Consider the following 115,343-nt stretch of genomic DNA (forward strand, 5'->3'; position numbering starts at 1 on the left):
GCCAAACAGCACTCCCGCGCAGACCAGGGGATTGTGAAGCCATTTCCGGTGGAGAAGGGACGCGGCCTGCACGGCAGCCAGACTCATTAGTGGCAAAGCCGCGCCGGAAAGGATGGAGAAGCTGCTGCCCAATTGATAAGTCTGGTTGATATAGACCGGCGTCCAGGTAGTGATGCCGTCCCGGAGGATGCCTTGTAGAATAATGGTGAGAAAAATAAACCATACCATTGGCAGTTGAAGAAGGGGGGTACTCCCTTTGGATGAGGAGAAGGTTCGCTTTTGGGGGGAATCCGGGATCATCGGACACCTGATCCATAAGACCCCAACAATGACCGCCGCGCAGAGAGCCGCTCCCAAGAACACGCTCTCCGCCCCCCAGAGGGAGATCAGGACAGGGGCTCCAAGATACAGGGCGATATTTCCCATTGAACCACCCCAGGTAACCGCCACAACAGCCTTTTCATAGAGTTCCCCGGCAAAGAGATAAGCCATCAGCCGCACAAGGGGAGGCCACAAAAAGGCCTGGGCCATTCCATTTATGCACCAGAAGACAAGCATAAGCCAGGGCGCGCGGCAGAAAATCATGCTAAGATTCATCAGCGCGGTAACGGTTAAGCCCATCAGAATCAGCTTTTTGGGTTGGAAGCGGTCGCCTAGATACCCGCTGGCCAGTTGGCCGCTCCCATAGGCGATCAGACTGCCGGTAGCGGTCAGGGCCAGGGTGGACTGAGCCAATCCGGTTTGCCGAACCAGTTCGGCAATGACCACGTTATAGCTGTTGCGTGTGATATAACTTACAAAATATACGGCGGACAAGAGCAGAATAGCCGGGCCTTCCGGTGGGAATCTTTTCTTCATGGCGATATGCGCTTTCTGTGGTTTCAGAAGCTGTACCGATAGGATTTGTGTCATAGTAAACACACTTGAAAATCGGTATATACCGATTTTCAAGTTAGGCGGCACAGCGGTTGCTCGCCGCCTGGTTCAAAAGAGGTATACCTCTTTTGAACTGCGTTAACTATACTTTCTGAGAGACAAGTGGCTGCGCACACGATCTCTCAAAAAGTATACGATTTTCGAGCAAATACAGTTAGGAGCAGCAATGTGGCAATTACCAAGTTTTCACAACGCCGCTTCCCAGCTGAATTTGTCGGAAAGGGGAATATAAACGCCGATTGGTACGGCTTCTTATGTTTTTGTCTCTCATTATAGGAGCTGCCTATGCCCCTGTCAAGGCCTGGAGGCAGATCCTTTTGGAATTAGTAAATAATTTTTAAAAAAGTCTTTCCTTTTCAAATCCCGTTGTGCTATAATGGGCACGACATGTGGCTTGTGCGTAGAGAAAACTGATGTGCGCTGCGCTCCGCGAGTCGCGAACGCGTGCTTTTTCTTCGCCGGAAAAGTGCGGAGAAAACGGCTTTATGCCGTATCGTGCGCGGCCACATTGGGCATTTTCCAGCCGAAAGGCAGATGGAAACCACCAGCCTAAGCCCTGTTACTCTGAAAATAATTTTGGGAGAAAATCGTATGGACATCAAAAAAGTTTTTGTGATTCACAAGACTCATTTGGACATCGGCTTCACCGATTCCGCCGAGGCGGTGCTCCACCGCTACATGGAGACCTTCATTCCCGGGGCCATCGCAACCGCCCGGGAGTGCAACAAGGACGGCAAAAAGAACTTCGTCTGGACAGTGGGCTCCTACCTCATCGAGCTGTATCTGGAGAAGGGGCAGAATCCCCAGCTACTGGAAGAGGCCATCCAAGACGGTATCATCGCCTGGCACGGGCTGCCCCTCACCACCCATACCGAGCTCATGGACGGCAAGCTCTTCCAGTACGGCCTGAGCATTTCCCAGCGGCTGGACCAGCGCTTCGGCCGGCACACCATCGCCGCCAAAATGACCGATGTGCCCAGCCACACCCACGCCATGGTGCCCTATCTGGCCAAGGCCGGGATCAAATACCTTCACATCGGCATCAACGGCTCCTCCAAGATGGTGCAGCTGCCGCCCCTGTGCCGCCTGCGCTATGGAGAGGACGAGGTCATTTTGGACTACGCTGCCCTTTACGGCGCTTCCAGTGTGTGCGGGGAGTATGCCATGGAGTTTGCCCACACCCCAGACAACAGCGGCCCGCCCTCCCCGGAGAGCGTGGCGGCGGAGATGGCTCGCCTGAGAGAGAAGTACCCCGGCGCGGAGATTGTCTCCGGCACTATGGACGAGTTTGCCGAGATTGTTCTGGCCCACAAGGACGAATTGCCCGTGGTCACCGAGGAACTGGGAGACACCTGGATCCACGGCGTCTCCACCGATCCCTATAAAGTGGCGGCCTATCTGGAACTGCTACGTCTGCGGGACCAGTGGGAGGTCCAGGATCCGGACGCGGTGGATTCCCCAGCCTGGCGGGAGTTCTGCCGGAACCTGATGCTGGTGGCCGAGCACTCCTGGGGCCGGGACGTGAAGCGCTGGCTCTCCGACTGGCGGAACTGGGAGAAGAAGGACTTCTACGCCGCCCGAGAGCGGGACCACATCACAGCGGAGGACGTGATGCCCGCCGGAGAAGGCTTAATAGTGACAAGTAACTATTTGCCGCAGAGGGCGGCGTGACCGAGCGTCACGCCGTCTTTCTGCGTCCATAGGTAGTTTTCGTTATAACAGGTTCGCTGATTTCCGGTACTTCTACTTCCTCCAGGAAGTTGAAAACGATTTTGACCTTCTGTGTCCGTTTGCCGCTGGACTTGTCCGGGGCGTAGACGATAATCTGCTTGATAAACTCGTTTACGATGGTCGGCGTCAGCTCCGGGATGTCCACATACTTCTCCATCAGGGCGAGGAACTGGTCAACATTGTCCTCCATTTCCTCACGGGTCGCAACCCAGTCCTCAAGACCGATGACCTCGTTGCCCAGCGCCGCCTGCTCCGCCTCGTAACCCTCCAGCATCTTCTGGTAACGCTCCTGGCTCAGATTGCCAAGTACCATATCCTCATAGATACGGGTGATGAGTTTGTCGATGTCCGCCAGACGCTTCTTCGCTTTCTCCAGCCGCCGCTTGTCCTCCCGGATGGACTTCTCCTGTTCCTCCCTCCGGCACATCAGCCAGTCCTCCTGAAAGCCCTCCACATCGGCCCGGATATAGTCCGTCACGGCCCGAATGCGTTCCAGCACAACCTCCCGCAGAACATCCTCCCGGATATAGTGCGCCGAACAGGTTCCCCGACCGCTTTTGTACTTGGCACAGACGTAGTGGTCCTGCCTACCCTCAAAGTTCTTACAGGTGGCGAAGTGGAGTTTGCTCCCGCAGTCGGCGCAGACCACCAAGCCAGAGAACAGTCCCTGCCGCTCCGCCTTGGTCATGCGGCGTTTGTGCCGACGAAGCTCCTGCACTCTGTCCCACTGTTCTTTCGGCACAATGGCCTCCTGGGTATCCGGCAGGATAAACATATCCTCCAGGGCGTTGGGAATGCGCTTCTTGAGCTTGTAGGACTTGGAGTGGGTTTTGAAATTACAGGTGCAGCCGGTATACTCCATCCGTTCCAGGATGTTGACCACGGACTGCTCAATCCAGTGGCAGGGGCGTTCCGGCAGGGGCTTTCCCTTCTGCTGAGCATAGAGGGCCTTGACTGTCAACACCTCGTCTGCCTCCAAGATACGGGCAATCCGGGATGGGCCTACTCCGGCGATGGTCAGGTCAAAAATACGTTTGACTATCGGGGCAGCATCCTCGTCCAATATCCAGTGATTTTTGTCTTGCGGGTCGGCGCGGTAGCCGTAGGGCGGACCACCCAAATGCTTGCCGCTGGTTCCTTTGGCTTTCATAACGGCACGAACCTTTTTGCTGGTATCTTTGGCATAAAAATCGTTAAAAACATTGCGAATTACGGTGAAATCGTTATCTCCTTTGGCACTGTCCACCGCATCGTTAACGGCGATGAACCGCACATCATAGCTCGGAAAGACGATTTCCGTAAACCTGCCGACCTGCAAGTAGTCTCTGCCGAATCTGCTCATGTCCTTAACAATCCAAGTGCCGACCAAGCCCTGTTCCACCAAGGCAAGCCCCTCCTGGACCCCAGGGCGGTTGAAGTTCGTCCCGGTGTACCCGTCATCTACCAGCACCTTAGTGTTCGTGAAGCCATGGGAAGCGGCGTAGCTGGTGAGAATGCTTCTCTGATTCGCAATCGAATTTGACTCCCCATCCACCAAATCCTCGTTGCTCAAACGGCAGTACAAAATCGTGATTTTATGCTGATCCACGTTGTCTTCTCCTTTCTTCTGTGGGTCAGCTGACAGTACCGTAGTGCATGGCTCCATTGTAACATGATCCAACTGCTTTGTCGACATCAAACCGCCCCCTTATCCGAAAAAATCAGGCGGCGCATCATGCTGGGGAGCGGCTCGTCCCCGCCGCACTCCGTCTCGATAACATACCAGGTGTTGCCGATTTTGCGGGTCACCTTGCAGGAGAAGGGATTCCGCAGGCCGCGCTCTTTGTACCAGTCCTCAATAAAATCGGCGGGCGCATCGAACATCGGCTCATAGCAGGCGCACAGGTCAATGGGTTCATACACATAGCTTTCAAAATTGTTCAATCAAGTACCTCCATAATTCGTAGTTTGTTGGGTCAGTCGGTCTTGCGCCGAACCCACTGAATGTCATAGCCCAGCACATCGGCAAGCTGGACAGCCTCCTTGTAGCGAAGGGACTCCCGCTGGAGTTTGTTGGAAAGATTGGACACGCTGTCCGACCAACTGTACACATCGGACAGCACATCGACTACCTCCTGCATGGTCATCCCCTGGCGCACAATGTACGCCTTGATCTCGTTCCTCATATCGGATTTCAAAGTTTTTTCCTCACTTTCTGATGAATTTGATGTTGTGTTCCGAAAAGCACTTTTACGGAATGATGAGGATTTTCGCAGTTGTAATTTCCACTCAGATTTGCTATGATGAAGCCCAGGTCACAAAGGCCACCTGTCCACTTCACAGTTCTGTGGGACACCCGCCAAAACAGTGGGAAAGACCGCTTGTCCGCAAAGTGGCTACACGGTTCGGTAAATCACCAACAGGTGTAATCCGTTCACTGTTGAACAACCTTTTTCACGAAAATCACAAGGATTAAATTGCACCCAGCTTTTTAGGGACAGGCCAGCGTGACCGCCTATAAAAAGATAAAGGCGAACTCAAAACTATCCGTACATACGTACATCGGTACAGGGTCAGCCTCCTTTGTACGCCTGTACGCACGTACAGATAATTTCATTTCTTTTTTATAAAGCGGTCGGCTTTATCAAGACCTCAATTCCCACATAGCCCCGACACCGCTTACCGTTGCCGATATACACATTGTTGGTGGCCTCCAGCCGGTAGGCATCAGCATTCTGGGCGATAAAACCGGAAAAGCTCTTGGGGGAAAGCGGGTTCTCTGCGTTATCCTCGCACCAGACCTTATAGGCGGCGTACAGGTCACGGGTAGCGGCCTCGCTGTCAGCCTTGAACTGGACATAGCCATTAGAGGTCAGGAAATCCACAATGTTGTTGGCCTCCCGGACTACAACAGAGATGTTTTCTTTGGCCCGGTCGCTGACGGTGAACCGATAATTGTTTATCAGCAGGCGGTGAAGCCCTTCCAGACACCAGAGGAATATTCCCTCGCGCTCGGCAATCAGCTTTTCAGAGAGGAACGGGTCATCTATCCGTCCTGGGGGCTTGTCCTTGGTGGTCAGCACGATCTGGCGGCGAAAGAAACCGTCAGACCTGTCATGGAGGGCGGTCAAGGCTCCGTTGCCGAAGCAGAGGAACCGCACATAGAGCTGGCTCTGGTAGCTCTGGACACCCTTGCGCTCCATGTCCATCTTGCACTCCGAGGTCACGATGGATTTGATATAATTGGTCTTGGGCAGGGCGCTCATGTCCATGTCATCGTCCACCATCAGCAGCTTGCTTTCCAAGTCAGCGCGGCTGAACCGGTTGTTCTCCACTTTCTGGATGCTGGTGGTGTTCATGCTGTCTCCGAAGATGGATCGCATCACCAGCCCGATCCGGCTTTTGCCCTCGCCGCCCTTGCCGATGAGCATCAGCATCTTCTGGCCCTTGGTGGTGGGGAGCAGGCAGTAGCCCAGGTATTCCTGCAAGGTGGGGATGTCCCCCGGGTACAGCAACTCCGACAGAAAGCGCAGCCACTTCTCCGGCGGCGGCGCGTCGGGGCGGTAGGCAACAGTCAGGCGGTTGTTGCAGTAGGCTTTCTCTGGAGAGAACCGGCCATCCACAAACAATGTGCCGTTGGCAACATGGATACGGTCGCACTCCAACGCTATCGGCTCCGAGTACGCCGCCATCCGCAGGGCGTTCAGAAGTTCGTCCACCTTCCTGGCGATTTTGATTTCCAGCCACGGGCTGATTTGGTCGTAGATTTCCTTTTTCAAGACGCTCTCGTCCGCCACCAGCCCGTCCACCGTGTAGAACCGCCCCCGGATACAGCGCATGGGATGTTCCCGAAGAAACGACCGGCAGAACTCCGGCTCCATGAGCTTGTAATCCTCCGTCAGCCAGTCGGGAAAACCGGACTGCAGTTCTTCATTTTCATTCATTCTCGCATACCTCCAATCTGTAAAAATTAGGCGTCTATCACGCCCCTCTGCTGTGGTTATGAGCAAATTTGAAAAAACCGGGCTAATGGTATGACAGCCCTGTTTCAAAAAACATGACAGAGGGAATTTCGGTAGCGGCTTCCGAAATTTCCTCTGTCAGTGTAATAGCGATCACCGCTCCAAATTGTGCCTTGTTGCGGACTGCGCCGCCCTGCGCTCGGCATCCTGTCTGGCAATCTCGGCCCTGCCCTGTTCCAGCTTGGCAAGGACGGATTCTCTGGCCTTCTCTTTGATTTGTCTGGTGGCGGCGGCTCTAACCTCCGGCTTTCGCAAAACCGCCCGCACTCTGGCAAGTACCTTTTGAGCGGCTTTGTGAATCAGCTCCTGCGCCTTTCCCAGCACCTTGCCGATCAGCCCTTTCTCGGCTGAGGAAAAGCGCCGCTCCGGGGCCAGACACCAATCCTTATAATCGGAGATAATCTTTTCATCCTGCAACTGCGTCTCGGCGCGGACAGCATCGGTTACAAGCTCCACAGCCTTGTCGTAAGCAATTTCTGTGACCTCATCAATCAGGGCCTCGGCATCCTCCAACCGGAGCGACACGGCCTCTAACGCCTGTGCCTTTTCTTCAATCGCCGCCTCCTGCGCTGTAATCAATTTCTTCTGCTTCTGAATGATATAGTCGTTCTTCATCAGGTAACTGCGCCCACGGTTGCCGGGGTCAGGTTCTTCCTCCACCGCCAGACCATGCCGTTTGCAGATGTCAAACAGAATGACCCGGCAGACCGCATCGAAAACCATCTTCCGGTTGTTGGTGCGACCCTGCTTTTTCTCCGGGTCAGGCAGTTCAAATCCAAGGGCCTCCAGCGCCTTTTCCTGTTTCGGCTCGACCTCGCCATAGCGGTTCACATAATCAAAAACATGGCGCTCATGGATGTGGGGCGTGGCCTCGTCCAGATGGAGCGCCCAGTCAATAACATGGATATGTTCACCGAAGCGGCGTTCAAGCTCCATCATAAATTCCCCGACGATTTCCAGAAGTACATCCGGAGAAACGGAGTCCTCCATTGTGCCGATCTGGTAAATGGTTTCCTCCGGGCAGAAGCGTTTGTCGGCCAGCAGATCATCCACGTTCCGGTCCCGCTCAGAGTGGCGGCGTTTGGCGTTCCGCTCATGCTGGCCATCAAGATAATCTGAGTAACGGTTCAGATAAAAGGCCCGCTCCACATCCGCAAAGGACACCTCGCTTTCCTGCTGGGCCGGATAGGTCGCGCCCCGGAAGCAATCCCAATAAATGTTCCGCTGAATGCGCTCACCGTCAATGTGGTCAGCGTGTTCGGTAGCGAAGGTTCTGTCATTGTGCGTTGATTTGTAGACGCCGCTTTTTCCGGCTCTCCCGTTGTGCCGGGTCAGTCTTTTTGCCATTCTGCTCTCCTTCTTGTTTCTCGTTTTTGCTGTTCCGGGAGTGGACAGAGGGCGGCGAAGCCGCCAAATCTGAGTGCTTTGCGCCAGATAATAACCCAGTATGGATTGACGCAAGCATCAATCCTACCTGGGCCAAGGGTTTCACCCTCTGGACACCGGAGCAGGCGTTGTCACCCTGCACCCGACCCAAAGGGCTTTGCCCTCTGGACACCCAACAGGCGCTGCCGCCCTGTACCCGGCCAAAAGGGCGCTGCCCTCTTGACACCCGGCAACGGGCTTACCACCCTCTGCACTCCCGCGAAAGATGCAGACCGCCGCTATCTGCGGATAGCTTTGAACTGCATCTTTGCTCGCGCTGTTCTCCCCGACTCAGTTCCTGCCCCTGTTATTTCAGCGGCGTTTTGTTCCCCTTGGTGCGCTCCATGCGATACTTCACCGGAGAACATATCCATTTCGGACGGTCATTCTTTTTTCAAGCTGCAATGCTGTGTGACAGGAACATCGTAGCAGAAAAAGGGCCACTCTCCCGTATATCCAGGAGGTAGGAAATCCGGCCTGAAAACCGGATATTTCCACGCTCTCGGAAATGTGGTAGAATGGCAGTAAAATCAGATGGAGGGCAACGATATGTCTTTGACGATACAGGAACGGATAAAGGACCTGCGGGTGGAACGTGGACTGACGCTGAAGGAGCTTGCGGAGCAAACGGGCCTGTCCTCATCTGCGCTGGGTAGCTACGAGGCAGACGATAGCAAGGACATCAGCCACTATGCCCTTATCAGGCTGGCAAAGTTTTACGGTGTGACCGCCGATTATCTTCTGGGCCTGACAGAAACAAAGCGCCACCAAAACGCTGATCTCGCAGACCTGCGTTTGAGTGACGCTATGATTGATGTGCTGAAAGCGGGGCGGGTGGATACTGCCCTGCTGGGGGAATTGGTAGCGCATCCGGATTTTATAAAGCTGCTGGCCGATATTCAAATTTATGTAGAGGGCATCGCCGCCATGCAGATACAAAATCTGAACGCATGGGTAGATGTGGCACGGGCTGAAATCGTGGAGAAGTACCAGCCGGGAGAGAATGACAGAACGACCTATCTCCTGCAAGCGTCTCATGTGGACGAGGGAGAGTATTTCACCAGCCGGGTGCATCGTGACATTGACGTAATTATGGAGGATATGCAGGAGGCCCATCGTGGCCGAAGCGACAGCGCACCGAAAAACTCTGCCGCAGAAGAATTGAAACAGGACTTGGATGAGGTTGCCCATTTCAATGGTAGCAAGTTGGAGCAGTTGATTATGCTGTTCTGTAAGCAGACAAAGCTCCGCTACAAAAAACTGACTGAAGAAGAAAAACAATGGCTGGCCCGGATTGCACAGAAGTCGGAGTTGCTGAAAGGTTCGGTGTCGCAAAGGGGAAAGAAGAGAAAATAGGATTTTTGACGTATTCTTCTATCAAAAAGGTGAATACATCCCCCGAAATCACTGCCGCAGTCTATGCGCATCAGGCAAATTATAAATAGATGTTCCCCTTTCCGTGAGATGCTTCAATTTTTTCTTGACTACATTGATAGCTTGTGGTATACTAAATTCGTTAAAATATGGGTTTTGACTTGCTGACAAAACAAACTATATACAAGGGGGCACCTTATATGAGCGCAAGTAACTTGGATTACAGTCATCTCTACGGAAACATTCACGCTTCGGCAGAAACTGTTACGATGGCAAAATGCAATTGCACTGCGTGCAATTCCTGTTCATGTGGTCGTTGTGAGCGGTGTATTAGCCAATGTACAGGATGCAGGAGTGGGTATCTCGCAGAAGAGTTGGAGTGGGAGGTTGCTTGATGATTAAGCTCTCTCGTTTTGCACATGTATTTGAAATGGATGATGGCAATGTTGCCTTGTATCATTCGTTAAGGATGAAACCTGTGTATCTTTCACGAGAGGCATTTGAGAGCTTGCAGGCATGGCTTGCAAGCTCTTTTTGCAATGAGTGTGAAGATGCACCATCCACCATCTATAACGAAGTTTTAGAATTAAAAAAGTGGAAAATTTTGTCTCATAATGAGGACGAGGATGAAAAGGTTTTGGAGTTTATTAAATCTCAAATTCCGGAGCCTGCTATAAGTGTTTGCTATATGATTCTCAGTGAACAGTGTAATTTGGCCTGTAAGTATTGCTTTTTAGGAAACAATGACCAAGAAAAAAGAAGCCATTTCAGCCTGCAAAATATGTCTGTTGAAACAGCAGACAAAGCAATCACTTTTTTTCTACGTCAACTTAATAACTCTGGACTGGACTTTGAGAAAGAAAAAGCAGTCGTAATTTTTTATGGTGGCGAACCTTTGGTCAATTATCCCATTCTTGTTTATATCGCGGAAAAACTTATACAGCTTCAGAAAACGGAACACTGCCTAAAAAATTTGGAAATGTCGATGGTCACAAATGGTTTGTTACTTGATGATAAAAAGATTACAAAATTAAAGGAGCTTGGTGTTGGGGTAGCTATCTCTGTTGATGGTTTTACTGAACAAGAAAATGCAATGCGTGTTGATCAAGGTGGTAAGACAGTATTCCACAAAGTTTTGGAAAAAATTGCACGTTGCCAAGCTCTTGGATTAAATATTACCCTATCAGTTACACTGAGTGAGGAGACCATAAAGAACCGAGAGAATATTATTCGCCTTCTGCGCCAATACAATATTGGCGCATTGGGGTTTAATATAATGATGTCAAGTGATACATTTGCATTGCCCGATTCTTATAGTGATGCGGCAGCACATTACATTATTGATGAATTTGTCCAACTGCGGGAACTTGGAATTTATGAAGATCGTATCATGAGAAAGCTTGATGCCTTTTCAAAAGCCAAAGTATACTTTTCGGACTGCGCAGCAACATCTGGAGGTCAAATTGTTATCGCACCAGATGGTCAGGTTGGCATATGTCATGGGTGCCTTCAAGATAAAAAATATTTTGTCTCAGATGTGGATGATAAGGCGTTTGATTGTAAGAGTGATGAGACATACATTGAATGGTCTCAACTTACACCAGTTAATCACGAAGAATGCTTGGGTTGTCCTGCGCTTGGTATTTGTGGTGGGGGATGTCCTTTAAATGCAATGTATTTAAAAAAGGGCAACACCATTCACTCAATTGACACAAGATTTTGCTCTCACGCAAAAATGACACTGGATTTTCTCATACATGACCTTTACAGGGTTGTAAGTGAAAGGAAAATGCAAAATGCTTGAAGATGTCATAATTGAGGGGGTAGAGACTAATAATTTAAAGAACATCAATGTGCGGATACAACAAGGTAAATTGAATTTAATTTTGGGTCCCTCGGGTAGCGGAAAGTCATCACTTGCTTATGATACAATCGCACAGATTGGTGAACATGAATATATGTCGATGTTTGCAGATGACGTCATGGAACCAATTTACAAAGTTAAGTCCTTCAAAAATATGATGCCAGCTGTACCAATTAAGCAAACGAATCACAACAATAACAGCCGTTCCTCTATTGGAACGTATTTTGGGTTAAACCATATTATATTGTTGCTTTTTTCATCTTTTCTTGATATTGATGAAGAGTATTTTTCATTGAACAGGGATGAAAACATATGTGAGATATGCCACGGAACAGGCGTCCAACGGGTATTAGACCCCAACAAAATTGTTGATTACAATGTTCCTATTAGCAAAATCCCTTTCCGTTGCTGGAACCGTTATAAGGACTATTTCTCACAGATTCTGGTCTGCTACTGCGATAGCCAAGACATCGACCCATTCAAAACCTTTAGAGAGCTACATGAGGAAGATAGGCATAAATTACTATATGGAAGTAGTGATAATAAATATACTGTCAAGTACAAAAAGCAGGGCCGAATTGCAAGTAGAACTTCAAAATATTATGGAGTTTTGCTGAATCGTGAAATGCTTCCAGGTATTTCAATTAGTAAGTCCTTTTATTCTGATGTGGAATGTAATTGTTGTCATGGAATGAAATATAATTCTGAGCATCTTTCTAAAGCAATCTATGGTATATCAATTGGCGAATTTATGACTAAGGATTTTGAAACCCTTTTGCCAATAATACGAAATATTATAGATGGCAACTCGGATGGCAGACTAAAATTTATGCTGGATAGGGTATATAACTTTGTTCAAAAATGTGTGGAGCTAAGTTTGGGCCATCTGTTTTTTAACAGAAGTATTCCAACATTGTCTGGTGGGGAGTTGCAACGTTTGAGGTTAGTGCAGGTTTTTACCACATGTTTATCTCATCTCCTTATAGTTCTCGATGAACCATTAGCAGGGCTATCAGAAGCAGAACGGCCTTTAATTAAGAAAAATATAGCAACTTTGCTTGGGCAAAATACAATTGTTGTTGTAGATCATAGTGATTCTTTCATAGATATTGCAGGTCAAGTGATCTGCCTTGGCCCAAGCGGTGGGAACAACGGTGGATTTCTTATAGGTAAAGATGAATATTTAAAATCACAACGAGCAAAGACTGATTTTTTCGCGCCCCAGTGTGAACAGTTTTTAGACATATCTATTGATAGCAAAGTATATCAATATTCTGGTGCTAATATTCGGGTTGCTTTAAATAGAATGAATTTAATAACAGGAGCTTCCGGTATTGGTAAGTCGACCCTTCTACGAGAGTATCTTCCTCAAGCTCTTGACAGCTACACATACATTAATCAAAAGCCTTTGTTGGGCAACACTAATTCATCGGTTGCAACTGCGTTGGGCTTATTAACAAGAATTTCCTCAATTTTCGGTTCCAAATTCCAAAAGGATAGTCAGTTTTTCTCAAATTTGACCGGCAACGCTGGTTGCTGCAAAAAGTGTGGCGGTACAGGTTATGTGATGTACGGAGATAAAAATTCGTCTGCACTAATGGTCGAGTGTAGTGAATGTCAAGGAACTGGATTCGATAGCGAGTTGAAGAAGTATACTATTGATGGTAAAACTTTAATTGATATCTGGAAAATGACAATTGATGAAACAAGCGATTACTTCCGGACAGTTGACAAAAAAACTTTTGATTCCCTACTCCGTGCTAAGGCAGTAAAACTTAATCATCTGAAATTTGGGCAGCCAACAAGAACTCTTTCCGGTGGAGAGAATATTCGAATTAAACTGTTGAAATATTTACGTTCTTCGTCCAATATTATTGGTATTGATGAGCCCTTTAGGGGGTTGGATATTGTGGAGAGACAAGCTGTTGGATTATTCTTGGACAAAATGCGAACCAACGGGAAGACTATTTTGGTTATCGACCATTCCGATGGTATTGAGCATTTTTTTTCAAACCATATTATTTTAAAGAGAAATTGCAAAGGAATAATTTGTTAGAAGATAAGTTTAGTAAGAGCCCGTCTGAATCCATGTTAGGAATCAGACGGGCTTTCGTATGCACCCAGAAACCGTCAGCTAACAGTGATAAGTGAATTTAGTTCCTTATCACTATAAAGGCAACAGCTGCGGGAGTTCACCATCCACCATGAGCCCACCTTTGTGGCCGGACTTTGCAGCTATCAAAAGATGGAATCCTCCTGGCAGGAGCAGCGGGAATATGTGGAAAACGCGGTAAAGGCCCTGCCCGCCCCTTGGAAAGAAGAGGCGGAAAAGCGGCTGGCCCTTCTGCGGCCCCAACAGCCCGCTGCCTGCGCCGTACCCATCGGGGAGAGGGAATTCATCATCAACGGCTATCAGGTCCAGGTGGAGCAGGACGGCAGCTTGCGCTTGAACAGCTATAACGGCAAGGTCTATGAAAATGTCTGGCTGGGCCGTTTGGTATATGAAATTTTCGGCGCCAAGACGGTGTTCGACAACCTGGAGGCTTACAACCGGGAGCTGGAGCATACCCGGGTCTGGGCAGAGGGGGATTTCTCCAAGCCGGGCCTGGATAAGGTGTCCAACCTGAAGGATACGGCCTATTCCTACCGGGTGGATCAGGCGGAGCAGAGCGGAAACCAGCTGCGCCTGTGGCTGGTGACAGACGAGGAAGCGGGAGAGCGCTTTGGCGCGCCCCGGCTAGCCGTAGTAACCTATACCTTTGGGGAGCGGGTGGAGATCGACCTGCAGTGGTTCCAGAAGGACGAGAACCGCATCCCGGAGGGCCTGTTCTTTGGCATGAATCTGAACTACAGGCAGGGGGAGCCCGTCACCCTCTTTAAACTGGATCTGCCCATCGACCCCTATCACGTGCGGGAGGGTGGGAACCGGAAGCTCCATGTGTCCCCGAGAATCTCCGGCGGATGCGGAGAGATCCGGAGCCTGCACGCGCCCCTGGTCTCCGTGGGTGGCCGGCACCTCTACGACGAGAACGAGAACTACGGCAATCCGGCGGATGGTATGTACTACCTCCTGTGCAACAACCGCTGGGGCACCAATTTCCCCCTGTGGTACGGAGAGAACGCCCGCTTCGGCTTCACCGTGGAGCTGAACTGATTTGACCCGGGAGGGGGAGAACCCATGAAATTCGCGTATCAAATCGTATCCGGCATGTGCAAGGTCTTTCCCGGCGGGGAGACCCTCCGGGAGCTGAGGCCCCCCAGGCTCTCCGGGCTGAAGGGGGAGACGCTGTCCTTTCAGATCGCCTATTGCTGGGAGGAATGGAGCAGAGCCTGGGGCGGCGTCCAGGTGGAGTCGCCCCTGCCGGTCCGGGTGCGCACGGTGGAGCTGGTCCCCTGCCAGTATCCCTGCCACATGGTCCGGGATGAAGGCTATCTGGCCGTCCAGCCCGGGCTCTACCCGGACCTGCTCCAGGAGCTGCCGCCCCAGGGTTTTCCCCTGATCTCCGGACAGTGGCGGAGCCTGTGGGTGGACGTGGAGCCGGGCGGGAACGCGGCCCCGGGGGAGTATCCGGTGCGGGTGAAGCTGGAAACCGGGGGAGAGGCTCTCTGCCAGGTGGAATTTCCCTGTGAGGTGCTGGACCTGCCCCTGCCCAAACTGCCCATCCCCCACACGGAGTGGTTCCACAGCGATTGCCTGGCCAACTACTATCAGGTGGAGGTGTTCTCAGAGCGGTACTGGGAGATCGTGGCGGAGTTCGTTCGCACGGCGGCCCGGCGGAAATGCAACATGCTGCTGACCCCGGTGTTCACCCCGCCCCTGGACACGGCTGTGGGGGGCGAGCGCCGCACCGTTCAGCTGGTGGACGTGGAAGTCCGCCCGGAAGGGTATGCCTTTTGTTTTGAGAAGTTCCGCCGCTGGGTGAGGATGGCCCTCTCCTGCGGCATGGAGTATCTGGAGATCTCCCATCTCTTCAGCCAGTGGGGGGCGGCTCATGCCCCCAAGATCCTGGCGGTGAAGGACGGGCGGCTCCAGCGGATTTTCGGCTGGGACACCGACGCCGGGGGAGAGGAATACGGTGAATTCCTCCGGCAGTTCCTTCGGGCCCTGAAACCGGAGCTGGAAGCCCTGGGCGTCTCCCCAAAGACCTATTTCCACATCTCCGACGAGCCCTCCATGGCCCAGATCGAGTCTTACCGGAAGGCCGGGGAGGTGGTGGAGGAGGAACTTCGGGGATATGCCATGCTGGACGCCCTGTCCGACTACGCCTTTTATCAAGAGGGTCTGGTGCAGCAGCCGGTCTGCGCTCTGGACCATATCGGCCCGTTCCTGGAGAATCCGCCGGAGCGCCTTTGGGGATACTACTGCACCGGTCAGTACAAGGATGTGCCCAACCGCTTTATTGTGCAGCCAGGCTCCCGCACCCGGATTCTGGGGGCGCTGCTGTATAAGCACCAACTGAGCGGCTTCCTCCACTGGGGTTACAATTTCTACAATTCCCAGAACTCTCTCTATCCCATCGACCCCTATAAGGTCACGGACGCAGACGGGGCCTTTCCCTCCGGGGATCCCTTCTTGGTGTACCCGGGGGCGGACGGCAGGCCAGAGGAATCCCAGCGGCTGATGCTGATGGACCAGGCCATGTCCGACTACTGCGCCCTAACGGTCCTGGAGGGGTTGGCGGGTCGGGAGAAAGCTCTGGCCCTTCTGGGGGAGCCCCTTGCCTTTACGGAATATCCTGGGGAAGAGGGTGTGCTCTCCCTGCGGGAGCGGGTGAATGAAGCTATAAAAGAAGCGCTGAGCTAACTTATCGTTAACGCAGCGCCACAGAGGGTCGGATCTAGTATACTTTTTTATAGTATGTGTTGGCCTCCGTCAGCCAGGGTTTCACCCTGGACTGGACCAAACTTTTTGAAAAGAAGTTTAAGACGTTACCTTCGGTAAGTCTCAAAAACTTCTACTCTGGTTAGCTGAGTGCGCCAAATCCAAACATGTTGCCGGGTCCAGGGGCGACGTAGCCCCTGGCGGAGGTATGGGGCGCGGAGCCCCATGACCTTGCCGTAGCTGCATGGCGGAGAAGGCTACACAGTTATTACTCTAAAAAACTTAGGTTTAGAGCAGCTTTTGATAGCCCACGCATTTCAGGGCGCAGTCGAAAGCTGCTTTATAATGCCTGGCGAACACCTGGGTGAACTCTCCGGCATAGACGGCCAGCCGCCCGTTGAAGCCGGTCTTGAATCGGTATACCCCGTAGTTGGGATGCTCCGGGTCGTACCAATAGGGGACGCCCTGAAAATCGTAGACCTCACAGCCGGACTTCACCGCCCAGCGGATCATCTCCCACTGCATCAGGTAGTTGGGCATCAGCTCCCGGCCGGTATTGGAGGAGGCTCCGTAGACATAACAGGTCCGTCTGCCATACTGCACGCAGATGGCTCCGGAGAGAGGCCGGCCTTGATATTCGCAGAGATACAGGCGGCAATGGCTTCCCAAAGCGTCCATCATCCGGGCGAAATATCCTCGGGAGCGGGCCTGGAATCCATCCCGAGTCCGGGTTTCTTCCATGAGTTTTTGGAAATCCCCCAGCCGCTCCTTTCCATAGGCCCGGCAGGTGACCCCTTTGCGCTGGGCCAGACGAATGTTATAACGGCACTTACTTTTGAAGGAGCACAGCAATTCCTCCTCAGTTCGTCCGTCCAGCTCCAGGATATAGTTATTCCGACACTGGATGGTGGAATCGTCCGGCTGCCAGGGCGCAAAGGAGAGCCCCGCTGCTCGGAGGGCGTATATTTTTTCTTGATCCGATTCCTCTACCAATGGATCCAGTTTGCAGGAATAGGCGTGGTATTTTTTTGAAAGGGCTTCCAGCCCAAGAAGCAAATCCCGGAAAGCGCCGTGGTCCTGATAATCCCAGACAGGCCCTCGGGGAGAATACAGAAATGACTTGAAGGGAGGAAGAAATTTCTTAATCAGCACCAGGCAAGAGGCCCGGATCTTCCCCTGGCCGTCCCGGGAGATGATTGCTTCGTGAAACCAGTTCCGTTTCACGCCGCACCAACGCACAGACTGCATGAAGCTACCGCCATGGCTTTCTACAAAGGCTTCATATTCCTGCACTGCGGTCAGATTTGTAAAATCCAGAAATTCCAAGTTCTTCTCCATCCTTTCGATCTTTATGCCCATTAGACGGATAAGGGTGGAAAAAGGTAACATCAGGATAAAGAAAAAAAGAGGGGAGAAAAAACTTTCCAAGGAGCAGATCAAAGGCCGTGAAACCCAGGAGATTTCACGGCCTTTGACGCCCTTGGCTTATCGCCGCAGCATGAGTTCGTTTACCAGCCGGCGCATATCCGCCTCGCTGTGGATTTCACTCTGGCGCTCTTCCAGGGCGGCCCGGACTTCCTCCGGCAGATCATGAAAGCCCGGCAGGTCCATGGGCAGAATTCCCGCGGTAATTCCCATGCTGCCTACCGGCATAGAGCCCCACATATACGGAAACATACAATCACCCCCAGGCTTATTCTGTACAGCCTGAGGGCGTATATGTCCGGAAGATTTTTCAAATAGAAGAGGGGCTTCTGGCAATAACCCGCTTAAAGACAAAACCCCAGCCATATTCACTATTAGGGCCTTAGAAAAGGGGGAGACGTCTTGATTGCATAGGTTTTTTCCCAGAATGGTCGACCCATCATACAGCGGCCTTCTTATGACTCAAAAAATTTCTGGTGGATCGCCTCAACCGCCCGGTCGCTGTCCGACTTGTGTACCAACACGGAAATCTTGATCTCGCTGGTGGAGATCATCTGTATGTTTACATTGCGGCTGAACAGGGCCTCGAACATCTCCGCCGCCACGCCGGGATGGCTTTCCATGCCCGCGCCCACAATGGAAACCTTGGACACGTTGTCGTCGGCCACCAGGCTGGAAGCGCCCAGCTTTTCTGTGTACTCCTTCAACAGCTCGATGGTATCCTCCATGCGGTCCTTCTCTACGGTGAAACTGATATCCTTGGTGCCATTGCGGCCAATGGACTGTAAGATGATGTCCACATTGGTGCCCTTTGAGGACAGCTTTGAGAAAATCTTGAAGGCCAGACCGGGCTTATCCGGTACGCCGATAATGGAAATGCGGGCGATGTTGTCGTCCTTTGCCACGCCGCTGATGAGCATACGTTCCACGCTGTTTTCCTCCTTTACGATGGTTCCCTTGGCCCTGGTCAGGCTGGAAAGAACCTCCAACTCAATATTATATTTTTTTGCCATTTCCACAGAACGGTTGTGAAGCACCTGGGCGCCCAAAGACGCCAGCTCCAGCATTTCATCATAGGTGATGCAGGAGAGCTTTTTCGCTCCGGGAATTTTCCGGGGGTCGGCGGTATACACGCCATCCACGTCGGTGTAGATCTGGCACAAGTCCGCGTGCATGGCGGCGGCATAGGCCACGGCGCTGGTGTCGCTGCCGCCCCGGCCAATGGTTGTCACGTCGCCGTAACGGTTCACCCCCTGGAAGCCGGCTATCACCACAATGCGGCGCTTATCCAGCTCTTTGCGCACCCGGGAGGCATCGATCTTCTTGATGCGGGCGCTGCCGTGGTCGCTGGTGGTATTGAACCCCGCCTGCCAGCCCAGCAGAGAGACCACAGGGTAACCCATGCGCTCAATAGCCATGGCGAGCAGCGAGGCAGAAATTTGCTCTCCAGAAGAGAGCAGCATATCCATCTCCCGCTTGGAGGGCCGCTGGTTCACCTCGGCGGCCTTGGCAATCAGGTCGTCGGTGGTATCTCCCTGGGCCGAGACGACTACCACCACGTCGTTGCCGTCTTTATAAGCGGAAGTGACGATGTCTGCTACATTGTCGATGCGCTGGGCGTCCCGGACCGAGGTCCCGCCGAATTTCTGTACGATTAAAGCCATAGTCAACCCCTCTGTATCGTGTCGTTTTCACGTATTATAGCGGTAAATAAAATATCTGTCAAGAAAGGCCGGGCAATTCCGGTGATTTCCACAGCCCTATGGGAAAAACCGGAACATTTTACAGTCAGATTTTCCGCTTCTTTTGCAGCGCGCGGTTTCCCCACCAGAGTAGCCAGCTGATCAGCAGCAAGCCAGCCGCCGCTACGAGAATGAAACCAACGGTGTAGGCCGCGCCCACCCGCCCATAGTCCAGGAAGAAATAGATGTGGTTTTTGTAACCGCCCCAAATACCAGGGCGAACGCCAGATATGCTCCAGGCATCAGGACTGGGGCGGTTACCCATTTCAGGGGGACCTCCCGCATATCGGCGGCAAGGAAAAAGTATACCGTTACAAGCAAAGGGTCTATCAGGTACAGGAGCAGAAACGCGCCGGAAAAGCTGAAATTGCCGGAGAACATGAGGCAGGTCCCCATGACCAGAATCAGCAACACCGCAAAGCAAAGATACCATACCTGAGGGACCCGCCTGCCCAGAAGCGTATAGATTCCCGCCGCCAGGAAGAAAATGCCCGCCAGAAAGTTGCTCATGAATGTCAGTTCATACATGAACCGCAGATACTGCCAGTAGAGCGCCAAGGCCGAAGCCGTCAACAGCAGGTCGATCCCCAGCTGCGCCACAGACAAGAGATCCCTTCTCGTCACTCAATCACCACCTTGGCGCCCTCCTGGTCCGCCTGGAGGATTTCCACCCGCCAGCCGGTAATGCCCTTGTCCTCTAGGTGGGAGATACAGCTGCGGCCAAAAGCCCCGGCGTTTTCCGCGTCGATCATAGCGATGATGGTGGGTCCCGCGCCGCTCACATAAGTACCCAGAGAACCCAGCTCATAGCTCATGCGGAATACATTGTCATAGTTCTCGATAAGGCCAGAGCGGTAGGGCTGGTGGATCCGGTCCTGCACCGCTACCCGCAGATTATGCAGCTCTCCGGAGAATAGAGAGGCGGTCATCAGGCCGGAGCGGGACAGGTTATAGACCGCGTCCTCCCGGCTATACTGCTGGGGAAGGGCGGCTCGGGCCTTCTCGGTTTTCAGTTCGAAGGGAGGAATCATCAAAGCGAAGCGGATCTTCTCGCTTACCGGTACGCTGACGCTGTACACCCGCTCGCCCTCCATGGCCGAGGCCACCAAGCCTCCGGAGAGGGCAGGGCTGGTGTTGTCCGGATGCCCTTCAATTTTCGCGGCTAGATTGATGAGGTCTGTTTTGGACATGGGATTGCCCATAAACCGGTTGGCGGCCAGAATCCCCGCCACAATGCAGGCGGAGCTGCTCCCCAGCCCTCGGGCCATGGGTATGTTGTTTTCCTGAATAATTTTGAGTCCCGGCAGCTTTTTGCCGCAAATGGTATAGAGATGGCTGGCGGCCCAGAAAATAAGATTGCTCTCATCCTTCGGCACATCCATCCCATCGGTGCAAGAAATTTCCAGGCCGTCGTATTCCTCCACCCATACCCGGTTTTTCATGGTGAGAGCAATGCCCAGAGAGTCGAAGCCCGAACCCAAATTGGCGCTGGTGGCAGGCACGTCGATGCGTATCATCCCAATCCTCCCTTAAAAATCAGAAATTTTAATGCGGTTCAGCAGAGCGACGCCCTTTTGCTCTAGAGATCGCAGCCGTTCTTCCAAGGCCTCGGGAGTGATACCGTTTACGCAGAAGCCTGCCTCGCCGGGAACCTCCTCCTTCCGGATGATCCGAGACGCGCCGGGGAAGAGCTCCTCCGCCTGGGCAAAGGCTTCCGCAGAATTTTCGCCGCTCTGAATATGCACAAAGAAGTCCCCGGGAATTTTCTCAAAGGGCTCCACATAGTCCGGTTTGGCGTCCTCCCAGAAAAGGTACTTTCGTGCCTTGAAATGCTTCACGCAGTCGATCACGTCCGCTACCACAGCGCTGGCGGTGGGCAGCTTGCCCGCGCCTTTGCCATAGAAAACCACATCGCCGGTGGCGTCCCCCCGGACCAGAATGCCGTTGAACACATCGTCCACGTTAGCCAGCTGGCTGTCCCGGTGGATGAACATGGGGGCCACCAGGATGGCGATTTTTCCGCTCTCCAGCATGCTTACCTGGCCGATGAGCTTGATGACGCCCCCCCAGGCCCCGGCGTAGGCCACGTCCCCCAGGGTGATCTTCGTGATGCCCTCGGTGTGGACGTTTTCCGGATACACATGGGTGCCGAAGGCCAGACTTGCCAGAATGCAGATCTTCCGGCATGCGTCCGCGCCCTCCACATCGGCGGAGGGGTCCCGCTCGGCATAGCCCAGCTCCTGGGCCATTTTCAGGGCCTCCTCAAAGCCCATCTGCTCCCGGATCATCTTTGTGAGGATGAAATTGGTGGTGCCGTTGAGGATGCCCGCAATTTCCCCCACCTCATTGGCGGCCAGACACTGGCTGATAGGCCGGATAATGGGAATGCCGCCGCCTACGCTGGCCTCGAAGAGAAAATTCAGGTTGTTCCTTTGCGCCAGGGCCAGGAGCTCCGCGCCTTTGGCGGCCACCAGTTCTTTGTTGGAGGTGACCACAGATTTTCCATTGGAAAGGCACTGCTTGGCGAAGGTGAAAGCCGGCTCCAAGCCGCCCATGCACTCCACCACAATTTTAACATCTGCATCTTTCAGAATCACGTTGAAGTCCTTCGTAAAGGAATTCGCGTAGGGCAGGTCCGGAAACTCTCGCAGGTCCAGAATATATTTCACATGAATTTCCTCTTTTGCCCGACGGGTAATGCTGTCCACATGGGTGCGCAGCACTTCCAGCACGCCGGAACCCACCACGCCGTGGCCCAAAACCGCGATATCCGCCATTTTATCCAACTCCCTTATATGTGTGATAAATTTCTATGCGTCAACTTCCATTATTTTGTCTGTTATCCGGCCGGTACGTCCGGGGTGAACTGCTCAACATCCGAGCTGCTGTCGGGGTCCTCCGTAGGCGTGGGCTCCGGGGTAGTGGGATCCTCTGTGGGGATGGGATTAAAGGAAATAGGCGGTTCCGGAGAATCTGTGGGCCCGGGAGGCGGCACGGGGGTGTCGGTAGGCTCGGTGGTGGGGGTTTCGCCCGGGCTGGGGCTGGGCTCCGCAGAGGGCGACACGGACGGAGACACAGAGGGGGAAACCGACGGCGAGACCGATGGCGACGGCGAAGTAGAGGGGGACGGAGAAGGCCCTGCAATGTGGTCTGAACCGCCGTTGCAGGTATCCGGGGCGTTGCCCTGCTCATACCAGCCGGTGGCCGTGTCAAAGCAACTGGGGCCGGCCAATTTGCCGCTGCCCCGGCAGAAGGTGGCCTGATAGACATTGTCGCTGAGCACCCATTCCTTGCCAGACCAGTCGTAGTTGTCGATCAGGTGCTGCATTACAGTTTTCCAGGTGCGCAGATGCATAGAGCCGTCTCCCAGCTCCTGTTTATAGGTGTAGCCATTCCAGATGCCCGCCACGCAGAAGGGGGTGGCCCCCACGAAGTACAGGTCGCAGTCGTCGTCGGTGGTGCCGGTCTTGCCGTAGATGGTCACAGGCAGGTCCGCCAGATATCCGCCGGTGGCCGAGGGGCCGTAGATGGTTCTTTGCAGCAGCTTGTTCATCACGGTGGCCGCGCCCGGGGTCATCACCTGGGTGCCGGGGTCGTCCCGGTTGTCCAGAATTACGTTGCCGTCGTGGTCCTTCACATACCAATAAGTGGCAGGCCGGTGATAAATGCCTCCGTTGGCATACACCTGATAGCCCGCGGTCATGTCGGATACAGTGACGCCCCAGCTCAGGCCACCCAAAGCCATGGGAGCCAAATCATTGTCCTCTGGCAAGAGGGTGCTGAAATGCAGAGGTTGGGTCAACCAGTCATAAATGGCTTGGGGAGTCAGTGTGTTGGCCAGCTGCACCGCCGGGGCGTTCATGGACATCTCCAGGGCTTTGTCCACGCACATATACTGGCTGTATTTTCCGTTCCAGTTTTTGGGGCCGGGCTGGCCGGGGCCGAAGTAGTCAGGCAGGGGCTGGTCTTTCAATACCGAGCCGTAGGTGATGGCTCCGCTGGCGATGCCCACCGCGTAGGGGCCCACGCCCTTCATGGAGGAGCCACACTGGCGGCTGGCGTCGGTAGCGTTGCTGTAGAGCCGCACGCCGTTCCGCTCATACCGGCTGCCAATGGTGGCCAGCACCTGGCCGGTGTAAGGATCCATCATGAAGAATCCCAGGTCAATGTCCTCGTCATAGGGGAGCATGTCCGTGTTGGTGAGAAAATAATTTTCCAGATCGGTTTGCAGGTCATAGTTCATGGCGCAGTGGATGGTCAGTCCGCCGTTGTTGATCAGCCACAGGGCGTAATCTTCAGAATAGCTGTATCGTTCCATCAGGTCCTCGACCAGCTGGTTGAACATATAGTCGATATACCAGTTCCACTTTTTGGCATCCTGGTTGGCGTTGCTGTCCTCTTCTGCCACATCCGCGCCCACGAAATCCATGGTAGCCAGCTCGGCCTTGGCCGCGTCGCGCTCCGCACGGGTGATGGCGGTGAGGTGCCGGGTGTCCAGCTCGCCGCTCTCCGAGAGTTCCAGCATCCGGTCCAGCACAACCTCAGCCTTCTCCTTGCTCTGCTCCGGGAAGATCAAAGGATTGTACTGATAGGGATTCTGGGTGATGCCGGCGATCAGAGCGCACTCGGCCAGATCGCACTCGGTAATGCTCTTTTCGAAATAGCACTGGGCGGCGGCCTCCACACCCTGACACATGCCGCCATAGTTGACGATATTTAAATAGGCCTCCAGAATCTGATCCTTGGTGGCTTTGTCTTTTTCCAGATTCAGAGCGGTGAAGATTTCCTTCACCTTGCGCATGACGCTGTATTGGTTCTCTTTGGTGATGTTTTTAATGAGCTGCTGGGTCAGCGTGGAGCCACCCCGGCCGGGCTGGCCGGTGAGCAGATGCAGCACGGCGCCGGCGGTGCCCTTCCAGTCCACTCCCTTGTGCTGGTAGAACCGGTGGTCCTCAATGGCCACCTGGGCGGTGCGCATATAGTCGGGAATCTCCGTCAGGGGCATCCAGATCCGGTTCTCGTTTTTAAAAATGGTGAGATACTCGGTGGAACTGCCGTCGGGGTTGTCCAGCATAATGGTGCTGGAGTAGTTCAGGCTTACAGAATTGATATCCGGCGGCTCAATATTGCGGAAACTGAGGATATAGGAGGCTACCGCCAAAAACACCAGCAGTCCGGTGATGGCCGCCACCCAAAAGATCGTTTTCAGCGCTTTGAAGAACATGCCGCCGATGGTTCCCACCGTGGCTCCGGCGGACTTGGTGAATTCCCCTTCGGTGTGCTGGCTGGGAACTTTCATGGCGGTGGTGGTGTATTTGTTGATATCTTCTTTTCTCACTGGCGGTTCCTCCGGATCAAAAAATTAGGCGGGCCCGCGAAGGCTTTCCCAAGTAAGGAAAACGCCGCTGGCATAATTTGCCGGAAACATGCCCATACTAGGACAGATTCCCTTTTAAACAACACAGACAGCATTTGTAGAAAGGCGGCTGACTATGACCCACAAAAAGTATAAGGCGTACACCCTGATTCTGTTGATCGTTACGATTACGGCTTTGGTGATTACCGCAGCGATGATTTCCCTAAAAAAGAAGAGCACCGTTGCGGCTCAGGGCCAGCCGGTAGCCACACTTCAAGAGCCTGATATGGCTTATTATACCCCAAAGCCCGCTTCAAGTCAAGAAAACAGCGAAACCGAAGAAAACCTTCCGAAAAAGGGATATCTGGTGACATTGTATAAAGGCCGAATCGGGGTGTTCCAAGAGGGGAAAACCCTGCCGGTGCTTACCGCCGATGCCCAAGTGTATTTGCTGCCTCAGGCGGATATCGAACTGCTGCGCAAAGGAATTTGGGCGGAGAGCCTGAATGAGGCAAAGAGTATTTTAGAAGATTACGACTGACAAGGGAGAGTAGAAATCCACCTGGAGGGGGCCTTTTGCCGGCGCGGGCTTCTCCAGGTGGATTCATGTATAATGCTGTGTGGCTTTCGCCGCAAAGAGTCTTGTCTGCCGACTCGGCCGGATCAGAACGATTGCCACTGGTAGTCTTCCCCGCGGCTACGGCAAGACCTTGAGGGCGACAATCGCCGGTGGCGATTTCCCGTCGCAGACCGAAGCGGCAGCTAAGACAACCCCAAGGTCTTATTACTCCGCCCTCTCGTAGAGGAGCTTTTCTGTTGCGGCCAAGCGGACCGCGATGCACAACAGCTCCATGGCTTCCCGCAGTTCTTCTTCCGGAGGGAAAGAGGGGGCGATACGGATATTGCTGTCATTGGGGTCGGCGCCATAGGGGAAAGTGGCTCCCGCATCCGTAAGCACCACGCCAGCCTCCTTGCACAGGGCCACTACCTGCCGGGCGCAGCCGTTCATTACGTCCAGATTGACAAAATAACCGCCGTGAGGATGGCTCCACCGGGCAATACCTAGGCCTCCCAGCTCCTGCTCCAGCGCGTCCAGAACAATGTGGAATTTGGGCTCCAGAATCCGGCGGTGGCCCTTCATCAGGCTGCGAACCCCATCGGCGTCGTGGAGGAACAGCACATGGCGCAGTTGATTCAACTTATCCGAGCCAATAGTTTGCACAGTGGTGCGGAGCTTCAGGTCGTCAATATTCCGTTTACTGGCCGCCAGGGCCGCTACGCCTGCACCAGGGAAGGAAATTTTGGAGGTTGAGGCAAAGATCAGAACCTGATCTTCCGTGCCATGTTTCAGGCATTCTTCATAGATATTCAGCAGCTGGTCGGGCTCGTCGGTCAGATCGTGGACGCAGTAGGCGTTATCCCACATAATGCGGAAATCCTTGGCGGCGGGCTTCAGCCGGGCAAAACGCCGCACCGTTTCATCGGAGAAGGTCACGCCGGTGGGATTGGAATACTTGGGCACGCACCAGCAGCCCTTCACGGTTTCATCCTGTACCAGACGCTCAATCAAGTCCATGTCCGGGCCGGTTTTCAGCATGGGGACGGGAATCATCTGGATTCCGAAATATTCTGTCACGGCAAAATGCCTGTCATATCCGGGAGCCGGGCACAGGAATTTTACATCCCCTTGCCTGCACCAAGGCTCGCAGCCGCTATAACCGTGGGTGTATCCCTGGGAGATGCAGTCGAACATCATCTGCAGGCTGGAATTGTTTCCCAGGATGATCAGGTCGTCGGGGATGCCCAACAGTTCGCCAAAGATTGCCCGCATTTCCGGCAGGCCGTTCCATACGCCGTAGTTCCGGCAGTCGTCGCCGTTGGAGTTGGCGAACTCACTTCTGGCGTGGAGGGCCTCCAATACGCCAAGGGCCAGGTCCAGTTGCTCTACACAGGGCTTGCCTCGGGCCATATTCAGGGAAAGCCCCCGGGCCTTGAATTCCTCAAACTGCCGGGAGGCTTCTTGCTGTGCTTCCTTGATTTCGTCAAGGGATAGGGCGGCTAATTTTCTGGAAGCGGTAGAGGTAAGTTTCATTCAAACATCTCCTATGAATCATCAGATCAATCGAATTCTCATTTTCAGCGGTAAAACCTTTTTTATTTTACTATGTTTCGCAAGAAAATGCAAGTTTATTTTTTAGATCTTGCATTTTTTATGTTTTATACGATTTCAGAGCCGGAGTTTCCGTGTTTCTGTGCAACCTAAAAGAGAGGCAAGCCCAAAACAATGGGGCTTTGCAATTTTTTATTTTTGGTCTGGCGTTCTAAAGCAAACCGTGCTATAATGAATATAGCAAGATGTGCATATTTTTGAGAAGGCGGAAATTTTAGAGACGGGAAGGTAGAAGAGGAATATGGGCGGTTATTTTGGGGTCGCGGCAAAAGAAGATTGCGTTTTCGATCTGTTTTTTGGCACAGATTATCATTCCCACCTAGGCACCCGGCGGGCGGGCATGGCGGTGTATGACAGAAAAAAGGGCTTTGACCGAGCTATTCATAACATTGAGAACTCGCCTTTCCGTACCAAATTTGACAAGGATGTTTCAGAAATGCAGGGCCAGCTGGGAATTGGCTGTATTTCAGATTACGAGCCTCAGCCCCTTATTGTGCGCTCTCACCACGGGGCTTATGCCATTGTCACCGTGGGAAAAATCAACAATACGGAGGAACTGCTGAAAGAAGTATTTGCCAGCGGTCATTCCCATTTCATGGAGATGAGCGGCGGCGACATAAACGCTACGGAGCTGGCGGCCGCGCTGATTAATCAGAAACCCAATCTGATAGAAGGAATCCAATACGCGCAGAAAAAAATCGACGGCTCAATGTCTCTTCTGCTGCTGACGCCCCGTGGGCTGGTTGCCGCTCGGGACCGGTTGGGCCGCACGCCGGTTTCCGTTGGGAAAAAGGAAGGGGCGTATTGTTGCTCTTTTGAGAGCTTCGCCTATTTGAATCTGGGCTATACTACAGAGCGGGAGCTGGGGCCGGGGGAAATTGCTGCCGTTACGCCAGAGGGGATCCAAACTCTGGCCGCTCCCGGCAAGGATATGAAAATCTGCACATTTCTCTGGGTGTATTATGGTTACCCCTCTTCTTCTTATGAAGGGGTTAGCGTAGAGGAGATGCGCTACCACTGCGGGGCCATTTTAGCCGGCCGGGACGGCTTTACCCCGGGCAACGGCCCGGACAATGTGGCAGGGGTGCCTGATTCCGGCACAGCCCATGCCGTGGGCTACGCCAATGCCTCCGGGATCCCGTTTTCCCGGCCCTTTATCAAATATACGCCCACATGGCCCCGGTCTTTTATGCCGACGATACAGAGCCAGCGGAATTTGATTGCTCATATGAAGCTCATCCCGGTCCACGGGCTTATCGATGGCCGCAGCCTGCTTCTGATCGATGATTCCATCGTCCGGGGCACCCAACTGCGGGAGACAACGGATTTTCTCTATCGCAGCGGGGCAAAGGAAGTCCATGTGCGTCCGGCTTGTCCGCCGCCTCTTTACGGATGCAAGTACCTGAATTTTTCCCGCTCAGCCTCTTTGGATGATCTGATTTCCCGCCGGGTGATCCAAGAGCTGGAGGGCACGAACCAGCCGGAGAACCTGGAAAAGTATTCCGATCCCGAAACGCCGGAATATCAGGCTATGATAGACACTATATGCAGAAAGCTGAACTTTACCTCTCTGCGGTACCATAGGCTGGATGATATGGTGGAATCCGTGGGAATCAACAAGTGCCGCTTGTGCACTTATTGCTGGGACGGAAGGGAATGAGCCGCGGAGAGATACCGTGTTCCTCTTCCGCCGCCGATTCTGATGATTGCCCGTTCCCGCACCATGCTGCCTAAGACGGCTTCCACTGTTGTGGGGCTTACCTGAGGCAGGGCCGCACAGATTTCCGCTTTGGAAACTGCCGTTGCGCTTTCCAGAACGAAGGTTTCAATCTGAACGCGTTTGGTCAGCTTTTTTCCTGTGGATCGCCTGTTGGCTGGACCGTTTTCTTGGATGCTTAAATATATCACAGCTAAGAACATCTCCAGGAAGGGCAGATAGTCGTTGCCATTCTCCGCCCAATGTATTTGGGAGCGTTCCAGAGCCCGTTGGAAAAAAAAGCCGAACCGCTGCGCGGTTTTTCCCAGTGGGGAGGCTTCAATTCCAGGGTATCCGGAGTTTTTCAGCAGAGCCCCGCCCAGTAGCGCGCCCTTTTCTAGGGGCAGCGGATTTATGCAGAGGATGTCCAACACAAGGCAGGGAGCTGATAAAAGGGGTTCGCCCTTATGGGCAAGGGCCTGTGTATATGCAGAAAAGGCCAAGGAGAGGTCCTGGCTTTTTTCCGTTGAGGAAGTTCTTGCCAGATGGTCAAATTCTTGAGGAATCTCTGGTTTCCAGGCAGCTTTATGACCAAAGGGACCACTGGGAGATTTTAGAGCGGCCAGCAGGCTGGACAGGCCTTCTGGCAGAGAAAGAGCGGACAAAAAAGAATAGTCATAGCTTCGCATGAATGGCCTCCGTATCTGCATGATAAATGGAATTTTCCTTATAGTATAGCAAATTTGTACCGAAAAATCAATTCACATTTCTGCATATTCTTCCCGCTCAGTTCTCTCTTGCTTTTCCGGAGTAATTCCCGTATAATGGGAGAAGAGGGAGTGACGGTGATGGAACTGAGCAGGGATGGCCAGAATCGGGAATTAAAGCTCCACGGCACCTATGGATTTCCCGTCTATGTGGACAGAAAATGCATATCTTCCTACCCTACCGGCTTTTTTCCATGGCACTGGCACGATGAGATAGAGCTCACACTGGTCGTTTCCGGAGAGATGGAGTACCGGGTAAACGACAGCTGCTACAGGCTTCAGGAGGGGCAGGGACTTTTCTGCAATTCCGAGGCTCTGCATTTTGGGCGCAGAATGCAAGGGGACTGTGACTATATCTCCATCACCTTCCACCCCAGGCTGCTGGCGGGATTTGATGGTAGCACTGTGGGCACGAAATATGTGTATCCGCTTGTCGGCGCTTTGGCCTCGTTCAAGCTGTCTCCGCTGATTTCCTGGCAGAAAGCTGTCCTAGAAGATATTCAGCGCGTCTATCAAATGTGTATGGAAAAACCAGCGCTTTACGAGCTGGATGTGCAGATTCTGTTCTGGGAAATCTGGCGGGAGGTCTATGCCAACTGTGCGGAACAGGCGGAAAGCGCCCCTTCGGAGGACCCGGAGAAATTGAAGCGCCTGCGGGCGATGCTGGCTTTTCTGCATGAACATTATGCGGAACGCGTTACCCTGGAGGCTTTGTCCCGGCATGTGGGGCTGTGTAAAAGCGAGTGTTGCCGGTTTTTTAAGCGGCAGATGCGGGTTTCGCCTTTTGAGTACCTTCTGGATTACCGGGTGGGCCGCAGCTTGGCCTTTCTTCAGGAGGGATATTCGGTGTCCCAAGCTGCGGAGGCGGCGGGGTTTTCGGACCCCTCCTATTTTGCCAAGGTGTTCCGGCTGCGGACCGGACGTTCCCCCAGCAGCTACCGGAAGGAGGCCAGGGAGGGAGAGAAAACGGATATGCAACATCAAAATCTGCACATAAACAGTAAAACAGTTCAGGAGGGCAGACAGTGAGACAGCAGACGCTTTTTGAAGGCGGCCAGGCAGATATTCCCCTGGCTACACGGATGCGCCCGGAGAATTTGGAGGAATTTGTAGGCCAGAAGCATCTTCTGGGGCAGGGAAAAGTGCTGCGCCAGATGATAGATCAGGACCGGGTTCCTTCCATGATTTTCTGGGGGCCTCCAGGAGTGGGAAAAACTACCCTGGCCCGGATTATCGCGGGGCGCACTCAATCGAATTTTATCAATTTCAGCGCGGTAACCAGTGGCATTAAGGAGATCAAAGAGGTGATGAACCAGGCGGAGCGCACCCGGCTTCTGGGGGACCGCACCATCCTCTTTGTAGACGAGATCCACCGCTTTAACAAGGCTCAACAGGACGCCTTTCTGCCTTTTGTGGAGCGGGGGAGCATCGTTCTGATTGGCGCCACTACGGAGAATCCTTCTTTTGAAGTGAACTCGGCCCTTTTGTCACGATGCAAGGTTTTCGTGCTTCAGGCCCTTACCACAGAGGACCTGACTGGCCTGCTCCAGCGTACCTTGGCTGACCCTCGAGGCTTTGGCGGGCAGAATGTGCAGATTTCGGGAGAAATGCTGGAAATGCTGGCCAATTTTGCCAACGGCGATGCCCGCTCCGCTTTGGGAACTCTGGAGATGGTGGTGCTCAACGCCCCCCGGCAGGACGGGCAGGTCACGGTAACGGAGGAGATTCTGGAACAGTGCGTTAACAGGAAATCCCTGCTCTATGACAAAAACGGCGAGGAACACTATAACCTGATCTCCGCCCTGCATAAATCCATGCGCAACAGCGACCCGGACGCGGCTATTTATTGGCTGGCCCGGATGCTGGAAGCGGGAGAGGATCCCCTTTATGTGGCCAGACGGATGATCCGCTTTGCCAGCGAGGATGTGGGCATGGCGGACAGCCGGGCTCTGGAGGTAGCAGTCGCCGCCTATCAGGCCAGCCATTTTATTGGGATGCCGGAGTGCTCAGTGAATCTGACCCACGCGGCGGTATACCTGTCTCTGGCGCCCAAGTCCAACGCCCTGGACGCGGGCTATATGGAGGCGGCCGCCGACGCCCAGAAAATGCTGGCGGAGCCCGTGCCCCTGGTGATCCGCAACGCGCCCACAAAACTCATGAAAGAACTGGACTACGGCAAGGGCTATCAGTACGCTCATGACTATGAGTCCAAGCTGACCACCATGCAGTGCCTGCCAGATTCTTTGAAGGAGCGGAGATACTACCGGCCTACCAGCCAGGGCAGCGAAGCCCGGTATACCGAACGCCTGCGGCAGATCCAGGAATGGAAGCGGGTCCATCGGGAAGAAGAGCGGAAAAAGAAAGAGGGAGGAAAATAGAATGGAACTGAAAAAATTGGCCGGAGAGGCGGAAAAGGTCGTTCGGGAGGCAGGGGATCTGGTCTGCAGCCTACAGCATCCCAAGGTATACACCAAGGAGGGACACGCCAATTTTGTCACGGAGGCGGATCTGGCCGCTCAGGATTATCTGGTGGAGAAGTTGACCTATCTGCTGCCAGAGGCGCATTTTTTTGCCGAAGAACAAGAGAAAAATGCTCTGCGTCCTGGATACAACTGGATTATCGATCCCATTGACGGTACGACAAATTTCATGCGGGGATACCGTCCCTGCTCCATTTCCGTGGGGCTTGTGCGGGATGGCGAAGGCGTGCTGGGGCTGGTGTATGACATATGGGCCGGGGAGATGTTCTCCGCCATGAAGGGGGAGGGGGCATTCTGTCAAGGAGAGCCCATCCGGGCGGCAGAGGTTCCCATGGAGAATGCCCTGATCGCTTTTGGCACATCTCCTTATTACCGGGAGCTGGCGGAGCCCACCTTTGGGGCTATCCGGGAGCTTTTCCTCCGCTGCGGGGACCTGCGCCGCTCCGGTTCCGCCGCGTTGGATCTGTGCCATGTGGCCGCCGGCCGGTGCGACGGCTTTTTCGAGTCTATCCTTTCCCCCTGGGACTACTGCGCCGCCACCGTCATTCTGCGGGAAGCCGGGGCTCTGTCCGGCACGCTGGGCGGCGGAGCCCTGGGCTATGAGAAGCCTATGCTGGTGATGGCGGGAAGCCCCGCCGTTTTCCAGGAGCTGAGGGAGGTTGTGGAGAGGCATTTGGGGAGGCCGGCTGAGGAATGAGTCTGGCCCGCGCCCATGTTGTCACTGGAATGGCGAATGGGAGTTTTTATCAATTGGCGGCGAATGCGAAGGAGAACATATGTCAGCAGTCACATCTTTGGGATTAGGTAAGACTATGGAAAAGAAACTCCACTCGGTAGGGGTTCATTCCGCAGAGGAATTAACGACACTTGGAAGTAAACGAGCTGTTCTTCGGCTCAAGGAGTTGTACCCCAATACTTGTGTAGTTATCCTCTATCATCTGGAAGCAGTAATCCGTGGTGTTGAGATGAAACAACTTGACGACCGCTGCAAGGCAGAGTTAAAAGCGTTTTTTCAGCAGCTATAACTTTCGGGTTTACAAACAGCCGCCCCTTTCAGCCGGGAAATTCTTCGTAAATGGTTGACAAACCGTCTGACTGGTGCTACAATATAGAAAAACAGAATAAATCCTTATCAAGAGCGGCGGAGGGACAGGCCCTGTGATGCCCGGCAACCTGTAGCGAGAGGATCGCTGCAAGGTGCTAATTCCTGCGGAATACGAGCGCGTTGACGGCGGAAAGCCGCGCGGGCTCTCCCGAAAGATGAGGCGCAGAAAGGACCCTCGTTTTTCGAGCGGTCCTTTCTTAATTCCATCAAAAAATCAGGGGGATTTATCCTGGACAACTAGGAAAGGGGTTTGCTCTATGAAATTGTTCACTTCCGAGTCCGTCACCGAAGGCCATCCCGATAAGGTCTGCGACCAGATCTCCGACGCCGTCCTGGACGCCATCATCAGCCAGGACCCCAACGCCCATGTGGCCTGCGAAACCACCGCTACCACCGGCGTGATCCATGTGATGGGAGAGATCTCCACCAAATGCTATGTGGACATCGCCAGCATCGCCCGGGATGTGGTGAAGGAGATCGGCTACGACAACCCGGAATGCGGCTTTGACGGAAATACCTGCGGTGTGCTCACCTCCATTGACGCCCAGTCTCCCGATATTGCCATGGGGGTCAACGAGTCCCAGGAGGCCAAGAACGGCGAGACCGACGAGAACAGCCTCATTGGCGCGGGGGACCAGGGCATGATGTTTGGGTTTGCCTGCGATGAGACGCCGGAGTATATGCCCATGGCCATCGCCTTTTCCCACAAGCTGGCGAAGCAGCTGGCCCATGTGCGCAAGGACGGCACCCTGAAGTATCTGCGCCCGGACGGCAAGACCCAGGTAACTGTGGAGTATGACGGTGACCAGGTGAAGCGCATTGACGCCATTGTAATTTCCACCCAGCACGATGAGAACGTAAAGCTGGACCGGCTGAAGAAGGATATGATCAAGTATGTGATCAAGCCGGTGATCCCTTCTGAACTGGTGGACAGCCAGACCCGCATTTACATCAATCCTACCGGACGTTTTGTGGTGGGCGGCCCGGTAGGCGACAGTGGCCTTACCGGCCGGAAGATCATTGTGGATACTTATGGCGGCTATGGACGCCATGGCGGCGGGGCTTTCTCCGGCAAAGATCCCACCAAGGTGGACCGTTCCGCGGCTTATGCGGCCCGCTGGGTTGCCAAGAACATTGTGGCGGCCGGCCTGGCCCGCAAGGCCGAGGTGGAGCTGGCCTATGCCATCGGCGTGGCCCGTCCGGTTTCCGTGATGGTGGATTCCTTCGGCACGGGTACGGTAAGCGACGAGGCTTTGGCTGAGGCGGTAAAGAAGGTATTCGATCTGCGGCCTACGGCCATTATCAAGGAGCTGGACCTGCGCCGACCCATTTATCGCCAGTTGGCCGCCTATGGCCATATGGGCCGGGAGGACCTGGATGTGACCTGGGAGCGTGTTAACCGCACAGAGGCCCTTCGGGAAGCTGTGAATAACGGATAATCTAAAAAATTATATGGGAAAAACCAGCCGTTGCGGGCGCGAAAGCCTGGGCGGCTGGCTCTTTAGTTCGCGGGAATGACATCTTCACTGATGGAGAACAAGGCCGGCGGACACGCTATCTGCCTGCTTCGGAAGTGTATGAGCGGGTCAGAGAGGACTCTGCCGCAAGGCACATCATGGAAAATCTAAGGAGAATTCTTATGCAAACGATAGAGAAATGGGGAATGCTGGAAATCAGCGCCCCCGGCAGGACCGAGGGGAATCCCTTCACAGACTACACCTGTACCGCCACCTTTCGCGGAAAAAATGAGACGGTTATCGTGGACGGCTTCTATGATGGCGGCGGCATCTATAGGGCTCGATTCATGCCCAGCTTTGAGGGCGAGTATATCTATGAGATGGCCGGCAGCTTTGGCGAATCTGTCAGCGGAACGTTTACCGTCACCGCGCCGGCTGAGGACAACCATGGCCCGGTGCGGGTGGTGAACCAATTCCACTTTGCCTATGAGGATACGAAACCCTACTATTCTGTGGGAACCACCTGTTATGCCTGGGCCCACCAGCCGGAAGAGGTTCACCGGCAAACCCTGGAGGAGCTTGACAAAGGATACTTCAACAAAATGCGCTTCTGCGTGTTTCCCAAGCATTATATTCACAATTTCCGGGATCCGGAAACTTTTCCGTATGAGGGTACGCCGGTGGATAATTCTGATCTGTGTGAAGAGAACTTTTCCTATCAGGTGGGATTTGAGGGGAACCATTGGGACTTTACCCGCTTCCAGCCGGAACATTTCCGGCGGATAGAGCGGTGCATTGTGGAGCTGATGGACCGGGGGATTGAGGCGGATATTATTGTCATGCACCCCTATGACCGGTGGGGCTTCTCTGCCATGACGTCGGAACAGGATGATCTCTACTGGAATTATGTGGTAGCCCGCTTTGCCGCTTACCGCAATGTATGGTGGAGCCTGGCCAATGAATATGATCTGCTGTTCCAGAAAAAACTGGAAGATTGGGAACGGTACGCTCGCATTCTCTGTGAGAAAGATCCCTACCGCCATCTGCGGAGCATTCATAATTGCATGGCTTTTTATGACCATAGCCGTCCCTGGGTTACGCATTGCAGCCTGCAAAGGCAGGATCTGTACCGCCATGTGGAATTTACAGACGAATACCGCGTGCGCTGGGGCAAACCCATCGTCTGGGACGAGATTTCCTATGAAGGCAATATTGACATGGGGTGGGGGAATATCTCTGGCCAGGAGCTGACCCGGCGTTTTTGGGAGGCCGCTATGCGGGGAGGCTATGCGGGCCATGGAGAAACTTTTGTGGATGAAGAAAATGACATCCTCTGGTGGAGCCATGGCGGCCCTCTCCGTGGCGAGAGCCCGGCCCGGATCCGGTTCCTGCACAAAATTCTGGAGGAAACCCCGGGCTATGGACTGCGGCTTGGCCAAGGTAGCTTCGATGAGACAGTGGGCATATCGGATAATCCGGCTTCTTTCATCACTGGCAACGGGGGATATGAGATCCACTATTATGGCTTTGGCCGTCCTAGCTTCCGAGATTTTATTAAGCCGGAAGGTAGCTGGAAGGTGGAGATCATCGACACCTGGGAGATGACGGTGACAGATGGGGGAACCTATGCTGGAAAGTTCCGTGTACGTCTGCCTGGAAAGGAATATATGGCTGTGCGGTTGACCCGAATAGATTAAACCGCGCTTACTACAACACAGACTCTAGGCTCGTTTGGAAAATCGAAAAACCATAAAAACCGGAGCCCACAGAGAAGGTGGCTCCGGTTTTTATACAGACTCTAGACCTTTGACGGTTAGAATGTCTTTTTTAGATTGAGCTGCATTTTATTGCCCTCATAGCCCAGAGCACGGTAAAATGCATGGGCGCCCTTGCGGCTCTCTCCGGATACCAGCCGGATGCCATCCGCGTCTTGCTCCTTGGCCCAGGTCTCTCCGGCTTCCAGCAGAGCCCGGCCGATGCCCTGACGGCGGCAACCGGGGTCCACCGCGATGCCCATGATGTTCTTCATGTGGTCCGCGTACAATACGTCGTAGTCCACCAGGTGGAGATATCCCACCACCTGGCCCTCCCGCTCCGCCACCAGGATTTTGTCCCGGCCGGATTCCAGCAGCTTTTCCAACTTGCGCCGGGTCCTGTCCTCCGGGTAGTCGTAGCCCATGGCCACGGCGTTCAGCCGGGTGAGGGCTGGGGCGTCCCCGGGCACAGCGTCCCGGATGAGGAGCTCGGCCGTCACTTGCCCAGCACCTTTTTCACTGTAGACTGAATCCCCTCGGCGCACAGGCCGAATTCCTTCAGCAGATCTACCGCCGGACCGGAGTGGCCAAACACGTCCTGCACGCCCATGCGGGTGAGGGGCGCGGGGCACTCTTCGCACAGGCAGGAGGCAACGGCTTCACCCAGCCCGCCGATGATATTATGCTCTTCCACGGTGACGATACGGCCGGTTTCTTTGGCAGCTTTGACCACCAGGTCCCGGTCCAGGGGCTTGATCGTGTGCATGTCGATGAGCCGGGCGTGGATCCCCTCTCCGGCCAGGGCGTCCACGGCCTTAACAGCCTCGCCCACCATCAGTCCGGTGGCGATGACCGTCACGTCGCCGCCCTCCCGCAGGGTGATGCCTTTGCCGATCTCGAATCCGTAGTCATCGTTGTTGTTGCAGCTCTCCACCGCTAGACGGCCCAGGCGGATATAAACCGGGCCCTGGTACTCCACAGCGGCCTTCACGGCGGCCTTCATCTCGTAGTGGTCGGCGGGGTTCAGCACCACCATGCCGGGGATGGAGCGCATGAGGGCGATATCCTCGCAGCACTGATGGGTGGCCCCGTCCTCGCCCACGGAGATGCCTGCGTGGGAGCCCACGATCTTCACGTTCAGATGGGGATACCCCACGGAATTGCGCACCTGCTCGAAGGCCCGCCCCGCCGAGAACATGGCGAAGGAGGTGGCGAAGGGGATCTTCCCGCAGGAGGCTAGCCCGGCGGCCACGCCCACCATGTTTCCCTCGGCAATGCCGCACTCGATGAACCGGTCGGGGTAGGCCTTGCCGAAGTTCTCCACCTTGGTGGCGTCAGCCAGATCGGCTACCAGCACCACAATATCCGGGTTTTCCGCGCCCAGCTCCACCAGAGCCTCACCAAAGCTCTCTCGGGTTGCTTTCTTAACGATTTCAGCCATTGCTATCGCGTCCTTTCTCTATATGCTGTTCAGGCCTGCTCCGCCCCGCCCACACAGTGGACAAAATCAATATTGTTGCCGTCTGGGTCCTTGATGCCGATTGCCCGCCAGCCCCAGGGATAGGTCACCGGGGGCTGTGGGACCTCCACTCCGGCGGCGGTAAGCCGGGCGTATTCCCCGTCCACGTCGTCTACCAGGAATTCCAGGCCGCAGCAGTCCTTATTTACCGGAGTTTTTTCACAAGTGGGGGTGATGACCAGGGTGACGCCGCCTACGGGCAGTTCCCAGCGACCGGGGACGATCTCTTTCGCCTCGGCCTGGAGCACCAGGGAGTAGAATTCTACCAGACGCTCCCGCTGGGTGGAGACGATGTTGATACATTTCAGCGTCATATTATCCCTCCAGTGCCTTTTCCGTAGCCCGAAGCTCCTCCATGGCCTGCTCATACTGCTCCTGATTGGGGGCCTTGCCGTGCCAGCCCGCCTGATTCTCCATGAAGGACACGCCCTTGCCCTTGGTGGTTTTCGCGATGATGGCAAAGGGCCTGCCCTCGCAGGCTTTGGCGGCGGCAAAGGCGTCCTCCAGGCTCTGGAAGTCGTGGCCGTCCGCCTCCGCCACTTCAAAGCCGAAGGAGCGGAACTTCTCGTCGATGGGGGCGATGCCTGCCACCTTGCCCACGTCGCCGTCGATCTGCAGGCCGTTGTAGTCCACGATGAGGCACAGGTTGTCCAGGTTGTGGTGGGCGGCGAACATAGCGGCCTCCCAGACTTGGCCCTCCTCCAGCTCGCCGTCTCCCAGCAGGGCGTAGACTCGGTAGGATTTCCCGTCCATCTTGGCAGCCAGGGCCATGCCGGCGGCGGCGGAGACTCCCTGGCCCAGGGAGCCGGTGCTCATGTCCACGCCGGGGGTGCCCTTCATGTCCGGATGCCCCTGGAGCATGGCCCCGATGTGCCGCAGTTTTTTGAGTTCTTCTGGGGAGAAATACCCCCTCTGGGCCAGGGTGGAATAGAGGCCGGGGGCGCAGTGGCCCTTGGAGAGCACGAAGCGGTCCCGGTGAGGATCCTTGGGATTCTGGGGGTCAATATTCATATGGGAAAAATAGAGATAGGTGAAAATGTCCGCCGAGGAGAGAGAGCCTCCCGGGTGGCCTGATTTGGCGTGGAACACGCCTTCGATTATACCGGTGCGGACCTTGGCGGCGGTCAGCGCCAGGGCCTTGCTTTGTGTGGCGTCCATATGCTCAGTCCTTTCCTGAAGTTTAAAAATCATTATACAATATTTTGGGAGAAAAAGCAATCGCCAGTTAAAAACTGAATATACATAGAGAAATGCGGGTCCTCAGTTCTAAAAACCCAGGAGATGATGATTTGAAAAAACAGAGCTTTCTCTATGGCGCGGTCATCCTTACTGCCGGGATGGCGGTGGTAAAGGTGATCGGCGCGCTGTTTAAAATTCCTTTACAGCACATTATTGGTGAATATGGCATGGGCCTGTTCAATGTGGCCTATAATTTTTACGGTCCGATATTCAGCCTGGCTACGGCGGGCTTCCCGGTGGCTGTTTCCCGGCTGGTAAGTGAAAACGCGTCTCTGGGCCGATGGAACGATGTGCGGGCGGTGAAAGAAGCAGCGGGACCCCTGTTTCTGGGCTTTGGCCTCGTGGGGGGGATCCTGATGACGGTTTTCGCCCCCTTTTACTGCCGGCGGATCATTGGCAGTGAAAACGCCATCTATCCTATGCTGGCCTTGACTCCAGCCCTGGTGTTCGCCTGCTTTGGGGCGGTGTACCGGGGATACTACGAGGGCCTGAGGAATATGGGTCCCACAGCGGTATCGGAAATCATTGAGGCGGGAATCAAACTGTGCCTTGGACTGGGGCTGGCCTGGTTTCTGGCCCAAAGGGGGATGGCGGAATATGAGGCGCAGGGCACGGTGCTGGGCGTTTTGGCCGGAAGTCCGGACCAGGCGCAGTTCCTCACTCTGGCTTTTGCCTCGGCGGGAGCGGTGCTGGGGGTGACAGCCGGCTCTCTAGGGGCGGCAGCCTATCTGGGCCTTCGCTGGCGGATCAAGGGGGATGGGGTAAGCCTTCGGGAGCGGCGGCGCGCTCCTCCTTCCAGAAACTGGGCCTCTACAGTGAAGGCGCTGTTGAAGATCACAGGACCAGTGGCGGCGGGATCCATCGCCATGAACGCCGCCGGGCTCATCGACGCGACATTTTTGCAGAGCCGCATTGGAGAACTGATGGCCCGGTATCCGGAGCGGCTGCTGGCAGTCTATCAGGGGATGATTCCCCAAACATATTTGGAAAACCGAGAGGCGGTCCCCACCTTTCTCTATGGCTGCTATACCCTTGCCATGACGCTCTACCTGCTGGTTCCGGCATTAACCCAGGCCATAGGTATGAGCGCTCTTCCGGCGGTGACAGAGGCTTGGGCAAGAGGAGAGAAGGCCCAGCTCAGGGAGCGGATGGAGTCGGTGCTGGGGATCACAGCCCTGGTATGCTTTCCGGCAGGAGTGGGGATTACGGCCTTGGCGGAGCCCATCGCCCGGATGCTGTATGGGGGTAGTTCCACGCCGATTGTGGCGGGCGTGCTGCTCACTTTAGGACCAGCCTCCCTCCTGGCGGCCATGACTGTGCCGGTTTCCAGCATGCTTCAAGCAGTGGGGCGGGCGGACCTGCCGGTGAAGCTGATGATAGTCGCCATGGCTTTAAAAATCGCTGTAAACTGGAGCCTTTGCGGGATTCCGGAGATCAATATTCAAGGAGCCGGGGCGGGCACTTTCGTCTGCTATCTCTTTCTGGCGGTGGCGGAGCTTTGGGTGTTGATTCGGGTGACCAGGGTAAAGCTGGCTTTGGGAAGGCTCTTTCTGAAGCCGCTGGGATGCTCAATTTTGTGCGGGTGTGCCGCCTGGAGTGCATATATGGGATTATGCCGGCTAGGATTGGAAAGTGGGGCTGCCACAGGGCTGGGCATTTTGTGCGGTGGAATCGTATATGTGATGGGGCTGCTGGCAAGCCATGCGCTGGCAAAGAAAGACTTGATGATGCTGCCCAAAGGACAAAAAATTGCAAAAACGCTTGAAAAACGGGGCTGGATGTGATATCATTGCTACTGTTACTATGAGCAACTGCCGCAGGCCTTTTTTTCGGCCTACGGACAAAATTTGGGAGGTAGCCAGAATCATGAACAAAACGGAGCTGATTGCAGAAGTAGCCGAGAAAGCAGGGCTGACAAAGAAGGACGCCGACGCTGCTGTCAAGGCTGTAGTAGACGCTATTACGGAAGCCCTGGTAAAGGGTGACAAGGTGCAGTTGGTGGGCTTTGGCACTTTCGAAGTGAGAGAGCGCGCCGCTCGTTTTGGCCGGGACCCCCGTACCGGCGAGAGCATGGAGATCGCCGCGTCCAAGTCTCCGGCCTTTAAGGTGGGCCAGGGGCTGAAAGACGCAGTAAACGGTAAAAAGTAAGAAAAGAGCGGGCTGGATGGAGCCCGCTTTTTCTTTTGATTTTATTCTGGAAACTGCCTGGAAAGGAGAAACACATGCGTTTAGATAAATATTTAAAGGTATCCCGGCTGATTAAACGCCGTACTGTAGCCAACGAGGCCTGCGATGCGGGCCGGGTGCTGGTGAACGGCGGGGTAGCCCGGGCATCCTATAATGTAAAAGAGGGAGATCTGCTGGAGATTCACTTGGGCGAGCGGGTGCTGAAGGCAAAGGTGCTTTCCGTGACGGAGTACGCCAAAAAAGAAGAAGCCTCCGGCATGTATCAGATGTTAGAAGATTAAAAGCCTACACTCCCAACCGCCTGGGCCGATGGCAGGGGTTCTAGATTCTGCCGCCGGAGCATAATAGTAAACGCGCTTGGAAATCGGTGAATACCGATTTTCAAGCAGGGTGGCTTTGCCGCCCAGTCCAAAAGAGGAATTCCTCTTTTGGACTGCGTTAACTATAGTTCCTCTGGAAGGGGATGGAGCCCATGGCGGAACAGCCAAAAAAGCACGGCCTGAATCTGGAAAACCGGGAACGCCTGACAGCTACGGGGATCAAACGGGTGGATTTTTTCAGTGACGAGCTGATCGCGGCCCAAACGGATCTGGGCCAGCTGAATATCAAAGGCGAAGAGCTGCATATTGAGAGCCTGAATTCAGACACAGGGGATATGCTGGTAAAAGGCAAGGTAGGGGCAGTGTCCTATACAGAAACCGGCGCGGCCCTGTCCTTTTTTGGCAGGCTGTTCAAATGAGCGCCGGAATCCTGCCCTCCGGAAGCCTCTGTTTGTTTTCCGGGGCGCTGCTGGGCGGGCTTTTCCTGGCCTGCAAGCTCCTGCGGATTCTCCTGCATGGCGGCAGGCTCTGCGCCGCCGTTTTGGATATACTGTTCTGCCTCTGCTGTGCTTTTACAGCTTTCCTCTGCGCTTTGGCGGTGGACAGGGGCCGGCTGCGGATGTTTCAAGCGGGGCTTCAGATTTTAGGGGCCTGGGGAATCATTGCGGCGCTGGATCCTATGGTAGAGGGGGCCGCTCGGATTTTGCGCCGGATCTGGTCAAAGCTGGCAGCGTGGATTAGAAGTTTTTTCAGAAATTGGGTCCGCCGCCCGCTGGCGGCTTTTTGTAAAGGCGTCGCCGTGCTGGCTTTCCGTCCCGTGAAAGCTCTTGCGGCCAGAAGGCGGAGCCGCCGGGCTTGCCGTCTCGCCCGGCAAAAGCGGCGAACGCCCTCTAAAGGCCCTACATATAGCGGAAAGGCTGGAGCCAGCCCTAGAAAACGGAAAAAAACCAGCCGCAAGCGGAAAAATCCGAAAAAACCCCTTGAAAAACTTACGTAAACTAGTATATAATGGGAATAACACATCCATACCCTTGAGCGAAGGGAGGGCTGCTTTTGAATGAGACCAAGAAAACCCGCAAAAAGAATTGGGGGGGCATACTGGTAAAATTTGCCGTGCTCTGCTTCACGCTGGCAGTGTTGGTTTCCCTAATCGGGCGGCAGGTGCAGATTCGGCAGAAGCAGGACCACCTGGCTCGGTTGGAGGAACAGCTGAATGCCCAGAACCTGAAGAATCAGGAGCTGAAGAATGCCATTGACAATGAGGACGGTCTGGCGGAGTACGCGGAGCGGCGCGCCCGGGAGGACTTGGACTTTGCAAAGCCCCACGAGAGGGTCTTTGTGGATATGGGCGGCGAGTAGGCTTTGGTGGATATGGAGAAAGAGTCAAATTCTGAGGAGGCTTGCGCGAGATCATGGGGCTTGAGGTTGGAGAGATCTATGAGGGAAAGGTGACAGGCATTACAAAATTTGGGGCCTTTGTGAGCTTTGAGGGAGGCCAAACCGGGATGGTGCATATTTCAGAGATAGCGCCAACCTTTGTGAATGAGATTCACGACTTCGTCTCAGAAGGGCAGGTCGTGCGGGTGAGGGTGCTGTCTATCAACAGTGATGGCAAGATCAGCCTTTCCATGAAGAAGGCCCTTCCCCCGGAGGAACAGCAGAGACCCCGGCGTCCCGGGCCAGGGGGAGGAAGAAAGCCGGGTCCCCGTCCGCCGCGCCAGCCCCGGCCAGAACCCCAGCCGGGCCCCGGCCGTCCGGGGGACTTCGAGTGGCAGGGCCGCCGCAATGACAGCGGCAGCTTTGAGGACATGATGTCTCGGTTCAAGCAGACCAGCGACGAGAAGATGTCAGATTTGAAGCGTGGCAACGAATCCCGCCGGGGCTATTCCCGCCGGGGGCAAAAAGGATAGAGCTGGAAAGCCCCGTTGCGATGGGGCTTTTTTGTTTGTTAGGAGGAAAGGAAATGCGGGAAATTCAGGGAATAGAGATTACGAACGCGATAGAGCGGCTCTGTGTCGAGGCCAACCGGGTGCTCCCGGCCAGTCTGGAAGCTCTGCTGAAGGAGGGTCTCCAACGGGAAAGCGGTTCTATTGCCAAGCCGGTGATGGAAGATCTGTGCCGGAATCTTCAGGCCGCCCGGGAGATGGAGATTCCCATCTGCCAGGATACTGGCATGGCAGTGGTGTTTGCCGATGTGGGCCAAGAGGTGCACATCGTTGGCAGGTTTGAGGACGCGGTAAACGAGGGCGTGCACCGGGGATATCGGGACGGCCTGCTGCGATGCTCTGTGGTGGCGGATCCCATCCGGCGGGGCAATACGGGAGACAATACCCCTGCGGTGCTCCATGTGCGTCTGGTTCCGGGGGACAGGCTTGCCCTCACCGTGGCGCCCAAGGGTTTTGGCAGTGAGAATATGAGCCGTCTGCAAATGTTCACCCCCGCCGCCGGGGAAGAGGAGATCGTGGGTTTTGTGGCCCGCACCGTGGCGGAGGCCGGTGGCAACCCCTGTCCGCCGGTGGTGCTGGGAGTAGGTATCGGAGGCGACTTCGAGCTTTGCGCGGAGTTGGCCAAGCGGGCCCTCTGCCGGGACGTGGCAGAGCGGAACCCAGACCCCTATTATGCCCGGCTGGAGGAGAAGATGCTGGATGCGGTGAACAAAACCGGCGTAGGACCCCAGGGCTTCGGGGGGGACGTGACGGCCCTGGCGGTGAACATTGAGGCCTATCCCACCCATATTGCGGGGCTTCCGGTGGCGGTGAACGTGGGCTGCCATGTAACAAGGCACCATACAGTGGTTCTTTAGAACCTATACCCAAAAGACATGCGCAGTATCTCAGCCAGAATGCCCGCCCAGGCGTGTGCTCCTTGCCGCACTGCTACGCAAGCTAAGCCCCTATATCACTCTCAAAAAGCATACTTTTTGCAATTCACTCTTGCACTATTTTGTAAAACATGTTAAAATATGTATGGACGGGGCCAAGTGCTCCAAGACTTTGCTTTTTAGCTGGTTTTCCCTGCTTTTTAAGCGGGCACAAAAGGAGGAAAGGTTTATGAAAATCACGATCATCGGCAGGAAAGTGAATCTTCGCAATAATTTCAAGGAGTTGGCAGAGAAAAAGCTGGCAAAATTCGACCGGATTTTTGACGAGGATGCCGAGGCTACTGTCACAGTTACGGTAGAACGCAACCGCCAGACTGTGGAGATCACTATTCGCCAGCGGGGGATGATCTGCCGGGCGGAAGAAACGGCCCAGGATATGAACGAGGCCCTGGACCATGTGATCGCTGCCCTGGGCCGCCAGATGCGCAGGAATAAAACCCGCCTGGAAAAGGCCAAAAAGGTGGACCCTGGCCTGGAGTTCTCTGACGATTACTATGACGAGCCGGATGAGGAGCTTCAGGTAGTGCGTACCAAGCGCTTCGCTGTAAAGGTGATGACCCCTGAGGAGGCGATTATGCAGATGAACATGCTGAACCATGAATTTTTCATGTTCAGAGACGATCAGACTGGTGAAATTAACGTGGTCTATCGCCGGAAAAATGGCGATTACGGCCTGTTGGTGCCGGAAGAGAAATGAATTTCTCTAAAGAGATGACTTATTCCGCAGCCTGCCTGATGGGCGTGGAGGGATTGGTGGCCCAGGAGCTGCGGGAACTGGGCTGCCAAAATGTCCGCGCGGAAAATGGCCGGGTGCTTTTTGAGGGCGGCTGGGACATCCTTGCCCGGGCCAACATCAACAGCCGCTATGCTGAACGAGTGGGAATCTGTCTGGGAGAGTTTCAGGCAAGGTCTTTCGAGGAGCTTTTTCAAGGGGTGAAAGCCTTGCCCTGGGAGGATTTCCTGGGGAAAAGGGACGCCTTTCCCGTCATCGGCAGCAGCCTGAACAGCAAGCTCTATAGTGTGCCGGACTGTCAGGCCATCATCAAGAAGGCGGTGGTGGAACGCCTGAAAAGTTGCTATCACCTGAGCTGGTTTCCAGAGGACGGTTCCTTGCATAGAATCCGCTTTCGCATACTGAAGGATCAGGTGAGTATAACCATAGATACCAGCGGGGCCGGCCTGCACAAGAGAGGATACAGGCCGGCTTCTTCTGCCGCACCCATCAAGGAGACCCTTGCCGCCGCGTTGGTCAATTTGATGCGCCTACGAGGCGATGGGAACTTTCTGGATCCCTTTTGCGGGTCCGGCACGCTGCTTATTGAGGCGGCGCTGCTTGCCATGAAAATAGCCCCCGGCGTAAACAGAGGGTTCGTAGCCGAGAGCTGGGACAATGTGGACAGGCTGATTTGGCAGCGAGAACGGGAGCGGGCCCGGGACCTGGAATGCCGGGACAGTGGGTTCCGTGCCACTGGCTACGACATTGACCCGGCGGCGGTGGAACTTGCCCTGGAAAACGCCCGCCGGGCCGGGGTAGGGGAGTGGGTGTCCACTTTCGTTCGGGATATCCGGCATTTCCAAGAGGAAGCTCCCTATGGCTGCGTGGCCTGCAACCCGCCCTATGGACAACGGCTGATGGATCAGAAAGCTGCCCAGGAGCTTTGTCGGGAGATGGGCCGGGTTTTCTTGCCTAGACGCGGATGGAGCTATGGTATCATCACGCCGGAAGAGGATTTTGAGAAGCTCTTCGGCCGCCCGGCGGATAAGCGTCGAAAGTTGTATAACGGTATGATCCGCTGTCAGTTTTATCTGTACTATAAGGCGTGAAGAAGGGATCGTGCCGGAGTCTGGTTTAAAGCGGACTCTAAAAGAGAGGGAGTTATGAGGTTTTTTCAAAAGTTGAGGGGGGAAATGGAGACCCTGCGGCTGCGGATCCGCCGGTGGGAGCATAAAGATTTTGAAGCTTATGTGCATATTGTCTCCGACCCAGCGGTGATGACCCCGGCGGGGTGTGAGCCAGCCGGAAACTTGGAGTCTGCTGCGGGCATGTTCCGTAAGGATCTGCGGAATGACTTGTGCTATGCGATTCAACGGAAGGACACGGGAGAGGTCATTGGCAGGATCAAATATCAGACGGATCTGCGCCGGTTCCATGTGAACAGCCTTTCCGTTGGCTATGAGCTTCGCCGGGACCAATGGGGACAGGGCTATATGCCTGAGGCTCTGGCGGCTATGGTAGCCTATGGCTTTGAGAAGAGAGGGCTGGATGTGCTGGCCGTGAGCCATTATGCGGACAATGCCCGTTCCCAGCGGGTGATTGAAAAATGTGGTTTCCGGCTGGAAGGCGTGACACCTTGGGCCTGCCGGCGTTTTGATGGAAAAATCTGTGACGATGTGTGTTACTCCATTTTAAAGCAGGACTATTTTGAAGGACTCTCCGGTAGGGAATAGCCCAGCATTTCTGAGGACGGCGCGTATTGTTTGAGATAGAGAATCACAGGATTTACAGTCCGGCACTCCTGATGATTGCGGGGTATAAAGGGATAAGCAAAATTCTCTTGCCAAGAGACTATTGGCAAGAGAATTTTGTTTTTTTATGAAGAACAGAAAGCGGAAAATGAAATCCAGTTGGCTTCCGCCGCAAAGGGCGAGGTTGCGGCGGGGCAGTGGGCCTCCGACTCTCGCTTGCCAGCTCAGTGAATCGCTGTGTTCCAGTGGCTTCTGGATGTGGAAATGTGTTAGGCCTTGGCGAACTCAATTGGCTAGAGTAAAAGTTTGATCCAGTCCAGGGTGAGATCCTTGTCACCAAAGACCATACGTATCACTTTCAAAAAGTATCGTTTTCTGCAAAACAAGCGGCTAAATTGAGACTATCTAGTAAGGCATGGATATCCTCCAGCTCCATCCGCGTTCCCACCATATGGAATGAATAGCGGCCAGAGGCCAAATTTGCCCAGAACAGAGACTGTCCGGTTTTCGAGCGGTCCATGGAAAGGAGTACCTCCGTCCCATCCGCCGTGTCATAGCTTTCCGTATAGGCATAACTATCCGACAAAACATAGGAATTGCCAAGGGGCTCCTTGTGACATTTGAATTCCAGCGTGAAAGCGGTTCCGTTTTCCCCGGTATAGGCGGAGACTACCGAAAACTCCCGCAATTTGTCGCCCTGCTCACAGGTATAGCAGGTCTGCGCGTCCTCTACAGGCTCATACCGATTTTCCAGCAAATCAGTGTTCAGTGGAGTCCCGCTCCAAAGTTTATGAAAATCTGAAAGCTGGGTTCCCAAGTATCGAGTTTTCTTCTGAGTTCCTTCTTGGATGGTTCGTTTTTTTGTCCAGCTGTCTGAGGAGTTGCCTTGAGTTTCTTCCGCTTCGGCCACATCAAGCTCTTTCCACCAGGCCGAAATTTCTACTGTGGGCGGGCGGTACTCCCAATCGCCGTCAAAAGTCCCCAGAACTACGACATTATTCTGGGAACCTTGGCTCTCCCGCTCCAACCATGCGGCTTCTTCCGTACTGTCCACCGGTCTGATTTGATTTTGCCGCCCGATGACAGCCGCAGCGGCTGTCACAGTCAACAAGGCGCCCAACACCACCGCAGCCAGTATTATCTTTCCAGAACGGTATCTTCGTTTGGCCGCAGGCATAGGAAATTCCAGCATGTTTTGGATAAAACGCTGCTTTGTCTCTGAGGAGAAGGCTAAGGTGTCCAAGGCTTCAGTATATTGCTGCCTATTCTGCTCCACTTTGCTCATCACGTATCCTCCTTTTGTGTTTTTCTATTTGTCCAGCAGATTTCGAAGTTTTTTGCGTCCCCGGCTCAGATGTGCCGCTACGGCGGATTCACTGCGGCCCAGCAGACTGGCAATCTCTTGGATGGTATATCCTTCGTAATAGAAGAGGTAGATCGCAGCTCGGTATTTTTCTGGGAGCGCCATGACCGACTCCAACACCGGGGAGGAAGGGACCTCCGGCGCTTCCCTTTCCATAGCGGCATCCAAAGGGACCGCCTTTCGCCGGAACGCCCGAAGCTCGTCTTTGCAGGTATTGATTGTCGTGCGGATCAGCCATGCCTTTTCATGCTCCGCGTTTTGGAAGTCCGGTCCGGAAGCCAGCAGCTTTAGGAATACGGTCTGCACCACATCTTCTGCGTCTTGGGTAGAGCGCAGATAGGTGAAACTCACGCGCAGCAGAGTGTCCGCATAAGCGGCCACAATCCGCTCAGCTTCCAGTCTGTCCATTTGTTTCATGGGTTTACCAGCTCCTTTATGAAAGCGCCTTCATCTGAAATACGATTGAGACATAAAGATGTTGACAGGAACTTCTAAAAAACCTATATAGGGCGAGTGCTCTATGTAACGATATAAAACGACATCCTTAAGCCAGCATGAAAGTCTGTACAAAAGCCCTTGGTGACAGATTCTATACTTTTTGAAAGAAAATGACTCTGCACAATTGTCTTTCAGAAAGTACAGAAATACAAAAAGGGCATGAACCAGAATCTTTCCCGGCTCATGCCCTTTTTTGATTTTTGTTTTCGCTCACCCGGCTTGGGGTATGGGCCTATATGGCGTGAAAGGCTCTGTCAAACCACTCCCGCCCCCGGAGGATTCCTCCTAGCCACCAGGAGAGCAAGCCTGCCTTACCCACCAAACCGTGGGGCGCGGTGGACCAGCCCTCTCCCAGCAGTGTCGAGCGCGTTGCTTTGCGCGACATCGCGTCTCACCTGCGGGGGCTCCCCGCTCAGATCCAGCGGGCGTCGGTCATCTTGTCCTCGAAGGTGATGGAGCGCTTGAGCACGTCGCAGGCCTTCACTAGACCCTCATTCTTGCTCATCAGGCTGTCCTCGTGCTCAATGGAGAGCACATAGTCATAGCCTACCAGACGCAGCTGGCTGACGAAATCCTTCCAGAACAGCTCATCATGGCCATAGCCGATGCTGCGGAAAATCCAAGAGCGGTTCACCTCGTCTGCATAGCTCAGAGTGTCCAGAGTGCCGTTGATGGGTCCATTGATGGGGTCGATCTTGGCGTCTTTGGCGTGTACGTGGAAGATGGCGTCGCCGCCCAGTTCGCGGATCACCTTCAGGGGATCCATGCCCTGCCAGAAGAGATGGCTGGGATCCAAGTTCGCGCCGATTTCTGGGCCCACGGCCTCCCGGATGCGCTTCATTGTCCGGGTGTTGTACACGCAGAAGCCCTGGTGCATTTCAAAAGCGATCTTGTTTACCCCATGTTCCTTGGCAAAGGCCACGAAGTTCTTCCAGTAGGGGATGAGCACCTCGTTCCATTGCCACTCCAGTACCTCCGGGAACTCCGGAGGCCAGGCGCACACAATCCAGTTGGGGTTCTTACTCTCAGGACAGTCACCGGGACAGCCGGAGAAAGTGTTGATCTGGTGGATGCCCAGCTTTTCTGCCATGAGCACTGCGTTGTGGAGATCGTCGTCAAAGGCTTTTGCAATCTCCTTGTTGGGATGGATGGGGTTGCCATGGCAGGAAAGGGCGCTGATTTCCAGGCCGGAGGCCGCAATGGTGTCCTTGAAGTCCTGTAGCTTCGCCTCGTCATGAAGCAGCACGCCGGGGTCGCAGTGGTCCTTGCCGGGATAGCCGCCACAGCCGATCTCCACCATCTGGGCGCCCAGAGACTTGAAATACGCCAGGGCCTCCTTCAGGGGGGTATCGCCAATCACATTGGTCAAAATACCTAATTTCATTGGTATGCACTCCTTCTATTCCGATTTGAGCGGATTTCCGCCCGATTTGGTTCTGGTAATATTATACAGAATCTTTTTTGAAAAAGCAATGGCATGCCGAAAATAAATTGAATTTGTGACCGTTTTTCTTTGGGTGGCATAGAATGGGGACGACGCCGGGAGTGGCTTGATTGTTTTTTTTGAGTATTGGAAGGCCGCTGGCAGCTTAGGGGCGTTGCCCCTAAGAACCCCACCACCTTTTGAAAAAGGTGGACGAAAACTTTACCCTGGTTAGCTGATTGCGCCATAGCTAACCACATTGCGCGGTCCAAGACTTGGCGAAGCCAAGTCTGCCGCGCCCGGAGGCCTCCATTCACTCCACAAAAAAGCACTTCCGTGCGCTCCCACCTTTGTGCACTCCGCCAGCCTTGACTTTCCCCACGCCTTTTGCTATAATCAGACAACTTGCAATATTTTTAGGAGGGATTCCCTTGCGCGAACCCATCTCATATCGCAGCACCCGTATGGCGTGCTACCGGGGGTACATAGTCCAGGGTGTGGTAAACAACCTCAGCCCCCTCTTTTTCGTGATCTTCCAGAAGGAGTTCGGCATCTCCTACGCCATGATCTCCTCTTTGATCCTCTTCAACTTCGTCACCCAGATCTGCGTGGATGTGCTCTGCGTCCGTTTTGTGGACCGTATCGGCTACCGGGCCGCCACGGTGTCCGCCCATATCTGCTGCACGGCGGGGCTGGTGCTCCTGGGCGTTCTCCCCCGAGTGATGCCCACGCCGTTCCTGGGCCTTGCCATCGCCACCATCATCACGGCGATGGGGGGCGGCATCATCGAGGTGGCCGTCAGCCCCATCATCGACTCCCTGCCCAGCGAGGCCAAGGACGCCAAGATGAGCCTGCTCCACTCCTTCTACTGCTGGGGCCAGGTGGCCGTGGTTCTCCTCACCACCCTGGCCGTGCGCCTGCTGGGCGAGGAGCTCTGGTGGACGCTGCCCCTGCTCTGGGCGGCGCTGCCCTTTTTGAACACCTTCTCCTTCGCCCGGGTGCCCCTGCGGCCCACCGTCTCCCAGGAGGAGAAGATCCCCCTGGGCCGGCTGGTTAGGTCTCGGCTCTTTGTGCTCTCCATGGTGCTCATGCTCTGCGCTGGGGCCTCCGAGCTAGCCATGAGCCAGTGGAGCTCCCTCTTCGCCGAGCAGGCCCTGGGGATGGAGAAGCTGTGGGGGGACCTGCTGGGGCCCTGCCTCTTCGCGGTGTTCATGGGGATCGGGCGGACCATCTACGGGGTCTTTGGGGCCCGGATGAATCTGTACCGCTCCCTGCTCTCCACCGCCGTGCTCTGTGTGCTCTGCTACATGGGGGCGGCCCTGTTGCGGGTCCCCATGCTCTCCCTGCTGTGTTGCGCCCTGTGCGGCTTCTCCATCAGCCTGATGTGGCCAGGGGTACTCAGTTCCACGGCGGGAGCCTATCCTAAGGGTGGCGCGGCCATGTTCGGCCTGCTGGCCGTGTGCGGGGACATCGGCTGCTCCTCCGGCCCGGCTCTGGCGGGGATGGTGAGCGAATTCGCCGGCCTGCGGGCAGGAATGCTCAGCGCGGCGGTATTTCCACTGGTCATGGTGGCCTGCCTGCTGGTCCGGATGGCCCGGAAAAAGTCTTGACAAACTCTCCCATTCCTCTTTATAATATATAGAAATATACGACAAAACGAAAGAAAGGGGAATCAATATGCTGGTTGTCAACACAGAGCATATTCCCGGCCAGGACTATTAGGTGCTTGGAATTGTCATGGGCAGTACTATCCAGTCGAAAAACATTGGCCACGATATCGGCCAGAGCTTCAAAACCTTGGTAGGCGGCGAGCTGAAGTCCTACACCCAGATGATGGACGACGCCCGGAATATCGCTATTCAGCGCTTGGTGAATTAGGCGGGGGCCATGGGTGCGGATGCCGTTGTCTGTCTGCGGTTTGCCACCTCCGCGATTATGTCTGGCGCGGCGGAGGTGATGGCTTACGGTACAGCCGTTAAGTTTATCTGAGGGCTGCGGCATGGCGGAATTGACTTCTCTGAGGAACATTGACACGGAGATGGCCAAAAAGCTGGCCTCTGAGGGGATCGATTCCCCCGTCTGGAGGCTCTGGGGTCTCGGGAGGCTTTTGCCCGGCTGAAGGCTGTCTACCCTCAGGTCTGCCTGGTGCATCTGTATGCCCTGGAGGGAACTGTCGGATTTCAACACCCTTCCGGAGGCCGTGAAGCGGGACCTGAAAGTGTTTTGCGACTCCCTGAAATAGCCCCCCCCCCCCGGCTCCGCCGGGGGATTATTATTTCAATAAGTTCCCATAAGAAGCTCCATCAGATGCACGGCCTTGCCGCCCGCCGTCTCCATGCCCAGCTTGCAGCGGTTACAGTAGCAGAGCACAGGCAGGCCCCCATGCTTTTCCAGCTGTTCGGCAAAAATCCGCCTCTGCTCCTCCTCCGGGAACTGATAGAGCTCCTGGCCGGGCCGGGCTTTTACCAGAGCTGCGGCCTCTGGACGTTCAGGCTCAAAATGCAGGTTTCCACAGTAATTGGCACGCTCATGGCTCTCGGGGATCTCCTGCCAGTCGATCTCCATTTTGCACAACAGGTTTCGCACCGCTTGGTGGATCTCCGGATGCTCTCGGTCCCGCCAGCAGTCCTGTACGCTCACCATCAGCCCATGATAATCAGGTAGGGCAAGGCATTCCTCCCGGTCCAGCCAGACGAACAGATTCTCCGGCTCCAACTCAGGAAACCGTTTTTCCAGAGTTTCCCGGCATGCTTGGCAAAAGTACAGGGCCCGACTTCCTGTCGGATATTTCCTTTTTTCCGTGCGGCAGCATCCTGCCACAGGCATGGCCTCTTTTATCCAATCCCGCAGCTTCTTGGCGGCCTGGGGGCTGGCCTTGGTGAAATTGCAGCTGGGGAAATAGACGGTTTCCATGGCTCAGCCCTTGATGGACTCCAGTAGCCCGCCGCTTTTGATGATGTTCTGCAAAAACTCCGGATAGGGCTGGGCCTGATAGGCCTTGCCGGTGGTCTCGTCGGTGATGAGGCCGCTGTCAAAATCCACGACTACCACATCCCCAGGCTGGATTTCCTCCGCAGCCTCCGGGCATTCCAGAATGGGAAAGCCGATGTTGATGGAGTTGCGGTAAAAGATGCGGGCAAAGGTCTTGGCGATCACACAGGAAGCCCCGCTGGCTTTCAGGGCGATGGGCGCGTGCTCCCGGGAGGAGCCGCAGCCGAAGTTTTTGCCGGCCACCACCACGTCCCCAGGCCTCACGTTCTTCACATAATTCTTGTCGATGTCCTCCATGCAGTGGGCCGCAAGCTCCGCGTGGGAGGCGGTATTCAGATACCGGGCGGGGATGATCACGTCGGTGTTCACGTCGTCTCCATATTTATGCACTGTCCCTTTGGCGTTCATAATGCTTTTCTCCTTTATCAGTAAATTCTAATTCCATTTTCTGCAGCTGGTTTAAAAGAGGCTTTTATCTCTTTTTAATTTAAATTGTGCTAACGATATGTGCTTTGCCTACTCCCCCTCATAGTAGTCCACGGCGTCTCCTTCTAGAAATACCTTGTTCACGTCCCGGCCCCAAACTCCAATTTTGCCTGAATCCGGGTAGATCGCCGCGTCCAGGTCGTTCTGGGTGTCGAAGTCCACATAGACTAGAGGCTCGTCCCCCGTGTTGGTGAGCTTGTGGGCTCCGCCTGGCTCTGCTGGGAAAAAGAGTAAATCCCCAGTTTTTATCTCCCGTTCCCCCTCCGGGGTCCGCAGCAGTCCTTTCCCATTGACGATGAAGAAGGTTTCCTCGTTTTTCAAGTGGTAGTGGTAGGGATACGCGGCCTTGCCCGGAGGCACCTCGTACACGCTGACCACGCACTGCCTTCCCTGGCCCAGGCTCACGAATTTCCTGCGGCAGTACTCGTACTCACCCGGGCCAATTCTGTGCCGGGCCTCCAGTTGGTCCCAGCTCTCGTGTAGGACTTTTTTGATTGCTTCCATTGGCTCCTCCCGTCGGGCTCTTATTCTCCACTCGCGCCTCGGGCGGCATACTCCGCCTTGAGCTCTCCGATATTTCTGCCGCCGATGCCGAAGTTCTCATCGGGCAGCTCTTTTATGGTGACAGTAAAAAACTCCGTGGGAATATGGGTGACCTCTGCCGCCACAGCGGTGAGCCGCTCAATCAGTGCCGCCTTCTGCGCGCCGTCCAGGTTCCCGCATTCTATGGAAATATATGGCATAACTTACCTCTCCTCATACTGATAGGGCACATAGGGGAGAATCCCCCAGGTGATCTCCGCCGCGTCATGGCTCTCGGTGTGGATCATAGACAGATGGTCCGAGGTGGCAGCCCGGATGCAGGGGTGTTCCGGACAGTCCCTACACTGGACAAGACCCCGTTCCGCCGCGCAGGCCTTGGCGGGGCAGGGGGCGTCCTTGCAGTAGCAGGTGCTGCTTTTGCAGCCGCCGCAACGCATGGACCAGTCGGTGATCCCATACATCCGGGTAAGGGGCGGGATCATCTCCTGCCGCCGGGCCTCGTCCTGGCCTATGTAATGCACGCACAGATCGCAGCGCTGGCCGCACTGGCCGTACACCGCGCCCTCCTTGGAAAAGGGCTTGCGGTTGGGCTTTTTCTTTATCAAAATGAGCTCTTTCAGCTCCTCCAGCTGTTCCAGCGTGGTCACGGGGAACATCATCCACTTGCCATCGTGATAGGTTTTTGCGCCGTCGTAAATTCCCGTCACCAAGGGGGAAAACTCTTCCCGCCGGGCCTCAAAGGCCTCCCGCTCCTTTTTGCCGAAGATGAGCAGAAAGTCGAACCTGTTCTCTCTGACGTAGACCGTGAGAATGGTCCGCTTCCCCTGCCGGAATTTCAGCTCGTCCTTGCCGTTCCCTACCTCATTCAGGCAGTATTTGCCCCGCATGAACGTCATCGTCTCGTGGCTGACCTGCTCTAAAGGTGTCATAGTTCCTCCATTCTGATCTCCGAGTGATAATATTGCTCCTGAAAGTGGGTCAACCTCTGGATTTCTTCCTCTGGAAAAGCTCATCCCCTCGGGGGCCAGAACCCACTTCTCCTCCACGTCGTCGAACTGGTGGATGACGGCGATCAACCAGCGGCACGAACAAACGTACCAACTTCGCGGAGTTTTGCGAAGCAAAACTCATGACACATGACGAAGCTCAGCTATCTCATTTTGCCATTCCCGGCGTCATGTGCTTGTTCCTCCCCGTCCGGGGCCAGGAGGCGGCCCGGCACATAGCCGTAATTCACGGGGTAAATCAGATCCGGGTGCTTGGGGTGGACAGTCCCAATGGGCCGATCCATTTTGATGGCGACTAGGTCCCCCAGCCTGGGGGGGGATGCGCCGCCAGATACTCCTCCCGCAGCAGGGAGAAAACGGCGTCGTCAAAGTATTTGTCCTGGAAGGTCCGCATGGCCCGGCGCAGGGTCCCTTCCCGGGTAAAGCCCAGCTTTTCCAGCAGGGCGATGGAGGCGCTGTTTTCCACAAAGGCCCGGGCGCTGACCGCCTCCATTCCCTCCCGGAGAAACAGATACCTCAGCAGCCCGTCCAGGGCCTCAAGCATATAGCCCTTGCGGGTGTGCGCTTCCCCCAGGTAGTAGTCCAGGGAGACGGACTTTACACGGAAGCGCAGAGCATCCTCCTCCAGCCCGATATGACCCAGCACCAGCCCGTCCTCCTTCCGGACGATGGAGAACTGCTTCTCCGGCTCGTGCAGGAGTATCCTCTCCAGCTCCTCCACAGTGGGAAGCTTCCCCAGGCAGTTGTATTGCCGCACATGCTCCTGGGCTAGATACCCCCGGATGGCAGGGGCGTCGGCACGTTCCGGCGGCCGAAGCAGCAGCCGCCTGGTCTCAATTCTCGCGGCATTCATCACAGTTTGGCCGGATCCGTCAGATACCCGGTGATGGCGCTGGCGGCAGCCACGGCGGGGCTTGCCAGCACCACCTCGGACTCCACATGGCCCATGCGGCCCACAAAGTTCCGGTTGGTGGTGGAAACCGCCCGCTCGCCCTCGGCCAGGATGCCCATATAGCCGCCAAGGCAGGGCCCGCAGGTGGGGGTGCTGAACACCGCCCCGGCCTCGATGAAGATCTCCGCCAGACCCTCCCGGATGCACTGGAGGTACACCTCCTGGGTGGCGGGGATCACGATGCAGCGCACGCCCTTGGCAACCTTCTTCCCCTTGAGGATCTGGGCGGCGATGCGCATGTCGCTGATGCGGCCGTTGGTGCAGGAGCCGATGACGCTCTGGTCGATCCTCACGTCGCTGACCTCCTCGATCTTCCGGGTGTTCTCCGGCAGATGGGGCATGGAAACCGTGGGCCGCAGGGCAGAGAGATCGATGGTGACGGTGCGCTCATAGACCGCCTCCGGGTCCGGCTCGTAGATTTTCACCTCGCCCTGGTAGCGGTCCTTGCAATAGGCCAGGGTTTTCTCGTCCACAGGGAAGATGCCGTTTTTCGCGCCGGCCTCAATGGCCATGTTGGCGATGGTGAACCGGTCGTCCATGCTGAGGGCGGAGACGCCCTCACCGGTAAATTCCAAAGACTGGTACAGCGCTCCATCCACGCCGATTTCCCCAATCAGATGCAGCACCACGTCCTTACCGCACACAAAGCCCGTGGGCTTGCCGATGAGTTCCACCTTGATGGCAGAGGGCACCTTGAACCAGAGCTTGCCGGTAATCATGGCAGCAGCCATATCCGTGGAGCCCACGCCGGTGGAGAAGGCCCCCAAAGCCCCATAGGTGCAGGTATGGGAATCCGCGCCTACAATGGCCCCACCGGGGCCCACCAAGCCTTTTTCCGGCAAGAGGGCGTGCTCGATGCCCATCTGACCCACGTCAAAGAAGTTGGTGATGTTGTACTTATCCGCGAACTGCCGGGTCTGCTTGCATTGTTGGGCGGCTTTGATGTCTTTGTTGGGGGCAAAGTGATCCAGCACCAGGGCGATCTTATCCTTGTGGAACACGCCCGTGGCCCCGCACTTTTCGAACTCGTTGATGGCCACCGGGGAGGTGATGTCGTTGCCCAGGACCATGTCCAGGTTTGCCTCGATGAGCTGCCCCGACTCTACGGAGTCCAGCCCCGCGTGGGCCGCCAGAATTTTTTGGGTCATAGTCATTGCCATTTTTGTTCCCTCCTGTAATAAAAGCTAATTATTCCCATCCGGTCCGGTAGGGCCGGAATATAAGGCGTTTACGGCGATTCTGGAAGCTCGCCACGGTAGAGCCTGTCCAGCAGGTCCACGCTGTCCTGATAGTAAGCCATGACCTTTTCGTCTTTGGCAAAGCCGCTGCCCTCCGCCGTCCGGATGGAAATCCGCAGGCGGCCGCACAGCTCCGCCACAATCTCCGGGGTCCACTGGCTCAGCATGTCGCCGCCCTCGGCGGTGAATCCCTCCAGCCCCTTAAAGTCCTCCCAGGGACGCATGGCGTTCTCGAAGTCCTTGGCTTCTTCAGGCATGGCAGAGCCGTTGTTATATTGAAAGAAGCCGCCCAAACTGCTTTCCATGGTCTGGAAAGCGTCCTCGTCATGAATGAAGATCATGGAGGTGTTCATGGCCGCGTCCCCGGCAAAACGGGTATAGGCCGCCTGGATCGCCTGGTAATCTGCCGCGCTGTTCGTGCCGCCCATCACATAGTTATCCATCCGGACCAGCACTTCTCCGTCGCCGTTGCGGTCGCCGGCATATTGGGCCACCCGCTCCTCCATGGCCTCCAGCACTTCCTCCGGCAGTTTATAGGACGTGAGCACCCCGATGGTGTAGTCCGGCCGCTCCCGGGTCACTACCGTATAGACCAGGCTGGCTGCCACACCCAGCAGCAGCAGGATCACCAGCACATGGACTTTGTGATAGTGCCACCAATTTTTCCGTTTATCCCTGGCGGTTTTCAGCTCAATGACTCCGGTGTGGATGGTATCCTCTCCGGCGCCTACCAGATATCGTTCTCTAGCCATAGGGCAGAGCACCTCCGTTTTCAATCATATTTTTCTGATTATACCCCATTTCGGGGGATTCCGCAAGACTTCCTCTCAAAAGGGGAGGCGAAAAAATAAAAGTTTACAAACGGGAAAAGGACGGGCAAAAAGCAGCCGCCTTTCACCTGTCCTTTTTCGCGATTCCATCAGCCTGCTCTTTGAGTGCTCAGTCCACCGTGGGCAGCTTGGAGAGAGACTTCTGGATCTCCTCGTCCGTGGGGATATAGTTGCCCATCTCGCCCTTGTGGAACTTCTCGTAGGCCACCAGATCAAAATAGCCGGTGCCCGTCAGACCGAAGAGGATGGTCTTTTCCTCGCCCGTCTCCTTGCAGCGCAGGGCCTCGTTCACCGCCGCCAGAATGGCGTGGCTGCTCTCCGGGGCGGGCAGAATGCCCTCGATCCGGGCAAAATCCTCCGCCGCCTGGAACACGTCGGTCTGCTTCACGGAGATAGCCTCCATCAGGCCGTCGGCGTAGAGCTGGCTCAGCACGGAGCTCATGCCGTGGAACCGCAGCCCGCCCGCATGGTCCGCGCTGGGGATGAAACCACTGCCCAGGGTGTACATCTTGGCCAGAGGGCACACCATGCCCGTGTCGCAGAAGTCATACCGGTACTCGCCCCGGGTGAAGCTGGGGCAGCTGGCGGGCTCCACGGCGATAAAGCGGTAGTCCGCCTCGCCCCGGAGCTTCTCGCCCATGAAGGGGGAGATCAGCCCGCCCAGGTTGCTGCCGCCCCCCGCGCAGCCGATGATCACGTCGGGCTTCACGCCATATTTGTCCAGAGCGGCTTTGGCCTCCAGGCCAATCACCGACTGGTGGAGCAGCACCTGGTTCAGCACAGAGCCCAGCACATACCGATAGCCGGACGTGGACGTGGCCACCTCCACCGCCTCGCTGATGGCGCAGCCCAGAGACCCGCTGGTGCCCGGGAACTCCTGGAGGATCTTTCGGCCCACGGCGGTGTTCTCGGAGGGGGAGGGGGTCACGTCCGCGCCGTAGACCTTCATCACCTCCCGGCGGAAGGGCTTCTGCTCGTAGGAGCACTTCACCATGTAGACCTTGCAGTCCAGGCCCAGATAGGCGCAGGCCATGGAGAGCGCCGTGCCCCACTGGCCCGCCCCGGTCTCTGTGGTCACGCCCTTAAGGCCCTGCTCCTTGGCGTAGTAGGCCTGGGCGATGGCGGAGTTCAGCTTGTGGGAGCCGGAGGTGTTGTTGCCCTCGAACTTGTAGTAGATCTTGGCGGGGGTCTGGAGCTTCTCCTCCAGGCAGTAGGCCCGCACCAGAGGGGAGGGCCGGTACATCTTGTAGAAATCCCGGATCTCCGTGGGAATCTCGAAATAGGCGGTGTCGTTGTCCAGCTCCTGCTTCACCAGCTCCTCACAGAACACGCCGGAGAGCTCCCCGGCGGTCATGGGCTGGAGGGTGCCGGGGTTCAGCAGGGGGGCGGGCTTGTTCTTCATATCCGCCCGCAGGTTGTACCATGCCCTGGGCATCTCGCTTTCTTCCAGATAGATTTTGTAGGGGATTTTGTTTTCGCTCATGATTCTCCATCCTTTCGATATTTCTGTGTCCGGGGCAATAAAAAACTGTCCCGGCAAATCATTGCTGGGACAGGAAAATAATCCTGCGGTGCCACCCGGCTTGACGCACAACAAACCCATATACGGAATGCATCCGTGCGTCCTCTCAGCGCGTACAAACCAACTATACGCCGGCTTTGGTAACGGAGCGCCGCTCCGGCTCGCCTAGTAGACGGCACCGCCCCCGCTTGGGAGACGCCGCGCCCGCCGTTCGGTCCGCCCTCAAAAGCCCATTCAGCCAGAGTTTCCCTGCCGCGCTTCCACCACCGGCGGCTCTCTGAAAATTCCACGTCCGGCCTACTTACACTTTCTCAAAGGGTTGGGGATATTATAGACGAATTCCGGGGAAATGTCAAGCCCCCGGAAAAGAAAATTTTTCCGCCGCCCGTCTTGAAGTTTTCCGCCGGATGGGGTATACTTTATATAGAAGCGCGCCCCAGGCATAGCGCGTCGGGCTGGCTCTCGGCTCGCGAAGCAGGCAGAAGGCGGAGGCTGGGTACGAAGCCGCTGGCTTTCTCCGGGACTAGGGGCGCTTTTTATTCTTGCAAAAAGCGCCCCTCTTGTCAGGCTTCGCCTGCCAATTCACCCCGCAAAAATTGCGCTTCTCAGGTGTTTAAGGTCAAGAGAAAGACCTTGAGGGCGTTGCCCTCAAACTCCCACGAGCTTTTGAAAAAGCTCGAGCAAAACTTTTTCCCTGGTTAGCTTAGCCCAAAACTCATACATTGTTCGCGACGAATGAAATGAGGAGCGGGTAAAAGTTTCGCCGGCCTTTCCAAAAGCCGCAGGGGTTTGGGGACAGAGTCCCCAAGGTCTTAATTTCCAGCAGAGGTGTTTCCTATGATCAGTCCGGTTTCCCTTTCCGCACCCACCTACAATGTGAGTAGCATCTACAACTACGGCGTGCGCTACGCCCCCCGGATGGCCCGGTCCGCCCAGCGGGCCGCCATGCCCGAGGCCCCGGTCACGCCCGTGCGCCCCTCCCCCGCCGTCCGCTCCGACGCCCCCGGCCGGGTGGGCCTCTCCGGGGACCTCTGGGCCCGCTCCTACCACGCGGAGCAGGCCGCTCGTTCCCGTGTACAATATATGGGAGGGCCCCCCACGACTTCCGGAACGAAAGCAGGCGGGCTTAACCAGCCCTCCGCCCAGGCCTCTCCCCTCTCCCTGCCCGGCGGGGACCCCACGGCCCTTGCTGCCGAGCAGGCCGCGCGCATGCGGGTCCAGTACCCCCAGGAGGAGCTGAAACTCCCCGGCAGCGACAAGCTCCCCGGCCACGAGGGCGTGGACACGGATACCGCCCTTGGCGCGGACGGCGCCCAGGAAGCCGCCGACGAGGGCCGCTGCCAGACCTGCGAGGAGCGCAAATACCAGGACGGCTCCGATGACAGCAGTGTCTCCTACCAGACGCCCACCAGAATCGCCCCGGAAGCCGCCCAGGCCGCCGTGCGCGGCCACGAGCTGGAGCATGTAGCCCACGAGCAGGCCAAGGCCCAGCGGGATGGCAGGAAGGTGGTCAGCCAGACCGTCACCTTGAAAACGGACATCTGCCCGGAATGCGGCAGGGTGTACGTCTCCGGCGGCTCCACCCGTACGGTGACCAAGGAACAGGCCGAAACCCCTGATTCCCAGGGGAATCCCACGGGCCAGAAATAGGCATAGCTGAAAAAGCCGGAGAGCGCGCCTCTCCGGCTTTTTTTGGGGAGTAATAGAAGGCCTCCAGGCGCGGCAGACTTGGTGAAGCCAAGTCTGCCGCGCCTTACGGCGCAGGTGTGGGCCTGCGCGGCCCACACCTGCGCCAAACTTTTTGAAAAAAGTTTGGATCAAAAACTTTTACCCTGGCTGGCTTTTGCGCACTCAGCTAACCAGGGTAAAAGTTTCGTCCACCTTTTCAAAGGTGGTGGGGGTGGAGGGGGCAAAGCCCCCCTTGCCGCAGCCGCGTCCTTTGCGGCGGAGGCCCCCAGTAATAATAAAAAAGCATCTTGACATTCATCCGAAATCGGACCATAATAGAATTGTCCGATTTCGGAATATCTTTTTCAGGAGGCGCATCCCATGAAAAACCCGCCTGTGGACCCCTGGCTGCTGGAATACAACGCCCTGATCCACGACAACGACAGCCTCTACCGGGCGGCGGCCCGGCGGCTGGGCGTCAGCGATTGCACCCTGTGGATCCTCTACTCCCTGCGGGCCGAGAGCCAGCCCCTCACCCAGAAGCGGCTCTGCGGCCTGATGTACCTGCCCAAGCAGACGGTGAACTCCGCCCTCAAGGCCATGGAGGCCGAGGGAACCATCACCCTCTCCGCCGGGGACGACCGGCGCACCCGGGTGATCTCCCTCACAGAAACCGGGGAGGAGCTGGCCCGGCGCACCGCCGACCGGGTGGTGCTGGCCGAGGAGCAGGCCCTGGCGGGCATGGGCCGGGAGGAGCGGGAGCGCTTTCTTCGGGACTACAGAAAATTCACGGACCTGCTGCGGCAGGCCATGTCCCAGTGGGACCAGTCATAAGGAGGATCCTATGAGAATTCAGCTGTCCGACCATTTCACCTATCCCAAGCTGTTGCGCTTTGCTCTGTCTCCCATCATCATGATGGTGTTTACCTCCATCTACGGCGTGGTAGACGGGCTCTTCGTGTCCAACTTCGTGGGCAAGGTGCCCTTCGCGGCCATCAACCTGATCATGCCATTCCCCATGGTGCTGGGGGGCTTGGGGTTCATGATCGGCACCGGCGGCAGCGCCCTGGTGGCCAAAACCCTGGGGGAGGGCGACCGGGAAAACGCCAACGGCTACTTCACCATGATGGTGCTGTTCACCTGCCTGGTGGGCGGCGGGGTCACGGTGTTCGGCCTCTGGGCCATGGAACCCGTTGCCCGGCTTCTGGGAGCCACAGACGCCATGCTGGCCAACTGCGTGGTCTATGGCCGCATCGTTATCGCGTTCACCACGGCGTTCATGCTCCAGAACGTGTTCCAGACCTTCCTCTCCACCGCCGAAAAGCCCAAGCTGGGCCTTGCTTACACCGTAGCGGCGGGCTTCACCAACATGGCCCTGGACGCCCTCTTCATCGGGGGGTTCCGCTGGGGCGTGGCGGGGGCGGCCCTGGCTACGGGGATCAGCCAGACCGTGGGGGGCTTTCTGCCCCTGTTCTACTTCCTGCGGCCCAACGACAGCCTCCTACGGCTGGTGAAAACACGCCTGGAGAGCCGCATCCTCTTGAAGGCCTGCGCCAACGGCTCCTCGGAACTCATGTCCAACATCTCCGGGTCCCTGGTGAGTATGCTCTACAATTTCCAGCTGCTGCACTTTGCCGGGGAGGACGGCGTGGCGGTATACGGGGTGCTGATGTACGTCTCCTTCATCTTCGTGGCGATCTTCATCGGGTACACCATCGCCGCCGCGCCGGTGGTGGGCTACCATCATGGGGCGGGCAATCATGGAGAGCTGAAGAACCTGCTGAAGAAGAGCGTGTTGCTCATGTTCGCCGGGGGGATCCTCATGATGGTTGCCTCCTGGGCTCTGGCGAGACCCCTGGCGGCGGTGTTCGTGGGCTACGACCCGGAGCTGGCCGGGATGACCCGCCACGCGTTCATCCTGTTCTCCTTCTCCTTCGTGTTCGCGGGATTCAACATCTTCACCTCGTCCTTCTTCACGGCCCTGAACAACGGCGCCATCTCGGCGGCCATCTCCTTTCTGCGCACACTGGTGTTCCAGATCCTGTGCGTGCTGGCGCTGCCCATGCTCTTCGGGTTGGACGGCATCTGGTGGTCCATCGCCGTGGCGGACGTGTTCGCTTTTGTGATCTCCCTAGGATTTTTGTGGGCGAACCGCAAAAAGTACCACTACTGGTCGTAGATTGAATTTAAAGAAAAAGCAAAAGAGCTTCACCTCTGGGTGAAGCTCACATTATTTTAGCATATTATCCGGCTGCTTGTATGCTAGGAGAACAGGAGACCCTTCGAGCGCGTTACGCCGATTCCTCCGGTTTGGCCAGAGCGGTCTTTACCCGGATTTCCTCGGCGCGGTTGCCTCCGGCTTTCGTCACCCAAAAGCTGATGCCCTGATATTGGAAACTGTCTCCGGCTTGGGGGATGCGGTCCAGGTGCTGAGCAATCCAGCCGTTGACCGTGGAAGCGTCCGTCTCGCAGTCAAGATGCAGAAATTCGAACAGGTCGTCGGTGCTGGCGGAACCATACACCCGGTAGAGCCCTTCGCCCAGGGGCAGAATTCCCTCTTGGACAACGTCGTCGTGTTCATCCCAGATCTCGCCCACCAGCTCTTCAATTACGTCCTCCAGGGTGACAATGCCCTCGGTGCCGCCGAATTCGTCCACAATTACCGCCATATGCAGCTTTTTCTGCTGCAAGAGCTTTAGAAGGTCGGAGATCTTCATGGAAGGGGGGATGAACTCCGCAGGCTTAAGAATGCTTTCGATCTGGCCATCCCAAGCGCCGCCGTAGAAGTCTTTCTCGTGGATAACGCCCACAATGCTGTCAATGGTTTCCTCATAGACAGGCAGGCGGGAATAGCCGGTCTCCCGGAACACCGCCGCGACTTCCTCCGCCGTGGCTTCTTTGGGCACAGCTTCTACGTCTACCCGGGGCGTCATGATCTCAATGGCCTGAATGTCGTCAAACTCGATCACATTACGAAGCATGTCGCTTTCGCTTTTGTCAATGCCGCCCTCCTGCTCCGCCTCTTCTACAATGGTAAGCAGCTCGCTGTCTGTGACGGACTGGCTGGGCGCGCTGCGCACCAGCTTCCGCAGCCCCTTTTTCAGCTGGCTGAACAAAAAATTCACCGGCTTAAGCAGGACGATGAGCGCCCGGATGAAAGGGGCGGAGAGCATGGCGAAGGCCTCGGCATTTTCTTTTGCCAGGCTCTTGGGGGAAACCTCACCGAATACGAGCACCACCACGGTCATCACCACGGTGGATACCGTGGGCCCGGCACCGTCTCCCAGTGCCTTCACAAAGAGCAGGGTGGCAATGGTGGTAGAGGCGATATTCACCAGGTTGTTGCCCACCAGGATGGTAGAGAGCAGCTCGTCATAATTTTCAGAGAGAGCATAGGCCAGCTGGGCTCTCTTGTTCCCGGCGGAGGCCAGGTTTTTCAGGCGGATGCGGTTCAGGGAGGAGAAGGCGGTTTCCGTTGCGGAAAAAAAGGCGGAAAAGGCCACCAGCAAAATCAGCGTGAGAATCAACGTGGTACTGTGACTGTCCATAAAGGAGAAAACCAACACCTTTTCTAAAAAATTCGGGGCGCGCGCCCCGCTACTTGCAGTCATTCTATCACAACCGCGCAAAAAATGCAAGCCCATAGCGCCGGGGGAGGGTCAAAGTGTATTTTTTTGAAGTAGTAGGGGGCCTCCATGCGCACAGAAGAGTTCGCAAGCGAACTCTCGCGCATTCCGGCAAGACCTTGGGGTTTTGCCCCAAACCTCACAAGAGGCCTAACGCCCTTTGACCGCGTAACGCAGTATAGTTAGTTTTATCGCACATAGCCAACCAGGGTAAAAGTTTCGTCAACCTTTTCAAAGGTTGCGGGGGACAGGGGGCAGAGCCCCCAGCCGCCGGAGGCCGTAAACATCGTCCCCCAAACATCGTCCCTAACAAAAAGATTGGATTTCGGGTGGGGAAAGCGGACTCCGGGCTTGCATAAAAAGACAGGCTTTGTTATAATGTATGCGGGTTCGCTGAAAAAGGTTTTGACAGAAAGCGAGAGATTTTTATATGAACATGAACAAACGACCTGCCCGACTGTTGGCAGCGCTGCTGTGCCTGTGCCTGTGCCTTGCCTGTACCGTGCTGGGGGCCTGTTCTGATGTGAGCGGGTTGGTATCCGGCGTAGCCACGGGCGTGTTTCCCGTGGAGGTGAACGGCGTTACCATCAGTTCCAAGCCCCAGAAGGTGGCGGTGCTGTCCCCCAACCTGGCCGACGTGGTGCTGGCCCTGGGATGTGAAACCCAGCTGGCCGCAGGATCCGGGGACTGCACCCAGGACGCTCTGCGGGACTTGCAGAAAATCGACGCAATGGACGCCCAGGCTGTTGCGGGAGCGGGACCCGACCTGGTGCTGCTGGACCCGTCCAGCGCCGGAGCGGAGCAGGCCCTGAAGGACGCCGGCCTTACGGTGGTGAATATTGCCCCGGCCGTGGACAGGGAGGACTTCGAGCGGCTCTACGCCCAGGTTTCCTCCGCCTTAAACGGCGGTGAGGCGGGCTATGACCAGGGGATTGCCGCTGCTCAGGATGTGTTCCTCACCCTGGACAATATCACCCGTCTGGTGCCCAGCGATAGGATTACTACCGGATGCTATTTATATGATCTGGACGGCTCTGGCGTGACGGGGGATATGTTTGCCACCACCATCATGACCTATTCCGGCGTGACCAACGCCTTCAAGAGCCTCTCCGGGGGCAGCTATAGCTTTGATGACCTGAAGGTCTCCGACCCGGACGTGATCTTCTGCCGCCCGGGTCTGAAGGCGGAGATTGAGGACGACTCCCGGTTTGAGGACTTCCAGGCGGTGAAGGACGGCAAGGTGGTGGAGCTGGACCCCACCCTGATGGAGCGGCAGGGGCGCACGGTGGTGTCCGCCGCCTACGAGATCACCGCGGCGGCCTTCCCAGAGCTGCTGGAGGAGAGCTCCATGAAGGTCACCGACCCCACGGAGAAGATCGACTCCGACGTGAGCTCGGCCCTGGTCAGCTCCGCCCTGGAGGAGGATGACACCACCTATGAGACCCTGCAGGAGCGGGACCAGGGGGAAGAGGTGCTGAAGATGCAGAGCCGCCTGGACGAGCTGGGCTATCTGGACATGGCCTATGACGGCTACTACGGGGAGCACACCGTCCAGTGCGTGAAGGATTTCCAGCGGGCCAACGGCCTGCCGGAGACGGGCGTGGCGGATTCCGACACCCAGAAGCGCCTGTACTCCAATCTGGCTAAGGGCAAGGACGGCGCGTCTCCCAGCCCGGATGCCAGCCCCGACCCGGATGCCAGTCCCAGCCCAGAGTCCAGCGAAAGCCCGGAGCCCAGTGACGGGGATGAATAAGAGGAATATGAGGAAGTAAGAGGCTTTTTGCGGAAATTTTTTTGAGTAGTAAAAGTCCTTCGGCGGCACAGACCGCCGCCTACGGCAAGACCTTGAGGGCGTTGCCCTCAAACTCCCACGAGCTTTTGAAAAAGCTCGAGCAAAACTTTTATGCTGGCTAGCTGAGTGCGATAAATCCAACCAGGGTAAAGTTTTCGTCCACCTTTTTCAAAAGGTGGTGGGGTTCTTAGGGGTGAAACCCCTGAGCCGCCGGGGGCCGTCCAATACTCAAAAAAATTCACGTAAGAGCTCGATTGAGGAAACAAGTATGGCAATTTTCACAAGAGACAGATCCTTCTATAAGACCCTGATCGCCCTGGCGATCCCCATCTCCCTGCAAAATCTGATCACCTTCGCCATCGGCTTCGCGGACAATCTAATGATCGGCCGCCTGGGAGACGACGCCATCTCCGGGGTCTACGTGGGCAACCAGATCCAGGCCCTGATCCAAATGTTCATCGCCGGCATCGAGGGGGCCATCCTCATCCTCTCCGCCCAGTACTGGGGGAAGAAGGACACGGGCAGCATCCGCAAGGTGGTGTCCATCGGGGTGCGGTTCGCCTTTTGCATCGGGCTGGCGGTCACCCTGGGGGCAGTGCTCTTCCCCACGGAGATCATCGGGCTGTTCACCAAGGAGCAGGGCGTGGTGGCCGAGGGCGCGGCCTATCTCCAGATCGTGGGCGTCACCTACCTGTTCTTCAGCATTTCCCAGGTGATGATCGCATCCATGCGCAGCGTGGAGACGGCGAAGATCGGCCTGTATATCTCCGTGATGGCCCTGTTTGTGAACGTCTCCCTGAACTACGTGCTGATCTTCGGCAAGCTGGGCTTCCCGGCGCTGGGGGTTCGGGGCGCGGCCATTGCCACGGTGATCTCCCGAGTGCTAGAGACCACGGTAAGCGTGGTCTATGTGTTCGCCGTGGACCGGAAGCTGCGCTTCGGCTTCCGGGATCTGCTGCGCACGGACAGCCAGCTGCTCCGGGATTTTCTGCGCTACGGCCTGCCGGTGATCGGCGGGCAGGTGGTGTGGGCCTTCAATAACCTGATGAACACCAAGATCATGGGCTCCTATACCGCCGGGGTTCTGGCAGCGGTGAGCATCACCGGAATGCTCCACAACCTGATCTATGTGTGGATGAACGGCCTGTCCTCCGCAGTGGGGATCATCACCGGCAAGACCGTGGGCGCGGGCAAATATGAGACCATGAAGGAGTACTCCAAGACGGTGCAGATGATTTTCCTGGGGGTGGGCCTACTCTCCGGCGGGCTGGTGCTGCTCTTCCGGGAGGGCTTTATCTCCCTCTACAACGCCACCCCAGAGGCCATGGCCTATTCCCGCCAGTTCATCAACGTGATCTCCGTGACCATCATCGGCACCTGCTATCAGGCGGCCTGCCTGTTCGGGCTGGTGAAGTCCGGGGGGGACATCAGCTTCGTGTTCAAAAACGACACCATCTTCGTGTTTTTGGTGGTGATCCCCTCCGCGCTGGTGTGCCAGTGGCTGGGGGCCCCGGTGTGGGTGGTGTTCGCGGCGCTGAAATGCGACCAGATTCTCAAGTGTTTCGTGGCGGTGGTGAAGATCAACCGCTACAATTGGATGAAGAACCTCACGCGGGACGGGGAGGCCCGGCCCGATGGACAGACGTAAAGGGGGCCGGGGGCTGCTGCTGGCCCTGGCCGCGCTGATCTGGGGCACGGCCTTTGTGGCCCAGAGCGTGGGGATGGACTACCTGGGGCCGTGCGCCTTTAACGGGGTGCGCAGCATCATCGGCGGGCTGGTGCTGCTGCCGGTGATCTGGCTTTTCTCTCGGCGGAGGGTATCCGGCCAAAGCGTCGTCCCCAAAACAGACGATTCAGATAGCAATGTGAGAGAATCCGGCTTTCTCGCTCAAAACCGGGACCTGCTTCTGGGCGGGGCCTGCTGCGGCGTTCTTCTGGCCGTTGCCAGTCTTTTGCAGCAGGCGGGTATTCAGTATACCACCGCTGGGAAGGCGGGATTCCTCACATCCCTCTATATTGTGATGGTGCCGGTACTGGGAATTTTTCTGGGCCGGCGGGCCGGGCTGCGGGTCTGGGTGGCGGTGGTTCTGGCGCTGGCGGGGGCGTGGTTTCTCAGCGCGGTGGGAGGACCCGGCGGGTTTTACATAGAGCCCGGGGACCTTCTGGTGCTGTGCAGCGCGGCGTTTTTCTCCCTGCATATTCTGGTGATCGACCATTTCGCCCCCAAGGTGGACGGGGTGAAGCTCTCCTGCACCCAGTTTTTCGTGGCGGGGGTGCTGTCCCTCTGCCTGGCGGCGGTGCTGGAGCGGGGGCAGTTCCGCTGGGACGGGCTTCTGGCCGCCTGGGGCCCCCTGCTCTACACGGGGGTGCTCTCCAGCGGGGCGGGGTACACCCTGCAGATTCTGGGCCAGAAGGACATGAACCCGGCCGTGGCCTCCCTGATTCTGAGCCTGGAATCCGTGTTCGCGGCGGTGTCCGGCTGGCTGCTACTGGCCCAGCCCCTGTCCGGGCGGGAGCTTCTGGGCTGCGGGTTGGTGTTCGCCGGGGTGGTCCTGGCCCAGCTGTCGGTGGGGAGGAAGGGGTGAGTGGCCGGGAAGGTCGTGGGGCGTTGGGTCTCACCTGCCGGTTCGGTCGGCGACGGGAAATCGCCGCAGGCGATTGTCGCCCCCACACCCCACAAACTTTTTTCAAAGAAGTTTAAGACCTTACCTTCGGTAAGTCTCAAAAACTTTTACCCTGCTTCCTCACTACGTTCGTCGCAGACATTTACGTTTTTTTGACAAGCTAACCTAACTTCCGTAAAAGTTTTGCGCGAGCTTTTTCAAAAGCTCGCGGTGGTTTGGAGGCAGCGCCTCCAAGGTCTTGCCCTAGACCTTAACACCTGAGAAGCGCATTTTTGGTGTGTGAATAAAAGTTAACACTCGCTGTGCTTGGTTAACTATCCGAGTTTTGTAAAGCAAAACTCTTGCAAGAGGCCCCTTTTTGCACGAGAAAAAGGGGCCTAGGATTCGGAACGAACTTTTTGTTTACGATATTTTTGGGGGCGCGCCCCAGGCGGAGTATGTTCGGCGGGCCCTCCGCCCGCGAAGCTGGCGCCGTGCGTCTCGCACCCAGCCCGATTTATCGTTTTGACACTACGGCGAAACCCGGCCTAGGCTTCGCACTTGCTTGGCGCCGTGTGCTCCGCTCGCATTTTGCGGCGAGCCGCAAAATGGCCGTGGGGAAACGGGCTTTGCCCGTTTCCCCGGCGGTTCGTCCAAAGGACGAACCCGAGCGGGGCGGATGCGGGGAACGCCATCGGCGTGGCGCAGGGAACCAGCCAGAAAGCGCGCCCGGCCCTGTGCTCCGCAATCAACCAGCGCGCGCACTCACGCGCCCATATAAAATGCCTCAATTTCTCACAAGACCCATGCACCACAAAATATATTCCGGAAAGGAAAATCGCCATGAAAATGATCCAGGTAGAAAGCTACGAAAAACTCAGCCGTCTGGCGGCAGACATCATCGGGGCCCAGGTGTTGCTGAAACCCAGCTGTGTGCTGGGGCTGGCCACCGGCTCCTCCCCTCTGGGAACCTACGAAAATCTGGCCGCCCGCTGCCGGGAGGGGCTCTTGGACTTCTCCCAGGTGCGCACGGTGAATCTGGACGAGTACTGCGGCCTGACCCCGGATAACCCCCAGAGCTACCGCTATTTTATGGACCAGAACCTGTTCTCCAAGGTGAACGTGGACCCGGCGAACACCCACCTGCCCAACGGCGCCGCCCCGGACATGGAGGCGGAATGTGAGCGCTACGAGGCCCTGGTGGAGGGCCTCGGCTGGCCGGATCTACAGCTGTTGGGCATTGGCCATAACGGCCACATCGGCTTCAATGAGCCCGCTGAGGATTTCCCCACCAGGGTGCACACAGTCCGGTTGGCGGAGAGCACCATCCGGGCCAATTCCCGGCTGTTCGACAGGCCCGAGGATGTACCCACCATGGCGGTCACCATGGGCATCGGGGCCATCATGAAGGCCCGCCGGGTGCTGCTCATTGCCGGGGCGGACAAGGCGGAGATCGTGGAGAAGGCCTTCCACGGCCCGGTCACCCCCCAGGTGCCCGCTTCGATTTTGCAGCTGCATCGAGACGCAACGGTAATCCTCAGCCGGAGCTGAGCCCTCTGGAACATGTGCGTCCTTTCCCACATAGGATGGGGGGAAGGAGGCGGTGCGTGTGAACGCGGCGGCGTACATTTTCTATGCCCTGGGCCTGGGGTTGATGCTGCTGGGCGCGGTGGAGCTGATCCGGTGTTTTTCCTTTTGGCTGCACAATGGGCACAGAGCCCAAAAGGGAGGCCCTCCGGGACAGATGATGCTGGTAATCGCTCCCCGGGGTCCGGAGGACTGCGAAAGCCTGGTGCGGGCCGGCGGGGAGCGGGTGGAGTGGATGGCCCTGCGACCCTCCTGCCGGCTGGTCTGCTTGGACGACGGAAATCCGGAAACCGAAGAGATTCTGGAGCGGCTCTCCGCCAGATACCGAGACCTGGAACGGAAAAAGCCCGAGGAGCTGCCTGGCCTGCTTGCCGGGCTCTCTGGGAAACGCGTTTGAAAATCGGGAAAGGCCGACAGATTCTAAGAGGAAGTGAAATTGTGGCGGAACAGGAGCTGGCCGAGCTGTGCGGTTCGGTGGAACATGTAGTCTATCATAATGACCAAAACCAGTATACCGTTCTGGCGCTGGTTTCGGAAAACGAGAGGGCCACCGTGGTGGGAACCTTCCCTTATGTAAGCCCGGGGGAGGAGCTGCGGGTCCTGGGCCGCTGGGAGACCAACTCGAACTACGGCCGGCAATTCCGGGCAGAGGTTTTTGAGCGGGCCCAGCCGGTCACCCAAGAGGGAATGCTGCGGTATCTCTCCTCCGGTGCGGTGAAAGGAGTGGGTAAGGCCACGGCCCTGCGGATTCTGGACGCCTTCGGGGTCAACGCCCTGAATGTGATGGAAAACGAACCGGACCGCTTGGCCCAGGTGAAGGGCATCACCAAGGAGAAAGCCTTGGCCATCAGCGAGGAGCTCCGGCGTGTGTATGGAATCCGGGAGCTGACGGTGTATCTGGGGGCCTTTGGCGTGCCCCCGGAGAGCGCCGTATTGGTCTGGAAGCTCTATGGCCAGGAGTCCATAGCCTGCGTTCAGCGGGATCCGTATTCCCTGTGCGAGCCGGAAATCGGCCTGAGTTTTCAGATTGCCGATGCCATCGCTCAATCCATGGAATGCCCCCAGGACGATGAGGCCCGGGTGCAGGCCGGGGTGGTCTACGTGCTTCGCCATAACCTGCTGAACGGACACACCTGCCTGCCAGAGGAGAGTCTGTGCAAGGTGGCCGCCAGAATGCTGGGAGTGGAGCGGGAACTGGCCCAGGACGCGGTGGAGCGGCTCTGCGGCTCTTTCCAGCTGATGCGGGAGGAGTTTGACGGACGCAGCTTTCTTTTTTTACAGCAGCAACATCTGTGCGAGGAGTACATTGCCGGAAAGATGAAGGCTATGCTGCGGGCTCCCGCCAACGCCCTACCTGGAGCCGACCTGGAAATCGCTTTGATCGAGGAGCGCCAGGGGATCCGGTATGCCGGAAAGCAGCGGGCCGCCATTCGGGCCGCCATGGAGCAGGGGGTGCTGATCCTCACCGGCGGACCGGGCACGGGAAAGACCACCACCTTGAACGCCATCATCCGCATTTTGAAGCAGGCGGGAGAGAGGGTGCTTCTGGCCGCGCCCACAGGCCGTGCCGCCAAGCGTATGAGCGAGCTTACCGGCGAAGAGGCCAAGACAATTCACCGGATGCTCCAGGTGGATTGGGACGAGCTGGACAACCCGGTGTTTAACCGCAACGAGAGCAACCCCCTGGAGTGCGAATGCCTGGTGATTGACGAGATGTCCATGGTGGACGCCTATGTGTTCGAAGGCGTACTGCGGGCGCTGCCCTTAGGGTGCCGGCTGATTCTGGTGGGGGACAGCGACCAGCTGCCATCTGTGGGGGCGGGGAACGTGCTGGGAGATCTGATCGCCCCGAGAATGTTTCCCACTGTGCAGCTGACGGAGATCTTCCGCCAGTCCATGGAGAGCCTGATCGTCACTAGCGCCCACCGGATTGTGGAGGGGAAGATTCCGGAGCTGACCCGGCGGGACAGCGACTTTTTCTATTTGCCGGTGGTAGATGTGGAGAGCGCCCAGGAGCTGGTTGTATCCTTGTGCAGCCAGCGCCTGCCCAAAAGTTACGGCTATTCCAGCGGGGAGGATATCCAGGTGCTGTGTCCCAGCCGGAAGGGTGAGATGGGCACCGGAGAGCTGAACCGGCTCCTCCGGGAGGCGGTAAACCCCCCTTCACCCAAGAAGCCGGAGGTAAAGATCAACGGCCAGCTGTTCCGCTTGGGAGACAAGGTGATGCAGGTGCGCAACGACTACCAGCTGCCCTGGACCAAAGACGACAATACGGACGGGCAGGGGGTCTTTAATGGGGACATGGGGATCATCACTGAGATTGACAAGCCAGGAGGAGCCATCCGGGTGCGGATCGACGACAAAAACGTGCTGTACGATTTCGACCATGCCGCCAATGAGCTGGAGCCTGCCTATGCCGTAACAGTTCACAAAAGCCAGGGCAACGAGTTTACCGCTGTGGTGATCCCGGTCTTGAAAGTGCCGGATAAGCTCTGCTACCGGAACCTACTCTACACCGCCGTTACTAGAGCCAAACGACTGCTGATTCTGGTAGGCCGGCGGGAAGTAGTGGGCCGGATGGTGGAAAACAACCGGAAAACCCGGCGGTACACGGGCTTGACCCATTTCCTTGCCAGAGAGGTTTAAGCTAACGCGGAATTTTGCGGGGGGAGCTACGTGAAATACAGATATCTGATTTTTGATGTGGACGGAACACTTCTAAATTTTAGTTCGGCATATTCATGTGCGCAGAGAGCTGTGGCGAAGGCTTTGGGTATAGGCTTTTCTTCGGAATTCGTTCGGGTTGACGAGAAATTAAGCTGGGAATTATGGGACGAATTTGGATTAAGCCGTGTTGAAGACGAAACTATACAGGAGAATTACCATAGCCTGTATGATGCGTATCTTAGAAAACATTTCACGAGTGTAGCACAGGCCTTCGGAGTAAACGCGGATGTGGATATGATTTTAAAGGCGTACTACGCAGCGCTTTCTTCATCGCGAGAACTTATGGAACCAGATACCCTGGATGTATACCGTACACTTGGCAAGCAGCATAAGATGGTCATCGCCACGAATGGGATGGCGCAAGTACAGCGCAGCCGCCTGTTGGATTTCTTGCCCACAACAACCGCGCTTTTTATCTCAGAGGAGAGCGGATGCATTAAGCCATCAAAGGCCTTTTTCAAACACATGACAGACAGTTTGGGATGCGCTCCCGCTGAATGCTTGATGATCGGGGACTCGCTTTCCAGCGACATCGCCGGCGCAAAAAGCGTTGGTATGGCGGCCTGTTGGTATGACTGCAAAAGAAAAGGAAGTTCCAATCAGAGGGCGGCGGATTATTATATTTCTAAACTTGGCGAATTGCTCCTTTTTCCTGATTTTTCTGTGCGGGAAATATTTTTGAATCATAATAGACAGAGTATCGTTTCAGCCGAACGCCCGTAGCAGGCGGCTGTCAATCTCGGAAAGTTTAACATTCACATTCCTATCGTCGCAGAGCAGAATGTTTTTCGGTGGCTTGCTGATACCGGCTTTCCGCATAGCGTGGTAGAGCTGGCTAATGTCGGTGGGAAGCTCTCGTTGAAGCAATGCTTCGGTTTTTTAGTGATTTTTACTTTGATTATTTGATGCACCTTCCTTCTGAAAATGAAAAAGGCCGGTCACTTGTTGTGAGGATTCGATTTTTACCGCAAAACCGGTTTTTCATCTATACTTTTGACTTTTAAATTCCAGTTTTCTGACAACAGAAAAACCCTCGGAATTCCGAGGGTTTTTTGGCGAATAACTTTTATATCCGCACGTTGTACGGCGGATACGAAAAAGATATTTTTGCCAAATCTATGTGCGTATCTGAACTCTCACTTCAGTTTGATATTGTCTGTTCAACTTCCAGCCCTCCCGCAAAAATCACCTTGATCTTCTTTTGGACTCAACCACTATACACTCTAGCACTTGCCGCACCAGCCTATCGTCATAATCCATCGGATGATTCTCCAGCCCATTCAGGATAGTAAAAATTTCATCCAACCGTGATTGCGTGTTTTCCTTTGCCTGCTGTGCATTATCAAATTGGGCCAGTTGCTGTTCTAGGCTATTTTTCACAGCCATGAGCGCCGTGGCCCGCTGCCCATCGAATTCTTCCACCGTATCTGTTGCTATAGCCTGGAGCATGGCTTTGAATTCCACATCTTTTAAAGTCTGCACGATTATGGACTCGTCTTTAGCTGAAATTTGTACTAACTCAGGATTGACAATCACCTGATTTAGCAGTACAGTAATATCGTCCAGTGAATTACTGCCTATCTTGTGAATAATCGTGTGACACTTAGCATTTGAACATACCCATCGCTGCGGGCGCTTCGTGAATCGGTTGTCATGCCGACGGCTCATTTCAGAACCACATACCGGGCAAATGACCGGCACATCTATATGGGAAATTTCAGAGGTACGGTCGGTACAATGCTGGGTGTTCTTTTGGGCCTTCGCCTCAATCATGGTTTGTGCGTTTCCTCATCAATAATTGCCGGAAAACCGCCTTTGCCAGTATATCGGTCATCCTTAATCAAGCGCATAATGCGGGATTTGTTCCAGCCGGTAGCGCCGGGCTGGTACTGCACATTTTCATCATTCAGGCGGTTGGCGATGTCCAGCAGAGACAAGCCATTTTGGTACTCGCTGAAAATACGATTCAGCACAGTAACTTCTTGCGGATGTGTGGTTATTGTGCCATTTGGTAATGTCAAGCAGGGAATAAGAAAAAGTGTATCTTCTTTTCAGTCGGTTACACTGTCCTTGTCGTTTTCGATAAGCCGCACTACCTTGTCTGTAAAGGTTTCCCGGCTTGTTTCGCTGAAATGGATATGAATGTCAAAGGTGGTATTCCCTATCCGCTTCACAAGGTCGGGCTTCGCGTCCAGAGGGGCAGCGGTGCGGCTGGTCTTGCTGGTGTCATTGTTCATAGGCTCTCCTTTCCGTTTATCAATCCTTTTAACTGTTCCATTTTCTCCTGTTCAGTGAAGCAGGCTTCTTTGGGCTGGCGGCAGCTCCTGCAATAAAAAGCCCGTCCTCATCCGTGTGGTCCTCTGGCTCCTTTCATGCGTCCGGCACAATCGGGGCAGTATTTTCCCCGGTTGGACTTGGGGAGAAACTGACGAGCGTCCATGCAGAACTGAAAGCCGTGGAAAGCACCTTGCATGAGAAAAAGGACTTGCAGAAGCAGCTATTGGCGTACATCAAGACCAAGTCAGCCCGTGACGGGCTGAAAGCACAGAAAACAGAGAAAGTCCACAAAAACTACCGGGAGCAGCGCGAAAGCGATTTTTTGATAGCCGAAGCTGCCACCCGGTATTTTAAGGCACAGGGAATCTCCAAGCTGCCAGCGTCCAAAGCCTTACAAGCGGAGATTGAGCAGCTTATGAGGGAGAAGAACAGCCTTTACAACGAGTACCGGGAAAAGCTGATTTTCAACCTTCAGCACCTCCTTCGTCAGATTTTTGTAGGTATTGGCCACCTTGCCCTCCGGGTCATGGGCGTAAATGCTTTTCCCCTCTGCGCTGATCTCTTTTGCCCGGACAGAGTGGGGGATTTCAGAAGCAAAGACTTTGATCTTGGAACCGTAGTTCTCCCGCAGCAGAGCGGCGATTTCTTTGGCAAAATTTTGTCCGGGAATCTACCATGGTTAGGAGAATCCCGTCTATTTTCAGCTTGGGGTTGATCTGGCGGCGCACCTTATTGATGGTCTGCAAGAGCTGTTCCAGGCCCTTGGCCGGGAGATACTCCGCCTGGACTGGCACAAGGACGCTATTCGCGGTAGCCAGAGCATTGACGGTCAGTAGCCCCAATGAGGACTGGCAGTCTACAATAATATGGCTGTACTGGCGTTTCACTGTTTCAAAGTGCTGGCGCAGAATCGTTTCCCGACTCATGGCATTTACCAGCGAAACCTCCATGCCGGACAGCGGAATATTCTCTGGCATCAGGTCCACGCCCTCCGAGTGGCGCAGAATCCCCTTGCCGGGGCGGACCGGCTGATCGGTCAGGATGCGGCCCATTGCGTCAGAGAGGGTAAATGGCAGCTTATCCGGCTGGGGATTGCCCCGGCTGATGGTAAGGCTACCCTGGGGATCGCGGTCCACCAGAAGAACCTTTTTGCCTGCCCTGGCAAGGCCAATGCCTAAATTGACACAAGTTGTGGTCTTGGCCGTCCCGCCTTTCTGGTTTGAGCAGGCGATGATTTGCGTGTTCAAGATAATCACCTCGTTTCTTGGTATGAAAAAAGGGAGGATGTAACCGGAATCAACATTCTCCCTTGGAAACGATATGCGATTGTATGTTTATCTGCCATGAAAGAGGCTGCCTGTCCGGGAGACATCCCGCCGGAAACCCGCGTGAATACTGGATTTCTACTTGTTGCCTATACCTTTCCCCAATAATCTGTGTTTAACGAAATGTATTCAGCCGATGTGTCGGTCAAGATAAAATCGGCGTACCGTGCAAGGTTTCAGCAGGGGAAATTTATGGGGACGTATGCGCCCTATGGGTATATCAAAGACCCTGCTGACCACAACCATCTTGCATTCAATCCGTCTGGATGAAAAATCGGCTTTTATCATGTTCCAAGGTGGAACCACAGGCGCTCGGTTCCTGACCTATTTGAAAGATATCCTGAGCCCAACCCTTCGTCCCGGTGATATTGTCGTGATGGGCAGATAAGGGCAACACGCGCCAGATCATGCCAATGCGACGTGACGCGTGGCTCGTGGCTTGTGGCTTGTATCATAGGGCGAATATCTGTATATGAAATACCCCCGGCTTCGCCAGGGGATTTTACTTGTGTGCCTTACCAACTAATCTGAAAAAGAGCAATAACAAACAAAAGCCATCCGGAAACTTCCCGAGGGCTTTTGCGCAGCTTTTTCGCGCAAAACGGCCGCTCTTCGGGAAAGTCTATTTTTTCCCTTTGGCATCCCCGCTCTTTTCTTCGGTAGCTAATTGGCAGAGAATTCGTTCTGCCGCAGCCCGCTTGGCGTTGGATTCTGCCGCCAGGCGCATGGCTTCCCGGCGAAGGTTCTTTCCGTTCCGGCAGCTTTGCTCCAAATCCCGGCAGGTCTCTTGAACAGCGCCTGTATGAGCGGAGAGAAAGGCCTGGTACAGCTCCGGGCCCAACTCGTTGCCATTGTTCAACAGGGTGGCAATATCTGGGATAGTAAGCACTTGCTTCAGCATACATATGGTGATCAAAGCGGCTAAATGCTGGCGGCTGTACTTCTTCTTTTCCGGGTGTGGCAGCACGCCGTTTTTTACATAGTTGTTGATCATAGAGTTGGTGAGCAGCACGTCCTCTTCGTCCCGTTCAAAAAAGCGAAGGCTGTCCCGCAGATAGAGAAGGACCTGGTCAACGTACAGGGGAATGACGGGCAGCTCGTCCCAGCTAGGCGGTGAGAGCTCCTTGCCCTCCTCGGCCCATTGCAAGATGATTTCAGCGGCGTCCATTTTTCTTCCCCTTATTCTAAAATCTCCAGCAGTCCGGAGATTTTGTCGATGTTGTGCATATCCTCCCGGGGCTCGGAGGCCGGGATGGCGCGGATCAGCACAGGATGGATTCCATGGGCCCTGGCGCCCTCCAGATTTTTGGGCAAGTCGTCCACAAAGACGGTTTGCTCCGGGGGAAGGCCCATTTTCGAGAGTGCGTCCTGATACATTTTGGGATGGGGCTTGAATACGCCCTGTTCAAAGCTGTAGGTCACGCAATCCATGTAGTCGAGGATGCCGGACTCCTCTAGCGCCGGCACGATAGACGGCCAGGTGTCAGAGATAATCCCCAGCTTATATGTGCCACGCAGGGCCTTTAGGGTATCAATGGTGTCGTCGAACAGACGGTAGTTACCCGGCTTGTTGTAGAGCTTGTCTTTCACGACTTTGTGAATCTGTTCCTCAGTTACCCCAAGCTCCGGGAGAGCAACGGCAATCTGGGTGTAATAGGCGAAAAATTTTTGGTATTCCTCCTCAAAGCTGTGGAGCAGATGATTTTTTTCCAGCTCGGCATTGGCGTCCCACAAAATTTTGTCCAGCCGTTCCTTGGGGATAGCGTTCATCTTTTCCTCGGAGAAATATTTCCGGGCGAAATCGGAAAACGTCCAGCTTCCCGAAGGGGGAAAGAGCAGCGTGCCCCCCAGATCCAGAAAAACGCCCTTGATGTTCTTCAGCTTGTCCATACAATCAGCCTCCTTTGCTTCATTGTAACCGCAAACGCGCCGTTTGTCAAATTTTTCCCCCATTGCTTGTCTTTCCCTTCCGGCTATGGTAGAATAGAAGAGCGTAGTTTGCAGTGCATATTTTGGCCTCTGGCAGCTTAGAGTTCGTTAGACTTCGTCTTACGAACTCTGCCCCTAAGAACCCCACCACCTTTTGGAAAAGGTGGACGAAAACTTTACCCTGGACAGTATTGGCCGGTCCAGCTGGCCTTAAGCTGGCGGGGGTGTGGGGGTGAGCGTCTGCCAGTGGCAGACAAGCTGCGAACCGACCGAAGCGGCAGCTGAGACTCGCGGAGCCCCATGAACTTGCCGTAGCCGCGGGGAAGATTGCCTGTGGCAATCGTTCTGACCTGACCGAGCCGGCAGGTGAGACCCTTTGCGGCGGAGGACACACAGTATTTACACACATTAATAAATTACAAATCCCCGCGGGAAGCCGCTGGGATAGAAAGAGGGATATACAATGGAGTATCCGAAAGAGGAATGGCTGGAGCTGCGCCGCAGGGCGCTGGAAAAGGACTTTTCCCGGATGAACGAGCGCCAGAGGCAGGCGGTGTTCCATACGGACGGCCCCTTGCTGATCCTGGCCGGGGCGGGCAGCGGCAAGACCACGGTGCTGGTCAACCGTATCGCCAATCTGGTGCGCTATGGCAAGGCCTACCACAGCGGCTTCCTCCAGCCGGAATTCACGGAAGGGGACGCGGCAAACTGCCAGACCTATCTGGACGGCAGAGAGCTTTCGGAGATCACCAGAGTTCGCCTCTCCGTGTCCGCCTGCCAGCCCTGGCGCATCCTGGCCATCACCTTCACCAATAAGGCCGCAGGGGAGCTGAAAGACCGCCTCTGCGCCATGCTGGGGGAGGAGGGCCGGGATATCTGGGCGTCTACCTTTCATTCCAGCTGTGCCAGAATGCTTCGCCGGGACGGGGAACGCCTGGGCTACAGCGCTCATTTCACCATCTATGACACGGACGACAGCCGTCGCCTGATGAAAGAAGTCATGCGAGACCTGGACATCAACGAGAAGAGCCTCTCCCACCGGGCCATTCTGGGGGAGATCTCCCGGGCAAAGGACAGCCTGGTTTCCCCGGAGGAATATGAGTCCCAGGCAGGGGCGGATTTCCGGCTGAAGGTGGTGGCTCGAGCCTATCTGGCGTACCAGCGCCGTCTGGCGGACTCCGACGCCATGGACTTCGACGATCTGCTGGTGAACACGGTCCGTCTCTTCCAGAAATGTCCGGACGTGCTGGAATACTACCAGGACCGGTTCTGCTATATTATGGTGGACGAATACCAGGACACCAACCACGCCCAGTACGAGTTTGTGCGCCTTCTGGCCAAAAAGCACAACAACCTGTGCGTTGTGGGCGACGATGACCAGAGTATCTACAAGTTCCGGGGGGCCACCATAGAGAACATCATGAATTTCGAGCAGGATTTCCCCGGGGCCCAGGTGATCCGCCTGGAGCAGAACTACCGCTCCACTCAGAACATTCTGGACGCCGCCAACGCCGTGATCGCCAATAACCTGGAGCGCAAGGGCAAAACCCTGTGGACCGCCGCCGGGGCCGGGGATAAGCTCCATCTGCACACCGCCGAAACCGAGCAGGACGAGGCGGAGCGGGTCTCCCGGATCATCCTGGAGGGCGTGGCCAAGGGGCGGAAATTCTCCGACTACGCCATCCTCTACCGGATGAACTCCCAGTCCCGCACCTTCGAGAGCGTGCTGGCCAAGTCCGGCGTACCCCACCGGATCATCGGCGGGACCCGCTTCTTCGACCGCAAGGAAGTGCGGGACATGATAGCCTATCTCAGCGTGATCAACAACCCGGACGATGAGATCCGCCTGCGCAGGATCATCAATACTCCCAGGCGCAGCATCGGGGAGAAAACAGCCGATACCGCCGCCCAGATCGGCCAGCAGGTGGGGGAGAGCATGTTCCAGGTGATCGGCCATCCGGGGGACTTCCCGGCCATCTCCCGCTCTGCCAATAAGCTGCTGCCCTTTGTGGAGCTGATGCGGGGGCTCATGGAGAAGAACGAGGCCGGAATGGCCCCCAGCGAGCTCTATGGGGAGCTGGTGGAGCAGACCCATTACCTGGAGTTCCTCAAGACGGACGAGCCGGAAAAGGCGGAGGACCGCACGGAGAATGTGCAGGAGCTCTCCTCCATGCTCCAGCGGTACGAGCAGGAGAGCGGGGAAGAGGCCAGCCTCTCCGGCTTTCTGGAGGAGGTTGCCCTGTTCACCGATATCGACAACTATGACGAGGCGGCGGATTCCGCCGTGCTGATGACCATCCACTCCGCCAAGGGCCTGGAGTTCCCTGTGGTGTTCCTGCCCGGCTGGGAAGAGGGGGTTTTCCCCGGCAACGCCGTGCTCTACGACCCCAGCCAGGTGGAGGAGGAGCGCCGTCTGGCCTATGTAGCAATTACCCGGGCCAGGGAGGAGCTATACATTTATAACGCCGAATCCCGGATGATCTTCGGCTCCACCAGCCACAACCGGATCTCCCGCTTTGCCGACGAGATCCCCGGCGAATTGATCGAGCGCAGCCGTTCCCGGGAATACGCCGTCCGCCCGGAAGCATCTTCTTTCAGCGCGAGCGCCCGGCCGGCGGCCCGTCCCACGCCCAGCTACCGGCCTACGCCCCACAAGCCCGCCCCCGCCGGAACCTACAAGGTGGGGGACACGGTGATGCACAAGACCTTCGGCACGGGGCTGATTCTGGCTGCCACGCCCATGGCCAACGACAGTCTGCTGGAGATCGCCTTCGACAAGGCGGGCACCAAGAAGCTCATGGCGAACTTCGCCCGGCTGACGAAAGTGTGAGGCGTCCCATGAAAATCTGTCTGACGGTCCCGGAGCGCTTCGTGGCCCAGCGAGAGCTGCCCCAGCTCCTCTCCCGGCCTGCGGATCTGACCCTGTTCCCGGAAGGCTTTCTTCGCTCTCCGGACGACCTGGATCTTGCCCTCCGACTCACGGAGAACCGGCCCGGTACGGTGCTAGCCGGATATCGGGACGGCGGCTGGGAAAAAGCTGTGATCCTCGAAAACGGCCGGGTGGTGGACAAATACACCAAGTGCATCCTCACAAAAGGGGAGAGGGGGAAGGGCAAGCGGCCTGGGGACCGGATCCGCTGCCTGAATAGCAGCCTGGGCAAAATTGCCGCGCCCATCTGCTATGAGCTCCACTTCCCGGAGGTCTGCCGGATGATGGCCCTGGAGGAACCTGTTCTGATGGTGAACCCCATCGGCACGGGCATGTACCACCGGCTCCAGTACCTCCAGTGGACGGCGCTGGCCCGGGCACGTGCCATCGAAAACGAGCTTCCCGTGGCGGGCTGCTGCCACTTCTGCGGGGAGATCCCCCTGGCCTTCGCCTTTGACAGCCAGGGCGAGACGCTGCTGGAAGCGGAGGGCTCTCCCGGGGCCTTCTTCGTGGAGCTGGAGCCGGCAGGAGAGCGGCCCATCGGCTATCTGAGGGATCGCAGGCCGGAGCTCTTCGGAGGCCTCTCCGAAAAATCATTGGGAGAAAAGGAGCGGATATGGTAAGACTAGTGGAAGAGAAGGACCAAAAAGAGCGGATCTGCCGGGAGATTCTGGGGGCCCTGCCGGACTGGTTCGGCATCCCGGAAAGCGTAGAGGAATATGCCAAAAACTGCCGGGAGCTGCCCGTCTGGGCGGCGGAAGCGGAGGACGGCCCGGTGGGCTTCATCGCCTACCGGCCCACCAGCGCTCAGGCCGGAGAAATCTATGTGATGGGCGTGCTGCCGGACTGCCGCCGGAAAGGCCTGGGCCGGGCGCTCTTTCGGGAATTGTACGCCTATGCCAGGGAGAGCGGGTGCAGGTTTCTGACGGTAAAGACCGTGCAGTCCGGCCGGTATGAAACCTACGGCCGCACAAACCTCTTTTACCGATCCCTGGGCTTTGTGGAGCTGGAATGCCTGCCCACCCTGTGGGACGAGGCTAACCCTTGCCAGAATTATATCATGGAGGTCTGTGGATGAAGGTATTGCTTTTTTGCGCGAAAGGCTTTGAGACCATGGAGTTCAGTCCCTTTATTGATGTGTTCGGCTGGGCCGCGAACGACTTTGGCTGCAATGTGCAGGTGGTGACCTGCGGCTTTGAGAGGCAGGTTGCCAGTGCCTTTGGGGTGCCGGTTCTGGTGGATCGACTGCTTTCGGAGGTTTCAGCGGAGGGCTTTGCCGCGCTGGCAGTGCCTGGGGGCTTTGAGGAGTACGGCTTCTATGAGGAAGCCTATGACAGCCGTTTTCTCCGGCTGATTCAGGAGTTCCGGCGGCAGGGGAAGCCGGTTGCCGCTGTGTGCGTAGGAGCCCTGCCCTTGGGAAAGAGCGGGATTCTGAAGGGGATAAGGGCGGCGACCTATCATCTGGGGAACGGCCGCCGGCAGAGGCAGCTGGCAGAATTCGGGGCGCGGGTGGCTGATGAGCGGGTTGTGGCAGAGGACGGCATCATCACCTCCCGGTGCCCAGAGACAGCCGCGGACGTGGCCTTTGCCCTGCTGGGTATGCTGGCTGGTCCAAAAATGGCCGAGACCGTCAGACAGGCAATGGGATATAGAGCGGAGATGTGAAATACTATGAAAAAACTGCTGGGTTATTTGACAGAATATCGAAAGGAATGCGTGCTGGGCCCCCTATTCAAGCTGCTGGAGGCCTCCTTTGAGCTGCTGGTCCCCCTGGTGATGGCCGGCGTCATCGATACCGGCATCGCCAACCGGGACCAGGGCTACATCATCCGCATGTGCCTTGTGCTGGTGGCTCTGGGTGTGATCGGCCTTGCCTGCTCCTTGACGGCCCAGTTTTTCGCGGCCAAGGCCTCGGTTGGGTTTGCGGCCAAATTGCGGGCGGCGCTGTTCAACCGGATTCAGAGCCTGAGCTTTTCTGATATGGACGCCCAGGGCACCTCTACGCTGATCACCCGTATGACCAGCGATATCAACCAGGTACAGAACGGCATGAACTTGACCCTGCGGCTCTTTCTGCGTTCGCCCTTTGTAGTATTCGGGGCCATGGTGATGGCTTTCACCATTGACTGGAAGGCGGCGCTGATTTTCGTGGTGGTGATTCCCCTGCTGTCGGTGGTGGTCTTTGGCGTTATGCTCTGGACCATGCCCCGCTATAAGCAGGTGCAGGCCTGGCTGGACAGGGTGCTGGGCGCAACCAGGGAGAACCTCACCGGGGTGCGGGTGGTACGGGCTTTCGGGCGGGAGGAATCTGAGGCCGCCGCTTTTCAAGAGGAAAACAACGGGCTCACCCATTTTCAGGAATTCGTAGGAAAAGTTTCCGCGCTGATGAATCCTGTCACCTATATCCTCATCAACTTGGGGGCGGTTGCTCTGATTTGGGTGGGCGCTCTTCGGGTGGATGGGGGGATGATTACCCAAGGGGCGGTGGTGGCCCTGCTGAATTATATGTCCCAGATTTTGGTGGAGCTGGTAAAGTTGGCTAACCTGATCATCAACATCACCAAGGCCTTGGCCTGCGCCAACCGGGTGGCAGCGGTGATCGAGTTCCAGCCTGGAATGGTTTCTCCCGCCGGGGGCGAGGCCGGGGTGGATGCCGGCGTGGCGTTCGACCATGTGGAACTCACCTATGGTGGGGCCGGGGCACCCTCTCTTTCGGAGCTGTCTTTTTCGGCCAGGCCAGGGGAGACGATTGGGATTATCGGCGGCACGGGCAGCGGAAAGTCCTCTTTGGTGAATCTAATCCCTCGGTTCTATGACGCTACGGCAGGCCGGGTGCTGGTTGGCGGCAGAGACGTGCGGGAGTGGCCCTTGGAGCAGCTCAGAAACTTGGTAGGCGTGGTGCCTCAGAGAGCGGCGCTTTTTACCGGGACCATTCGAGAAAACCTGCTCTGGGGCAAGGAGACTGCCGGCGATCAGGAGCTCTGGCAGGCCCTGGAAACCGCCCAGGCCAAAGAATTTGTGGAGCAGAAGCCCAAGGGCCTGGACGAACCGGTGGAACAGGGAGGGCGGAATTTCTCCGGCGGACAGAGACAACGGCTGACCATTGCCCGGGCCCTGGTGCGCCGTCCGAAGATTTTGATTCTGGACGACAGCGCCAGCGCTTTAGACTTTGCCACAGACGCCAGGCTCCGGCAGGCCATTCATCAGCTGGACTACCGGCCCACGGTGTTTATCGTTTCCCAGCGGACCTCGTCCCTCCGCCACGCGGATCAGATTATCGTGCTGGACGACGGCCAGGCGGTGGGTATCGGAACCCACGAGCAGCTGCTGGAAAGTTGTGAGGTCTACCGGGAAATTCATGAATCCCAGTTCCGGAAGGAGGGGCGGCAATGAAACAGAAGGCAAAAAAGGGCACGCTGAAAAAGGTGCTGCGGTATATCCGCCGCTACCGTTTTCTTGTGGGGCTGTCGGTGCTGCTGGCGGGGGTATCCGTGGCGGCGACTCTCTATATCCCCATTCTTACCGGCGACGCGGTGGATAAAATTATCGCCCCCGGCCAGGTGGACTTTGCCGGGATCGGGAGCATCCTGGTCTATATCGGCATCGTCGTGGGTATATCCGCCCTGGCCCAGTGGGTAATGAGCGTCATCAACAATCGGGTGACCTACCGCGTGGTGCGGGATATCCGCAACGAGGCCTTCCATAAGCTGCAAAAGCTGCCCCTGCGGTATCTGGACTCTCATCCGGCGGGGGAGATTGTCAGCCGGGTGATCGCGGATGTGGACCAGTTCGCCGACGGCCTCTTAATGGGCTTTACCCAGCTCTTCACCGGCGTGATCACCATTCTGGGGACCATCGGCTTCATGGTCTCCGTGAACGCCGCTATCACGCTGGTGGTGCTGGTGGTAACCCCAATTTCCCTGGTGGTGGCCGCATTCATCGCCAAAAGCACCTATCATATGTTCCGGGCCCAATCTCAGGTGCGGGGCGAGCAGACCGGATTTGTGGAGGAGATGGTGGGCGGCCAGAAGGTGGTGCAGGCCTTTGGCCAGGAGCGTAAGTCTATGGCGCGCTTTGAGGAGATCAACGAGCGCCTGCGGAAATGCTCTCTGAAAGCCATCTTCTTCTCCTCCATCACCAACCCCTCCACCCGTTTTGTGAATTCCTTGGTCTATACCGGCGTGGGAATTGCGGGAGCCCTGTCCGTGGTGGCCGGCCGGCTGACGGTGGGACAGCTGACCTGCTTTCTGAGCTATGCCAACCAATATACGAAGCCGTTCAACGAGATTTCCGGGGTGGTCACCGAGCTGCAAAACGCGCTGGCCTGTGCCGCCCGGGTGTTCGAGCTGATTGAGGAGGAGCCCCAGGTTCCGGATTCACCGGAGGCGTTCCAGCTGGAGGCGGCTTCGGGAGCTGTGCGGGTGGAGGGCGTGAATTTTGCCTACCGCCCGGGTCAGAAGCTGATCGAGAATTTTAATCTGGATGTGAAACCGGGCCAGCGGGTTGCGTTGGTGGGCCCTACCGGCTGCGGCAAAACAACGGTGATCAATCTGCTTATGCGGTTTTATGATGTGGATTTGGGCAAAATCTCTGTAGACGGTCGGGATATCCGGGAGATTACTCGGAAGAGCCTGCGGAGAAACTACGGTATGGTTCTTCAGGACACCTGGCTAAAACAGGGCACTGTGCGGGAGAATATTGCCTATGGCAGGCCGGACGCGGCTCTGGAAGAGGTGGTGGAAGCGGCCAAGGCCGCCCATGCTCACAGCTTTGTCAAGCGCCTGCCCCAGGGCTACGACACGAAAATCGGCGAGGAGTTGGGAGGCCTGAGCCAGGGGCAGAAGCAGCTTCTCTGCATCGCTCGGGTAATGCTGTCCTTGCCGCCCATGTTGATTTTAGACGAGGCCACCTCTTCCATCGATACCCGCACGGAAGTGCGCATTCAAAAGGCCTTTGCCAAGATGATGAAGGGCCGCACTAGTTTTATCGTGGCCCACAGGCTGTCTACCATCCGGGACGCGGACGTGATTTTGGTTATGCGGGACGGTCACATTATCGAACAAGGAAGCCATGAGGAACTTTTAGCAAAGAACGGCTTCTATGCCGAATTGTATAACAGCCAGTTCAGCACTGTATAGGGAGACATGATGGGGGTTCCAGCACGAAAGCCAGAGGAATTTTCCTCTGGCTTTCGTGGCTTTATTCTAGTCAGGGGTCTGGAGGCGAACTCCCGGCTGCCAGAGGCCAATCCATAACTACTGTGAAGCATATTTTCAATGTCATGAAATGACTACTGCTGCTTTTTGTGCTCTCGTATGATTGCGGCCCGCCTTTGGAGTGAAAAAATTGTAGTCTTTGTTGAAAAAACTGCTTGACAAATTCAATAGGGTGTGATATGCTATTGTGCAAAGAGATAGTGACAACGTAAACATATCAAATTATTTGTGAATTGCGCTGTGCTATGCTCTGACACATTGCGTGAGATTGTCTGTTCACTAGAGGTCAAAGGTTGTTCCGCTTTTCAAGGAAATTTTCTTTTCCTTAAATTTGACAACGTTGTCAAATGCTGGAGCGTTTATCCCATTCTCACACAAAGAGACCGCAGGTTTACCACTACTTCTTACGATCAGGAGGGCTTCTGTATGGAGCTATTCTACAATCCGAAAAATGCTGTTGTGGGGGATGTAATCCCTTTCTATGACAATGGTCAGTTTAAGCCTTTTTATCTCCGGGGGAATCGGGGATATTTTGGCGAAGACTCCTTCGGCGGCTGGACCATGCTTACCACCCAAGACCATCTTCACTTTACCGAAACGCCCACAGGCATTCGGGGCGGCACAGGTTCCGTGCTGCTGGTGGACGGAGTGTATCACTTGTTCTACTGCACCTTCAAACAAAATCCCAAGCGGGAGACGATTTGTCACGCTATCAGCAGGGATCTGAAGGCTTGGGAGCCCATCCCGGAGGACAGCTTCACTGCCGATGGAAAAACATACCAGCTTACCGACTGGCGGGATCCTTTTGTCTTTTGGAACGAGGAGGCAGGGGAGTGGTGGATGCTGGTTGCCGCAAAGGAGACCGGCAAAACCGCCCGCACTGGCTGTACCGCCCTGTGCGCCTCCAAGGACCTGCACAGCTGGGAGTACCGCCCACCCTTCTATGCCCCCCACATGCACATGAGTGCCCACGAGTGCCCAGACCTGTTCAAAATGGGAGACTGGTACTACCTGATCTATTCCCAGTACACGGACCGCTTCCAGACCTACTACCGCATGAGCAAGAGCCTCTGTGGCCCATGGATTGCTCCCGCCCGGGACAGCTTTGACACCCGGTGCTTTTATGCGGCCAAGTCTGGCACCGACGGCAAGGATCGTTATCTGTACGGCTGGAACCCCACCCGCCACTATAACAACTGGGGCTTCAATCCGCCTATCCACACTGGTTATGACTACAATTCTTTTGACTGGGGCGGGGCAATGATTGTACATAGGCTGGTGCAGAACCCCGATGGAACCCTGGCTGTCACGGTTCCGGAGAGCGTGGACAGTGCTCTGCAAATCCCCAACAGCATCCCCATGCAACCCCAGAACGGCCCTTGGACCACCGGCGAAGACTGGGCCAAGACGGATAATCCCTGTGGCTATAGCTCCTTGTTGCTGGAAAATCGGGTTCCGGACCTGTGCAAATTGGAAATGGATCTGGTTTTCTCTGAAACCATTCGGGAGATCGGTGTGGCCGTTCAGGTAGACGAGCAATTCGGGGTGGGCTATTATTTGAGCCTGATGCCTCACAAGGGGCGTTTGGAGTGGAAGTCTGGTTTGCGGATGTACGATGAAGGTGGCTGGACCTTCCCCTATGACGTGGAGATGGAGCGGCCCATTGAGCTGGCCCCCAACCAGCCCCACAAGCTGCGGATCTTCGTCCAGGATACCATCCTCCTTGCCTATCTGGATGATCAGGTGGCCTTAAATACCAGAATGTTTGACTACAGCCGCCAGCGTTTTGGGCTCTATGCCTCAGACGGCCAGGCGGAGTTCCGAAATATCAGACTATGGACTTAAGGAGGAGAAAACCATGGAATTATTTTACCGTCCTGGAAAAGCCGTTCTGGGCGATGTGATTCCCTTCTATGACGAGGGAAAATTCAAGCCCTTTTTTCTCAAGCATGCCCGGGGACATGAGGCGGAGGGCCCTGAGTACCGGACAGGCTGGTTTATGCTGACCACAGAAGATCACCTCCATTTTGCCGAGCATGATACCGGAATTACCGGCGGCACAGGCTCCGTGATCAAGGTGGACGGCCTCTACCATTTGTTCTACTGCACCTTTGAGGATAATCCCCGGCGGCAGTATGTTCGCCATGCCACCAGCCCGGACCTGGACAGGTGGACCACGCTGGAGGAGGTTCTTCCTCCGGATGGAAAGATCTACGACCTGGCTGAGTGGCGGGATCCCTTTGTCTTCTGGAATGAGGAGGCAGGGGAATGGTGGATGATTTTGGCCTCGGCTGTGATAGGAAAAACAGAGCGCCGGGCCTGCGTGGGTCTCTGCGTTTCCAAGGACCTGCACAGCTGGGAATATCGTGAACCTTTCTATGCCCCTATGGCGGCGGGAGGAGCCTGCGAGTGTCCGGACCTGTTCAAAATAGGGGACTGGTACTATCTGGTTTACTCCAACTACTGCGACCGCTTCCAGACCATGTACCGCATGAGTAAGTCCCTGACTGGTCCTTGGACTGCGCCGGTGAAGGATGACGCCTTTGATACCTGCGCCTATTATGCCGCCAAAACCGGCACCGATGGAGTTAACCGCTATATCTATGGCTGGAATCCTACCAAGGAGCTTCCAAAAAAGACCTTTAATCCCAGCAACCGAATCAGCCAGGACTGCTGTTCCTGGGATTGGGGCGGTAATCTGGTGGTACACCAGGTGCTGCAAAATGAGGATGGAACTTTGCGCGTGGTGCCGGAGCCTCATGTGGACGCTGCCCTGAAAACCAAGAATCCTCTTGCGGTGGAGCCTATGATAGGCAGTTGTGAGGCAGCGGGGGGTCAAGTGAAGCTCAGCGCCCGGGAAGGGTTCGCGGGAGCGCTTCTCGGCCAGGTGCCCGCTTGCTGCAAGCTGGAGGCCCAGGTGGAGTTTACCCCGGAAACCCGGCGCTTCGGAATTGCCCTGCAAGTGGACGAGAACTTCGACGCCGGATATTACCTGTACCTGGAGCCCGCCAGAGAGCGGTTGGAGTATGTGTCTGGCATCCGCTTCTGGGGCGAGGATGGGGAAGGCGGCAAGATGTTCCCCTATGCGGTGGAGCTGGAGCGGCCCATTCATCTGGAGCCCGGAAAGAAATATTCTATCAAGGTATTCGTAGATGGCACTGTGCTGGTGGTGTATGTGGGGGACCAAATCGCCATGAATGCCAGAATGTACGACTATAAAGACCGGCGCTTCGGTTTATTTGTTATAGATGGCCAGGCGGAATTCACCGATCTGGCGCTCTATACGGAATAGGCGGGAAATCAGAGTTGTTCGGTTACTTACGGGAAAAGTTTTGGAGTAATGGAAGGCTTCCGGCACACCGCGCCAAGCGGGGCGAAATGCGCAGGCTTAGGTTTCGCGGTAGTGTCAAAAAGATAGACACTCGCGCGGCTCAGTCGGGTCAGAACGAGAGTTCATACCTACATGAACTCTTCGCCACTGGCGATTTTCCCCGTCCCTTGACCGCGCAATGTGTTTGGCTTTATCGCACTCAGCCAGCCAGGGTAAAAGTTTTTGATCAAACTTTTTTCAAAAAGTTTGCGAGGTGTGGAGCAGAGCTGCACGACCTTTGCCGTAGCCGCGCCCTTTGCGGCGGAGGCCTTCTACCACACAAAAACTCTTCTATATATAAATCGAAAGCCAGGGCCCTGGCTTTGAAGCAAATCAGTAATTTGCTTCATTCCTCATTGTAAGACCCCATAGAGAAAGGATTGATCCACAATGGATGGCGGCAAACAAAGAAAGTGGACCCTGCAAAAGGTGTTGGGCAGCTGGCAGCTCTATGTGCTATTGCTTCCGGCGGTGATCTGGCTGGTTTTATTCGCCTATTACCCCATGTATGGATTGCTTATCGCCTTTAAGGACTTCAAGGGCAGAATGGGCATATTGGGCAGCCCCTGGGCAGAACCGCTTTTCAAGCATTTTGAGACGTTTTTCAGCACCAGCATCGCGGTAAACGCCATCTGGAATACGGTGGCCATCAGCGTGCTGACCTTACTGGTGGGGTTCCCGGTGCCGGTAATCTTCGCCTTGCTGCTGAACCAGATCAGGCACACGAAAGTCCGCAAGGCTGTGCAGACGATCTCCTATGCTCCCTACTTCCTGTCTACGGTGGTGATTGTGAGTATTATCTCCATGCTCTTTTCCGCCAACGGTCTGGTCAATGGTGTTGTCACTTCCACTGGGGAAAAAGAGATCTTTTTCACCAGTCAGCCGGAGTGGTTCCGTCCCTTGTATATTGGGTCCTCGGTGTGGCAGAGCATGGGCTTCAATGCCATCATCTACATTGCCGCCCTGGTGGGAATCAGTCCAGAGTATTATGAGGCGGCCATTGTGGATGGCGCCACCCGTTTCCAGCGGATTATGCGCATCGACCTACCCCTGATTCTGCCCACGGTAATCTTGATGCTGATTTTGAACGTAGGCAACATTATGAATGTTGGCTATGAAAAGGCGTTCCTGATGCAGAATAGTATGAATACCACGGTGAGCGAACTCATCTCTACCTATGTTTACAAGGTAGGCCTTCAGCAGGCCCAGTACAGTTTTGCCACGGCGGTGGGGCTTTTCAATTCGGTGGTCAACTTCATCCTGCTGGTTATTGTGAATTTCGTCTCCAAGAAATTCAGCGACATCAGCATATTCTAATTGGGGGGAGTAAGCATGAAAAGCATCGCGAAGAAGAAGGGCCCCATTCGCCAGAGCGCTGGGGACCGTACCTTTACCATTGTGAATACCATTATTATGGGGCTGATTACCATTGTGATTGTCTATCCGCTTTGGTATGTGCTGGTGGCCTCCCTGACGGATCCGGTCATCGTCAACTCCGGCAAGCTCCTTCTGTATCCGGAGTCCTTCTATACCCAGGGCTATTCCCGCGCTTTTTCTTATGGCCCCTTGTGGACCGGCTATAAAAACACCCTAGTCTATACGGTGGTGGGTACGGCTATCGCCCTTCTATGCACCATTCCGGCGGGCTATGCCCTTTCCCGGATGGACCTGCCTGGCCGGCGGGGAATTATGTTCCTGTTCACCTTTACCATGTTCTTTAACGGCGGCATCATCCCTCTATACCTGGTGGTCCAGAACCTGCATATCTATGATACGATCTGGGCCGTTGTGCTGCCAGTGGCTGTGTCCGCTTATAACCTCATCGTATGCCGCTCGTTCTTTGAGTCCGGCATCCCTGTGGAAATGTTAGAGGCCGCGAAGATCGACGGCTGCGACGACTTCACCTTCTTCTTCCAGTTCGTGATCCCGCTGTCCTCTACCATCATTGCCGTGATGTGCCTGTTCTATGCCACTGCCCTGTGGAATATGTTCTTTAATCCCCTGATGTTCCTCTCCGGCAAAGATAAAATGCCTTTGCAGGTAGTTCTGCGGGACTTGGTGCTCACCAACCAGGCCAGCACCATCACCAGCAGCGCGGAGGAAATTGCCATGAGGCAGAAATTGGCGGAACAGTTGAAATATTGTATCGTTGTACTGGCCGCCGCGCCGCTGCTCATCGTGTATCCTTTCCTGCAAAAGTACTTTGCGCAGGGAGTCATGCTGGGTGCGGTGAAAGGCTAGTATGAAGATAAATTTTTAGAAGGTAAAATCAAAGGAGGAAACGAAAATGACAAAACGCATTCTGGCGCTGGTTCTGGCGCTGTGCCTGACGCTGTCCTTGGCGGCCTGCGGCGGTGGAAACGAAAGCTCTTCCACTAGCAGTGCGTCCAGCGAGAACGGTTCCAGCAGCTCCCAGGCGGAGGACTCCTCCACCGGCGGGGACGAGAGCGCCGCCGGCGGGGAGACCGCCCAGTATCCCGGGCTCACCGAGAAGGAGCAGGAGGCCGTGGACGCCGGCCTGCTGAAGCTGGACGGCTCCACTCCCATCATCACCGATCCCGACGCCTTTGAGGAGAAGTACGGCAAGATCAGCATGTTCGTCCACTACACCGGCAGCCGTACCCGGGGCGTGGAGGAGCTGGAGATCGTGAAGCAGTTGGAAGAGCTCACCGGCATCCGCTTCGAGTGGGACGACGTGCCCTTCGACGGCGTGGCCGAGAAGATCAACCTGATGCTCTCTTCCGGCACCGATTTGCCCGATGCCTTCTGGAACTTCCAAGACGGCCTCTCCGGCAACTTCGCCGTGCAGTACTCCGATCAGGACGTGTTCATGCCCACCGAGGACATGATCGAGAACTACATGCCCGCCTACAAGGAGCTGCTGGACAGCAAGCCCGAGTACCGGGTGGAGTGCACCGCTCCCGACGGCCACATCTATGGCTTCCCCTATGTGGAGGAGATGTTCGGCCTGGTGCTGACCCCTGGCCCCTTCGTCATCAACGTGGACTGGCTGAAGAAGGTCAACAAGGAGATGCCCACCACGGTTGACGAGTGGGTGGACTGCCTGAAGGCTTTCCGCGACGCCGGCGACCTGAACGGCAACGGCAAGGCGGACGAGGTTCCCCTGGCCACCCAGTTCGGCCAGCACGACACCTTCGGCTCCAACGACATCTTCTACCGCTTTACCGGCTGCTTCGGCCAGGCGGACTCCTACTGCGGTGGCAACAAGTACGCGGACCATCTGGCCCTGGACGACAGCGGCAAGGTGATCTTCACCGCTACCGACGACGCTTTCCGCAAGACCGCCGAGCTCTTCCACACGCTCTATGAAGAGAATCTGATTTGGAATGGCGCCTTTGAGGCGGATTCCAGCCTGTACTTTGAGAACTCTCTGCTGAAAGAGGACGTGGCTGTGGTGGGTTCCTACAGCACCTGGGGCGGCGAGGCCTCCATCAATAACATCGACGTGCGCAACCAGTACGATCCCATGCCCCGCCTGACCGGAGAGAACGGCAAGGGCGGCTTCCGCCTGAACTATTCCGAGCTTCAGGATAGCTCCAACACCGCTATCACTACCACCTGTGAATTCCCCCATGCCATCGCCGTGATGCTGGAAGTGATTGCCAAGGATCCCAAGCTCACCGTTACCTGTAACTGGGGCACCGCTGGTTCTGTATTCATTGAGGAAGAGGACGGCTATCTCACTAAGCCCAAGGATGAGAACGGCAACCACATTCCCCAGGGCGAATTCGCTGACGGCGTAAACAGCCCCCGCGAGAACACGACCCCCTGCCGTGGCTCCTTTATCATCAAGGATGCCTACTTCGACACCGTTGTAGACTATGACGCGCCCACTCTGCTGGACGGTCAGAAGGCCAACGGCAAGGAGGAGATCCTCAGCGATTACGAGAACAATGTGATCCCCAAGGTGCTGACCACTGTGGAGGAGGCTTCCCGTCTGTCCCAGATTCAGCCCACCATCTCTGACATCGTGGACCGCTATGTGGTAGACTGGACCCTGAACGGCGTGACCGACGAGTCCTGGGAGAGCTATAAGAACGAGCTCGCCGGCGCCGGCATGGAGGACCTGATCTCCCTGTGGCAGACCGCTGTGGATCGGGCAAAGGCCAACTCCTGATCTGTATAGTTTAAAAAAGGTCAAAGGACTATTTTGAACCAGGTAGCACAGCTACTAAACTTAAAAATCAGCTAAGCTGAATTTCAAGTTTATTCACTGTAGTAGTCCGTACAATGAATTCAAAGAGGTTGCGGCAAGGGATAGTTTTGCCGCAGCCTCTTTCAGCGTTCTGGCAGAAACCTTGGAGTAGCGCTTGCCACAGAACCATGGAAACGACCTCTAAAAAAGTACACAAAATATCAGAGAGTCTATAACAGAAAAGTAGGAATGAAAGAAAATTCATGAATAGACCTTGACAATGCATATTTATGCGGATATAATGTATACCAAATAAAAAAGAAAGAAGTGCAGATGAGTATGAAGATGAAAAAAGTGATCGCTCTTACCCTAGCTCTGTGCCTGATGCTTGCCGCTCTCGCGGCCTGCGGCGATGGCGGAAAGTCTGACAGCGGGAATGTCCTGAAGGTAGCCACCAGCCCCGACTTTGCCCCCATGGCCTTTGTGGACACCAGTAAGTCGGGCCAGGACCAGTATGTTGGCTTTGACATGATGCTGGCCAAGTACATTGCCGAAGAGATGGGGAAGGAGCTGGTGATTATGCCCATGAGCTTTGAGGCATGCACCACCGCTGTGAGCATGGGTACGGTGGATATGGCCATCTCCGGCTTCTCCTGGCGGGAGGACCGGGAGGAGGGCTTCAACCTCTCTGATTTCTATTATCCCGGCGACAACGAGAGCGACCAGGTAGTGATTACCCTGAAGGAGAACGAGGGCAAGTTTTCCTCTCCGGAGGACTTTAATGGCGTGAAGGTGGGGGCTCAGACCGGCTCTCTGCAGGAGTCTCTATGCCAGGAGCAGCTGCCCGACTGTGAGCTGGTCACCATTGGCGAACTGGGTACTGGCCTTTTGCAGCTGAAAAACGGCGACTTTGAGGCCATGGCTGTGGCGAAGGGCCAGGCTGACGTATTCATGTCCAACGACCCAGCTGTGGCCCTATCCGGTTTTCAGTTCGAAGTAGACGAAAAGTATACCGCCAATGTAGTTGTCATGAAGAAGGGCGCGGATGACTTGACCCAGGAGGTTAACGGCATCCTTAAGAAAGCCTACGATTCCAACGTGTATGGCGATTGGTACGAAGAGGCCAAAGAGCTGGCGATGAGCGCTACCGCCAACGAAGTCACGTATGACGACGAAGGCAATGCCCCCGCAGGGGATGAGTCCTCTTCTCAAGAAGAGGAGTAACTGAAAAAGCATACTGTTCCAGGGGACCCGCCCGGCTATGGGCGGGTTTCGCAGTATCAGAAAAATGGAGGGAGTAAAGAATGGATCTATCGTTGTTAGGGCCAAATATCATCCGGCTGCTGCGGGATTATTGGCAGGTGTTTTTGCTGGAGGGCGTGGTCAACACCCTGAAGCTGACGGCGATCGCGGTGCTGTTCGGCGTAATCTTGGGCACGCTGGTGGCTATGGCAAAGATGTGCCGGTTTAAGATCGTGCGCTTTCTCATCGGCGTCTATATTGAGGTGATACGGGGCACGCCTATCCTTTTGCAGCTGTACATATTTTACTTCGTGCTGCCCCAGCTGTTGCCCTTTCTGGCGCTGTCGCCCTTCATGTGGGTAGCGCTGGCCCTATGCATTAACTCCTCTGCCTATGTGTCAGAGGTGATACGAGCGGGCATCCAGGCCGTGGACAAGGGCCAAACCGAAGCTGCCCGAAGCCTGGGGCTTTCCGGCCGGCAGACCATGCTGCGTATTGTTTTGCCCCAGGCGGTGCGGAATATTCTGCCTGCCCTGGGCAATGAATTTATCATGATGCTCAAGGAAACCTCTCTGGCCTCCACATTCTTCCTAGGGGACCTGATGACTTCCTATCTGCTGGTGGGCGGCGCCACTTACCTGCGCTTTGAGGCCCTTATCATTGTGGGTGTAATCTATCTGTGCCTGACCTTCCCGCTGAGCAAGGTTGTGGCCGCGTTTGAAAGGAGGATGGCTCATGGAACAGCGGACTGAGCTGATCAAGACTGTGGATCTGCACAAGAGCTTCGGAAAACTACAAGTTCTCAAGGGTGTCTCAGAGGTGATCCATGCCGGGGAGGTGGTGTCTGTGATCGGGCCCTCCGGAGGAGGGAAGAGCACTTTCCTGCGCTGCCTGAATCTTTTGGAAACTCCCGAGCAGGGGCAGATTTTCTTTGAGGGCGTGGAGATCACCGGCAGAAAAGTGGACATTGACCGGCACAGGCAGAAGATGGGGATGGTGTTCCAGCACTTTAATGTGTTCCCCCATCTGTCGGTGAAGAAAAACGTCACCCTGGCCCCCACTCTGGTGAAGGGGATCAGTCAGGCGGAGGCGGACAAAAAAGCAATGGAGCTGCTGGAACGGGTGGGGCTGGCCGACAAGGCAGAGGTTATGCCCGGTAAGCTTTCCGGCGGGCAGAAGCAGCGGCTGGCCATTGTACGGGCCCTGGCTATGGAGCCGGACGTGATGCTGTTTGACGAGCCCACCAGCGCCTTGGACCCGGAGATGGTAGGGGAGGTGCTGGAGGTCATTAAGGGCCTGGTAGAGGGAGGCATGACCAGCGTCATCGTTACCCACGAGATGGGCTTTGCCCGGGAGGTTTCAGACCGGGTGCTGTTTATGGCAGAGGGGAATATTCTGGAGTCCGGCCCTCCGGAGGAGTTGTTCAACCACCCATCAAACCCCAGGCTGCGGGACTTTTTGGCAAAGGTATTATAAGAACCTGTACCAATAAGATCTTGCACCCATCTTTCCGGCAAATTTAGCCGTTAACTACGTTGTGAAACCTTGAAAATCGCGAGATTTCCTGCGTTTTCATGCCTTGCTACCGACTAAACTTGCTCGGAAATCCGGGCACAAATCCTATCGGTACAGGTTCTAAAAAGCAAGCCCTATATTAAGGAGGCAACACTATGACAAAAGCGGATCTTTATCAGATGCTGGAGGAGAAACAGCAACTGTTTTTTGACACTGCGGACGCCATCTGGGCGGATCCGGAGCTGTCTCTTTCCGAGCACCATGCCGCCGCCCGATATACCGCCCTGCTTGAAGAGCTGGGCTTCACTGTGGAGAACAGGCTGGCCGGGATGGAGACGGCCTTTTCCGGCAGGTTTGGCAGCGGAAGGCCGGTTATTGGTATTCTTGGGGAATATGACGCCTTGGCCGGGCTCAGCCAGCAGGCCGGGGCTTTGGAGCCATGCCCGGCCACCAAGGATGGAGACAACGACTGTGGCCACGGGTGTGGTCACCATCTGCTGGGCGTGGGGAGTCTGGCAGCAGCCTGGGCAGTGAAGGAGTATCTGGCTGCCAGCGGAGAGAGCGGCACGGTGATTTACTATGGCTGTCCCGGAGAGGAGGGCGGCGCGGGCAAAGCCTTTATGGCCCGTGATGGCCTGTTCTACGGCCTGGACGCGGCACTGACCTGGCACCCGGGCTCTACGAACGAGGTGTTTACCGGCACGAACAACACCTCCATGCAGGTGGAGTACACCTTTCACGGCATAGCTGCCCACGCGGCGGGGAATCCCCACCAGGGCCGTAGCGCTTTGGACGCGGTGGAGCTGATGAATCTAGGGGTGCAGTTTCTGCGGGAGCATATCCCCACTACCGACTGCCTGCATTATGCGGTTACCAATGCCGGAGGCATCTCGCCCAATGTGGTGCAGTCCAAGGCTACGGTATTGTATATGGTGCGGTCTGATACGGTACCCCACAACAAAGAGCTGCTGGCCCGGGTGGACCGTATTGCGGAGGGTGCGGCTTTGATGACTGATACCAGCTTTACCAGGCGCTTTATTGACGGTACCGCCGACCTGCTGCCCAACGAAGCTCTGGAGCGTGCCCTCTATAAGAATATGGCGGAGATTCCTCTGCCGGAGTACACCCAATCTGAGAGAGAATTTGCGGCGGCGCTGGATTCCACCTGCCCCCGGGACGAAGAGCTGCCGGGTATGGGCGCTAAGTACGACTGGGAAATCCGGAAGCGGGTGGCGGAGCTCTCGGACAATGGCGCGGCTCCGTTGAACGATTTTCTCCTGCCCTACTTCCACAGCGATAAGCAGTCCCCGGGCTCTACGGACGTGGGAGATGTAAGCTGGCAGACCCCGACCGCTCAGATTACCGCTGTGACTTGGCCCGCCCACTCGCCTGGGCATAGCTGGCAGAATGTGAGCGGCGGCACTTCCGGAGTAGCCCATAAGGGAATGCTCTATGCCGCCAAAGTGCTGGCGGGAGCAGCGGTGGACCTGTTCACCCAGCCGGAGCTGTTAGAGAAGGCCAGAACTGAGTTCCAGGCTGCGGCGGCTAGGGGATATACCTGCCCCATTGAGCCTGACGCGACGCCAGTGCCGGTAGAGGAAATGCTGTATAGTAAACGCACTTGAAAATCGGTATATACCGATTTTCAAGTTGGGTTGCTACGCCGCCTAGGGCTTGTTTGAAAATAGAGAAAATGACGAATTTTGCCCAGAAGAGGTCAATTTCAAGGCGGAAACCGCAAGTCAATCTCGCGATTGACGAGGATTTCCAACGCGGAAAGTGGCCTCTTCTGGGCAAAAAGACGATGTTTTCGATTTTTCAAACAAGCCCTAGTTCAAAGGAGGTCAAATACCTCTTTTGAACTGCGTTAACTATAAAACCCGGAAGTCGGGAGACGGCCGGGAGCCATAGGCGCGCCTTGTTATAGAATTGTGATACTCAATCCTCCATGCCCCTTGAAAGGGAAAATTCCGCATCGCGTGAACAGCGTGATTATGATGTGAACCGGGTGTAAATTAGCTTATCGCTTTGTGGAGGCGAGTACACAAATTCGTCCAAATGGGCGCCGGTAAAAAAATATTCCGGGGGCAGAGGGCGCCGGCGTTCGCATTCAAAGGTTTCAATGATAATCAGCTTCAGCTTCATCCGGGAGGGGAGCACGCTTTTGATAAAAACGCTGGCCTGCTGCCCGGGAAAAATATTCTCTTTCAGCTCGGCCAGCCCTGCCAAATTGGGAGCCAACTCCACAAACACGCCATAGCTCTCGATGCTGCGGATGACGCCTCCCACCGTTTCTCCGGCCCGAAATCTGGCGGCGTTTTCCTCCCAAGTACCCAGCAATTCCTTATGAGAGAGGGTTACCCGGTTTCCCTCCTTGCTTTTTACCACCGCGCGAATATCCATTCCGGGCAGAAAACGCTCCCGGGGGTGTTCAATGCGGGAGACAGAGATGGCGTCAATTGGCAGGAGAGAGGAGATCCCGCAGCCAATATCCGCGAAGATGCCGAAGGGCTCCATATGGGTCACTCGGGCGGCAATTACGTCGCCGGGAGTAAGGGCGGTTATGTATTGGGACTGGCAGCGTTCCTGGGCCTCCCGCCGGGAGAGCAGCGCGGTGATCTGCCCGGCTTCGTCCCGGACGAAATCCCGCACGACAAAGCAGACCGGCCGGTTTACCCGGGAGAGAATGGCAATATCCCGCACAGTACCCTCCCGAATGCCTAGAGCGCCTTCCTCCCGGGGGATGATCCCCTTCATAAAACCCAGGTCCACAACAAGGTTGTGCCCGGCGTCGCACATCACCGCCCGGGATTCCAGAATCCGGCCCTCTCGCATGGCCTCGGCCAGGGATGCGGGAGACTGGAGCGCCCCGATGTTTTCCAGGGTGTCCAGCAGATGGCCTTCGGGGAAAAATTGCATTTTTACCACTTTCCTTTCTGTTTCTATGTGAAAACGCGCACCTTCCTTTTCTTGTGCTTTCAGGGAAATATATGCCCGCGAAGGGGGAAAAATGCGGGTCGGAAGAAAAGACTTGCATATTTTGCCCCGGTGGGATAAAATGAAAGAAAATATCTGACAGGAGGACTTATCTTTGAAACGACAGATTTGCATGATTTTTTGTCTGCTCCTCACCCTTTCTCTGGCCGCCTGCGGCGGGGAAAAGGGCTCTCCGGCCGGTAAAGTGATCGGTACTGTGGATACCGTGGCGGCTATGGACCAGCTGAAGCCTCAGAAGAATTCCCAGAAGCTGGGCTACCAGCTGGAGAAGCCCCAGGCCGGGGAGGAGATCGCCGTAATCACCATGAAAACCGGCGAGGTGATCAAAATCCGCTTTTTCCCCGACGAAGCTCCCAAGGCAGTGTACAATTTCAAACTCCACGCCCTGCGGGGCTACTATGACGGCCTCACCTTCCACCGGGTGATAGAGAACTTCATGATCCAGGGCGGCAGCCCAGACGGCACTGGCACGGACGGAGTCAGCGTGTGGGAGCAGAACTTTGAGGACGAGTTCGCCGGAAATCTGGTGAATATCGACGGAGCCCTCTCCATGGCCAACGCCGGACCCAACACCAACGGCAGCCAGTTCTTTATCAACTGCACGAATACTCCTGTGGCGGAAAGACTGTGGGACTCTTACCAGCAAAGCTATGAGCAGTTTCAGCAGCTCTATAAGGAGAACAAAGAGGCGATTGACGCGGATCCCACTATTAAAACTCTGGACATGAGCAAAGTGACTGATGAGTATAAAAAGCTCTATAGCGAGCACGGAGGCAATATGCACTTGGACGGGGCCTACTCTACCAATGGCACCGGGCACACGGTATTCGGCCAGGTCTTCGAGGGCATGGAGAGCGTCTATGCTCTTTCTCAAGCGGAAACTGATGGCCAGGATAAACCTATGGAAAGCATGGTAGTTGAAAGCATTCAGATCATGGTCTACGAGTGATCGTTACAATTTAGAAAAGAGGGCGGGCAAGATATTGCCGGCCCTCTTCCTTTGCCAGTAAAATGGATTGAAAGCGAACTTCCAGATTTGATTTGCGGCCTCCCCAAAAACCGTATCCAAATAAAAAAGCAGCTTTTTAGGCGGTTTCCGGAAGCTGATCGATGCAAAGGGCAAAATCATCCTGCCCTACGCTGAACAGCAGGCTATATTGAGGACCATGTCCCCGGAATAATTCCCGGCACTCTTGAAATTCCAGAAACCGGTCCTCCTCCAGCTGGTATAGTTCCGGTTCTTTCCCAAAGCTGGCGGCGGCTCTTTGAATCAGGTTCTGGGCGATCTCCTGCAAAGCAAAGCGGACGATCTCATTGCGCGCATAAAAATCAATGCCGAACATCTGGCCTGCCGCACGCAGGAGCAGCGGCTCTCCGATAATCAAAACAAAACGCAGCTTGTACCCCTGCTGGGCACAATAGATTAGCTCATAATACTGGGCGTCCGCAATGGGGTCTTTTGCGGTGAACGGCCCGTCAAATTGGATGTTGGCGCTGAACATCTCTCGCAGCGGATGAAGGATTACTCCATTGATAACAGATAGCTCGTTTTGTGGGTCAATGAATGGAAATTCCCCAGAGGCTAGTCCGGTAATGGCCCGGTCTTCGATGATAATATGGCCTGTCAGCCATCCTGTGCAGACACCGATGAAACGCTGCACTGCTTCGGTGGAGAAGTCAGATGCATAAAGGGCTCGTTCCAGAGCCGGAAGGGTTTCCCGGCGCATCCTGTCATGGAGCCGCTTATGGACCCAATAGCCGGGATACCCAATCTCGCGCATATAGGCTTCTTCCTCTGCAAAGTGCTTAAGCGCGTAAGCCTTGAAATATTTGATCCCTTCTACACAGGCGAATTTGTTTTCGTGCTTTTCCACATAGAGGTCCATAATTTTTTGAACAATGGCGAAAAGCTTGCGATGGGCTTGGTCAACAACCTCCACGCCGATATTAAATCTGTCCTGCCACTCTATCTGCTGCATGTCCTTCCCTTCTTTTTTGACCGCCCGCAGGATTTTAGGCGGTATAAAGTACCCACTACCTAGATGGGCGAAATGACTGGCTTGAAGTTGCAGGAGCTGTTCCCGCTCTGCCAGCCATTAATTTTAGTATATGCACAAGGCCAGAAAAGTGCTCCTGGTGCAAGCAATATCCGGGCATTAAGCAGAGCAGCCGTTTAGGCTTGCTTGCGATATCATCGATTCCGGATGAACGGTTTCGTTCCATTTCCTGCATTAAGAACGAATTGTTCCGCTTAGAGGGAATTTGCCAGGAATATAAGTTGCTTTTTCGCTGAGGATTTGATAGAATAAAAGAATAGATTTTTATTGTAGGAGCGATTCTTATGAAAGACTTTATAGATCAGAATTTTCTTCTTCGCTCACCCGTAGCTCAATCGCTCTACCATGATTTTGCCGCGAAAGCGCCCATCCTGGATTACCACTGCCATATTGACCCCAAAGAGATTGCGCAAAATCGCCGGTTTGAGAATATCGCCCAGGTCTGGTTGGGAGGAGACCACTACAAATGGAGGCAAATGCGTTCCAACGGCGTGGAAGAATGCTATATCACGGGAGACGCCCCTGACCGGGAGAAGTTCCAGAAATGGGCAGAGACGCTGGATAAGGCCGTGGGCAATCCCTTGTTCCATTGGAGCCATCTGGAATTGCGCCGGTATTTTGGATATACGGGAATTTTAAGCGCCGGCACCGCGCAGGAAGTCTGGGAGCTGTGCAACGCTAAGCTCCAGGAGCCGGATATGAGTGTGCGCAGCCTGATATGCCGTTCCCGTGTAAAGCTGCTCTGCACCACGGACGATCCCGCTGACGATCTGTGCTGGCATAAGGAGATTGCCGCTGACCCTGGCTTTGACGTTCAGGTGCTGCCTGCTTGGAGGCCGGACAGGGCGTTGAATATTGAAAGGCCGGACTATGCAGATTACATTGGGAAATTAGGCGAATCGGCAGGACTGAACATAACCACGTTCCATAGCTTGAAAGAAGCCTTGGAAAAGCGTATGGCCTTTTTTGAGCTTATGGGCTGCCGGGCCAGCGACCACGGGTTGGCGTTCGTCATGTACGCCCCTGCCGGCGATAGGGAGTTGGACGCCATTTTCCAAAAACGCCTTTCTGGCGGGGAGATCACCCGCGGGGAAGAGCTGAAGTTCAAAACGGGACTTATGATGTTCCTGGCCAAAGAATACGTCCGGCTGGGCTGGGTGATGCAGCTGCATTTTGGGTGTATGCGGGACAATAACCGGCTGGAATTTGCCCGGCTGGGCCCAGACACAGGTTTTGACGCCATCAGCAGCGACACCCCTTCAGACCAGCTTTCTGCTTTCCTCAGCGCTCTCTATGAAAAACAAGCTCTGCCCAAGACCATTCTCTACAGCTTGAATCCCAATGACGACGGGATACTGGGCTCCCTCATTGGCTGCTTCCAGGGGACGGGCGCAGCGGGAAAGATCCAGCAGGGCTCGGCCTGGTGGTTTAACGACCACAAAGCCGGCATGGAAAAGCAGCTGACCTCTCTGGCAAGTCTGGGACTGCTGGGAAATTTTGTGGGAATGCTCACAGATTCCCGGAGCTTTCTCTCGTATCCCCGGCATGAATATTTCCGGCGGATTCTCTGCAATTTACTGGGCGGCTGGGTAGAGGAAGGAGAATACCCCTGGGACAGGGAAAAGCTCGGGGAAATCGTAAAGGATATTTCCTATAATAACGCTGTAAGATACTTTGGCTTTGACTTGGAAACGGTTTAGCGCGGGCCTTCCAAACCGCGAAAAACCTAGAAGGAGGATGATGAATATGCAGATGTGTTTTCGTTGGTACGGCGAGGGGAACGATGATATCCGGCTTTCAGATATCCGGCAGATTCCCGGCGTATCGGGCATTGTCTGGGCTCTTCATGAAAAACTGCCTGGAGATGTCTGGGAAGTGGAGGAAATCGCCCGGGTAAAAAAGCAGCTGGAGCCCTATGGCTTTCATATGGACGTGGTGGAGTCGGTGAACGTTCACGATGAGATTAAGATCGGCCTGCCTACCCGGGACAGATATATCGATAATTATATCCAGACGATCCGGAACCTCAGCCGGTTTGGAGTCAAAGTAATCTGTTACAATTTCATGCCTATTTTTGACTGGACCCGTACCGACCTGTTCCATCCGGTGGGGGATGGTTCTACAGCCCTATATTATGAGGCTGCAAAGATTCACAACGATCCCAAGGAAATGGCGGAGTACATTCTTGAGAATCTCCATGGCCTCACCTTCCCCGGCTGGGAGCCGGAGCGCATGGCAAAGTTGGATCAGTTGTTTGAGGCATACAGGCCGGTGACGAAGGAGCGGCTTTGGGAAAATCTCCGGTACTTTTTAGAGAGGCTTATGCCTGTCTGCCATGAGTGCGGCATCAAAATGGCCATCCATATGGACGACCCGCCTTGGGATATTTTCGGCCTGCCCCGGCTTTTAGTGGACGAGACCTCTATCGGCCGTTTCCTCCATATGGTGGACGATCCCTACAGCTGTATCACTCTCTGCACCGGGAGCCTGGGAGCCAACCCCCGCAATGATGTGCCGGCTATTGTGCGCAAGTACTGCGACAGGACGGCCTTTGCCCATATCCGCAACGTGAAGCATTTCCCCAATGGAGATTTTTCCGAGGCCAGCCACCGGGACCAGGACGGGGACACCGGAATCCTGGATATTGTGAAAGCGTTTCACGACGGGGGATTCCAGGGCTATGTGCGTCCGGATCATGGACGGCACCTGTGGAACGAGGGTCCGGGGAAGGTCCGTCCTGGCTATGGCCTTTACGACCGGGCCTTGGGAATCATGTATCTTCTGGGAATATGGGATACGCTGGACCGGTTGGAGGAGGCAAAATGAGACTAGATGAGAAAGGCCTGGAAAATACCGGAGTCTGGGAAAAGGCGGGAATCCGCCTGCCCGGGTTTCCTTGGGAGGAAATGTGCGCGGAAACCCGTCGCGCTCCGGTCTGGATCCATTTTGGCGGAGGAAATATTTTTCGGGGGTTTATTGCCGGGCTTCAGCAGGATTTGCTAAACAAAGGGGAGGCGAAAGCGGGCATTACGGCTGTAGAAACCTTCGATTATGATCTGGTGGAAAAGATCTACCGGCCCTTTCAGAACAGGGCTTTGATGGTAACGCTTTTCCCAGACGGCAAGATGGCGCCGGAAGTGGTGGCCTCTGTGGCTGAAAGCCTGCGGACTGGGGCAGACTATCCCCAAGAGAGGGAGCGGCTTCGAGAGATCTTCCGTAGCTCCAGCCTTCAGCTGGCCAGCTATACCATCACGGAAAAGGGATACCGGCTGATAGGCCTGAACGGCGGGTTTACCCCGGAGATTTTGGACGATTTCCAACGGGGACCGGAAAACTGCACCCATGCCATGAGTTTGACGGCTGCCCTTTTGTGGGAACGCTTTCAAGGGGGAGAAACGCCCATCGCTCTGGTAAGCATGGATAACTGCTCCCGTAACGGAGAGAAGCTCCGGGCCGGCGTGCTCACGGTGGCGGAAAAGTGGCTGGAAAATGGCTTTGTCTCCCGGGAATTTCTGAATTGGATCCAGGACGAGCGGGTAGTTTCCTTCCCCTGGACAATGATTGATAAAATCACGCCTCGTCCCGCAGAGGCTGTAGAAAGGGAACTGGCGGCCAGAGGAATAGAGGGTATGGCTCCCATCGTTACAGAGAAGGGAACCTATATCGCGCCTTTTGTCAATGGGGAACGTCCCCAGTATTTGGTAGTGGAGGACCGGTTCCCCAACGGCCGGCCCCCCTTGGAAAGGGCCGGCGTCTATATGACGGATAGAGAGACGGTAAACCAGACCGAAAAGATGAAGGTGGCCACCTGTCTGAACCCTCTGCATACCGCGCTGGCGGTGTTCGGCTGTCTGCTGGGATACCGGTCTATTGCTGCGGAGATGAAAGATCCCCAGCTGCGGGCCCTGGTGGAGAGAATCGGCTATGTGGAGGGGCTTCCTGTGGCAGCTGACCCGGGAATTATGAGCCCTGAGGCATTTCTTCAGGAGGTGACCGGCCAGCGCCTGCCCAATCCCTTTATTCCTGATACACCCCAGCGCATCGCGACAGATACCAGCCAGAAGATGGCGGTCCGGTTTGGAGAGACAATCAAAAGCTATATGGAAAGACCGGAGCTGGACCCCGCCGGTTTGGTTGGGATTCCGCTGGTGATTGCCGGATGGCTGCGCTACCTGCTTGGGACAGACGATGAAGGACAGCCCATGGACTGTAGTCCGGATCCTATGTTGGAGAGCCTGCGGGCCCAGTTGGGGAGACTAACACCGGACAGCGCGCCGGACCAGGTTTTGGAGCCGCTTCTGTCCAATTCACAACTATTTGGAGCAGACCTTCGGGAGGCCCGGCTAATGGGCAAAATCGGCGGAATGCTGAGAGAGATGCTGGTCGGGCCGGGAGCGGTTCGCCGGACTTTGGAGAAATACCTGTAGGATAACCAAGGGATGGAAGGCTCGCCTTTGAAAAGAGATACGCTCCCTGTTTCTTGCCCAGCGCTGAAGAAGATCCCGAATCTGGTGTAATGAAGCGCTGCTTTTCCCGACAGGATCTTTGAGGAAACCTATTTTCATAGTAAATTGCGTGATGACAATTTTGAGATAAAGGCGGCGTGAAGAAATGTCGATCAAAGAAAAAATAACCGCTTTTCTGTTTGGCCCAAGGACAAAAAACGATGAGCCGGAAGAGGCTGTGAAGCCACAGATTTCCCAGGAAGAGCCGGCGCCTGCGGCAGAGGAAACAAGAGGTTTGCGGCCGTCAACGCTGGAGCTGCCCTCCGAACACCCGTTTTATACGCTTTTTGACCTGCGGCGAAAGGAATCTGGCTATTTGCCGCCTCCTCGGATTTGTCTGGATGAGGATGGAGCGCTCCCTGCGGATGTGGTGCAAAAGGAAAACAAAAGACTGGAAACATTTCTCACCAGCGCCTGCGGAGCCAGACTGAAACAAGTGAACGAGGAAGGCCGGGGAAAGCGTTCCAAGAAGAAGCAGGAAGAGGAGGGGGAGGATGAACTGCCGCCTCTGAATGCTTTGCCCCGCTTTTTCCTTTCTGTGGATAAGCTCTATGCCTGGGTGATGGTGTTTCCCCCGGCAAGAAAAGGCGCGGAACTCACCAGGGAGGCCCTCTATCAAGCGCTTGCTGACGAAGGGATTCTCTATGGCGTAGACGCCGGGGTCGCGGACCGGCTCTCCCGGGAGGAGAGAAAATATTTTCACCTGTACCTGATTGCCAGGGGAAAACCGGCTTTTGACGGGAAGAATGGCAATATTGTAGAATACTTTCCCCGAGAAGTGGAACGGATTTTGGAAGTGGATGAGTTCAACCAGGTGGACTATACGGCGTTGAATCTGATCAATAATGTAAAACAGGGGGAGGAAATTTGCCGCTTGATCCTTCCCACTGAGGGGGAACCCGGCCGCACGGTGCTGGACCAGGAGATCCCGGCCAGGGGCGGCAAGGAAGTGTCTCTTCCCAAGGGACAGAATACGGAGATTACGGAGGACGGCGCCTCGCTTGTAGCTTCTATTGCAGGGCATGTGGAATTTACCGGACGTAATTTTCAAGTGAAGCCGGTGCTGGATATTCCGGAGGATGTGGACTTTTCCACCGGAGATATCACATTTTTCGGGGATGTCAATATAAAGGGGGATGTCCTTAGCGGTTTTAGCGTCCGGGCCAGAGGAAATATTCATGTAGACGGTGTACTGGAGGCCGGCAGTACGGTGGAGGCCGGCGGAGATTTGGTGGTGGTAAAAGGAATTTTAGGAGACGGGACCACAGTGATCCGCTCCCGCCGGAGCGTGTTCTCTAAATATATTGAAAACGCCACCATCCACGTTCAAGAGAACTTGCAGACAGACTGTATCGTGAATGGCAATATCTATTGCGGCGGAGAGATCCAGGTTGTATCCGGCAGGGGAACGATTATGGGCGGAAGAATCTGGTCTGCTAAAAAAGTTGCAGCAAAAGCTGTTGGCGCTCCTTCAGAATGCCGGACGGTTGTGGTTCTGGGCGGGCAGCCCTACACATATTTTGAGAGGGAATTGCTGCGCGGAGAAATGAAGGAGATGGAGAGCGAGCTGGAAAAACTGGAATGCCAGCCAAACAGCAAGGTGAAAACAAGCCTGCTGCAAAAGGTTCAGGCAAGAATTTCTGCGGTTGATCTCAAGCTGAAACGGTTGGAAAGCAAATTGGAGGAGAAGAAAACAGACCCCTTTGAGCTGGATGCCGGACGGCTGGAATGTAGCATTGCTTACGCTGGCACAGAACTCCGTCATGAAAATCATGTGGTCCGCTTGCGGCATGAGGCCCGGCAGTGCGTTGCAACGGTCATCAATGGAGAAATCCTATTGATGTAGAAGTATGGGGAGAGAGCTTTTCTAGATATGGGGGCGGTTGCCCGTGAAGCAAACGGCGGGAACGGAGTGTGAGCGGTTGACAATCTGAGGATTTTCGCGTATAATTGAGAAGATTCCAAAAAATGGCAGGAGGGTGAGAACGGCATGAAGCAGTTTTTCGGGATGAGCCGTAGCGGAAATCTGGAAGAAGCGCTCAAAGGCTTGCATACCCCGCAGTTTATCATGCTATTATCCAATGACGGACAGTTTGAGAAGCATGTGGAGGCTTTGGAGAAGCGGTTTCCCGGGGTGCCCAGCATTGGGTGTATCGGAATGAGCTATCAATCCAGAGTCGTGGAGAAGGGTGTGGGTGTGATTGCCTTTTGTGATGGCGTCAGTGCCACAGCCAATGTCCTGGAGCAGGTTTCCACGATGCCTGTAAAGTACATACAACGCCTGGAAGAGGATATGAAAAAGGTGGGTGGATCAGGCGAAAATGAGGTTTGCATTGACTTCTGCGCGGGAAATGACGCCTGCGTGCTGACAACCATCAATACGGCCCTTCGAAAGAGGAATATTCCTTTGGTAGGAGGTACTGGCGACCAGGGAAAGGTTTCTGCCAACGGGCGTATTTATGAGGATGCAGTGGCCTACGGACTGGTACGCAATCTGAGCGGGCGGGTGAAAACCTATAAAGAAAATATATACCACCAATTGGGAGACTACCGGTTCATCGCTTCCCACACGGACCGGGCCAACTATATTCTGGGCGCTTTGAACGGCAGGCCGGCGAAAGAGGTGTATAAGGAGATCCTTCATGTCACAGACGAAGAAATCCTGACCCGGACATTTCAGAACCCCTTTGGCAAGGTCAATGGAGACGACACCTGCATCATCTCCATTAAAGAAGTCCAGGGCAACGCACTGGCCTGCTTCCGGCAGGTTAACGACTCGGACGTGTTGATTTTGTTGGAACTGGGAGACTATAAAGCCATTGTGCAGGAGACAATAGCAGAGATTTGCCGGGATTTTCCCCGGCGTTCAGCGATTTTTTCCGTCAACTGCCTTTTTCGGTATAAGTTGTTTTCTCAAAACGGCTACATGCAGGATTATTTGAATGATATGGCGGCCTTGGGTAGCCACGTGGGTTTTGTAGGCTACGGAGAACATTATAATAACCGATTTGTAAACCAATCCATGACCTGTGTGGTTTTTGAATAAGGGAGGGGAAGGGCTATGAGATTCTTAAGAAAGAAGGGGCAGTCTCCTCTCAAGGAAAGAGATTTTTATCCTGTGCGGCATGTGGCGGACAGCCTGAAAGTCTACCAGCAGGCGTTGGTAGAGAAAGAAGTGGCTTCGCTGCAAGAGCTGGGGATGGTTGGTACTACCTTTTCCGGTGTGCTGAGAGAGGCGGAGTTGTTTCAGACGAAGCTACAGGATCTGGGAATGTCCTTTTCCAATATCAACCAGGCCGCCGAACAGTTTGGCCAGGTAAGGGGGAACATTGCCGGAAGTGTAGAGGTTGCCCAGGGACAGATGGGAGAGCTGGGGCAGACATATACGGCTGTGCAGGCTTCCTATGAAGAGACGGCCGAAACCTTCACGCAGCTGCAAGCCGCCATTCAAGAGATCCGCCAGTGCATGGGCAAGATTGTGTCCATCGCGGACCAGACGAATATTCTGGCTCTGAATGCCTCGATTGAGGCTGCTCGAGTGGGAGAAGCGGGACGGGGTTTTTCCGTGGTTGCCGCTCAGGTCAAGGAGCTGGCAAAAGAGATTAAGGTTTTGGCAGGAGACGTGGATACCGGCGTTTGCGATGTGGAGAATCGGGCTAATCAACTCAGCGGTAGCATTTCAACCTCTCAGCAAACCTTGGGCCATGGCATGGATATTGTGGATCAAACAGATGAGAGCTTTCGGGATATCACCTCCGCTGCGGAAGGAGCTGTGGCGGTGCAGACTGAGATTTCCGATGTAATTCAGACGTCTCAGAGTGAACTGCAAATTATCGTGCAGTTTTTTGAACGGATTAAAGACTTGAATCAGGAGGTCGTAAAGCATATCACGCAGGCCAGCCGATTGGGCACTACAAAAAGCGCGATGTTTGAGGATATGGACAATATGATTTCTCAGCTTCCACCTCTTGCGATGGATTTGGAGAAAGATGCGCTTTAAAACGGTCTGAGTGCTTTTTGACGCTTGTTTTGTAGAGGAAAACTTTGCCAAAAAGGAGAATAAAAGTATGAACAAAACCATTGTGGCAGAAAATGCTCCCGCCGCCGTAGGACCCTATTGCCATGGGAAATTGGCAGGAAACACGCTCTATACTTCTGGCCAGTTGGGATTAATCCCCTCCACCGGCGAGCTGCCTGAGGGAGTAGAGGCCCAGGCGGCTCAGGCACTGGACAATCTTCAGGCCGTTCTGGCCGCCGCAGGCATGACCTGCGCGGATGTGGTGAAAACCACCGTGTTTCTGGCGGATATGGGTGATTTCGCTGCGATTAACGCTATTTATGCCAAATATTTCCCCGGAGAGTCCCCAGAGGGAAATTCGCTGGCTCCGGCACGTTCCTGCGTGCAGGTCGCCGCTCTGCCAAAGGGCGCGCTGTTTGAGATTGAAGCGGTAGCCGTAAAATAGCCGTCCCTTTTGTTGAGAATTTTTGCACCGCCCCAGGCTTTGGCGGTGCTTTTCCTTTTCTTTGCCTTGACGAATGGAAGGATAGGGTATATTATATAGTGCGGAGGAAGGAAGTATAAAGAGACTGCTGCCCGCTGGCACACTTTAGGAAAAGGCGGCAGAATTTACAAGCAAGGTTGTGATAGCATTGTATCGGATTTTGAAGAAACAGGCGTTGAACTCTACGGTTACTCTCATGGAAATTGATGCTCCCGCTGTGGCTCGAAAGGCGGAGCCGGGGCAGTTTATTATTCTGCGGGTGGATGAAGGGGGAGAACGCATCCCGCTGACTGTGGCGGATTTTGACCGGGAAAAGGGCTCTGTCACCATTATCTTTCAGATTGTGGGGGCTACCACAGAGAAGCTGAATCATCTAAACGAAGGGGAAAGTATTCAGGATTTTGTAGGTCCTTTGGGCGTTCCTACCCATATGGAGGGCTTGAAGAAGGTGGCTGTAGTGGGGGGCGGCGTTGGCTGTGCCATCGCGTATCCTGTGGCAAAGAAACTTTGCCAGCAGGGGGCCGAGGTCCACTCCATCGTAGGCTTCCGCAGCCAGGAGCTGGTAATTTTAGAGGAGGAGTTCCGGGCCGTCAGCAAGAAGTATTTCCCGATGACAGACGACGGCTCCTATGGAGAGAGGGGACTGGTGACGGACGCCCTGCGCCGGCTGCTGGAGAACGGCGAACAATATGACCAGGTGATCGCCATTGGCCCGCTGATTATGATGAAGTTTGTGACAAAGCTCACCAAGGAGTTCCATATTCCCACCACTGTCAGTATGAATCCCATTATGATTGATGGCACGGGCATGTGCGGCGGTTGTCGCCTGAGTTTGATCCAGGATGGCAAAAGGGTCACCAAGTTTGCCTGTGTGGACGGTCCGGACTTTGACGGCTTTGAGGTGGATTTCGATGAGGCTATGGCTCGGGGCGCCATGTACAAGGAGTTTGAGCGCCATGCCTATGCGGAAACCTGTAATCTGTTCCAGAAAGAGGTGGCTGGCAATGCCTAATATGTCGCTGAAGAAAAATGAAATGCCTTCTCAGGAGCCTTATGTACGCAATAAGAACTTCCAGGAAGTGGCCCTGGGCTACACGGCGGAACAGGCCGTAGACGAGGCGAAACGCTGCCTTGACTGCAAAAACCGGCCCTGTGTCTCCGGGTGCCCGGTCAATATTGCCATTCCTGATTTTATCAAGCACATGGCTCAGGGAGAGTTTGAAGAAGCCTATCAGGTAATTGCGCAAAGCAGCGCTTTGCCCGCTGTCTGCGGCCGGGTCTGCCCCCAGGAGAGTCAGTGTGAGCAGAAATGCGTGCGCGGCGTCAAAGGCGAGCCGGTGGGCATCGGCCGTCTGGAGCGCTTTGCGGCAGACTGGCATAACGCCCACGCCACCGAGGCTCCGGCAAGACCCGCTTCCAACGGGCATAAGGTGGCGGTGGTAGGCTCCGGCCCCTCGGGACTCACCTGTGCGGGAGATCTGGCCCGGCTGGGATATGAGGTTACAGTATTTGAGGCGCTGCATACCGCAGGGGGCGTGTTGGTCTATGGTATCCCCGAGTTCCGTCTACCCAAGGCGATTGTGCAGAAAGAAATCGATGGCCTGAAGGCCATGGGTGTAAAGATTAAGACAAATATGGTGATAGGCCGGGCGCTTTCTGTGGACGAGCTATTGGAACAGGGCTTCGAGGCTGTGTTCATTGGTTCCGGCGCTGGCCTGCCCCGGTTTATGAATATTCCCGGCGAGAATTTGAAGGGCGTGTACTCTGCCAATGAATTCCTTACCCGGGTGAATTTGATGAAAGCCTACCTGCCTGGTTCTGACACCCCTATCCAGCGTGCAAAGAGGGTGGCAGTGGTGGGCGGCGGCAACGTAGCCATGGACGCCGCCCGCTGTGCCAAACGCCTGGGGGCGGAAGAAGTCTACATTGTGTATCGCCGTTCAGAAAAGGAGCTGCCTGCTCGGGCGGAGGAAGTGGAACACGCCAAGGAGGAAGGCATTATTTTCAAACTGCTGAATAATCCCGCCCGAATTCTTGGAGATGAAAGCGGTTCTGTCTGCGGCATGGAGTGCCTGGAGATGACTCTGGGCGAGCCAGACGCTTCTGGTCGCCGGAGGCCTGTGGAGAAGGTGGGTTCGGAATTTGTCCTGGACGTAGACTGCGTGATCATGGCCATTGGTACTTCTCCCAATCCTCTGATAAAGTCCACCACAGAGGGCCTGGAAACCCAGAAATGGGGAGGCATTGTCGTGGAGGAGGAGACAGGCCTGACCAGCCGGGAAAATGTGTACGCAGGCGGGGACGCCGTCACCGGCGCGGCCACAGTGATTCTGGCCATGGGCGCGGGGAAAACCGCTGCCAAGGCCATCCATGAGAAGCTAAGCGGAGAAAACTGCTGAGATGAGAAAAGGCACCCCCTGGGAATCCCCAGAGGGCGCTTTTTTATGCTCGCTTTCGATAGAGGAACACGGAGAGAATTCCGAGTGCCAGAGTAGCGAAACAGGCACCTAAGACGATCCAGCCTTCGCTGGAAAAAGGGCGGGCAGCTTTGCTGCCGGGAGCCTCATCCTCTGAAGAAAACCCCTGGGGAAGTCTCGTCTCTGTCCTCTCCCCGGGACTTGCGGGGAAGCCACCCGAGATTTCTCCAGACAGATCATTGGGCCGAGTTGGGGCGGTTTGCTCATCCTTTTTCCCGGAAATCCCAGGCATACCGCCATTTTGCATGGTTCCCATAGCGCTGACGTCAATCTGGGAAGCGTCCACCAGAGAGGAGGAATCCTGGGACTGGCTGGAGGAGGTAGAGGAAATCGTACCCTCCAGCTGTCCCTTCACGCTTTTGGCCCGGAGCAGGCAAAACTCCCTCAATACCGCTGCTCCTGTGGCAAATTCCTCATAGGAGCAGAATTTGGTGGGGTCTTTCTCCACATAGGGGGAGATCATGGCCTGAATCCGGTCCAATTCCTGGGCAAAGAGGCCATTCTCAAAATAATTTGCCAGGAATTCGGCAAAAACCTGGTGATAGAGCTGGGTATACGTTTCGTCCGAAAAAATCCAGGCCAGCATGGGCCGGGATTCCACCGTGCCGCCGGAAACCGGGGTGTCGATGGGATAGTTCACCAGGGCGGTGGCGTCCTGGGCCCCCATAAAACCGCCAAAGGCTAAATTGTAATCCCAGGGGAGCATGGATAGCTGGCCTTCATTCTCGTAGAGATAGTAATTGTGAATCATTGACCCGGTGTAGCTGTCGAAATTGCAGACAAAATTGTGGGCAACGAAATACCGGATCACCTGGTCCACGTCCACCACTTCAGAGAGATTTTCCCCAGCGTTCAACTGCTTCAAGGAGGCGATCAGCCGGTCCTTGTCTTGGTCAGAGACGGGTGTTTTGGCGTTGTCAAAGATATTTTGATAGCTGGAGTATTCATCGTCCGAGTAGATCAGAGACACATCTCCACTGCCCCTTGCGCCGCCGAAATTCCCGAAGTCTCCGAGCTTTTCTCTGGTTTCAGAGGCTCCCCCCGTATCATCAGGCACGTTTTCGGGCATTTCATCTATGGAGAAGCCCGCTGGGGGACTCCCAGGAAAGTCTTGGAAATCTGATTTGCCCTTTTCCCCAAAGGGCTCGGACGGGATGCCATCACCGCCGGAGTCTTCGGGGGCGTTCTCGGGAACTGCTCCGTCCGGGGGAATGGGGGCTTCCTGCCCTCCGCCGGAGAAGGGGGGACGTTCCGTGTTCTCCTCCATATCCTG

At 55.6% G+C, this 115,343-nt stretch carries 103 protein-coding genes, 3 pseudogenes and 1 riboswitch (2 of these 107 cut by a window edge); of the genes and pseudogenes, 65 read left to right on the plus strand and 41 right to left on the minus strand.

Annotation, left to right across the window (positions count from 1 at the left end; all coding sequences use genetic code 11):
- Positions 1–912, minus strand: partial view of an MFS transporter gene (locus D7X94_RS06555; RefSeq protein ID WP_120426929.1) — the 5' portion only. It extends 348 nt beyond the left edge of the window; 912 of the gene's 1,260 nt are visible here — the first part of the coding sequence; its start codon is at positions 910–912; its stop codon lies beyond the left edge, outside the window.
- Between the two features lie 615 nt (positions 913–1,527).
- Here D7X94_RS06555 and D7X94_RS06560 point away from each other — a divergent pair.
- Positions 1,528–2,607: a DUF5054 domain-containing protein gene (locus D7X94_RS06560; protein WP_158590921.1), complete on the plus strand. Its 1,080-nt coding sequence runs from the start codon at positions 1,528–1,530 to the stop codon at positions 2,605–2,607.
- 7 nt (positions 2,608–2,614) lie between these two features.
- On the opposite strand, the gene D7X94_RS06565 is transcribed toward D7X94_RS06560, so the two are convergent.
- From D7X94_RS06565 to D7X94_RS06585, 5 genes are all read right to left on the minus strand, one after another.
- Positions 2,615–4,312 (minus strand): DUF4368 domain-containing protein, encoded by a 1,698-nt coding sequence (locus tag D7X94_RS06565; RefSeq protein WP_442857889.1) that lies wholly within the window; start codon positions 4,310–4,312, stop codon positions 2,615–2,617.
- Positions 4,313–4,341: 29 nt separating this feature from the next.
- A complete protein-coding gene (locus tag D7X94_RS06570) occupies positions 4,342–4,590 on the minus strand; it encodes a hypothetical protein (protein WP_120426932.1) in 249 nt (82 codons plus the stop codon).
- Between the two features lie 32 nt (positions 4,591–4,622).
- The gene (locus D7X94_RS06575; protein ID WP_120426933.1) at positions 4,623–4,844 is read right to left on the minus strand and encodes an LLM class flavin-dependent oxidoreductase; all 222 of its coding nucleotides are present in this window, start codon (positions 4,842–4,844) and stop codon (positions 4,623–4,625) included.
- A 426-nt stretch (positions 4,845–5,270) separates the two neighbouring features.
- Complete coding sequence (locus tag D7X94_RS06580) at positions 5,271–6,590, minus strand: DNA primase family protein (protein WP_120426934.1); 1,320 nt, start codon at positions 6,588–6,590, stop codon at positions 5,271–5,273.
- A gap of 171 nt (positions 6,591–6,761) precedes the next feature.
- The gene (locus D7X94_RS06585) at positions 6,762–8,015 is read right to left on the minus strand and encodes a hypothetical protein (protein ID WP_120426935.1); all 1,254 of its coding nucleotides are present in this window, start codon (positions 8,013–8,015) and stop codon (positions 6,762–6,764) included.
- Between the two features lie 627 nt (positions 8,016–8,642).
- Here D7X94_RS06585 and D7X94_RS06590 point away from each other — a divergent pair.
- From D7X94_RS06590 to D7X94_RS06615, 5 genes are all read left to right on the plus strand, one after another.
- Positions 8,643–9,449 carry a helix-turn-helix domain-containing protein gene (locus tag D7X94_RS06590; RefSeq protein WP_120426936.1) on the plus strand — a complete coding sequence of 269 codons (807 nt, stop codon included), beginning with the start codon at positions 8,643–8,645 and terminating at the stop codon, positions 9,447–9,449.
- 412 nt (positions 9,450–9,861) lie between these two features.
- Positions 9,862–11,271, plus strand: a complete 1,410-nt coding sequence (locus D7X94_RS06600) for a FibroRumin system radical SAM peptide maturase (RefSeq protein WP_199715027.1) — start codon at positions 9,862–9,864, stop codon at positions 11,269–11,271.
- Positions 11,264–13,387, plus strand: coding sequence for an ATP-binding cassette domain-containing protein (locus D7X94_RS06605; RefSeq protein WP_120426937.1), 2,124 nt, complete (start codon positions 11,264–11,266; stop codon positions 13,385–13,387). The genes D7X94_RS06600 and D7X94_RS06605 overlap by 8 nt, the downstream gene beginning before the upstream one ends.
- Positions 13,388–13,513: 126 nt before the next feature.
- Positions 13,514–14,485 (plus strand): DUF5054 domain-containing protein, encoded by a 972-nt coding sequence (locus D7X94_RS06610; RefSeq protein ID WP_442857890.1) that lies wholly within the window; start codon positions 13,514–13,516, stop codon positions 14,483–14,485.
- A gap of 24 nt (positions 14,486–14,509) precedes the next feature.
- Complete coding sequence (locus D7X94_RS06615) at positions 14,510–16,135, plus strand: DUF4091 domain-containing protein (protein WP_120426939.1); 1,626 nt, start codon at positions 14,510–14,512, stop codon at positions 16,133–16,135.
- Positions 16,136–16,441: 306 nt separating this feature from the next.
- Here the strand turns inward: D7X94_RS06615 and D7X94_RS06620 are convergent, their stop codons facing one another.
- The 7 genes from D7X94_RS06620 to D7X94_RS06650 form a co-directional block, all read right to left on the minus strand.
- A complete protein-coding gene (locus D7X94_RS06620) occupies positions 16,442–17,479 on the minus strand; it encodes a lipid II:glycine glycyltransferase FemX (RefSeq protein ID WP_158590922.1) in 1,038 nt (345 codons plus the stop codon).
- 159 nt (positions 17,480–17,638) lie between these two features.
- Positions 17,639–17,830, minus strand: a complete 192-nt coding sequence (locus D7X94_RS06625; protein ID WP_120426941.1) for a hypothetical protein — start codon at positions 17,828–17,830, stop codon at positions 17,639–17,641.
- Between the two features lie 203 nt (positions 17,831–18,033).
- Positions 18,034–19,242, minus strand: a complete 1,209-nt coding sequence (locus tag D7X94_RS06630; RefSeq protein ID WP_120426942.1) for an aspartate kinase — start codon at positions 19,240–19,242, stop codon at positions 18,034–18,036.
- A 201-nt stretch (positions 19,243–19,443) separates the two neighbouring features.
- Positions 19,444–19,944, minus strand: coding sequence for a hypothetical protein (locus D7X94_RS06635; RefSeq protein ID WP_147401674.1), 501 nt, complete (start codon positions 19,942–19,944; stop codon positions 19,444–19,446).
- Positions 19,941–20,837 (minus strand): homoserine kinase, encoded by an 897-nt coding sequence (gene thrB, locus D7X94_RS06640; protein ID WP_120426944.1) that lies wholly within the window; start codon positions 20,835–20,837, stop codon positions 19,941–19,943. The genes D7X94_RS06635 and thrB overlap by 4 nt, the downstream gene beginning before the upstream one ends.
- 12 nt (positions 20,838–20,849) lie before the next feature.
- Entirely contained in the window at positions 20,850–22,097 is a 1,248-nt protein-coding gene (locus D7X94_RS06645) for a homoserine dehydrogenase (protein ID WP_120426945.1), read from the minus strand.
- Between the two features lie 62 nt (positions 22,098–22,159).
- Positions 22,160–24,658, minus strand: a complete 2,499-nt coding sequence (locus D7X94_RS06650) for a transglycosylase domain-containing protein (protein WP_120426946.1) — start codon at positions 24,656–24,658, stop codon at positions 22,160–22,162.
- Positions 24,659–24,812: 154 nt separating this feature from the next.
- Here D7X94_RS06650 and D7X94_RS06655 point away from each other — a divergent pair, with 154 nt between their 5' ends.
- Entirely contained in the window at positions 24,813–25,217 is a 405-nt protein-coding gene (locus D7X94_RS06655) for a hypothetical protein (RefSeq protein WP_120426947.1), read from the plus strand.
- 243 nt (positions 25,218–25,460) lie between these two features.
- Here the strand turns inward: D7X94_RS06655 and D7X94_RS06660 are convergent, their stop codons facing one another.
- The gene (locus D7X94_RS06660) at positions 25,461–26,768 is read right to left on the minus strand and encodes an aminotransferase class I/II-fold pyridoxal phosphate-dependent enzyme (protein WP_120426948.1); all 1,308 of its coding nucleotides are present in this window, start codon (positions 26,766–26,768) and stop codon (positions 25,461–25,463) included.
- A 319-nt stretch (positions 26,769–27,087) separates the two neighbouring features.
- Here D7X94_RS06660 and D7X94_RS06665 point away from each other — a divergent pair, with 319 nt between their 5' ends.
- Positions 27,088–28,506, plus strand: coding sequence for an amidophosphoribosyltransferase (locus tag D7X94_RS06665; protein WP_120426949.1), 1,419 nt, complete (start codon positions 27,088–27,090; stop codon positions 28,504–28,506).
- On the opposite strand, the gene D7X94_RS06670 is transcribed toward D7X94_RS06665, so the two are convergent.
- The gene (locus D7X94_RS06670) at positions 28,482–29,231 is read right to left on the minus strand and encodes a hypothetical protein (RefSeq protein WP_120426950.1); all 750 of its coding nucleotides are present in this window, start codon (positions 29,229–29,231) and stop codon (positions 28,482–28,484) included. The genes D7X94_RS06665 and D7X94_RS06670 overlap by 25 nt on opposite strands.
- Before the next feature lie 159 nt (positions 29,232–29,390).
- On the opposite strand from D7X94_RS06670, the gene D7X94_RS06675 reads away from it, so the two are divergent.
- The 6 genes from D7X94_RS06675 (at position 29,391) to D7X94_RS06700 (ending at position 36,048) form a co-directional block, all read left to right on the plus strand.
- Positions 29,391–30,338 (plus strand): AraC family transcriptional regulator, encoded by a 948-nt coding sequence (locus D7X94_RS06675; RefSeq protein ID WP_158590923.1) that lies wholly within the window; start codon positions 29,391–29,393, stop codon positions 30,336–30,338.
- Positions 30,335–31,687 (plus strand): replication-associated recombination protein A, encoded by a 1,353-nt coding sequence (locus D7X94_RS06680; RefSeq protein ID WP_442857886.1) that lies wholly within the window; start codon positions 30,335–30,337, stop codon positions 31,685–31,687. Before D7X94_RS06675 ends, D7X94_RS06680 begins: the two co-directional genes overlap by 4 nt.
- Position 31,688: 1 nt before the next feature.
- Positions 31,689–32,486, plus strand: a complete 798-nt coding sequence (locus D7X94_RS06685) for an inositol monophosphatase family protein (protein ID WP_120426952.1) — start codon at positions 31,689–31,691, stop codon at positions 32,484–32,486.
- A 79-nt stretch (positions 32,487–32,565) separates the two neighbouring features.
- Positions 32,566–32,814, plus strand: coding sequence for a TfoX/Sxy family DNA transformation protein (locus D7X94_RS06690; protein ID WP_120426953.1), 249 nt, complete (start codon positions 32,566–32,568; stop codon positions 32,812–32,814).
- Positions 32,815–32,915: 101 nt separating this feature from the next.
- A riboswitch (SAM riboswitch) is annotated at positions 32,916–33,056 on the plus strand.
- A 95-nt stretch (positions 33,057–33,151) separates the two neighbouring features.
- The gene (gene metK, locus D7X94_RS06695) at positions 33,152–34,333 is read left to right on the plus strand and encodes a methionine adenosyltransferase (protein WP_120426954.1); all 1,182 of its coding nucleotides are present in this window, start codon (positions 33,152–33,154) and stop codon (positions 34,331–34,333) included.
- Positions 34,334–34,533: 200 nt separating this feature from the next.
- Positions 34,534–36,048 carry a DUF5605 domain-containing protein gene (locus D7X94_RS06700; RefSeq protein ID WP_243111214.1) on the plus strand — a complete coding sequence of 505 codons (1,515 nt, stop codon included), beginning with the start codon at positions 34,534–34,536 and terminating at the stop codon, positions 36,046–36,048.
- 116 nt (positions 36,049–36,164) lie between these two features.
- On the opposite strand, the gene D7X94_RS06705 is transcribed toward D7X94_RS06700, so the two are convergent.
- From D7X94_RS06705 to D7X94_RS06720, 4 genes are read right to left on the minus strand one after another with little or no spacing between them, the layout of a single operon-like run.
- A complete protein-coding gene (locus tag D7X94_RS06705; RefSeq protein WP_199715029.1) occupies positions 36,165–36,605 on the minus strand; it encodes a GNAT family N-acetyltransferase in 441 nt (146 codons plus the stop codon).
- Positions 36,602–37,546 (minus strand): transketolase family protein, encoded by a 945-nt coding sequence (locus D7X94_RS06710; RefSeq protein WP_120426956.1) that lies wholly within the window; start codon positions 37,544–37,546, stop codon positions 36,602–36,604. The genes D7X94_RS06705 and D7X94_RS06710 overlap by 4 nt, the downstream gene beginning before the upstream one ends.
- A 29-nt stretch (positions 37,547–37,575) precedes the next feature.
- Positions 37,576–37,938 carry a VOC family protein gene (locus D7X94_RS06715; protein ID WP_158590924.1) on the minus strand — a complete coding sequence of 121 codons (363 nt, stop codon included), beginning with the start codon at positions 37,936–37,938 and terminating at the stop codon, positions 37,576–37,578.
- 1 nt (position 37,939) lies between these two features.
- Complete coding sequence (locus tag D7X94_RS06720) at positions 37,940–38,782, minus strand: transketolase (RefSeq protein ID WP_120426958.1); 843 nt, start codon at positions 38,780–38,782, stop codon at positions 37,940–37,942.
- A gap of 131 nt (positions 38,783–38,913) precedes the next feature.
- Here D7X94_RS06720 and D7X94_RS06725 point away from each other — a divergent pair, with 131 nt between their 5' ends.
- From D7X94_RS06725 to D7X94_RS06775, 11 genes are all read left to right on the plus strand, one after another.
- The gene (locus D7X94_RS06725) at positions 38,914–40,647 is read left to right on the plus strand and encodes a putative polysaccharide biosynthesis protein (RefSeq protein ID WP_243111215.1); all 1,734 of its coding nucleotides are present in this window, start codon (positions 38,914–38,916) and stop codon (positions 40,645–40,647) included.
- An 82-nt stretch (positions 40,648–40,729) separates the two neighbouring features.
- Positions 40,730–41,011: an HU family DNA-binding protein gene (locus D7X94_RS06730; protein ID WP_120426960.1), complete on the plus strand. Its 282-nt coding sequence runs from the start codon at positions 40,730–40,732 to the stop codon at positions 41,009–41,011.
- A gap of 74 nt (positions 41,012–41,085) precedes the next feature.
- Complete coding sequence (locus D7X94_RS06735; RefSeq protein ID WP_120426961.1) at positions 41,086–41,331, plus strand: RNA-binding S4 domain-containing protein; 246 nt, start codon at positions 41,086–41,088, stop codon at positions 41,329–41,331.
- 191 nt (positions 41,332–41,522) lie between these two features.
- A complete protein-coding gene (locus tag D7X94_RS06740; RefSeq protein WP_158590925.1) occupies positions 41,523–41,789 on the plus strand; it encodes a YabP/YqfC family sporulation protein in 267 nt (88 codons plus the stop codon).
- Positions 41,786–42,367, plus strand: a complete 582-nt coding sequence (yabQ, locus tag D7X94_RS06745) for a spore cortex biosynthesis protein YabQ (protein ID WP_120426963.1) — start codon at positions 41,786–41,788, stop codon at positions 42,365–42,367. The genes D7X94_RS06740 and yabQ overlap by 4 nt, the downstream gene beginning before the upstream one ends.
- A 56-nt stretch (positions 42,368–42,423) precedes the next feature.
- On the plus strand, positions 42,424–42,729 hold the full coding sequence (locus tag D7X94_RS06750; protein ID WP_158590926.1) for an FtsB family cell division protein: 306 nt from the start codon (positions 42,424–42,426) through the stop codon (positions 42,727–42,729).
- Positions 42,730–42,782: 53 nt separating this feature from the next.
- Complete coding sequence (locus tag D7X94_RS06755) at positions 42,783–43,280, plus strand: S1 RNA-binding domain-containing protein (protein WP_120426965.1); 498 nt, start codon at positions 42,783–42,785, stop codon at positions 43,278–43,280.
- Between the two features lie 53 nt (positions 43,281–43,333).
- Entirely contained in the window at positions 43,334–44,173 is an 840-nt protein-coding gene (locus tag D7X94_RS06760; protein ID WP_120426966.1) for a fumarate hydratase, read from the plus strand.
- Between the two features lie 247 nt (positions 44,174–44,420).
- Positions 44,421–44,948, plus strand: coding sequence for a ribosome hibernation-promoting factor, HPF/YfiA family (hpf, locus tag D7X94_RS06765; protein WP_120426967.1), 528 nt, complete (start codon positions 44,421–44,423; stop codon positions 44,946–44,948).
- Positions 44,945–46,075: a THUMP domain-containing class I SAM-dependent RNA methyltransferase gene (locus D7X94_RS06770; RefSeq protein ID WP_243111216.1), complete on the plus strand. Its 1,131-nt coding sequence runs from the start codon at positions 44,945–44,947 to the stop codon at positions 46,073–46,075. The genes hpf and D7X94_RS06770 overlap by 4 nt, the downstream gene beginning before the upstream one ends.
- A gap of 54 nt (positions 46,076–46,129) precedes the next feature.
- Positions 46,130–46,699: a GNAT family N-acetyltransferase gene (locus D7X94_RS06775; protein ID WP_120426968.1), complete on the plus strand. Its 570-nt coding sequence runs from the start codon at positions 46,130–46,132 to the stop codon at positions 46,697–46,699.
- A 376-nt stretch (positions 46,700–47,075) separates the two neighbouring features.
- Here the strand turns inward: D7X94_RS06775 and D7X94_RS06780 are convergent, their stop codons facing one another.
- From D7X94_RS06780 to D7X94_RS06790, 3 genes are all read right to left on the minus strand, one after another.
- Complete coding sequence (locus D7X94_RS06780; RefSeq protein WP_120426969.1) at positions 47,076–48,002, minus strand: hypothetical protein; 927 nt, start codon at positions 48,000–48,002, stop codon at positions 47,076–47,078.
- A 24-nt stretch (positions 48,003–48,026) separates the two neighbouring features.
- Positions 48,027–48,497 (minus strand): RNA polymerase sigma factor, encoded by a 471-nt coding sequence (locus D7X94_RS06785; protein WP_120426970.1) that lies wholly within the window; start codon positions 48,495–48,497, stop codon positions 48,027–48,029.
- Between the two features lie 493 nt (positions 48,498–48,990).
- A complete protein-coding gene (locus tag D7X94_RS06790) occupies positions 48,991–49,962 on the minus strand; it encodes a sugar phosphate isomerase/epimerase family protein (protein ID WP_120426971.1) in 972 nt (323 codons plus the stop codon).
- A gap of 470 nt (positions 49,963–50,432) precedes the next feature.
- Here D7X94_RS06790 and D7X94_RS06795 point away from each other — a divergent pair, with 470 nt between their 5' ends.
- Positions 50,433–51,611 (plus strand): MFS transporter, encoded by a 1,179-nt coding sequence (locus D7X94_RS06795; protein WP_243111217.1) that lies wholly within the window; start codon positions 50,433–50,435, stop codon positions 51,609–51,611.
- Between the two features lie 112 nt (positions 51,612–51,723).
- A pseudogene (locus D7X94_RS06800) lies at positions 51,724–51,990 on the plus strand (YbjQ family protein).
- Positions 51,991–52,278: 288 nt separating this feature from the next.
- Here D7X94_RS06800 and D7X94_RS06810 read toward each other — a convergent pair.
- From D7X94_RS06810 to D7X94_RS06830, 5 genes are all read right to left on the minus strand, one after another.
- Complete coding sequence (locus D7X94_RS06810; protein WP_120426972.1) at positions 52,279–52,914, minus strand: hypothetical protein; 636 nt, start codon at positions 52,912–52,914, stop codon at positions 52,279–52,281.
- Between the two features lie 3 nt (positions 52,915–52,917).
- Positions 52,918–53,400: a 3-isopropylmalate dehydratase small subunit gene (gene leuD, locus D7X94_RS06815; RefSeq protein WP_120426973.1), complete on the minus strand. Its 483-nt coding sequence runs from the start codon at positions 53,398–53,400 to the stop codon at positions 52,918–52,920.
- 108 nt (positions 53,401–53,508) lie between these two features.
- Entirely contained in the window at positions 53,509–53,982 is a 474-nt protein-coding gene (locus tag D7X94_RS06820) for a cupin domain-containing protein (protein ID WP_120426974.1), read from the minus strand.
- A 20-nt stretch (positions 53,983–54,002) separates the two neighbouring features.
- Complete coding sequence (gene dmpI, locus D7X94_RS06825) at positions 54,003–54,221, minus strand: 4-oxalocrotonate tautomerase DmpI (RefSeq protein ID WP_120426975.1); 219 nt, start codon at positions 54,219–54,221, stop codon at positions 54,003–54,005.
- Positions 54,222–54,224: 3 nt separating this feature from the next.
- Positions 54,225–54,950 (minus strand): DUF3788 domain-containing protein, encoded by a 726-nt coding sequence (locus D7X94_RS06830; RefSeq protein ID WP_158590927.1) that lies wholly within the window; start codon positions 54,948–54,950, stop codon positions 54,225–54,227.
- Positions 54,951–55,150: 200 nt separating this feature from the next.
- Here D7X94_RS06830 and D7X94_RS18375 point away from each other — a divergent pair, with 200 nt between their 5' ends.
- Positions 55,151–55,327, plus strand: coding sequence for a hypothetical protein (locus D7X94_RS18375; protein ID WP_158590928.1), 177 nt, complete (start codon positions 55,151–55,153; stop codon positions 55,325–55,327).
- On the opposite strand, the gene D7X94_RS06840 is transcribed toward D7X94_RS18375, so the two are convergent.
- From D7X94_RS06840 to D7X94_RS06855, 4 genes are all read right to left on the minus strand, one after another.
- Positions 55,324–55,881 (minus strand): GNAT family N-acetyltransferase, encoded by a 558-nt coding sequence (locus tag D7X94_RS06840; protein ID WP_120426977.1) that lies wholly within the window; start codon positions 55,879–55,881, stop codon positions 55,324–55,326. The two genes, D7X94_RS18375 and D7X94_RS06840, sit on opposite strands and share 4 nt — an antisense overlap.
- Positions 55,881–57,140: a 3-isopropylmalate dehydratase large subunit gene (gene leuC, locus D7X94_RS06845; protein ID WP_120426978.1), complete on the minus strand. Its 1,260-nt coding sequence runs from the start codon at positions 57,138–57,140 to the stop codon at positions 55,881–55,883. The genes D7X94_RS06840 and leuC overlap by 1 nt, the downstream gene beginning before the upstream one ends.
- Before the next feature lie 68 nt (positions 57,141–57,208).
- Positions 57,209–57,970 carry a hypothetical protein gene (locus D7X94_RS06850; RefSeq protein ID WP_120426979.1) on the minus strand — a complete coding sequence of 254 codons (762 nt, stop codon included), beginning with the start codon at positions 57,968–57,970 and terminating at the stop codon, positions 57,209–57,211.
- Positions 57,971–58,157: 187 nt separating this feature from the next.
- Complete coding sequence (locus D7X94_RS06855) at positions 58,158–59,531, minus strand: TrpB-like pyridoxal phosphate-dependent enzyme (protein WP_120426980.1); 1,374 nt, start codon at positions 59,529–59,531, stop codon at positions 58,158–58,160.
- Positions 59,532–60,407: 876 nt separating this feature from the next.
- On the opposite strand from D7X94_RS06855, the gene D7X94_RS06860 reads away from it, so the two are divergent.
- From D7X94_RS06860 to D7X94_RS06875, 3 genes are all read left to right on the plus strand, one after another.
- On the plus strand, positions 60,408–61,220 hold the full coding sequence (locus D7X94_RS06860; RefSeq protein ID WP_120426981.1) for a hypothetical protein: 813 nt from the start codon (positions 60,408–60,410) through the stop codon (positions 61,218–61,220).
- Between the two features lie 399 nt (positions 61,221–61,619).
- Positions 61,620–62,072 (plus strand): MarR family winged helix-turn-helix transcriptional regulator, encoded by a 453-nt coding sequence (locus D7X94_RS06870; RefSeq protein ID WP_120426983.1) that lies wholly within the window; start codon positions 61,620–61,622, stop codon positions 62,070–62,072.
- A gap of 10 nt (positions 62,073–62,082) precedes the next feature.
- Positions 62,083–63,417, plus strand: coding sequence for an MATE family efflux transporter (locus D7X94_RS06875; RefSeq protein WP_120426984.1), 1,335 nt, complete (start codon positions 62,083–62,085; stop codon positions 63,415–63,417).
- Between the two features lie 112 nt (positions 63,418–63,529).
- Here D7X94_RS06875 and D7X94_RS06880 read toward each other — a convergent pair whose 3' ends face one another.
- Positions 63,530–64,786, minus strand: coding sequence for an HlyC/CorC family transporter (locus D7X94_RS06880; RefSeq protein WP_120427037.1), 1,257 nt, complete (start codon positions 64,784–64,786; stop codon positions 63,530–63,532).
- Positions 64,787–65,294: 508 nt separating this feature from the next.
- On the opposite strand from D7X94_RS06880, the gene D7X94_RS06885 reads away from it, so the two are divergent.
- The 7 genes from D7X94_RS06885 to D7X94_RS06915 all read left to right on the plus strand — a co-directional run bounded on the left by D7X94_RS06885 (position 65,295) and on the right by D7X94_RS06915 (position 74,296).
- A complete protein-coding gene (locus tag D7X94_RS06885; RefSeq protein ID WP_120426985.1) occupies positions 65,295–66,617 on the plus strand; it encodes a peptidoglycan-binding protein in 1,323 nt (440 codons plus the stop codon).
- Positions 66,618–66,924: 307 nt separating this feature from the next.
- Complete coding sequence (locus tag D7X94_RS06890) at positions 66,925–68,304, plus strand: MATE family efflux transporter (protein ID WP_120426986.1); 1,380 nt, start codon at positions 66,925–66,927, stop codon at positions 68,302–68,304.
- The gene (locus D7X94_RS06895; protein ID WP_120426987.1) at positions 68,291–69,241 is read left to right on the plus strand and encodes a DMT family transporter; all 951 of its coding nucleotides are present in this window, start codon (positions 68,291–68,293) and stop codon (positions 69,239–69,241) included. Before D7X94_RS06890 ends, D7X94_RS06895 begins: the two co-directional genes overlap by 14 nt.
- Positions 69,242–70,102: 861 nt before the next feature.
- Positions 70,103–70,810: a glucosamine-6-phosphate deaminase gene (gene nagB, locus D7X94_RS06900; protein ID WP_120426988.1), complete on the plus strand. Its 708-nt coding sequence runs from the start codon at positions 70,103–70,105 to the stop codon at positions 70,808–70,810.
- A 58-nt stretch (positions 70,811–70,868) separates the two neighbouring features.
- Positions 70,869–71,243 (plus strand): hypothetical protein, encoded by a 375-nt coding sequence (locus D7X94_RS06905; protein ID WP_120426989.1) that lies wholly within the window; start codon positions 70,869–70,871, stop codon positions 71,241–71,243.
- 41 nt (positions 71,244–71,284) lie between these two features.
- Entirely contained in the window at positions 71,285–73,492 is a 2,208-nt protein-coding gene (recD2, locus tag D7X94_RS06910; protein ID WP_120426990.1) for an SF1B family DNA helicase RecD2, read from the plus strand.
- A gap of 30 nt (positions 73,493–73,522) precedes the next feature.
- A complete protein-coding gene (locus tag D7X94_RS06915; RefSeq protein ID WP_120426991.1) occupies positions 73,523–74,296 on the plus strand; it encodes an HAD family hydrolase in 774 nt (257 codons plus the stop codon).
- A gap of 462 nt (positions 74,297–74,758) precedes the next feature.
- Here D7X94_RS06915 and D7X94_RS06920 read toward each other — a convergent pair whose 3' ends face one another.
- Genes D7X94_RS06920 through D7X94_RS06930 form a run of 3 tightly spaced genes read right to left on the minus strand, consistent with a single transcriptional unit; the run spans position 74,759 to position 75,810 of the window.
- Entirely contained in the window at positions 74,759–75,346 is a 588-nt protein-coding gene (locus D7X94_RS06920) for a hypothetical protein (RefSeq protein WP_120426992.1), read from the minus strand.
- Complete coding sequence (locus D7X94_RS06925; RefSeq protein ID WP_279221760.1) at positions 75,343–75,594, minus strand: recombinase family protein; 252 nt, start codon at positions 75,592–75,594, stop codon at positions 75,343–75,345. The genes D7X94_RS06920 and D7X94_RS06925 overlap by 4 nt, the downstream gene beginning before the upstream one ends.
- Before the next feature lie 30 nt (positions 75,595–75,624).
- Positions 75,625–75,810, minus strand: a complete 186-nt coding sequence (locus tag D7X94_RS06930; RefSeq protein ID WP_103241360.1) for a transposon-encoded TnpW family protein — start codon at positions 75,808–75,810, stop codon at positions 75,625–75,627.
- A 203-nt stretch (positions 75,811–76,013) separates the two neighbouring features.
- Between D7X94_RS06930 and D7X94_RS19055 the strand changes: the two are divergent.
- Positions 76,014–76,307, plus strand: a pseudogene (locus D7X94_RS19055) (relaxase/mobilization nuclease domain-containing protein); the annotation flags it as partial.
- Here D7X94_RS19055 and D7X94_RS06940 read toward each other — a convergent pair.
- A pseudogene (locus D7X94_RS06940) lies at positions 76,242–77,097 on the minus strand (ParA family protein). The pseudogenes D7X94_RS19055 and D7X94_RS06940 sit on opposite strands and share 66 nt — an antisense overlap.
- Before the next feature lie 289 nt (positions 77,098–77,386).
- Between D7X94_RS06940 and D7X94_RS18380 the strand changes: the two are divergent.
- Positions 77,387–77,563: a hypothetical protein gene (locus D7X94_RS18380; RefSeq protein ID WP_158590930.1), complete on the plus strand. Its 177-nt coding sequence runs from the start codon at positions 77,387–77,389 to the stop codon at positions 77,561–77,563.
- A 234-nt stretch (positions 77,564–77,797) separates the two neighbouring features.
- On the opposite strand, the gene D7X94_RS06950 is transcribed toward D7X94_RS18380, so the two are convergent.
- Together D7X94_RS06950 and D7X94_RS06955 are read right to left on the minus strand one after the other, a co-directional pair.
- Complete coding sequence (locus tag D7X94_RS06950; RefSeq protein WP_120426995.1) at positions 77,798–78,343, minus strand: DUF1836 domain-containing protein; 546 nt, start codon at positions 78,341–78,343, stop codon at positions 77,798–77,800.
- Between the two features lie 11 nt (positions 78,344–78,354).
- Positions 78,355–79,065, minus strand: a complete 711-nt coding sequence (locus D7X94_RS06955) for an HAD family hydrolase (RefSeq protein WP_158590931.1) — start codon at positions 79,063–79,065, stop codon at positions 78,355–78,357.
- Positions 79,066–79,567: 502 nt separating this feature from the next.
- Between D7X94_RS06955 and D7X94_RS06960 the strand changes: the two genes are divergently transcribed.
- The 15 genes from D7X94_RS06960 to D7X94_RS07035 all read left to right on the plus strand — a co-directional run bounded on the left by D7X94_RS06960 (position 79,568) and on the right by D7X94_RS07035 (position 99,157).
- Positions 79,568–81,934 carry an ATP-dependent helicase gene (locus D7X94_RS06960; RefSeq protein WP_120426997.1) on the plus strand — a complete coding sequence of 789 codons (2,367 nt, stop codon included), beginning with the start codon at positions 79,568–79,570 and terminating at the stop codon, positions 81,932–81,934.
- 8 nt (positions 81,935–81,942) lie between these two features.
- The gene (locus tag D7X94_RS06965) at positions 81,943–82,656 is read left to right on the plus strand and encodes a carbon-nitrogen hydrolase family protein (RefSeq protein ID WP_120426998.1); all 714 of its coding nucleotides are present in this window, start codon (positions 81,943–81,945) and stop codon (positions 82,654–82,656) included.
- Positions 82,650–83,111, plus strand: a complete 462-nt coding sequence (locus D7X94_RS06970) for a GNAT family N-acetyltransferase (RefSeq protein WP_120426999.1) — start codon at positions 82,650–82,652, stop codon at positions 83,109–83,111. The genes D7X94_RS06965 and D7X94_RS06970 overlap by 7 nt, the downstream gene beginning before the upstream one ends.
- Complete coding sequence (locus tag D7X94_RS06975; RefSeq protein ID WP_120427000.1) at positions 83,108–83,698, plus strand: DJ-1/PfpI family protein; 591 nt, start codon at positions 83,108–83,110, stop codon at positions 83,696–83,698. Before D7X94_RS06970 ends, D7X94_RS06975 begins: the two co-directional genes overlap by 4 nt.
- A 6-nt stretch (positions 83,699–83,704) precedes the next feature.
- Complete coding sequence (locus D7X94_RS06980; protein WP_120427001.1) at positions 83,705–85,426, plus strand: ABC transporter ATP-binding protein; 1,722 nt, start codon at positions 83,705–83,707, stop codon at positions 85,424–85,426.
- The gene (locus D7X94_RS06985) at positions 85,423–87,171 is read left to right on the plus strand and encodes an ABC transporter ATP-binding protein (protein ID WP_120427002.1); all 1,749 of its coding nucleotides are present in this window, start codon (positions 85,423–85,425) and stop codon (positions 87,169–87,171) included. Before D7X94_RS06980 ends, D7X94_RS06985 begins: the two co-directional genes overlap by 4 nt.
- Positions 87,172–87,675: 504 nt before the next feature.
- Positions 87,676–89,094: a family 43 glycosylhydrolase gene (locus D7X94_RS06990; protein WP_120427003.1), complete on the plus strand. Its 1,419-nt coding sequence runs from the start codon at positions 87,676–87,678 to the stop codon at positions 89,092–89,094.
- Between the two features lie 13 nt (positions 89,095–89,107).
- Positions 89,108–90,541, plus strand: coding sequence for a glycoside hydrolase family 32 protein (locus D7X94_RS06995; RefSeq protein ID WP_120427004.1), 1,434 nt, complete (start codon positions 89,108–89,110; stop codon positions 90,539–90,541).
- A gap of 468 nt (positions 90,542–91,009) precedes the next feature.
- On the plus strand, positions 91,010–91,936 hold the full coding sequence (locus D7X94_RS07005; protein ID WP_120427006.1) for an ABC transporter permease: 927 nt from the start codon (positions 91,010–91,012) through the stop codon (positions 91,934–91,936).
- Between the two features lie 15 nt (positions 91,937–91,951).
- The gene (locus tag D7X94_RS07010; RefSeq protein ID WP_120427007.1) at positions 91,952–92,860 is read left to right on the plus strand and encodes a carbohydrate ABC transporter permease; all 909 of its coding nucleotides are present in this window, start codon (positions 91,952–91,954) and stop codon (positions 92,858–92,860) included.
- A gap of 46 nt (positions 92,861–92,906) precedes the next feature.
- Positions 92,907–94,757, plus strand: coding sequence for an extracellular solute-binding protein (locus D7X94_RS07015; RefSeq protein WP_120427008.1), 1,851 nt, complete (start codon positions 92,907–92,909; stop codon positions 94,755–94,757).
- 357 nt (positions 94,758–95,114) lie between these two features.
- Positions 95,115–95,999, plus strand: a complete 885-nt coding sequence (locus tag D7X94_RS07020; RefSeq protein WP_158590932.1) for a transporter substrate-binding domain-containing protein — start codon at positions 95,115–95,117, stop codon at positions 95,997–95,999.
- Between the two features lie 80 nt (positions 96,000–96,079).
- Positions 96,080–96,769 (plus strand): amino acid ABC transporter permease, encoded by a 690-nt coding sequence (locus tag D7X94_RS07025; RefSeq protein WP_120427010.1) that lies wholly within the window; start codon positions 96,080–96,082, stop codon positions 96,767–96,769.
- A 1-nt stretch (position 96,770) separates the two neighbouring features.
- Complete coding sequence (locus D7X94_RS07030) at positions 96,771–97,493, plus strand: amino acid ABC transporter ATP-binding protein (RefSeq protein ID WP_199715033.1); 723 nt, start codon at positions 96,771–96,773, stop codon at positions 97,491–97,493.
- Positions 97,494–97,687: 194 nt separating this feature from the next.
- Positions 97,688–99,157 (plus strand): amidohydrolase, encoded by a 1,470-nt coding sequence (locus D7X94_RS07035; protein WP_120427012.1) that lies wholly within the window; start codon positions 97,688–97,690, stop codon positions 99,155–99,157.
- A 367-nt stretch (positions 99,158–99,524) separates the two neighbouring features.
- On the opposite strand, the gene D7X94_RS07045 is transcribed toward D7X94_RS07035, so the two are convergent.
- Positions 99,525–100,451, minus strand: a complete 927-nt coding sequence (locus D7X94_RS07045) for a S1 RNA-binding domain-containing protein (protein ID WP_120427038.1) — start codon at positions 100,449–100,451, stop codon at positions 99,525–99,527.
- A gap of 172 nt (positions 100,452–100,623) precedes the next feature.
- Here D7X94_RS07045 and D7X94_RS07050 point away from each other — a divergent pair, with 172 nt between their 5' ends.
- Entirely contained in the window at positions 100,624–101,478 is an 855-nt protein-coding gene (locus D7X94_RS07050) for a peptidylprolyl isomerase (RefSeq protein ID WP_279221761.1), read from the plus strand.
- A 136-nt stretch (positions 101,479–101,614) separates the two neighbouring features.
- Here the strand turns inward: D7X94_RS07050 and D7X94_RS07055 are convergent, their stop codons facing one another.
- Positions 101,615–102,508 (minus strand): bacteriohemerythrin, encoded by an 894-nt coding sequence (locus tag D7X94_RS07055; RefSeq protein ID WP_120427015.1) that lies wholly within the window; start codon positions 102,506–102,508, stop codon positions 101,615–101,617.
- A 362-nt stretch (positions 102,509–102,870) separates the two neighbouring features.
- On the opposite strand from D7X94_RS07055, the gene uxaC reads away from it, so the two are divergent.
- The 9 genes from uxaC (at position 102,871) to gltA (ending at position 113,992) form a co-directional block, all read left to right on the plus strand.
- Positions 102,871–104,286 (plus strand): glucuronate isomerase, encoded by a 1,416-nt coding sequence (gene uxaC / locus D7X94_RS07060; RefSeq protein ID WP_120427016.1) that lies wholly within the window; start codon positions 102,871–102,873, stop codon positions 104,284–104,286.
- A gap of 46 nt (positions 104,287–104,332) precedes the next feature.
- On the plus strand, positions 104,333–105,412 hold the full coding sequence (uxuA, locus tag D7X94_RS07065) for a mannonate dehydratase (RefSeq protein ID WP_442857887.1): 1,080 nt from the start codon (positions 104,333–104,335) through the stop codon (positions 105,410–105,412).
- A complete protein-coding gene (locus D7X94_RS07070; RefSeq protein ID WP_120427018.1) occupies positions 105,409–107,013 on the plus strand; it encodes a mannitol dehydrogenase family protein in 1,605 nt (534 codons plus the stop codon). Before uxuA ends, D7X94_RS07070 begins: the two co-directional genes overlap by 4 nt.
- 184 nt (positions 107,014–107,197) lie before the next feature.
- Entirely contained in the window at positions 107,198–108,937 is a 1,740-nt protein-coding gene (locus D7X94_RS07075) for a DUF342 domain-containing protein (RefSeq protein ID WP_120427019.1), read from the plus strand.
- Between the two features lie 144 nt (positions 108,938–109,081).
- Complete coding sequence (locus tag D7X94_RS07080) at positions 109,082–110,137, plus strand: FIST signal transduction protein (protein WP_120427020.1); 1,056 nt, start codon at positions 109,082–109,084, stop codon at positions 110,135–110,137.
- Positions 110,138–110,152: 15 nt separating this feature from the next.
- On the plus strand, positions 110,153–111,091 hold the full coding sequence (locus D7X94_RS07085) for a methyl-accepting chemotaxis protein (protein ID WP_120427021.1): 939 nt from the start codon (positions 110,153–110,155) through the stop codon (positions 111,089–111,091).
- A 67-nt stretch (positions 111,092–111,158) separates the two neighbouring features.
- The gene (locus tag D7X94_RS07090) at positions 111,159–111,554 is read left to right on the plus strand and encodes a Rid family detoxifying hydrolase (RefSeq protein ID WP_120427039.1); all 396 of its coding nucleotides are present in this window, start codon (positions 111,159–111,161) and stop codon (positions 111,552–111,554) included.
- Positions 111,555–111,741: 187 nt separating this feature from the next.
- A complete protein-coding gene (locus D7X94_RS07095) occupies positions 111,742–112,605 on the plus strand; it encodes a sulfide/dihydroorotate dehydrogenase-like FAD/NAD-binding protein (RefSeq protein ID WP_120427022.1) in 864 nt (287 codons plus the stop codon).
- Positions 112,598–113,992, plus strand: coding sequence for an NADPH-dependent glutamate synthase (gene gltA, locus D7X94_RS07100; RefSeq protein ID WP_120427023.1), 1,395 nt, complete (start codon positions 112,598–112,600; stop codon positions 113,990–113,992). Before D7X94_RS07095 ends, gltA begins: the two co-directional genes overlap by 8 nt.
- Positions 113,993–114,035: 43 nt before the next feature.
- On the opposite strand, the gene D7X94_RS07105 is transcribed toward gltA, so the two are convergent.
- On the minus strand, positions 114,036–115,343 hold the 3' portion of the coding sequence (locus tag D7X94_RS07105) for a CotH kinase family protein (RefSeq protein WP_120427024.1). It continues 672 nt past the right edge of the window; only the last 1,308 of its 1,980 coding nucleotides appear in the window; the start codon falls outside the window, past its right edge; the stop codon is at positions 114,036–114,038.

Origin of the sequence: Acutalibacter sp. 1XD8-33 (genome assembly GCF_003612555.1) — a bacterium.
Lineage (GTDB): Bacteria > Bacillota > Clostridia > Oscillospirales > Acutalibacteraceae > Acutalibacter.

Excerpts from the sequence above, each read along its gene's own strand:
- thrB (WP_120426944.1), bottom strand. The coding sequence starts at position 20,837 with ATGATACGCATCGACGTGCCTGCCACCAGCGCCAATTTGGGTTCGGGC.
- D7X94_RS06670 (WP_120426950.1), bottom strand. The coding sequence starts at position 29,231 with ATGCGAAGCTATGACTATTCTTTTTTGTCCGCTCTTTCTCTGCCAGAA.
- D7X94_RS06560 (WP_158590921.1), top strand. The coding sequence starts at position 1,528 with ATGGACATCAAAAAAGTTTTTGTGATTCACAAGACTCATTTGGACATC.
- D7X94_RS07005 (WP_120427006.1), top strand. The coding sequence starts at position 91,010 with ATGGATGGCGGCAAACAAAGAAAGTGGACCCTGCAAAAGGTGTTGGGC.
- D7X94_RS06880 (WP_120427037.1), bottom strand. The coding sequence starts at position 64,786 with ATGGACAGTCACAGTACCACGTTGATTCTCACGCTGATTTTGCTGGTG.
- D7X94_RS06685 (WP_120426952.1), top strand. The coding sequence starts at position 31,689 with ATGGAACTGAAAAAATTGGCCGGAGAGGCGGAAAAGGTCGTTCGGGAG.
- D7X94_RS06930 (WP_103241360.1), bottom strand. The coding sequence starts at position 75,810 with ATGAACAATGACACCAGCAAGACCAGCCGCACCGCTGCCCCTCTGGAC.
- D7X94_RS18380 (WP_158590930.1), top strand. The coding sequence starts at position 77,387 with ATGGGTATATCAAAGACCCTGCTGACCACAACCATCTTGCATTCAATC.
- D7X94_RS06730 (WP_120426960.1), top strand. The coding sequence starts at position 40,730 with ATGAACAAAACGGAGCTGATTGCAGAAGTAGCCGAGAAAGCAGGGCTG.
- D7X94_RS06565 (WP_442857889.1), bottom strand. The coding sequence starts at position 4,312 with ATGGAGCCATGCACTACGGTACTGTCAGCTGACCCACAGAAGAAAGGA.
- D7X94_RS07090 (WP_120427039.1), top strand. The coding sequence starts at position 111,159 with ATGAACAAAACCATTGTGGCAGAAAATGCTCCCGCCGCCGTAGGACCC.
- D7X94_RS07020 (WP_158590932.1), top strand. The coding sequence starts at position 95,115 with ATGAAGATGAAAAAAGTGATCGCTCTTACCCTAGCTCTGTGCCTGATG.
- D7X94_RS06990 (WP_120427003.1), top strand. The coding sequence starts at position 87,676 with ATGGAGCTATTCTACAATCCGAAAAATGCTGTTGTGGGGGATGTAATC.
- D7X94_RS06955 (WP_158590931.1), bottom strand. The coding sequence starts at position 79,065 with ATGGACAAGCTGAAGAACATCAAGGGCGTTTTTCTGGATCTGGGGGGC.
- D7X94_RS06675 (WP_158590923.1), top strand. The coding sequence starts at position 29,391 with ATGGAACTGAGCAGGGATGGCCAGAATCGGGAATTAAAGCTCCACGGC.
- D7X94_RS06870 (WP_120426983.1), top strand. The coding sequence starts at position 61,620 with ATGAAAAACCCGCCTGTGGACCCCTGGCTGCTGGAATACAACGCCCTG.
- yabQ (WP_120426963.1), top strand. The coding sequence starts at position 41,786 with ATGAGCGCCGGAATCCTGCCCTCCGGAAGCCTCTGTTTGTTTTCCGGG.
- D7X94_RS06985 (WP_120427002.1), top strand. The coding sequence starts at position 85,423 with ATGAAACAGAAGGCAAAAAAGGGCACGCTGAAAAAGGTGCTGCGGTAT.
- D7X94_RS06740 (WP_158590925.1), top strand. The coding sequence starts at position 41,523 with ATGGCGGAACAGCCAAAAAAGCACGGCCTGAATCTGGAAAACCGGGAA.
- D7X94_RS06715 (WP_158590924.1), bottom strand. The coding sequence starts at position 37,938 with ATGACGCTGAAATGTATCAACATCGTCTCCACCCAGCGGGAGCGTCTG.
- D7X94_RS06660 (WP_120426948.1), bottom strand. The coding sequence starts at position 26,768 with ATGAAACTTACCTCTACCGCTTCCAGAAAATTAGCCGCCCTATCCCTT.
- gltA (WP_120427023.1), top strand. The coding sequence starts at position 112,598 with ATGCCTAATATGTCGCTGAAGAAAAATGAAATGCCTTCTCAGGAGCCT.
- dmpI (WP_120426975.1), bottom strand. The coding sequence starts at position 54,221 with ATGCCATATATTTCCATAGAATGCGGGAACCTGGACGGCGCGCAGAAG.
- nagB (WP_120426988.1), top strand. The coding sequence starts at position 70,103 with ATGAAAATGATCCAGGTAGAAAGCTACGAAAAACTCAGCCGTCTGGCG.
- leuC (WP_120426978.1), bottom strand. The coding sequence starts at position 57,140 with ATGGCAATGACTATGACCCAAAAAATTCTGGCGGCCCACGCGGGGCTG.
- D7X94_RS06960 (WP_120426997.1), top strand. The coding sequence starts at position 79,568 with ATGGAGTATCCGAAAGAGGAATGGCTGGAGCTGCGCCGCAGGGCGCTG.
- D7X94_RS07080 (WP_120427020.1), top strand. The coding sequence starts at position 109,082 with ATGAAGCAGTTTTTCGGGATGAGCCGTAGCGGAAATCTGGAAGAAGCG.
- D7X94_RS06720 (WP_120426958.1), bottom strand. The coding sequence starts at position 38,782 with ATGGACGCCACACAAAGCAAGGCCCTGGCGCTGACCGCCGCCAAGGTC.
- D7X94_RS06830 (WP_158590927.1), bottom strand. The coding sequence starts at position 54,950 with ATGACACCTTTAGAGCAGGTCAGCCACGAGACGATGACGTTCATGCGG.
- D7X94_RS06970 (WP_120426999.1), top strand. The coding sequence starts at position 82,650 with ATGGTAAGACTAGTGGAAGAGAAGGACCAAAAAGAGCGGATCTGCCGG.
- leuD (WP_120426973.1), bottom strand. The coding sequence starts at position 53,400 with ATGAACGCCAAAGGGACAGTGCATAAATATGGAGACGACGTGAACACC.
- D7X94_RS06775 (WP_120426968.1), top strand. The coding sequence starts at position 46,130 with ATGAGGTTTTTTCAAAAGTTGAGGGGGGAAATGGAGACCCTGCGGCTG.
- D7X94_RS06770 (WP_243111216.1), top strand. The coding sequence starts at position 44,945 with ATGAATTTCTCTAAAGAGATGACTTATTCCGCAGCCTGCCTGATGGGC.
- D7X94_RS18375 (WP_158590928.1), top strand. The coding sequence starts at position 55,151 with ATGACACATGACGAAGCTCAGCTATCTCATTTTGCCATTCCCGGCGTC.
- uxaC (WP_120427016.1), top strand. The coding sequence starts at position 102,871 with ATGAAAGACTTTATAGATCAGAATTTTCTTCTTCGCTCACCCGTAGCT.
- D7X94_RS06580 (WP_120426934.1), bottom strand. The coding sequence starts at position 6,590 with ATGAATGAAAATGAAGAACTGCAGTCCGGTTTTCCCGACTGGCTGACG.
- D7X94_RS07045 (WP_120427038.1), bottom strand. The coding sequence starts at position 100,451 with ATGCAATTTTTCCCCGAAGGCCATCTGCTGGACACCCTGGAAAACATC.
- D7X94_RS06785 (WP_120426970.1), bottom strand. The coding sequence starts at position 48,497 with ATGAAACAAATGGACAGACTGGAAGCTGAGCGGATTGTGGCCGCTTAT.
- D7X94_RS06885 (WP_120426985.1), top strand. The coding sequence starts at position 65,295 with ATGAACATGAACAAACGACCTGCCCGACTGTTGGCAGCGCTGCTGTGC.
- D7X94_RS06645 (WP_120426945.1), bottom strand. The coding sequence starts at position 22,097 with ATGGCGGATATCGCGGTTTTGGGCCACGGCGTGGTGGGTTCCGGCGTG.
- D7X94_RS06890 (WP_120426986.1), top strand. The coding sequence starts at position 66,925 with ATGGCAATTTTCACAAGAGACAGATCCTTCTATAAGACCCTGATCGCC.
- D7X94_RS07025 (WP_120427010.1), top strand. The coding sequence starts at position 96,080 with ATGGATCTATCGTTGTTAGGGCCAAATATCATCCGGCTGCTGCGGGAT.
- D7X94_RS06855 (WP_120426980.1), bottom strand. The coding sequence starts at position 59,531 with ATGAGCGAAAACAAAATCCCCTACAAAATCTATCTGGAAGAAAGCGAG.
- D7X94_RS06655 (WP_120426947.1), top strand. The coding sequence starts at position 24,813 with ATGACCCACAAAAAGTATAAGGCGTACACCCTGATTCTGTTGATCGTT.
- D7X94_RS07015 (WP_120427008.1), top strand. The coding sequence starts at position 92,907 with ATGACAAAACGCATTCTGGCGCTGGTTCTGGCGCTGTGCCTGACGCTG.
- metK (WP_120426954.1), top strand. The coding sequence starts at position 33,152 with ATGAAATTGTTCACTTCCGAGTCCGTCACCGAAGGCCATCCCGATAAG.
- D7X94_RS06875 (WP_120426984.1), top strand. The coding sequence starts at position 62,083 with ATGAGAATTCAGCTGTCCGACCATTTCACCTATCCCAAGCTGTTGCGC.
- D7X94_RS06895 (WP_120426987.1), top strand. The coding sequence starts at position 68,291 with ATGGACAGACGTAAAGGGGGCCGGGGGCTGCTGCTGGCCCTGGCCGCG.
- D7X94_RS06755 (WP_120426965.1), top strand. The coding sequence starts at position 42,783 with ATGGGGCTTGAGGTTGGAGAGATCTATGAGGGAAAGGTGACAGGCATT.
- D7X94_RS06625 (WP_120426941.1), bottom strand. The coding sequence starts at position 17,830 with ATGTTTCCGTATATGTGGGGCTCTATGCCGGTAGGCAGCATGGGAATT.
- D7X94_RS06950 (WP_120426995.1), bottom strand. The coding sequence starts at position 78,343 with ATGGACGCCGCTGAAATCATCTTGCAATGGGCCGAGGAGGGCAAGGAG.
- D7X94_RS06840 (WP_120426977.1), bottom strand. The coding sequence starts at position 55,881 with ATGAATGCCGCGAGAATTGAGACCAGGCGGCTGCTGCTTCGGCCGCCG.
- D7X94_RS06920 (WP_120426992.1), bottom strand. The coding sequence starts at position 75,346 with ATGATTGAGGCGAAGGCCCAAAAGAACACCCAGCATTGTACCGACCGT.
- D7X94_RS06820 (WP_120426974.1), bottom strand. The coding sequence starts at position 53,982 with ATGGAAGCAATCAAAAAAGTCCTACACGAGAGCTGGGACCAACTGGAG.
- D7X94_RS06615 (WP_120426939.1), top strand. The coding sequence starts at position 14,510 with ATGAAATTCGCGTATCAAATCGTATCCGGCATGTGCAAGGTCTTTCCC.
- D7X94_RS06590 (WP_120426936.1), top strand. The coding sequence starts at position 8,643 with ATGTCTTTGACGATACAGGAACGGATAAAGGACCTGCGGGTGGAACGT.
- D7X94_RS06605 (WP_120426937.1), top strand. The coding sequence starts at position 11,264 with ATGCTTGAAGATGTCATAATTGAGGGGGTAGAGACTAATAATTTAAAG.
- D7X94_RS06700 (WP_243111214.1), top strand. The coding sequence starts at position 34,534 with ATGCAAACGATAGAGAAATGGGGAATGCTGGAAATCAGCGCCCCCGGC.
- D7X94_RS06995 (WP_120427004.1), top strand. The coding sequence starts at position 89,108 with ATGGAATTATTTTACCGTCCTGGAAAAGCCGTTCTGGGCGATGTGATT.
- D7X94_RS06810 (WP_120426972.1), bottom strand. The coding sequence starts at position 52,914 with ATGGAAACCGTCTATTTCCCCAGCTGCAATTTCACCAAGGCCAGCCCC.
- D7X94_RS07055 (WP_120427015.1), bottom strand. The coding sequence starts at position 102,508 with ATGCAGCAGATAGAGTGGCAGGACAGATTTAATATCGGCGTGGAGGTT.
- D7X94_RS06665 (WP_120426949.1), top strand. The coding sequence starts at position 27,088 with ATGGGCGGTTATTTTGGGGTCGCGGCAAAAGAAGATTGCGTTTTCGAT.
- uxuA (WP_442857887.1), top strand. The coding sequence starts at position 104,333 with ATGCAGATGTGTTTTCGTTGGTACGGCGAGGGGAACGATGATATCCGG.
- D7X94_RS06710 (WP_120426956.1), bottom strand. The coding sequence starts at position 37,546 with ATGGCTGAAATCGTTAAGAAAGCAACCCGAGAGAGCTTTGGTGAGGCT.
- D7X94_RS07035 (WP_120427012.1), top strand. The coding sequence starts at position 97,688 with ATGACAAAAGCGGATCTTTATCAGATGCTGGAGGAGAAACAGCAACTG.
- D7X94_RS07010 (WP_120427007.1), top strand. The coding sequence starts at position 91,952 with ATGAAAAGCATCGCGAAGAAGAAGGGCCCCATTCGCCAGAGCGCTGGG.
- hpf (WP_120426967.1), top strand. The coding sequence starts at position 44,421 with ATGAAAATCACGATCATCGGCAGGAAAGTGAATCTTCGCAATAATTTC.
- D7X94_RS06585 (WP_120426935.1), bottom strand. The coding sequence starts at position 8,015 with ATGGCAAAAAGACTGACCCGGCACAACGGGAGAGCCGGAAAAAGCGGC.
- D7X94_RS06630 (WP_120426942.1), bottom strand. The coding sequence starts at position 19,242 with ATGGCTTTAATCGTACAGAAATTCGGCGGGACCTCGGTCCGGGACGCC.
- D7X94_RS06690 (WP_120426953.1), top strand. The coding sequence starts at position 32,566 with ATGTCAGCAGTCACATCTTTGGGATTAGGTAAGACTATGGAAAAGAAA.
- D7X94_RS06735 (WP_120426961.1), top strand. The coding sequence starts at position 41,086 with ATGCGTTTAGATAAATATTTAAAGGTATCCCGGCTGATTAAACGCCGT.
- D7X94_RS07075 (WP_120427019.1), top strand. The coding sequence starts at position 107,198 with ATGTCGATCAAAGAAAAAATAACCGCTTTTCTGTTTGGCCCAAGGACA.
- D7X94_RS06600 (WP_199715027.1), top strand. The coding sequence starts at position 9,862 with ATGATTAAGCTCTCTCGTTTTGCACATGTATTTGAAATGGATGATGGC.
- D7X94_RS06850 (WP_120426979.1), bottom strand. The coding sequence starts at position 57,970 with ATGGCTAGAGAACGATATCTGGTAGGCGCCGGAGAGGATACCATCCAC.
- D7X94_RS06790 (WP_120426971.1), bottom strand. The coding sequence starts at position 49,962 with ATGAAATTAGGTATTTTGACCAATGTGATTGGCGATACCCCCCTGAAG.
- D7X94_RS07085 (WP_120427021.1), top strand. The coding sequence starts at position 110,153 with ATGAGATTCTTAAGAAAGAAGGGGCAGTCTCCTCTCAAGGAAAGAGAT.
- D7X94_RS06760 (WP_120426966.1), top strand. The coding sequence starts at position 43,334 with ATGCGGGAAATTCAGGGAATAGAGATTACGAACGCGATAGAGCGGCTC.
- D7X94_RS06975 (WP_120427000.1), top strand. The coding sequence starts at position 83,108 with ATGAAGGTATTGCTTTTTTGCGCGAAAGGCTTTGAGACCATGGAGTTC.
- D7X94_RS07070 (WP_120427018.1), top strand. The coding sequence starts at position 105,409 with ATGAGACTAGATGAGAAAGGCCTGGAAAATACCGGAGTCTGGGAAAAG.
- D7X94_RS06980 (WP_120427001.1), top strand. The coding sequence starts at position 83,705 with ATGAAAAAACTGCTGGGTTATTTGACAGAATATCGAAAGGAATGCGTG.
- D7X94_RS06780 (WP_120426969.1), bottom strand. The coding sequence starts at position 48,002 with ATGAGCAAAGTGGAGCAGAATAGGCAGCAATATACTGAAGCCTTGGAC.
- D7X94_RS06860 (WP_120426981.1), top strand. The coding sequence starts at position 60,408 with ATGATCAGTCCGGTTTCCCTTTCCGCACCCACCTACAATGTGAGTAGC.
- D7X94_RS06965 (WP_120426998.1), top strand. The coding sequence starts at position 81,943 with ATGAAAATCTGTCTGACGGTCCCGGAGCGCTTCGTGGCCCAGCGAGAG.